Raw genomic sequence first — 115,343 nt, 5'->3', positions numbered from 1 at the left:
TTCGACATTCCCTACCGGTCCCGCGGGCCGCCCCGACCTTCCGGGCGCGCGAGCGCGGGAGTGACCGTCATCAGGTGGCCCCGCGCCGACCTTCCGGCGACCCGGCGGGACCACACCCCATCTGCTCCGGGTGAAACCGATCATGACCCCTTGGCACCGCAACGAGTACGTCCTCAAGGGCCTGTTCTTCGGTCTCTGGATCTTTTTCGCGCTCCAAGTGCCCACCAGCCCTGCCGAAGCCTGGCGGGACATCGCGTGGGTGCTCGGGTGGGTCGGCACCGGCCTCGCCGTGGGACTCGCGCTGGGCACCGGCCGGCTGATGCGGCGCGGCGTGAAGCCGTGGGACAACTGGAAGGCGTTTCCGCTTCTGGTGCTGCTCGAGAGCCCGGTGTTCATCTACTCGGGCATTATGATCGGGCTGACCGCGGGCGTGCTCTCGGGGCGCGACTTCGCGCAACCGTGGGCGCAGCCGCTCGCGGAGCTGTTCGGCTTGAGCTGGGCCGAGATCAAGCACAACCCGCCCGTCGGCGATTGGCTCGGGTTCTGCGCGGTCGGCGGCGCGGTCCTGGGGTTCGGCTTGTACCGGATGCGCCAGATCGAAGACGGGATGTGGCGCCTGGCGGCTGGTGCCGGCGCAGCGGCGCTGCTGGTGTACATCGCCTCGACGTACCTCCTCGACATCAAGGTGTCGGCCAACGACCCCGCAGACCCGGACAAGTTGGTCTCGTTCTTCGCCAGCCCCGAGGCGCGCCAGAACCTCGGCATCTACTTGCTGCTCGGGTTGCCCTTCTTCTACCTGCTCACGTTCAGTGGGGAGGCGGAAGAGTCCGAAGTGGAGATCATGACCATCTGCGCGGGCCTTGGGGTGGCGCTGCACCTGCTCGGTTTCGCCACGGGGCTGCCGGGGGTGAGCGGGGCGGCTCCGTTCCTGCTGCCGGTCACCCTGTACGGGGTGTACGCGATCCGCATTCTCCCGGGGCTGCGGGTGTTCAAGCACGTCCTCCGCGGGTTCAGCTACATGCACCACGGGCAACTCGGGCTGGCGCTCAAGTTCTTCCGGCGCGCGCTCGAACTGAACCCGAACAGCGAGCTGGCGAGCGAAGGTATGCGTCAGCTTCACAACGGTATTAACCTCGTCACGCTTGAGCGTTACCCCGACCTCATCGCCGATCTCGACTTCAAACTCTGCCTGGACCGCGCGACCGCGCTACTGATGACCCCGCCGACCCCCGCCGGGCGCGAGGAGGCGGGGCGGTTCCTCGAACTCGTCGAGCAGAAGAAGCCGGTGTACCTCGCGCGGGTCGAGTACCTGCGGGCGATCGCGTTCGTCCACTCGAAGCAGTACGACGCCGCGGCGGAAACACTGGCACGGCTGCTGAGCCCCGAAACCCCGGGGTACCACCCCGCCGTGCGCGGCCCGCTGCTGTTCGACGCCTGGTCCCTCGCGATCGACGGCCCGAAGGGCCTCTCGGACCGACTGGGGTGGCGCGAGCTGAACAAACCCGGCCGCCGCATGGAGGCGATCGGGGCCGTCGAGCGCAAGCTCAAAGCGGACCCCGGTAACGATAAGGCGAAGGAGTACCGCACCGTCTTGTACGCGGAGCTTCAAGAGGGCGAGTTCGTCGCGGCCGTCGCGACCGCCGGGGCGCCGGCGGATTTCAGCTACGAGTACGTCGAGCAACTCGGCTACCAGCTCGCCGACGACAACGACCCGGAACGTCGCGAGCGCGGGCTGGGGTACCTCCGGATGGCGGGCCGTGGGCTCCCGGACCGCGCGCCGGGGATCTTCAAGAAGTTGTCCGATGTGGCCGAGAAGTACGGCGACGCCACGAGCGCCAGAGGGTGCCTCGAACAGATCAAGATCAGCGCCCGCACGTTCGGCCCGCGTAACCTCGCGAAAGAGCAGCGGGAGATATACCTGAACGCCCTGCGGCGGCTCGCCTCAACCGCGGAAGCCGAGGGCGACGCGATCAAGGGCCAGGCGGACGCAGCCGAAGCCGCGGGCGACCGCGCGGCCCGCGAAGCGAAAGACGCCGAAGCACGCCCGTATTACGAATCGGCGGTCGCCGACCTGCAGCTCTATCGCGACGACGGCGGCGGGGCCGTTCTCGAAGCCTACCGCAAGATCGCGGAGCTGTACGGCAAGATGCGCGGCGTGCCGAACCACACGCTCAACGCCGTGGTGAACGTCGAAGCGGCCCTTGCGTACAGCAGCCTCGACGCCGACCTGCTGCGCAAGAAGGACTCGTACTACTACTCGGTCACGGTGGAGCAACTGACCGCGGCGCGCGAGCGGGTGGGGAAGTGGTTCGATGTTGCGTACTGCGTAAAGAAGGCGATGGCGGTGCTGAACCGGGCCGAGGCCGACGCCGACCTGCTCGACTGGGCCACGCACCTGACCCGGCTCGCCAAGGTGATCGAGCCGACCAGCAACCGGGTGCGGCTGGTCGAGGCCCGCTGCCTGCTCCGGGTGGGCAACCGCGACGGCGGGGTGCAACTCCTGGAAGATGTGCGCGAGACCGCGAAAGGGTCCGGCGACGAAGAGGAGGCGTGGTACAATGCGACCCGGCTTCTCGGACAGTTGTACCTGGAGGAGTTGGGTCGACCGGATCTTGCGCTGAAAGCGTACTCGGACTACAAGGAGTACCACAAGAGCGGGGCCGACACGCTGTTCAACATCGCCAGGTGCTACGAGGCGCTGGGCGACCCGGCGAACGCCGCGAAGTTCTACAACGCGGTGACCGCGTTTGAGGAGCACCCGAAATACTGGGAGGCGAAGGAGGCGCTGACGCGCCTGAAAGGATGAGCGCGGGATTTGGGTCCGGGTTTGAAGGCATGGCTCATGTGACCGCCGGGCCGGGCATCTTCTGATACACGGTCCAGGTAGTTGTGCCTGTTTCTTGTGGGACGAACCTTTTTGTCCGTGCGGCGCGAGACGGCAGCACCGACAGGAAGGTTTGTGCCACAAGGGTATCAGCCCAAGACGGGCACTCGCAACCGATCCGGCGGTGGCAGTGACACGCCCAGCACTTCTTGTCGACAGATCTTTCTGCTCGCGACTATCGAAAATATCTAATAATCACTGTTTCTTTTCGGGATCGGCCTTCGGCGCGGCACGTGTCGCCCGGACACGGGTGCCCCTCTGGATTTTGGCATTTGTGAACGGTATGGGAGCCGGCTGGGGAAGCCGTGGCAATCTGGGAGGGATGCTGATGCCGACGCTGACTATAGAATACAGTACCGAATCCGAACGGTTGGCCTTGGAACAACTGCTGGGCTATTTCACGGACCTGAATCGTCTGGCCCAAGAAGCTCCCGACGGCACGGTCCTGGCCGCCTGCGAGAAGCATGCACTCGATCAAGGGCGCAAACTGTTGCGGACCACACTCGGTGCCGCCTTGGGTTCACGGATCGAGAAGGACGAGCAAAAAGGGGGCGCGCCCGCACCTGCGCGAAGACGCACCCCGGGCGCTCCAAAGGACCGCACACCCGAACGGTTGTGACCGCCGTTGGTCCGATTGAGCTGGAGCGGAGGTATTTCCACTGCCCCACTTGCGGGCAAGGCGAGTTCGGAGCCGATCGCGGGCTGGGCCTCAGCGGCTACGTCACCCCGGGCGCCTGTCGGATGGCCGTCTTGCTGGGCGTCCAACAGTCCTTCGCCAAAGCCGAAGTGACTCTGGCCGAGGTGGTCGGCTGGGAATTGGACGACAACACCATCCGGCAACTCTGCCACGCCACGGCGGCCCAGGCCACCGCCACCCGGCAACACCGCTCGACCGCTGAAGTCTTCACCCGAGCCCAAGCCGCGGCCAGGACCGAGCGGCCGGTGGACAGCGAGTTGCACATCGACGCGGGCAAGGTCAACACTGTGGAGGACGGTTGGCGGGATCTCAAGATGGCCGTTTTTGCCCGGCGCGAGCGAAGTGCGCCGACCACGGCGATGGACTGGGAGGGACGCGACCTGCCAACCCCGTTGGCGCGGTCGGTGATCGCGGCCGTGGAGGAGGCGAGCCTGTTCGGGAAGCGGTGTCACGACGAGGCCACGCGACTGGAGTGGACCGATTCGAGCCAAATGACGGTACTGGGGGATGGGGCCGAGTGGTTGTGGAACGTGTCCGAGCAGCACTTCCGTGACGCGACCCAGGTCCTCGACTTCTGGCATGGGGCGGAGTACCTCGCCAGCGGGGCGAAGGCGGTGTTCGGTCCCGGGGGCCAAGCCGCGACGGCGTTTGTCCGGGGCAAGTCGAAGCTGCTGGAAGACGGATATCCCCAGTGCTATGCACATCTTGGATTTGTATAACTGATTGCGGATTGCTGATTTAGGGTTTTCACTGCGACGAAATTGGGGTTAACCGAGTGGTCGTGGGACGCGGGGTGGTGCGGGGTCCGCGACCCGGGACATGGAGGTCACCGTGATTCTGCCACCTCATCAGCGCGTCCCACGCTCCCAACCGCACGCGCCCACGGACTTCGCGCGCCAGGTCCTGGAGGGCCTGCCACTGGCCCACGCGTCGCTCGCACTCTTCGCCTATGGCGTTCCCGACCCGGTCCTCGCGGACCTCTACGAGCGACATCGGGGACGCGGCTATGAGGACGTCGTGACCTTCGCCCAACTGGTCACCTGGATCTTCGATGCGCTCATCGAACACCAGGGCTCGGGGCGGCAGGCCCACCTGCGACGCCACCGGCAACCCGACGACGGGTGCCACGAAGCGTTCTACGGCAAGCTCCGGCGCATCCCCCGGGGCCTGAGCGAAGCGTTCCTGCGGGACGTCACCGACCGGTTCACCGCCCTGTTCCCCGAGGTCGTCGCGCACCGCCTTCCGACCTCCTTCGACCGCCTGGAGGTTCTGATCCTCGACGGCAAGAGTCTCAAGAAGGTGGCCAAGCGACTCGTCGACACGCGGGGCACACCGGGCAAGCTCTTGGGCGGAAAACTGCTCGTGGCGTACCGGCCCCGTGACGGGTTGGTGCTCGACATGGCGGCCGATCTCGATGGCGAAACCAACGAGGCCAAACTGATCCCCGATTTGATGCCCCGAGTGCACGCCCGAGGCGGTCCGGCGAAACTGGTGGTCGGGGATCGGTTGTTCTGTGCGTCGAAGCACTTCGCCGAGTTCACCAAGGACAATGGTCATTTCGTGGTGCGGTACGCGCGGACCCTGTCGTTCGAACCCGACCCGAAGCGCCCCGCGGTCACGACCGCGGACCCATCCCAACGAGCCGTGGTCGAAGAATGGGGGTGGGCCGGGAAGCCCAAGGACAAGCTCCGCCGGTACGTCCGGCGGATCACCGTCGCGCGCCCGGTGGGCGAAGCGATTACAATCCTCACGGACCTGCTCGATTCGGCCCCATACCCGGCGACCGATCTGTTGGACCTGTACCGCATCCGGTGGACCATCGAAGGCACGTTCCAAAAGGTGACGGCGATCTTCGCCCTGGGTCGGTTCATCGGTTCGACACCGGAGGCGACCGTGTTTCAGGCGTCGATGTGTTTCGTCCTCGCGAACGTGGTGCAGGTCCTCCAGGGCTATGTGGTTGCGAAGCGGAAGGTGACCATCGACGACCTCTCGACGGCGCAGTTCTGCACGGACTGGCATCGTCAGTTGGCCGCGCTCAAGGAGTTGGTCGAGGTGTCGATGATCGTGTCCCTGATCCCGACGGATCAGACGGCAGAGAGTGTGGGAACGTTGTTGGATCAGTTATTGGGCACGATGTGGAAGCCGGGCTGGGACAAGACACGCAACAAGGCGCCCCGTGCCCACCCGCACGCCGCGAAACAGAAGGGGGCACACACCTCCGTCCAACGGCGTCGACAAGCCCACAAGCCCAACGAGGATCCCTGAACTCAGTTGTGCACAGCACTGGGATATCCCGGGTTGGTGGACTGGATCGGAGAACTGACCGGGCAGATGCCCGCCGGAGGCGACGGAGCCGCCTTGGGCGGCGTATTGAATTACTTTTGTGGCCGACAGGGGCGGTTGAATTATGCGGTGCGTTTGCGGCGGGGGCAGTCGATTGGAAGCGGGTTGGTGGAGGGAACGGTTAAGCAATTGCTCAACATCAGAATGAAACAAACTGGGGCGAGATGGAATCTGGGGCATGTGGCACCGTTTGTCGAACTGGGGGCATTAGCAGCGGGGCCGGAGTGGAAGGGGTTTTGGGAAAACCAATAACGGGCCAAAATCCAGAGGGGCACCCCCCGGACACCAAGTGATTGACGTGTCGGGATTGGTCTGGTAAGGATGGAGGAGGTTTCATCTGTTCTTCACCTCTCTCCCGAGGTCGTAATGGTAACGTCCCTGCGCGTACGCCGTGCGTTCACGCTGATCGAACTGCTGGTGGTGATCGCGATTATTGCAATCCTGATCGGCCTCTTGTTGCCCGCCGTTCAGAAGGTGCGTGAGGCCGCCGCCCGGATGAGCAGCCAGAACAACATTAAGCAGACCCTCCTCGCGTGCCACAACGGGCACGACACGACCAATTACCTGCCGCCGGTGGTGTCGTTCTGGTGGAGCAACCCGACCAACTTTACGTATTCGAGCAGTGACTCGACGTTCTTCTTCGCGCTGCTCCCGTACTACGAGCAGGGCGCCGTGTCCAATAGCATCGGCAACTGGCCGGGGAGCGGACTGGGTCAGATCGGCAGCACCAGCCAAGCCGCGATGAGCATCCCGCTCAAACTGCTCGTGGCCCCGGCCGATTCGACCGGCGGGAGCGGGGTGTTCGCGCGCGGGTTCAACGCCGACTGGATGTGGGAGCCGGCCAAGAGCGCCGGCGGGGTGGACGTGGCCCTGTGCAGCTACGCCTGTAACTTCCAGGTGTTCGGGCGTCCGGGCCAGCTCCCGGCCAGCCCGGGCGACTGGCAGAACACGGCCGGCAAAAACAACCTGTCGAGCCTGACCGACGGCACCTCGAACGTCATCTTCGTGGCGGAGAAGCGCAAGGGGTGCGGCCCGGCCGGCTCGCCGAACGGGTCGGACACGTTCGGTACCGCCTGGGGCCACCCGGCGGACGACCGCTTCTGGCCGACCTTCGCCCGGTACCCGATCAGCACGTCGGTGGCCGTGGACCAGCGGCAGTTCCCGGTGCCGCAGTTCAACCCCACCGCCGCTCAGTGCGACAACAATCGCGCGCAGGGGCACAGCTCGAACGTGGTCCTCATCGGGCTGGGAGACGGCAGCGTTCGCTCGGTGTCGTCCGGCGTCACCCAGCAAACCTGGAGCATGGCCGTGCAGCCGCGGGACGGCGGCGTGCTCGGCAGCGACTGGTAAACGCCCCGGTCCGCGGCCCCGGCACACCGCCGGGGCCGCGTTTTAATTGGTATCCCTCCCGTTTCCTCTCCAGGCGCTCGATCCATGCGGTGTGTCAGGCTGTTCGTGCTCGGTGCGGCCGTTGTCGGAATGTCGGCGGTGGGGTGCTCGCCGCCTCCGCCGGCCAAAGAGACCGTCGTGACCGGTTCCGTCACCCTCGACGGCGAGAAACTGACGATGGGTGAGGTTTACTTCGAGGCCGAGGACGGGTCCGCCAGCGCCCGCGGTGAGATCGCGCCGGACGGCAACTACCGCGTGCCGTCCGCCCCGTTGGGGAAGGTGAAGGCCGCCGTTCGGACTTCCAATCACGCCCAGTTCGCGGCCCCGAAATCCAAAGACGGCAAAGCGGTGACCGTCGGCGGGCGCGGCGGCACCTTCGTCCCGGTCCCGAAACGGTATGAGGAAGTCGGTACCTCCGGCTTGACCTACACGGTCACCGCGGAAAGCGCCATCAACATCACGCTCAGTAAGAAATGACCGCGGCCCACCTCCGGTCGGAATAAATCGGCGCGGCTGCTGAGATCGTGAACCGGCTGCGGCGTCTCGTTTGGGGTTGAGGTGCTCCTGAGACGGAGGGCGATGATGAACACCTGGCGGACTCTTACGGCGGCGGCGGTGCTGTGCGGTTCGGTCGTGCTAGCGGCCGAGCCGGTGACCAAGAAGGAACTTGAAACCGCATCCGAGAACCTCAAACAGGTCGGTCTGGCGTTTCACGCGCACGCCGACGAACACGACAGCCGGCCGGCCGACGACATCGCCGATAAGGACGGCCGGCTCCTGCTGAGCTGGCGCGTCGCCCTGCTTCCGTACCTGGGAGAAGAGAAGCTGTACAAGCAGTTCAAGCTGGACGAGCCGTGGGACGGGCCGAACAACAAGAAGCTGATCGAGAAGATGCCGAAGGTGTACGCCCCGGCACGCGGCAAGGCCAAGGCGGGCGAGACCTTCTACCAGCGGTTCGTCGGCAAGGACACCATCTGGACCGAAAAGGGTTCGCTCAAGTGGGCACAGATTGGCGACGGTTTGTCGAACACGGCCCTCGTCGTGGAAGCCGCCAATCCTGTGACCTGGAGCCAGCCGATCGACCAGACGTTTAACGAGAAACTGCCGCTGCCGGGGCTCGGCGGGTCGTTCGACGGGGACTTTCACGTTCTCATGGGAGACGGGTCGGTTTACCTTTTTAAAAAGGGTGGCGACCCGGGCGAGATGAAAAAAGTGATCATGCCCAACGACGGACAGCCGGTTAACACTGATAGGCTGATAAAGAAGTGACGCTCCGTTTCCTCCGAGGTCTCCTTATGCGCACGCCCTGGCTCTGGACCCCGGCTCTTTGGGTTCCCACGGCCCTCGTGAGCGCCCTCGTGGTGCCCGCAGGCGCACAGGACGAACCGCCCACGCTGACTGAACTCGCCAGGTCGTCGAACAACCTGGAGCAGATCGCGCTGGCGTTCCACAACCTGCACGACGCGAACGGTAAGTTCACCGGGAACATCGTCGACAAGGACGGGAAACCGCTGCTGAGCTGGCGCGTGGCCCTGTTGCCGTACTTCGAACAGGATGACCTGTACAAACAGTTCAAGCTGGACGAGCCGTGGGACTCGGACACGAACAAGAAGCTGATCGAGAAGATGCCGAAGGTGTACGCCCCGGTCCGGGTGAAGGCCAAGGCGGGCGAGACGTTCTACCAGACGTTCACCGGCAAGGGGGCGCTGTTCGGGGATAAGGCCGACATCAAACTGACCGACATCACCGACGGCACCTCGAACACGGTCCTGGCGGTCGAGGCCGGCGATCCGGTGATCTGGACCAAGCCGGCAGACCTTCCGTTCGACGAACAGAAGCCGCTCCCCAAGCTCGGTGGGTTGTTCGACGGCGTGTTTAACGTGGCGCTGTGCGACGGCTCGGTGCGGCGGGTGCGCCGCAAACTCGACCCGGACGAGTTCAAGAAGGCGATTACCGTGGCGGGCGGGGAGATCATCGACGAAAAGAAGCTGTGGAAGTGACGGTGTAACACTGCCCCGGCGCGCGGTGTACTATCCGAGTGTCGACCCGGTTCCGCGAGCGCGGTGCCGGGTCGCTGCACTTCATGCCCGGCACCGTGGGGAATCTATGGCTCGCACCAAGCCGACGGCCGACGCCCGCGAGCGGGTACTCGAAGCCGCGGACCGCCTGTTCTACCGCGACGGGATCCGCGCCACCGGGGTCGATACCGTCATCGCCGCGGCCGGGGTCGCGAAGATGACTCTGTACGCGCACTTCAAATCGAAGGACGAGCTAATCGCGGCGTACCTGCGGCGTCGCAGCGAGCACGTCTGCACCTGGTTCGCGAGTGCGGTGGTCCGGTACGCCGAACAGTCGGGCGATTGGCTCGACGCGATCTTCGCGGCGCTGAAGGAGTGGTTCCGCACCCCGGACTTCCGCGGCTGTGCATTCATCAACGCGACCGCCGAACTGCCCGACCCGTCGCACCCGGGGCGAAGCGCGATCGACGAACACGCTGCCCGGTTCACCGCTGCCGTGGCAGACGCGCTCAAAAAGGCTCGCGTGAACGATGCCGATACGGTGGCGGCGGCCGTGACGATGCTGATCGACGGCGCGATTGTGGCCGCAGCGCGCGACGGCACTTCGGACAGCGCGGATCAGGCTTTTGAAGTGGCCCGCACGCTCCTGCAACGGGCCTGAGATTTTTTTTCTGTAAGCGCTATACAGACCGGTCTGTATAAGACCCCGTCAGGGGCGAAAAGGTGCCCGCCCAAACGAGCCCGGCACCGCGAACACGTCAGGAGTCGATCATGTCCCGCTTGAACCAAGTCGATCCGATCCGTGCTGAAGGCAAGGCCAAGGTGCTGCTGGACGCGGTGAAGGCGAAGATGGGGATCACCCCGAATCTGACGAAAGTGATGGCGACCGCGCCGGCCGTCCTCGAAGGGTACCTCGGGCTGTCCGGGGCGCTGGCGGGCGGCACGCTTCCGGTGAAGCTCAAGGAACTGCTAGCGGTGGCCGTGGGCGAGGTCAACGGGTGCGACTACTGTGTGTCGGCTCACACCGCCATCGGCAAACGTGTCGGGCTGACCGCCGAGCAACTGATCCAGGGACGCAAGGGGACCTCGGAAGATTCGAAGACCGCAGCGGCACTCGCCTTTGTCCGCACACTGGTGGCGAAGCACGGTAAAGCGAGTGACTCCGAAGTGCAGCGGGTTCGTGACGCCGGCTACAGCGACGCCGAAATCACCGAGATCGTCGCACACGTCGCGCTGAACACGTTCACCAACTACGTGAACAACGTCGCCGAAACCGAGATCGACTTCCCGAAGGCCGAGCCGATCGACCACCACGAGGCGTGCGGCCAGATCCAGGGCTGTGACCCGACCCGGTAAGATCCCGTAGCGCCCCGGTTCGCGGTGAGCCGGGGCCGTTTTGTTTCACCCAGAAAGGTTGGTTCCGATGTCCGCCCCGATCCCGATCGTTCCGCCGTTCACGCTCGAAACGGCACGCCTGAAAGTGCGAGCTGCGGAGAACGCCTGGAACACCCGCGACCCCGACCGCGTGGCGCTCGCCTACACCGAAGACACCGTGTGGCGCAACCGCTCTGAGTTCCCCAAGGGCCGCGACGAGGTCCGCGCGTTCCTCCGCCGCAAGTGGTCGCGGGAACTGGACTATCGGCTCGTGAAGGAGCTGTGGAGCTTCACCGCGGACCGCATCGCGGTGCGGTTCCAGTACGAGTGGCACGACGACAGCGGGCAGTGGTTCCGCAGTTACGGCAACGAACTGTGGGAGTTCGACGCGGCGGGGCTGATGCGGCGCCGGGAGGCGAGCATCAACGACCGCCCCATCAAGCCCGAAGAGCGTAAGTTCCACTGGCCCGCGCCCGGCCCGCGTCCCGACGATCACCCCGGCCTCTCCGGTGTCGAATAACCCCGAACTTTCAGGAGTATGAACCATGTCCCGCGCGTCTCTTCTCGCCGCGGCCCTGACACTGACCGCTGCGCCGGTGCTGGCGGCCGACCCGCCGAAGGTGCTGCACAAGTCCGTGAAGGTCGGCGAACTCGACATCTTCTACCGCGAGGCCGGGCCGAAGGACGCGCCCGCGGTGCTGCTGCTGCACGGGTTCCCGACTAGCTCGCAGATGTTCCGCAACCTGATCCCACAGCTCGCAGACCGGTATCGCGTGATCGCCCCGGACTACCCCGGTTTCGGCAACAGCTCGATGCCGTCGCGCGACACGTTCAGCTACACCTTCGACAACCTCGCGTCGGTCGTCGAGCGGTTCACAGAGGCCGTCGGGCTCAAAAAATACGCGCTGTACGTGCAGGACTACGGAGCACCGGTCGGGTACCGCCTGGCGAGCAAACACCCGGAGCGGGTGACCGCGATCGTGGTGCAGAACGGGAACGCCTACGAGGAGGGGCTCGACAACGATTTCTGGAAGCCGATTAAGGCGTACTGGAAGGAGCCGGCGAGCAAGGAGAAGCGTGAGGCGCTACGGCCGTTCACGAAGCTCGACGCCACCAAATGGCAGTACACCCACGGGCTGAAGAACCCGGAACTGGTGCCCCCGGACGCCTGGATCACGGACCAGTATTTCCTCGACCGCCCCGGGAACGCGGACATCCAGCTCGACCTGTTCCTGAGCTACGGCAGCAACCCGCCCTTGTACCCGAAGTGGCAGGAATACTTCCGCAAGCACCAGCCGCCGGCGCTGATCGCCTGGGGCAAGAACGACTCCATCTTCCCGCCCGCCGGCGCCGAGCCTTACAAGCGCGACCTCAAGACGCTGGAGTTCCACCTGCTCGACGCAGGGCACTTCGCCCTGGAAACCAACGGCACCGAGATCGCGAAGCTGATGCGGGAGTTCCTCGCCAAGCATGCCAAGTAGAGTTACCGCAAAGAGCGGCCGGCGCGGCTGACCGGAACAATCAGAGCCGCCGTTCGGAATAGGCTTACGATCCGGTGGTCGTGAGTCCTTTTTGTGGCAAGATGGGGCTGCGGACGACGGTTGTGATTACGGTCGGCCACGAGGGCGGCGGCGAGCCAATTATGATCGCCGTCCGATCAATCACGGGCGGGACGGTCGGTGTCGGTACAACCGGTTGCGTGCTGCCGCCCGCCGTGGCGGCGCGGGCCGGAACCCCTTCCCAATCGGCGGGCGCTCCATTGAATACATCGAGAATCCCTCCCCAGGAGCACCTCGAATGAAGCTCGCCACAATTCAGACCCCGAACGGCCCGCGTGCCGCCCTGGCCGTCGCCGACGGCTACATCGACCTGCACGCCACCGACCCGGGGCTGCCGTCGTGCGTCAAAACGCTCCTCGCCGCCTCGCCCGCGGTGCGCAAGTTGGCCGCGGAAGTGGCGTCCTCTCCCAACGCCGTGAAGTACGCGGCGAACGCCGTGAAACTGCTCCCACCGGTTCCGAACCCGGGGAAGATCCTCTGTATCGGGCTGAACTACCGCGACCACGCCATCGAGGGTGGCAAAGCGATCCCGACCGAACCGGTGATCTTCGGCAAGTTCCCTAATACGTTGGTCGCGCACGGCGAGCCGATCGTGCTGCCGAAGGTGGCCCAGAAGATCGATTACGAGGCGGAACTGGTGATCGTGATCGGCAAGAAGGGCAAACACATCCCGGACACCGACGCCGCGTTCGAGTACGTCGGCGGGTACACCGTGGGGCACGACGTTAGCGCCCGCGACTGGCAGTTCCGGGGCGAGGAGAAGCAGTGGATCATCGGTAAGACGTTCGACACATTCGCCCCGACCGGGCCGGTGCTCGTCACGACGGACGAGCTGAAGAACCCGCACAACTTGCAAATCCAGTTGCGCCTGAACGGTACAACGCTTCAGAACTCCAACACCAAAGAGTTCATCTTCGGCGTGCCGGCGGTGCTGGCGTTCCTCTCGCAGGTCATCACGCTGGAACCGGGCGACCTCATCTTCACGGGCACGCCGCCGGGCGTAGGCATCGCGCGGAAGCCGCCGGTGCTGTTGAAGGCCGGCGACGTGGCCGAGGTCGAGATCGAGGGCATCGGCACGCTCAAGAACCCGGTGGTGGCCGAGAGCTGAGTAACGACACTCTTCTGTAGCCGGTTTGATCGGCCGGCTACAGGTTGGAACGAGTCACGACCGCGGGCGCTGGCCTACCGCATCGGGTTGGCCGGGAGGTACAGCTCGTTGACCTTGTTGACCTCGTCGGGCGGGGTGCCGTCCTTCCAGGTCGGGATGGCCTTCTTGTCCGGCGGGTAGAGAGACTCCAGCGGACCCCACACCTCGTCCACGTGGTCGTCGAACAGGTCGCCGATGAGCAGGTCGGTCACCTTCCCCTTGAGGTGTGGGTAGGCCTTCACGAACTGGCCGAAGCTGAACCCGTCGTAGTACTCACACACCAGCCGGCGCATCCGGTCCACGCCCTTGTTGAACACGTCGCCCCAACGGCCCAACTGCGCCGCCGAGGTGTCCCCCGAGGCCAGCCCGTCGGCGATCGCGTCCGCGGCCAGTTCCCCCGACTTCAGCGCCAGCAGCACGCCGGAGGAGTACAGGGGGTCGAGGAACCCGAACGCGTCCCCGATGAGCGCCCAGCCTTCCCCCGCCACCTGCGACGACCGGTACGAGTAGTCCTTGGTCGCGTAGTAGCCGCCGCGGCGCTGGCCCGTGGAGAGCCGCTTGGTGACCTCGGGGCAGGCGTCCTTCTCCTCGTTGAACACCTGCTCGTGGCTCCCACGGCCCTTGAACAGGTAGTCGAACGGGGCCACCACCCCGATGCTCACCGTGTTGTCGTGCTGCGGAATGTACCACCACCACCCCTGCTTGTTCGGGGTCTGGATCACGACCGTCGCGCCCTCGTCCTTGCCGGCGTCGCGGTACGCGCCCTCCCAGTAGGTCCAGATCGCCCCCTTGTTAAGCACCGGGTCCCACAGCCGCAGCTTGAACTTGTTCTGGAGCATGGTGCTCTGGCCGCTGGCGTCCACCACCACCTTCGCCCGCACCTCTTCGGACCCGCCGCCCTCCTTTTGTACCTTCACGCCGACGGCGCGGTCGCCCTCGAACAGCACCTCCAGCACGCGGGCCGGCTGACGGACGTCGACCCCGTGCTTGCGCGCGTTGTCGAGCATCATGGTGTCGAACTCGCTGCGCACCACCTGCCACGTCTGTGACCGCTCGCCCGGCTTGTTCTCGTCGAAGTAGAACGGCGCGGACATCTTCCCCTGGGCGTTCACGAACTGGACGCTGTACTTCTTGACGAACCCGCTGGCCTTCATCTTGGGCAGCATGTTCAGCCGCTTGAGCACATCGTACGTTTCGGGGATCAGCGACTCGCCGATGTGGAACCGCGGGAACTGGTCCCGCTCGAACAGCCGGACCTTGGCGCCCCGCTGGGCGAGGAGGGTTGAGACGGTGCTGCCGGCCGGTCCGCCGCCGATCACGGCAACATCGACGCTGCTATCGGTACTCATGGGGAACTCCGCTCGGGTTACAAGAGTGTGAGGGAATCATCGCCAACTGCTGTCGGCGTCTTCGTGGGGCAGTCGGGCGGCCCGGAGCAGCGCGGTCAGGTCGCGGAGCTGCTCGCGGCTCAAATGACCGAGCTGCCGGGAGTGGCACTCGCGCAGCGGCTCTTGGAGTTCGTCGAGGAGCGCGACGCCCGCCGGGGCGATGGAAACGTGAACCTCGCGCCGGTTCGCCTCCGACCGCTGGCGGTCGACCAGCTTGCGATCCGCCAGCTTGTCGAGCATGCGGGTCACGTCCGGGGCGCGGGACACGAGCCGGGCGGCTAGATCGAGCGTCCGGAGCGTGCCCGGCTGAGTGGCCCGCAACAGCCGCAGCGCGTTGTACTGCTGGGGCGTCAACTCGTACCGGGCGAACAGTTCGTCCTCCAGCGCGCGGAGGCGGTCGAACGTCCGCCACAGGCCGAGGAACGCCTCCTGCTCGGGCGAGTCGAACCGGCGCTGGAGCGCGGCCATGCGGTGCCTCCCGCGGGTAAGGTGCGTCAGTGCCCGGCCACGCCCGACGGTTGCGGGACGAGCCGGCTCACGACCGGGCTGGTCATGGCGGTAGTGACCAGGGCCATAATCACCATCATGGCGAACAGCGTCGGGCTGATCACCCCCAGGTCCAGCCCGATGTTCAGCACGATCAGTTCCATCAGCCCGCGGGTGTTCATCAGCGCGCCGAGGGCTGCGGCGTCCCGCCACGACTGCCCGGTTAGCCGGGCGGCGATCGTCGCCCCGCCGAACTTCCCGGCCGTCGCCACCAGGACGATCGCCCCGCACCACAGCCAGTCTTGGCTGGAACTCACCAGCCCGATTTGGGTCCGCATCCCGGTGTACGCGAAGAACGCCGGGAGCAGAAGCACCGTGACCGGGTCCCGCAGCTTCGCGGCGAACTCGCGGGCTAACCGCCCGTCGTGCGGGACGACGGCGCCGAGCAGGAACGCCCCGAACAGGGCATGAATGCCGATCGCCTCGGTAGTCATTGCTGACGCCAGGACAGCAAGGAACGTGCCCGACACCACTAGCGGCGGGAGCGGCCCGGGCGCCGCGTCCAGTCGCGCGCTCAGCCGGGCGGCGAGCGGCCGGACCAGCAGCAGCATGACAGCGATGAACGCGACGGCCTGGGCGGCGACTGCGGCCACCCCGGTCATCTCGGACTTCGCGATCCCGACGATCAGCGCGAGCAGGCACCATGCGGTCACGTCGTCCGCGGCCGCGCACCCGAGCGCGACGATACCCAGTTCGGTCCGCTCCATCTTGCGGTCGGTAAGGATGCGCGCGAGCACCGGGAAGGCGGTGATGGACATCGCCACGCCCATAAAAAGTGCGAAACTGGTGAACGGCACTTCGTTCGGGGCCAGAGGGCGGTACAAGGCTAGCGCCAGAGCAGACCCGAGAACGAACGGGGTTACGATGCTCGCGTGCGAAACGGCCACGGCGGACCGGGCCTGCTCGCGCAACCGCACGGCGTTGAGTTCGAGGCCGACGAGGAACATGTACAACACGACCCCGATCGTTGCGACGGCCTTGATCGCCGCCGGCACCTGCCCGTTCGGGTCGGCGGTCGCCGAGGGAATCAGTAGGTGCATTGCTTCGGGCCAGACGGTCCCGAGTAGGGACGGACCGAGCGCGATCCCGGCGACCACTTCCCCGATCACAGGCGGCTGACCGACCCACCGGCAGGCGCGCCCGAGGACCGTTCCGAGCAGGATGACGGCAACCAGCGTGGCCATGACGTGCAGCACAACGTCCACCGGTTTTGAGGCCGTGGGCGCGGCCGCGGCAGGGGTTGCGGAGGTGAGTCCGGCACCGGCACGGCAGATGAGGAGGACCAGACCAACCCCGATTACAAGTAGAGCCGTGTATCCTGCGATGCTGGAACACAGCGCGGGTCGGGCTGTGGGCAGCGTGTCGGCCTGGGACATCGTGGTCTCCGACAGAACATCTCCCGAATAATACCTGTTCAGACAACCGTTGTCTACACAGTTATGCGACTTTATGCTGCCCGATGAATTTTCAGACCCAGCCTTATCGCATAACAGTTACTGCAGAACGCTCGAAACAAATCACCGCTCTGACCCGCACGTCTTTCAGGCTTTACAGGCTTGGCGTATTGTTAAGGTTCCAGGGCCGTTCCGTTATTCATGTTGGGGGATCCCGATAAGCCGTTGGGCAGGGTCGGGGTGTATCCGGAGCCACTCAATGGCTTCGGAACAACGGTTGGCTGGGACGGTGTGTAACAAGTGGATCACGGCCTTACGGAGCGCGGCCAGCACCTGCGGCGCGGCACCTCGGTTCATCCTCACGCAGGGTCACATCGCGCACGTCGTGGCGTTGGTTCTCGATGCGCCAATGGGACCGCACCAGGCCCAGAAGTGCTCGCGCGTCGGCCCGCTCGACCGGCCGGCTGGTGATCCCGTGCACCACCTCCACGGTGGTCACACCCTTGACCGTCCGGGTGCGGGTGATGCGGAACCCGTGCTTCAATCCGGTCCACCGATCGTGGCACGTCAGCAGCGGGGTGGCCCGCACGGTCCGCGTCTCGATCCGCCCGTGCCCCGGGTCCACCGACGTGGCCGGGCGCCCCAGTTGCTCGGGCGTCGGGACCGGCTCAGGGGGACGTGGCCGCCGCGAGCCCTCGGGCGGCGTCCTCGAACCCCAACCCGGCCTCGATGTCGGCCACCAGGCCGGGTTGGTTGTCCTTGGCCGTGAGCACGTAATGGCCCCCGCCGTCGACCACCGCCGCGGCCACGTCCCGCGGGCAGAGCGTGGCATCCCCGGTCAAAGCCGAGCCGCCCACCGGGACGATCCCGAGCAACGCCAGGGCGGCCTGGTGCTCGTTCGTCTGGGCGTCCACCCGGATCTGGCCGAGCACCGCCGCGGCGTGCGGGCGTACGCGGCCACCCGGTGCTGGCCCGTCCCCGTCCCGGCTCCCGCGCAGGCACTTGCCGTCCAGGGCCACATGCGCGCGGGCGCGTCCAGGCGCCCCGCGATCCACCGGCCCAGGGCCGCCTCCAGTTGCTGCGGGTCGATCCGCCGCAGGGTCCGGGACAGGGTCGACGCGGACGGCGTCGGGTCCCTCCGGAACCCGCGCGCGTGAGCCAGGGGTCCCGTACTGGCGCCTGAACCGGGCGATCCCCTGGGGGCCCGTGCGGCCCATCAGTACCGCCAACGCGACCAACCCGAGGACCGCCGGCCGCGGGTGGATCCGGCCCTGCAACCCGCGCGGGTCGGGGACCGTTGACTACTCCTCATACTGCCAGCGCGCGCGGGCATCGAGCACCTCGGGCCGAAGGAGTGCCCGCGACCCAACAAACCCGCTCGCGCCAAGATGAAATAAGGAACGGCCCTGGGCCCGGCCCGCAGGGCCTTTCCTTGATTCACTCTACGTAACTCCGATAAGTCCCTTGGCCATTGCCGGGTCCATCTGGAGCCGCTCGATCGCCTCCGGGCAACTCACCGCCTTGACCTCACGCCACAGGTGCACCACGGCGTTCCGCAGCGCCGCCAGCACCTGTGGTGCGTGCCCCATGCGCACACGACACGCGTCCTCGCCCAGTGTCACGTCACGCACGTAATGCAGTTCGTTCTCGATGCGCCAGTGCGTCCGCACATGGTTCAGGAGTGTGGCCGCATCCGCCTTCTCGGCCGACAGGCTCGTGATGCCGAAATGCACTTCGACCGTCGTTTGGCCTCGGACCGTCCGCTCACGCGTCAACTGGAAGCCCTGCTTCACCCCCGCCCACGTCGGCGAGCACGTCAGAATCGAGGTCGTTTGCAGCGTCCGCTTCTCGATGCGGCCGTGACCCTTATCGACGGTCGTGGCGATGCGGCTCGGGGCGGGCGGAGGCCGATCCCCAGGGGGAAGTGGCCGCCGCGATCGATCGGGCGGCGGTCTCGAAGGCGAACCCGGCTCGGATGTCGATCCCCAATCCGGGTTGGTTGTCCTTCACCGTGAGCACGTAGTCGCCGCCGGCCCCGACCACCTCCTCGGCCAGGTCTCGCTGGCAGAACATGGCGTCGCCGACCACGACCTTCCCTCGCAGCGGCAGAATGCCGAGGAGCGTCAAGGCGGCCTTGTGCTCGTTGGTGCTCGCATCGACCTTGACCTGGGCGAGTACGGCACCGACGGTGGGGGCGTATGCGGCCAGCAGGTGCTGACCGGGGATCGCGCCGTTGCGAGAGCCTCGAAGGGTCTTGCCGTCGATGGAGATGTGTGTGAAGGCGGCCGGGTCGACGCGGCTGGCGATCCAGTACGAGAGGACGTGCTCCAGTTGGTCGGCGTCGAAGCGTCGCAGGGTGCGGGAGAGCGTGGAAACGGCCGGGGTCTTGCCGCGTCGGAAGCCGAGGGCATGGGCGAGGGCGGGTCCGTGCTGTCGCCCGAAGCGAGCGATGCCATTGAGGCTGGTGCGCCCCATGAGCATGGCGAGGGCGACGAGTCCGAGGAAGGGGGCGAGTGGGTGGATAAGGCCGTGCTTGCTGCGGGGATCGGGAACCGCCGCCAGGGCATCGACCAGGGTGCAAGGAGACATGGGTACCTTCCTGGCTGCGAGAAGGCGCCCCACATAGCCACGTTCCCTCGTGTAAGCAAGGTGAAATAAGGAAAGGCCCTGGCCCGGCCCGCACCTCCGCCCAAAATGCCCTTCCACGTCTCGCGGCGAACGGCTATCAAACAGCGCCGGCCCCAAATAGTGTGCGCGCTTTCAGTTCGGCCCGGCGCGCCGTAAGTCGTGAGCTAATCAGCCATGTCGAGCGACCCCCTGACCGATCGCCTGCCGCCCCAGAACCGTGACGCCGAGCGCGGCGTGCTCGGGGGCATCCTACGCGACCCCGACACGCTGTCGACCGTTCAGCAGCACATTATCGCAGACAACTTTTACTTCGACGCGCACCAGAAGATCTACCAGGCGATGAGCGACCTGGCGACCGAGAACCAGCCCATCGACCTCGTCATCCTGTACGACAAGCTGCGCAAGAACAAGCAGATCGAGGACATCGGCGGGAAGGAGTACCTCGTCGACCTGTGGGAGGCGGTGCCCACCGGGGCCAACGCGGAGTACCACGCCAAGCTGGTGAAGGACACCGCGATGGTTCGCGGGCTTATCCACGCGAGCAACGAGATCCTTCGCGACGCCTACGACCGCACCCAGTCCGGCGACGAACTGGTGTCGCAGGCCGAGCGGAAGATCATGGAGGTGGCGAAGCAGGGCATGGTGGGCGAAACCGCCGCGCTCTCGACCGTCGTGAAGGAGGCGTTCGACCGGCTCGACTCGCGCATCGGCCAGGACAACCTCGCGATCAGCGGGCTGCCCACCGGGTACGTCGACATCGACAACATGACCGCGGGCTTACACAAAACGGAACTCGTGATCATCGCCGCCCGGCCCTCCGTCGGGAAAACGGCCTTCGCACTCAACCTCGTCCGAAACGTCATCACACAAGGGCACGAAACCGGGGAACCGCCGGTGGCGCTGTTCTTCAGCCTGGAAATGGCCCGCATCGAACTCGCCGAGCGGCTCCTCTGCTGCGAGTCCCGCGTGGACAGCCACAAGGTGCGTAAGGGGCTCCTGAACTCCGACGACATCCAGAAGCTGATGGCCGCCGGCGACACCCTCCGCAAGTGCCGGCTGTACATCGACGACACCCCCAGCCGGACCATGATTCAGATCGCGGCGAGCGCCCGGCGGCTCATGAAGAAGCACGAAAAGGAGGGCGGGCTGAAGCTCATCGTCATCGACTACCTCCAGCTCATCGAGCCGGAGAACCGCCGCGACCCGCGGCAGGAGCAGGTCGCCCAGATCAGCCGCCGGCTCAAGTTCCTCGCGCGCGAGCTGCACATCCCGGTGATCGCGCTGGCTCAGGTGAACCGGGCGTCCGAAGACCGCCAGGACCACAAGCCGCGTCTCTCCGACCTCCGCGAGTCGGGCTCGATCGAGCAGGACGCCGACACGGCCTGGATGCTGCACCGCCCCGGGAAGTTCGACGGCCAGACGGACGACAACGTCCTCGAAATCATCATCGCCAAGCAGCGTAACGGCCCGACGGGCGAGGTCACGCTGACGTGGCGGAAGGAGTACAACCGCTACGAGAACTACATCGCCGACGTGGGCATGGGCGACGGCATGTAAGTCCGTGCCGGGTGGCGCGCGGCGCGCGTGATTTCAATCGCGTCTTCTTGAGAACGCGGGGCGGAATGAGCTTCGCTCGGGGGCGTTGCCAACTCGAGGCGAGGGCAATGTGGCACTCACACGAGACGGAGAGGCCAAGAGCATTTTGACAGGATCGACAGGATGAACAGGATGAAGACCGATCAATTCGATATCCTGTTGATCCTGTCAAAACCTGTCTTTGTGAACACGAGCCCCGCATGGGCTAAAAGCCACTACCGACCGACTCATTCCGCTGCGGCCATTATGCTGCCGGGCAGTGTCGGCGGTGAAATCCGTACCGCACCGATACAGTGAGGTGAACGCCCCGTCCCCCTCTTCCAAGTGTGACCATGCTCACCAGCGAATCCCGGCGCCGCGACTTCCCGACCCTCGACGGCCGTGCCTACCTCAACACCGCGGCGGAAGGGGTTCCCCCGCTGGCGGTCGGCGAGGCGCTCGCGCAGTACTTTCGGGACAAGCAACTCGGCATGGACGGCCGCGTGCCCCACGCCGCGCAGTGGGAGGCGGCGCGGGCACTCACCGCCGAGTTCTTGGGACTGACGGCCGCGGAGATCGGGATCTGTTCGTGCTCGTCCGAGGCGTACAACCTGGCCGCGCTCGCGCTGCAACTCCAGCCGGGCGACGAGGTGATTTGCACCGACCTCGATTTTCCGGCCAGTTCGACGCCGTGGCTCCAGCCCGCGTGCCCGGCCACCCTCCGCCTCTGGAAGCACCGCAGCGGCGCCCTGCACGTAGAAGACTTAATTCCGCTGCTGAGTCCCAGAACGCGGTTGGTGAACGTGTCGCTGGTGAGCTTCTACAACGGGTTCACGGTGGCGCTGCCGCCGATCGTGGAAGCGGTCCGGAAGCACTCGCCCGCGCTGCTCGGGGTGGACGTGACGCAGGCGATCGGGCGAATCCCGCTCGACCTGCGCGGCGCCGACCTCATCGTCAGCAGCACGCACAAGTGGATTCTGGCGTCGCACGGCGGCGGGCTGGTTGGCGTGCCGAAGGACCGGGCGAAGGAGTGGACCGCGCCGGCCGGCGGGTGGTTCAACCTCGAAGACGCGTTCGGGCCGGGCAGTTTCGAGGCCGTGAAGAGCAAGCCGGGCGCGGCGAGCTTCATGGTCGGGATGCCGAACTACCCCGCCCTCTACGCCGTCCGGGCGGGCCTGGAGTACTTGCGCGGGGTGGGTGTGGCGAACATCGACGCGCACGCGCGACCGCTCGTACTCCACTGCCTCACCGAGCTACGGAAGCTCCCCGTCGAGGTGCTCACCCCGGACGAGCCGGATCACATCGCGGGGATTCTGGCGTTCAAGCACCCGAAGGCCGCCGAGATCAACGCCCGGCTCCACGCGGGTAACGTTCACGTCATGAACCCGACCGGCCGGCTCCGCGTTGCGGTTCACGGGTACAACACGCACGACGACATCGAGAGGCTGTTACGGGAATTGAAGGCCGCTCTCGCGGCGGTGTAAACTCAAACGGGAACGCGTCCAGATTCGATCCGGCTGACTGTGTCTGTTTCTTGTGGCGCAGACATTCCTGTCTGTACGGCGTGAGAATATCGCACAGACAGGAATGTCCGTGCCACAAAGACCAACACAAAACAGACACCATCAACGGGCCGTGGACCACTACGGCTACACGTTACCGCTGCCGAACGGGGTCTTTCGGGCGGCCGACGATACGCTCAGTGCGGGTGTCGCCAGTTTGCGAACCCCGGACCCGGCGCTGATCGCCGCCTCGCGCGTCACCTTCATCCGGCCGCCCTCGCCGTCGGGCAGTTCGACACGCAACTTCAGGGCCTTGAGCAGCGCCGCCATGAACTCCAGACAGTTCGGGAACCGCTCCTGCGGGACCGGGGCCAGCGCCCGCCGCAGGGCCGGCTGTTCGGCGTCGGTCACGCCGCTCAGGTTCGCGAGCGGGCGCAGCGACGACCGGGACGCGGCCTTCACCGGAGGCGCGAACGGAAACGTCCCCGTGCGCAGCGCGTAATACGTCACCGCAAGGCTGAACTGGTCCGACCAGTCAGAGATGGACCCGAGGAACACTTCCGGGGCTGCGTACTCGCGCGTCCCCTGGCGCGCGCACGGCGTACTCGGGGCGTGCGTCGGGGTCGCCAGGCCGTGGTCGGTGAGCTTCGCCACGTCGCCGAACAGCAGGATGTTGTTCGGCTTCACGTCGCCGTGCTGGAACCCGACCCGCCGGCCGTCGCGGACGTGCTGCCGGGCGTTCAGGAAGTCCAGCGCTTCGGCCACCTGCCAGAGGTACAGGCAGAGGGTCGCCGGCTCGATGTCCTGCCCCAACTCGTCGCGGTACACCTGCATCAGGTCGAGGAGCGTTGCCTCGGCCAGTTCCATGTTGATGACGAGGTAGCCCGGGATGGACCACACGTCGTACGTCTTGACGATGTACGGGTGCTCCATCCCCTGAAACGACTTCACCGACCGCAGCTCGCGGGCCGTGGTGGCCGTGTTCGAGGTCGGCATGAACTTGAGCGCCACCGGCGGCCCGGTCGGCGCTTCCGCCTCCCACACCTCGGCGAACCCGCCGCGACCGCGGACGCACCGGAGCCGGTACCCCGGCGACGGCTCCGCACCGACGGCGGGGACGAACGCGCCGGGCGTGGTCGAACGGATGTTGTTGGGAAGGGCAGACAACACCACATCCCCTGTGAATCGTTCCGCTGCCGGTGTCGCGCGCGGCGGAGGGAGGGACTGAATTCCTGCCGAACTGTAGCACACCCCGGTGGGCATGAAGGGCGCAGGAAGCCGGTTTCTCCCCGATCCGGCGAATTCGCCCCGACCCGCACAATCAAACGTTGGCGGTAACGGTGCTACAGTTCCAGGAGAGCGGGTGCCCGTCCCGGTACGGCATGACGCCGTGAAACTGCGGCCCCGAACGGTCGAAAACCAGCGGGAGAAAGAACTTGTCCCCCGGCCAGAGCGGGAGCGCCGGTACGCGCTCGACGTCCACCCACTCCAGCGTCCCCTCCACGTTGGCGCTATGTGGAACACCGGTGAACCGGTTCACGCGAAAGATGAATCCGAACCAGTCCTCGCCGCCCTTTCCGAACCCGGGCCACGAAATGGTCCCCGCCAGTTGCATTGCGTCGCACTCGATGCCGGCTTCCTCGCGGATCTCGCGCCGCATCCCGGCGACCACGTCCTCGCCCGGCTCGAGCTTCCCGCCCAGGCCGTTGTACTTGCCGAGGTGCAAGTCCCCCGGGCGGGCGTTCCGGTGGACCATCAGCACGCGGGTTCCGTCCGGTGAAAACACGTAGCCGAGGGTGGCGAGGATCGGCGTGTAGGGCATGTGTGCGTCCTGCAAACAAACGGGGCTCACTCGTCGGGCGAATCGGTTTCTTCCGCCGGAAGGGCCGCGACGATGGCGCGAACCTGCTTCAGGTCTTCGTCCGTCACTCCTTCACGACGGGGATAGCGGCGCTCGAGCGCGTCGAGTAGCGTTTCCCACATGTCCCGCGAGGGTTGGGGCACAGGCACCCACGGCTCGTACCGCCGTGTCTGCACCTTGAAACCCCACTTGCGGGCGAACCGCTCGGCCCGCACGGTGCGCTTGTCCCTGGTGTCAGGGTCGCGCTCGGTCCACTCGATTTCCATGTTGTCGCACGCGCCGGGTTTGGGTGTACAATTCCCAGGATACCGGATCGGAGCCGGTTGCGGGGAGCCCGGTTCGGTTCGGGTCGGCGGTCGCGGAGTTGATCGGACGATGCTCCTTTTCGAAGACCACAGGGACGAAACGGCCACCGTCGTTCACAAGGCGGTCGTGTACGCCGTCGCGTTCTCCCCCGACGGGTCGACGCTCGCCACGGGCGCCCGCGACGGCTCCGTCTTCGTGCGCGACGCCGCCGGACACGTGGTGCCCGTGCTGGAGCGCTCGCCCAAATCGTCGCCCGTCCACGCGCTCAGTTTTTCCCCGAGCGGCACCGCGCTGTTCGTGGGCGGTGCCTCCGGGTGGTACCGTTACCGGCAGACCGAGAGCGGGTGGAGAGAAGCCAGTTCCAAGGAGGTCGACTCCAAGGCGTCGCTCCCGGTCACGGCCCTGACGGTTCTCAACGAGCAAACCGTTGCGGTCGGCACCGGCGACCGGTTCAAGGCGAGCGGTGGGGCGCTCGAGATCTGGGACGTGTCGAACGACCGCAAGCAAAGCCCGCACTTCACCGAACCTAACGGCGTCCGGACGATCGCCGTCAGCCCGTCCAAGAAAATCGTCGCATGGGGGACCGGCCACCGCAAGGTTCGGGTGTGGGACATCACCACGCCGAAGCCGATGACCGAGTTCCCGCAGGCGAGCGATTGCCCCGCCATCGCGCTCAGCTCCGACGGCTCGGTGCTCGCGGTCGCGAGCGACCGGAGCACCAAGCTTTACGACCTCCGGGCCAAACGAGAACGTGCCGTACTGAAGGGGCATAAGGGGCAGGTGCTGTGCGTGGCCTTCTCGCCGGATGGGAGAACGGTCGCCACGGGCAGCTTCGATTTCACGGTGCGGTTGTGGGACGTTGCCACGGGCAACGAGCGGGCCAGTTTCAAATGGGACATCGGTCGCGTGTACTGCGTGAGCTACGCACCGGACGGGTTCCGCCTTGCGGCCGGCGGTGACCTGGGTCGCGTCGTGGTGTGGGACGCGGATTAAGCAGGTGCGGCCTCAAAAAGGTCAGCCGCGCCGGCGGGAGCCGGCGCCAGGCGAGTGCCGACTAACCGCGGATACGGAAGGTGATCCGCCCCTTCGTCAGGTCGTACGGTGAGATCTCCACCTTCACCCGGTCGCCCGGGATGATGCGGATGTAGTGCTTCCGCATCTTGCCGCCGATGTGCGCGACCACTTCTCCGCCGATGTCCAGTTGGACGCGGAACGTGGTGTTCGCGAGGGCCTGCGTCACGCGGCCCTCCACTTCGATCGCTTCTTCTTTTGTTTTTTGCATGTTTCCGGTATTGAACCTCTACGAGTAACGGGCGAAGCCGGGAGCGAGAAACGGGCGCGGTACACGCCCGGTGTGCGCCCGGGTGCGGGCGCACTAGTTATATTGTATCGCGCGACTGACTGGGTTACGAGATTGGTTACAGATTCGCCGCGCGCACACCAGTCGAATAGCGGTCCTCACATCGTAAATGGCCCGGCGGCCCGCTACAATCACCCCACCACACCCCAAAGGCTGTACCCCCTCATGCTCACGCTCGGCAAGTTCTCGGTCGGGGTCGGCGACCGGTTCGCACACCAAGCCAAAGCGCAACTCCGAGCGTGCCAGCTCGCCGCCGCGGCCGGCGCAGAAGTCACCCCCGTGTGGAACAAGTCGAACCGCGAGCACACCATCATCGGGTCCGACCCGGCGAGCGTGCGGACCAGCGCCGACGCGGCGGTGAAAGAGCTTAACTGGACCAAGCCCTACCACGTCGACGCCGACCACATCCGGCTCGAAACGGTCGAGCGGTTCCTGCCCGCCTGCGACTTCTACACCATCGACGTGGCGGACTCCATCGGGCGCCCGGCCACCGCGGACGCGATCAAGATCTTCACGACCCGGCACCCGGAGCTGCTCGGCACCATCGCCATCCCCGGGGTGTCCGAGCCGTTCACCCTCGCGCCCGCGGACATCGCCCGCATCATCGGCAAGTACCTCAAGGCCGTCAAGGACGCGGGCGCGATCTACAACAAGATTTCGTGGTCGAAGGGGTCGGACAACTTCATCACCGAAGTGTCCATGGACGAGACCGACGCGCCCCAGACGCCGCAGGAGCTGCTGCTGATCCTGGCGGCGCTGGCGGACGAGCGGGTGCCGCTGCAGACGATCGCCCCGAAGTTCACCGGCCGGTTCAACAAGGGCGTCGATTACGTCGGCAACGTGGCGCAGTTCGAGCGCGAGTTCCGCGACGACCTGGCGGTGATCGCTTACGCGGTGCAGAAGTACCGGCTCCCGGCGAGCCTGAAGCTGAGCGTCCACTCCGGGAGCGACAAGTTTTCGCTGTACGGCCCGATCCGGCGCGCCCTGCGGGACACGGGCGCCGGGGTCCACCTCAAGACCGCCGGCACCACGTGGCTCGAAGAGGTGATCGGGCTGGCCGAGAGCGGCGGCGAGGGGCTGGCCCTGGCGAAAACCATTTACGGCAAGGCGCTCGCCAAGAAAGACGAGCTGTGCGCCCCCTACGCGACCGTCATCGACATCGACGCCGCGCAACTGCCGGGCGCCGACGAGGTGAACGGCTGGACCTCGGAGCAGTTCGTCGGCGCCCTGCGCCACGACCAGTCGAACCCGCTGTTCAACCCGTCGCTGCGGCAGTTGATCCACGTCGGGTTCAAGGTCGCGGCACAAATGGGCACCCAGTACCTCGACGCGCTGAAGGTGTGCGAGGCCGCGGTGTCGCGCAACGTGACAACGAACCTGTTCGACCGGCACCTGAAGCCGCTGTTCGTCGGGTAGCAAAACACCGATGTCACCGCAGCGGAGGGAACCTCCTCTGCGGTGAGTTCTCTTCAATCCAGGTTTCACATGACGAATCTGTTTAACCTCACAGGCGAAGTGGCCGCGGTGCTCGGCGGGACCGGGGTGCTCGGCGGTGCGATGGCCGACGCGCTCGCGGCCGCCGGCGCGACCGTCGCGGTGGTCGGCCGCAGTGAGGAGCGCGGCCTGGAGCGCGTTCGCGCCATCGAGCAGGCCGGCGGAAAAGCGATCTTCGTTTCGGCGGACGCGATGAGCCGCGAGTCGCTCACCGCCGCCCGCGACACGATCATTTCCAAGCTCGGCAACGTCACGGTTCTGATTAACGGGGCCGGGGGGAACAAACCCGAAGGGACCATCGCACCCGGCGGCGACTTCTGCAAGATGGGCGCCGAGGGGTGGAACGCGGTGTTCGACCTGAACCTCGTCGGGGGGACGCTCTACCCGTGCCAGATCTTCGGCGAGAAGATGGTGGCGGCGGGCAAAGGGAGCATCATCAATATCGCGTCGATGGCCAGCATCATCCCTCTGTCGCGGGTGGTGGCGTACTCAGCATCGAAGGCCGCGGTGTTAAACCTGACGCTGTGGCTGGCGCGCGAGTGGGCCACGAAGGGCGTGCGGGTGAACGCGATCAGCCCGGGGTTCTTCCCAGCAGAGCAGAACCGCCGGATGCTCCTGAAGGACGACGGCACCTACACCGAGCGCGGTCAGGCGATCATCGGGCACACCCCGATGAGCCGCTTCGGGACCGCCGAAGAACTCGCGGGCGCGACGGTGTGGCTGGCCTCGCAGCGGGCGTCCGGGTTCGTGACCGGGCAGAACATCGTCGTGGACGGCGGCTTCTCTTCCGTTACGATCTAATTTCGGCCAACGCGATCGATCTTTTCGCTTCGTGTCAGTTTGGGCCGCTATCTTTGTGGCACCGGCATTCCTGTCTGTGCGGCGAGAAAAGGCCGCACAGACAGGAATGCCTGTGCCACAGAACAGCTACAATCAGTCGTCACCCCAGGTCGTTCATGATCTTCTGAGTGGCTTCGATCTCGTTCGCCAGCGCCGTCACGAGATCGGCCCCCCCCTGCCCTGGCATCACCGACCAGGTGTACGTTTCCACCTCAATGTGCGGGGCATAGCTCAGCGCCGCGACGGCGGCGAGGGCCGGAGCGAGTGCGGACCGCGTCGTTCCGAGCGGCCCGAGCCGTTCCGCGTCCACCGGAACGTGGAAGTGGATGCGCCACACCTCGGCCGATTTGAACTCCGGTCCGGGATCGTTCAGGAACTCCGGGGTCAGGTCCACTGCGCCAACCGTCCGGCCGTCGCGCAACCGCGCGAACACCTGGTGCAGGTATCGCGGTTCGACGAACTGGCGCAGGGCCTCACGCCCCGCGCGGTTCTCGGCCGGGTCCGTCAACTCGACGGCACAACTCACCTGAACCTTGTTCACCCGCACCCCGGCCCGGTCCAGGGCGGCGACGCAGGCGGCCGGGTCCTCGAATTCTACCGCCTGGTGGCAGACGTCGTAGCACACCCCGATGTGCTCCCGCACGGCCTCTTCCGCCCCGCGCGCAGCGGCCACTCCCCAAAGAACGTGGAAGAACTCGATCGTTTCTTCCGTCGTTTCCAGCAGGCAGAACGGCTCGGGCTCGATCGCCACCCGGATCACGCGCCCGTTCTCGGCCGCGAGGCGGGCCAGGGTGAGAGCGCAATCCGTTAGCCGCTCGGCGGCCTGGAGGAACCCGGGCTGGCTGTTGAATCCCTTGAACCCGATCGGCAGGGTCGAGATGGACCCCTCGCCGCCTTCGGGCAGCAGTGCGGCGAGCACGGTCGCGCACCGCTCCGTGTAAGCCAGCCGCTCCACCGAAGTCCAGTCCGGCAGGTACACGTTCTCTTTCACCCGCGCGGCGTGGAAATCGCCGTAAGGGAACGCGTTGAAGGTGTGTGCCGTGAGCCCGCAACGTTTCAGTTCGTCGGCGAGCCGGGCAGTTCCGTGCGGCGCGGCCAGAACCTCGTCGACGACCGGCCGGGCGAGCCACAGCCCGGCTCCCAGCGGTCGCCCGATCCGTCGCATCACGGGCACGGTGAAGCGGTCGAGGCCGCTGAGGAGGTCGGCGAAGGTTCGGGCCGGGTGGACGTTGGCGCAGTATCCAAGCGGCAAACGGCTGAGCGCCATCACGGGATCCTCGTCGGACAGGCGCGGCGGAGGGCAACTCGAGATACCGCCGGAGCCCGCGTTCCTTGCAAACGGTGGGGACCGCTCCGCGGGTATGAGGATATCACGTAATGCGTGCCCCGGCACGGGGTATCCTTTCCTCCCGACACAGTGAACTTTGACGGCGCGAGCGGTGTCGGTGCGGAGACGGATTAACACGGGGGTATGTGGTGGTCGGAACGGAAGAACAACAAACGGCACCGGCGGCGGCAACGACGGCACTCACGGTTATTGTGGCGCTCAGCGTGTCGCACCTGCTGAACGACACGATCCAGTCGCTGATCTCGGCCGTGTACCCGGTGCTCAAGGAGTCCTACGCCCTCACCTACACGCAGATCGGGCTCATCACCCTGGCCTTCCAGCTCACCGCGTCGCTCCTTCAACCGCTCGTCGGCCTGTACACCGACCGCCGCCCCCTTCCGTTCTCGCTGACGCTGGGGATGAGCGTCACGCTCGGCGGGTTGCTCCTGCTGTCGGTGGCGAACACCTTTCCGCTCATCCTGCTCGCGGCGGCCCTCGTCGGCGTCGGATCGGCGGTCTTCCACCCGGAGGCGTCGCGGGTCGCGCGGCTGGCGTCTGGCGGGCGGCACGGGTTCGCGCAGTCCCTGTTCCAGGTGGGCGGGAACGCCGGGTCGGCCGCGGGGCCGCTACTCGCCGCGTTCGTCGTGGTGCCGTGGGGCCAGGGTAGCATCGCCTGGTTCTCGGTCGCGGCGGTGGCCGCGATGGTGATCCTGTTCCGCGTCGGGCGGTGGTACCGCGCACACCTGGCGGCGCGCGTAATGAAGAAGTCGCGCCCCACCCTACCGCCCGTGTCGGCGGGCAAAGCGGCGTTCGCCATCGGGGTGCTGCTGTGCCTGATCTTCTCCAAGTATTTCTACCTGGCGAGCCTGAGCAGCTACTACACGCTGTACCTGATCGAGACGTTCGACGTGTCGGTCCAGGGCGCGCAGGTTCGACTGTTCGTGTTCCTCGGGGCAGTGGCAGCGGGGACGTTCCTCGGCGGCCCGGTCGGGGACCGGGTCGGGTTCAAGGCGGTGATTTGGGGCTCTATCCTCGGCGTGCTGCCGTTCACTTTGATCCTGCCCTATTCGAACCTGTTTTGGACGACGGTGCTGACCGTGCCGATCGGACTCATCCTGGCGTCGGCGTTCTCGGCCATCATGGTTTACGCGCAGGAACTGCTCCCGAGCCGGGTGGGAATGGTGGCCGGGCTGTTCTTCGGGTTCGCGTTCGGAATGGGCGGCCTCGGTGCGGCGGTGTTGGGCTGGCTCGCGGACCAGACGAGCATCGGGTACGTGTATAAGGTGTGCTCGTGCCTGCCGCTCATCGGCCTGCTGACCGCACTGCTCCCGAACCTTCGCAGTTCACGGTGACGAACTGCTCGGATTGCTTGACCAGTTGGTTGTGTTTGTTTCTTGTGGCACAGACATTCCTGTCTGTGCGGCGCGAGAAGGCCGCACAGACAGGAATGTCTGTGCCACAAAGCCAACATCGACAACTGCAGCCCGTCGGTCGCTACTTTCCCTTCGATGTGTACGGCGCCGCGTTCCGGGCCTTGATGAGTTCGCTCGCCCCGGCCGCGGCCTGCTTCACCCCCGCGACCGTTTCGTCGTAGTAGGCCGGGCCGGCCTCGACCCACCACTCCTCGATCGTGGCGCCCTTGCCCAGTCCCTCTTTCTGGAGCCGGCGCTCGGTGTCGTAGGCGGTCAGCGCCCCTCGGACGACCGCGGCCTCGACGTCACCGGTCTTGAGCGTGTCGTTCCCCTGGTCCCGGAGGAGCGGGGCGAACGCCACCTTCCTCGCGCCGAGCCGCACCGCTTCCCGGGCCGCGACGCGCCCCACCCGCTCCATGAGTTGCAGCGACAGTTTCCCTTCCTCTCCGAGCCCGACGAGCAACAGGGCCTTCGCTTTGATGGCCCCTTCCGGCGGGGTGATGAGCACCGTTTCGAGTTCGTCGCCCGCGAACTCCCCGCGCTCCCGGAGGGCCGCAATGACGCCCCCCAGGTGCTTGTCCAGTTCGACCGGGGCGCCGGTCATCTTCTTCGCCCCGGCCGCGGTGTACTTGAAGTAGCAGACGACCTGGAGCGGCACGTCCGCCGTGTACGGTCCCTCCATGCGCACCTTGAGGGCGACCGCCCCCGGGCCGGCGACGACGGTCTCCTTGACCGCATTCGCATCATCCCCGCGGGCGGGGAGGGCAAACGGGGCGAAGAGTGCGGCGAACGCGACGAATGCGACTCGAAACATATCGGCTCCTCCTGTCGGATGGTTAGAACGTGCAGGTCAGCCGGGTGACGAAGGAATCCACCTTGGTCCGGTGTTGGAAGGCGGTACGAACGCGCCGCCCTAGAATAGCTAAGCGTGGGTGGGCACCACCGCGAACTCGCTCCGCCCGTACCCGGACCGCTTGGTAGGGGGCAAGCTCATGGCCGCAGGTGAGACCACCGCACTGGTTCAACAGTTCCTTGACGACATCGCGGGCGATTCCTCCGCCGAGCCGATCGTCCGCTCGCTGCTGGGGCGGTCGGCCCACCGCCTCGGCTACCTGTGCGCGACGCTCCTCCACCGCGGGTACCCGCGGCTGACCCGGCCCCCGCTGAACCTGCACGCGGACGAGGTGATCGGGGCCGTCGTCGAGCGGCTGCTGAAGGCCCTCCGGGAGGCCCGCCCGGCCAACGTGCGGCAGTTCTTCGCGCTCGCCAGCCAGCACATTCGGTGGGAGCTGAACGACCTGGCGCGCCGGCTGGACGAGCAGCCGCGGGCCGAAGAGGTCGGGGACGAGGTGGCCGCGCCGGGGGGCGACTCCAGCCTCTCGCCGACCGGTCGGCGCATCCTGCGGACGATCGACGCGCTGCCGCCCGACGAGCGGGACGCGTTCGACCTGGTCCGGGTTCAGGGGTTGCCGATGACGGAGGCGGCGGCCGTGCTCGGCGTGTCCGCGACAACAATCAAGCGCCGGGTCGATCGCGCCCTGCGGCTCCTGGCCGAGTTGCTCGCGGACCTGCAACCGACCGAGGGGACGACGGGTTCCGCTCAGAGTAATAGCGGGTGAACCGATTTGACGCGTGAGAAGGCCGAGCATGTCCGACCCGTCTGCCATCGACGAACTGCTTGACGAGCTGCTCGACTCCGGTCGCACCCCCGAAGAGGTCTGCGCGGGCACGCCCGAGCTGCTGCCCGAGGTCCGCCGGCGGTGGCAGCGGATCTGCGATTTGCGGGACGAGCTCGACGCCTGGCTCCCCCCGTCGAACGGCGGCGCGCCGGCCCCGCCCGGGCACACCGATCGGCTCCCGTGCGTGCCCGGCTACACGGTGGAGGCGGTCGTCGGCCGCGGCGGGATGGGGATCGTCTTCCGGGCGCGGCACCTCCGGCTCAACCGCCCGGTCGCGCTGAAGATGGCCCTCGCCGGGGCGTACGCGGGGCCGCGCGAGCGGGAGCGGTTCGTGCGCGAGGCCGAGGCGGCGGCCAAGTTGCGGCACCCCAACATCGTGGCCGTCTACGACGTCGGCGAGGCCGAGGGGCAGACCTACTACACGATGGAGTACGTCGAGGGGGGCACGCTCGCCGAGTCGCTCGGTGGTGCCCCCCAGCCGGCGCGCCAGGCCTGCGCCCTCGTCGCGGCGTTAGCCCGGGCCGTCGCCGAGGCGCACCGGGTCGGGGTGGTTCACCGCGACCTCAAGCCGGCCAACGTCCTCATTACCCCTGACGGCACACCGAAGATCAGCGACTTCGGGCTCGCCCGACTGCTCGACGACGCGGCCGGGCTGACCCAGAGCGGCGCGGCGCTCGGAACGCCGAGCTACATGGCCCCGGAGCAGACCCGGGCCGCTGCCGCGCCCGCCGGCCCGGCCGCCGACGTGTACGCGCTGGGGGCGATCCTGTACGAGCTGCTGACCGGTCGGCCGCCGTTCCGGGGGCGGACCGCGGGCGAGACGGTTCACCTCGTGGTCAATTCCGACCCGACTCCGCCGGCGCGGGTGATCGTCACCGTTCCCCGCGACGTTGAAACCATTTGCCTGGTTTGCCTCCAGAAAGAGCCGCACCGCCGGTACGGCGGCGCGGCGCGCCTCGCCGACGATCTCGAGCGCTTCCTCCGCGGCGAAGCCATCGCAGCCCGGCCGGACGGGCGACTGGAACGGCTCGCGCGCCGAGTGCGCCGGCGGCCGGCGTTCTCAGCCGCGGTCGGGGTTGTCGTGCTGCTCGCCGTCGGCGGGTTGAGCGGGGCGTGGTGGCTGGTCGCGGACCGGGCCGAGGCCGAACGCGCGCGGGCAGCGGAGCGAGCGGCGGCCGAGCGGGCTGCCGCGGACGACTTGGCGGAAATGCGTGCCCTCTTGCAGAAATCACGCTGGGGGGAAGCCCGGGCGGTACTGGACCGGGTACGGGTCCGGCTCGCGGACGGCGGATCAACCGAGCACCAGGGCCTCCTGGACCGGGGCGCCAGCGACCTCGACCTTGTCACGCGATTGGACGCGATTCGCCTGACTCGCTCTGAGTCTCGGGGCGGTGTGCTCACGTACGAACGAGCAGCGGCCGCCTACGAAGCGGCGTTCCGGGACGCCGGATTCGGTAGCCCGGATGAGTCCGCGGAAGTGGTTGCCGGGCGGGTGCGAGAGTCGTCCGTTCGGACCGCACTCGTCGCGGCGCTCGACGACTGGGCGACCCTGTTTGCCCCCGAGGCACGACGGAACTGGCTCCTAGACGTGGCCGAACGGGCGGAATCCGAACCGACCGTTTGGCGGTCGGCGGCTCGAACCCCAGCGACCCGGCAGGACCAGAAAGCGCTCGGGGAACTGATGACGACGGCCCACGTCGATCAGGAGTCCGTTCCGCTCATGTTGGCGCTGGCCGAGGCGTTTCACGCGCGCGGTGGAGACCCGGTGCCGTTTCTGACTCGGGTCCGCCGCGCCCACCCGGGAGATTTCTGGGTGAACCACAGCCTGGGGCGGATGCTCGATCTGGCCGGGCGGTGCGAAGACGCACTCCGCTACCTTCAGGTGGCCCAGGCTCTGCGGCCGGACGCGGCCGTCGTGTACCACAACCTGGGCATCACCCTCTCCCGGTGCGGCCGCCCCGGCGAGGCCCTCGAGCAGTACCGCACCGCCGTGCGACTCGATCCGGCGTGCTTCCCGTCCTACTACAACGCGGCCATCGCCCTGTCCGCAAAGGGCGACCACCACGAAGCGGTCGCAATGGCCGAGATCGGCCTGCGGTTCGCGCCGGACATCGCCATCCTCCGGTCGGCGTACGGCGACAGCCTGCAAGCAATCGGTCGGAAAGCCGAAGCCCTGGCACAGTACCAGCGGGCGGTGGAACTCGACCCGCGACTGCCCGGCACCCAGCGGAGCCTGCGGGCACTTTTGTTCGCCAGCGGCCGAACGGCGGACGCCCGGGTCGCGTGGGGGAAGGCGATTGCGGCGGACCCGCTGACGCACGACGAGTGGGACGGCTACGCCGAACTGTGTCTGCTCCTCGGCGACGAGGACGAGTACCTCCGTGTCCGAAAAGTCTTGGTCGAACGGTTCGGAGCGACAACCGACCCGTGCGTGGCCGAGCGAGTCGGCCGAACGTACTTGCTGCGACCGGTGCCGGAGGCGGATCAGTTGAAACGCGCGGTGGCGCTGATCGACCGCGCGCTCACCCAGACGCAGCCCCCACCGCCGGCCTGGGCGCGGCCGTATTTCCTGTTTGCGAAAGGGCTCGCCGAGTACCGGGCGGGTCGTCTGGACGCCGCGACGGCCGCTCTGACCGGGGACGGCGGGAAGGTGCTGGGGCCGGCTCCCGGTCTCGTTCTGGCGATGGTCCAGCACCGCCGCGGCCAGACCGAACTGGCCCAGAAGACGCTGGCGTCCGCCGTTCGGTCGTTCAACTGGGCGTCGGCGCCTGCGGACAATCGGGAGACCTGGATTTATCAGATCTTGCGGCGTGAGGCCGAGCAGCTCGTTTTGGGCCGGTAGTCGGCTGCGAGCGCCAGAGGACCGCGATCGAGCCTCGTGGAGAGACCAAAACAATTTTGACAGGATCAACAGGATAGACAGGATGAAAGCCAATTAGTTTGAAATCCTGTTTATCCTGTTGATCCTGTCAACATCTTCTTCGTGAACACGAAGCAGATGTGGGCCGGAACGAAGCCACGAAGCCGTCCATTCCACCATCAATTCTCAGAACGCCCAGCACGAGCAGCCGGTTCCCCAGAACGGATCGGCGCCGGTCTGTGGCGCCGGGCCGAACAGGCGGTGCAACAGACCGTGAGACTTCGATCCTTGGGCGCAGCAGCGGGCCATCGCAGGTGTGCCCGCCTGTGGCCCGCCGGAGTAGTACCCGCCGTAGACGCCGACCGGCGACCAGTCGGGCGAAACGGGGAGCGGCGCCGGGGCGAGTGGCGCGAACGCCCCCGCGCCGTACACCACCTTCCCGCCGACCACGGTCAGCACCGATTCGATGCCCCGGATCTCGTTCTCCGGAACGGTAAAATAGTCCGCCGAGAGCACAGTCAGGTCGCCGAGCTGGCCGACCGCGAGCGCCCCCTTCTGCCCGTCCTCGGCCGACATCCATGCCGAGCCCTGCGTGTACAGCCGCAGCGCCGTCGCCCGGTCGAGCCGGTTCGCCTCGGGGTACAGCGCGAGCCCGCCCACCGTGCGCCCGGTCACCATCCAGTACAGCGACACCCACGGGTTGAAGCTCGCCACCCGCGTCGCGTCGGTGCCGGCGCCGACCGGAATGCCCATCTCCAGCATCTTCCGGATCGGTGGCGTGTGCTCGGCGGCCTTGGGGCCGTACCGGTCCACAAAGTACTCGCCCTGGAACGCCATCCGGTGCTGAACGGCGATCCCCCCTCCGAGGGCCTTGATCCGCTCCAGGTTGCGCTCGGTGACGGTCTCGGCGTGGTCGAAGAACCACCGCAGGCCGGCGAACGGCACCTCGCGGTCGACCGCCTCGAACACGTCGAGGAACCGCCCGATCGACTCGTCGTAGGTGGCGTGCAGCCGGAACGGCCATCGGTGCTCGGCCAGGAGTTTCACCACCCGATGGAGTTCGCCCTCCATGCCGGGCGCGAGGTCGGGGCGCGGCTCCAGGAAGTCCTCGAAGTCGGCGGCGGAGAAGACGAGCATCTCCCCGGCCCCGTTCATTCGATAGTAATCGCTCCCCGATCCCGGTTTCGTCATCCCGACCCACCGGGCGAAGTCCTCGAGTTCCCCCTTCGGCTTCTGGGTGAACAGGTTGTACGCCACGCGCACGGTCATCTCGCCGCGGCGGTGCAGGTCTTCGATGATCTCGTAATCGTCCGGGTAGTTCTGAAACCCGCCGCCGGCGTCGATGACGCTCGTCACGCCGAGCCGGTTCAGCTCGCGCATGAAGTGGCGGGTCGAGTTCAGTTGGTCCGACGGCCCGAGTTTCGGCCCCTTCGCGAGCGTCGCGTAGAGGATCATCGCGTTCGGCCGGGCGATGAGGATGCCGGTCGGGTTCCCGTTCTTGTCGCGCTGGATCTCGCCGCCGGGCGGCTCGGGCGTGTCTTTCGTGTACCCGACGGCGCGGAGCGCGGCGGCGTTCAGGATAGCGCGGTCGTACAGGTGGAGGATGAACACCGGGGTGTCCGGCGCCGCCGCGTTCACCTCGGCGAGCGTGGGCATCCGCCGCTCGGCGAACTGGAACTCGTTCCACCCGCCCACCACCCGCACCCACTGCGGAGCCGGCGTGCGCCGGGCCTGCTCCTTCAGCATCCGGAGCGCGTCCGCCAGCGACGGCACCCCGTCCCACCGGAGTTCCAGGTTGAAGTTCAGACCGCCCCGGATGAGGTGCAGGTGCGAGTCGTTCAGCCCCGGGATCGCGCGCCGGCCGCCCAGGTCGACGACCCGGGTCGCGTTCCCCCGGGCTTTCAGAACGTCGTCGTCGGCACCGGCCGCGGTCACCCGTCCCCCGGCGAACGCGATCGCCGAGACCTCACTTGGCGTGTCGTTGGTTGTGATCTTGCCGTTGTGAAGGATCAGATCCGGTGCGGTCATGCCTCGCTCCTGCGCTACGAGTGATCGGTGCCGGCACCGGGCGTGCGCCGGAGCCACCGCCGGGCCATGTGGCTCAAAACCGGCATGACGACCCACGTCAGGCCGGCGACCACGGCCGCGTTAAAGATCAAGAAGCCCACAAACCAAGGAAGACGGGCCGTGAACGGGGCGAGAACGAAGGTCAGAACCAGGGCCGTCAGATTGACCCCGGCCCACGTGAGCAGAGCGAGCTTCCACCGGGGCGGCACGGGCACGAACGCCGCTCCGGCGGGAGCAACCCACGCTTCCAGACCGGAGGCCGTGTGGACCCGCGGGTCATGTTCCAGATGGTCTCGAATCGCTTCCAGAAAGGCCCGGTAGTCGTCCGAATCGCGGAGGTTCTCCCAGGCGCCCCACGACTCGAACCGGAGCACGGCTCCGTACTCGCGCCCGCCGGCCGGCGGGCGGAGGATGAGCACCCCCAGGTGGCCGGGGTGCGTCACGGACCGCGGAACCCACTCCCGGAGCGCCCGCTCGAACGCCTCCTCGTGCCCGGGGCGCACCACGCGGGTGACGACCACTGTGACGGGATCGGCGGGCATCGGATCAGTGCCCCGCCTTGAGCCGGGTCGGGTACGGCGGCTGCTTGTGGACCATCGTGTAGGCGTACTCTACGCCCTGGCCGTACGCGCCGGAGTGCTCCAGCGCGATCTTCATGACGGCGTCGTAGGTCTCCCGCCGCGCCCAGTCCTGCTGGAGTTCGAGCATCACCTGCTGCCAGGTGACCGGGACGGCCCCGGCCTGAACGACCCGCTGCATGGCGCACCGGTGGGCCACCTCACTGGTCCCGCCGGACGCGTCTTCGACCGCGTACACCTCGTACCCGGCTTCCATCGCCTGGATCGCGGGGAACGCGAGGCACACCTCTGTCCATAACGCGGCGATGACCAGCTTCTTGCGACCGATCCGTTCGACCTCGGCGACGAACTTCTTGTCGCCCCACGAGTTCATGCTCGTCCGCTCGATCGGCTTCTGCCCCGGGAACAGCTCGGTGAGCTGGGGCCACATGTTCCCGCTGAAGGCCTCCGTTTCAACCGTGGTGAGAATTACAGGCACGTTGAACACCTTGGCGGCCTTAGCGAGCCCGATGGTGTTGTTCAGCAGCGCCTGACGGTCGATCGAGGTGACCCCGAACGTCATCTGGGGTTGATGGTCGATGAAGATGATGGTGCAGTTCTTCGGATCGAGCAGGCCGTGAATCGCGTCCGACATGAATCGCTCTCCTGTTTGTGGCTTCGTCGGGCCTCACAGGAGCTAAGCGTGGAGGGTCAACGCCAGACCGACAGATGGGCTGCCCGCGAAGGGCTTTACGGGCAACCCAAGGGGTCCGTGCGCGACGCCCGCGTATCGGTCAGCACGGCCGTCCATGTTGTGGGAGCCGCCTGTCACCGCCGGCGCGCCGTTGTCGTGATTTTGGTTAGAGAGCCTCTCATCCCACCCCGGATCACCCATCCAATGACCGCGCGTCACCTCGTCACGTTCACGCTCCTGCTGTGCGTCGCCACTGCGGGCGCGGCCGACACACCAAAGCCCACCTTCGCCGATCGGGTGAAGGAGTCGTTCCCGAAGTGGGACGCCGACAAGAACGGCACCCTCACCCGCGAAGAGATCGACCGCGCCGTTTCCAACCCCGAGATCAAGGGCGCAGACGCCGCGGCCGTCGTTTCACTGAAGCGGGCGGTGCGGAACACGAAAACGAAGCTGCCGGCGCTTACGAAGGACGCGATCCTCGAACTCGCGGCCAGCACCGCGAAGGACCGCCCCAACCTGAACGCCATGTACGGATCCGCCCTGGAGCGCATCAGCGGCGCGAACCGTGAGCTGTTTCCGAAGGGCGTGCCGAGCCTCGAAACGCTCCACCAGGGGCGGCTCGGCGACTGCTTCTGCCTCGCCCCGCTCGGCTCGATGGTGTGCCGCAACCCCAAAGACGTGGTGCAGATGATCCGCAAGCAGGGCGACGGCTCGTACCTCGTGCGGTTGGGCGCGCGCGACGTGGCGGTCCCGGCGCTCACCGACGCGGAACTGGCGCTGACCGCCACCACCGGCCCGGACGGCGTGTGGGTGAACGTGTACGAGAAGGCGGTCGGGCTGCTGCGTGTCGAAAAGGCCAAGAGCGACGGCGAGCCCGCGTCCCTGATCGACCTGCTCGCGAAAGGCGGTTCGGCCGGGAGCACGATTGAGGTCGTCACCGGGCACCCGATCGAACGGTTCTCCTGCAAGTTCGCCAAGGAAGAAAAACTCAGCGAAAAAGAGTTCGGTGCCAAGCTCGACGATCTGCGCAAGAAATTAACCGCCGCGTTTGCGGAGAAGCGCCTCGTAACGTGCGGCACCGCGAGCGGCGGGACCAGGGTGCCCAACGTGGACGGGAACCACGCCTACGCGGTGATCGGCTTCGACCCGAAAACCGACGAAATCGTACTCTGGAACCCGCACGGGCAGTCGTTCACTCCGAAGGGGAAGCCGGGCATGGAGTACGGATACCAGACGAAGAACGGCCAGTTCCGGGCACCGCTGCCGGAGTTCGTGAAGGTGTTCGCCGGGGTCGCGTTCGAGGTTCCGCCCGCGAAGTGACCTTCCGGCCCTTGCAAGCCCGGGGCCGTCAAGTCGAGACCTTGTCGGCCCCGGGAAGCACCGCGCCGAAGTCGCGAGCGATCCGGTCCATGTACGCCGTTAAAAGCTGCTCGACGCGCGCGGGCGTGTCGGCGGCGACTACGAAGCCGATGTGGTTCTTCATCCTCAGCCGGTACACGATTTCCGGGTCGGTGAACCCGGACGTGTCGGGCTCCTCCTGGCGCGCGAGCGAGATCACCACCCCGCCGAACTTCTGCTTCAGCGGGGGCAGTTCATAGCCGTCGGTCCCGCGACAGACTTCGAGCCGCGCCCACTCGGACCACAGGTTCACGCCGGTCGCGTGTTCGACCATTTCGGCCGTGTTGGCCCCGCCCACGCGGGCGCTGGTCTCGATGAAGTACACCAGCCCGTCGGCGTGCGCCTTCATGAACTCGGTGTGCGACGCGCCCCAGCCCAACCCGAACCCGTCGAGCACCTGGGCGTTGGCCGCTTTCAGCGCCGCCACTTCCGGGCGCTCCCGCGGCACCGTGCGGGTCGCGTACACGCCGCCGCCCTGGTACACGTCGAGCAGCGGCCGCCAGTAGGCGTTCACCTCCGCGAAGATCACCTTCCCGTTCGCGACCAGCGAATCGACGTGGAACAGGTCGCCGGGCACCATCTGCTCGATCAAGCAGAACGACTGATCGTCGCCCAGTTCGTCGATGCGCTTCCACACCTCGTCGGGGGTGTGCACCTTGCGAATGCCCGCGGCGCTCGCTTCCGACCGCGGCTTGACGAGCCACGGCCCCGGCACGCGCGCCAGGAACGCGCGCACGTCGTCGTGGTTGAAGACCGGCGTGAAGTCGGGGATGCGGATGCCGAGTTCGCGGGCGCGGGCGCGCATCGCGAGCTTGTCGCGAAAGTAGCGTGCGGTCGATTCGTTGTGCCCGGTGTGGGTGAGCCGGAAGTGCTCGCGCAGGTACGCGCCGACCTCCACGTCGAAGTCGTCGAGGGCCACGACGCGGTCGATCTTGCGCGTCCGCATGATGTACGCGACGGAGTTAACGAGCGCGCGACTGTCCAGGAAGCTCTTGACCGCGAACACGTCGTCGCAGGCGTGCCGCGCCCACGGCTCGCCCAGGGCCGTCTCGACGGTGAGCAGGTACACGGTACACCCCTCGGCCTTGAGCCGTTCGAGGAACCGGTTGCCTTTGAAGTACGACGCGAGTGCGAGAACGGTGATTGACATGGGAGAGAGGATACCGCGCCGCGGCGGCACGGTGAAGAACCTATCCCCCAGTCCCTTCCCTGAAGGGAAGGGGTGAGCGCACGTATCGCATCCAGCGCGAATGGGAATCAAACGGACTGAAAACGTCTCGCGCTTGTATCGCGTTGGAACCACACACGTTCGCGGCGCCACCCCTTCCCTTCAGGGAAGGGGTCGGGGGTTAGGTCCACGCGAAGGGAACCGGACCGCGTTCAGCCCTTTCCCAGCACCAGATCCACGACCCAGCACCCGCGAACGTGTGCCGCGTTCGCATCACGACAGTGGTTCAGAATGTCGTCCGAGTCGCGCCCCGCGTTTTGAAATGTACTCACAAGGCTCAACATCGTGCGGAATTGGATCAGGAACATGGCTCCCCGGACTTGCGCGTCAGTCCGAAAAATTCCGCGCACCGGCGGCACCGCTCGCGGCACTATGAAGGCAGTGCGCGAACGCGAGCGGAGGGTGTGATGGCAAATCAGAGCGCGGGCCGGTTCATCCGTCGAATGGCTGAGACTGCCGGATACGCGCAGACCCCGGACAGCGAGTTGCTTGCGCGATTTGCGAGCGACCGGGACGAGACCGCGTTCAAAGTTCTCATCGACCGATACACCCGGCTCGTCTGGTCCGTCGCAGCCCGGGTGTTGTCCGATCCGAGCGACATTGAGGACGCAACCCAGGCCACGTTCTTGGTACTTGTCCAGCGTGCAGGCCGTGCGGGCGACCGGTCCGGATTGGGACCGTGGTTGGGTGGCGTGGCCCACCGGGTCTCGGTCCGGCTCCGGACACGGAGCCGGCGCCGACCGGGTCCACTCGGGGATGTCGAGCCGGCCGACCCGTTACCGGCACCGGACCTGAGTTGGCGGGAAGCGTGCGATTTGTTGCACGCCGAACTCGACCGACTCCCCGACTGTTACCGTCTACCGCTCTTGTTGTGCTACGTGGAGGGCTACACCCGGGACGAGGCCGCGACCGCACTCGGAGTCAGTTCCGGCGCCGTCAAAGGCCGTGTCCGACGGGGGTGCGTGTTGCTCGGTCGCCGTCTCTCCCGCTGGGGAGTGTCGCTCCCGGTCGGGTTGCTCGCAATCTCAACCGCTACCCAATCCGCCCGTGCCTCCTCGTGCCCGGCCCTGTGGACTCCGGTAAGCGAGCCCGCTTCCCCCCGCGTCAACGAACTCGCCCAAGAGGTCACCCGCTTTATGGCTTCCAAAACGAAGAAACTCACCGCGTTCGGACTGGTTACTGTCGCACTCGTTGTCGGCGCCGGACTCGTCGCCGGGTTCAGCCCCGCCCCGGCACACCGCCCCGTGAGCGCCGCGCCGGTTCCGAGGGCCGCACCGCCGGCGGCATTTTTAGTTCAGCACAACGGAAACCTCATGTACATTGCTGCGAACGGCAAGGAAGAAGAGAAGATCGATCCGCCCGCATGGAACGGGTCCCTGTCTCCCAACGGTCAACGACTGGCCGCGCTAGAATTCGCTGCGGACATCGGGCGAGCGAAATTGGTCATCCGGTCCCGAAGGGAACAAGATGAGTCGGCCACAGTTCCTCTCGTCTTCGGGCAACCCGGCCGGTCCGGGGGACACATGGTCTGGTCGGCGGACGGGCGGCGCACGTTAATCGTTGAGACCGGTTTCGGGGACAAGGGAAAACGGGAGTATGCCCACCGCGTATATGACTTAATCACCAAACAACTGACGGACGTAAAGCTCCCCGACGGATGCCTCGCCACCGGCTGGTCGGCCGACGGTAAGCGGTTCTTGGGGGACGTCCGCCCGTCGGACGATACTGTTCGGGTGGCTTGGCTCAGTGCCGAAGGGGCGGGCAAACCCGAGTACATCAGCCCCGACGACGAAATCGCATACGGCGGACGCTTGTCACCGAACGGGAAACGGGTCCTCTATATGAGTGGCCCGAAGCCCGCGAAGGACCAGCAGGCAAAAATCCGCCTGCACGTCCAGGATTTGGCTACGGGTAAGCGCACTCCAGTGGACGAACCCGGGGAAACGCACGGTTATTGTTGGTCCCCAGACGGCAGTCGCGTGGCGTACACCTGGCAGCGCAGTCTGGAGAAGCCGAGCGAGGTCCCCGAGCGCGAGACACAACTGATCACGGCCGATCCGGACGGCCGAAACCGCAAGGTGGTGACCAGCCGTAAGTACGAGGTTCCGGAGAATAGCTCCGGGCGGGCGAGCGTGGTACTGTTTTTCTCGGTGTGGGATTGGCGGTAAGCCGTGTGCCCGCAGACGTGGGCGCACGGTCCTGTCGAACACTGCGTCACACCGCAGCGTAGAGTTTGCGCTCGCGGGCGTACTCCTCCACGGACCGCGGAACCAGATAGCGGATGCTCATCCCGTCCGTGATCGCGCGGCGCAGCTCGCGGCTCGCGATCTCGATCATCGGACACGCCACGAACTGCAACCGCACCGCCGATTCGGGCACCCCCATCGCTTGCGCGAGTCGGGCCGCCGTCCAGAGCATCACGCCGGGGCGCGGCACCACGACCAACCCGGCCCGCTCTACGACCTGACGCGGCTCGTACCAGCCGGGCAGGTCCGGGAGGCAGTCCGACCCCATCAGCAGGAAGAACTCGTTCCCGGGGTGGCGCGTGTGAAGTTCCGTAAGCGTGTTGGCCGTGAAGCTCGGCGGCGGCAGTTCCTTCTCGATCCGGTTCACCTGAAACGCCGGGTGCCCGGCGATCGCCAGTTCGATCATCTCGCAGCGCTGCTCGAACCGCGTGATGTCCTTCGCCTTATGCGGTGGTGCGTAACTCGGCACGAACCACACCTGATCCAGCCCGGCCTGAGCCCGGCACTGCTCGGCCAGAATCAGGTGGCCCATGTGAACCGGATCGAACGTACCGCCGAAAATACCGATGCGCATATGCAGGCCATCAAGAACAGGAGTAATAGCCGCAAAAAGGCACAAAAGGAGACGAGCGATTCGAACGCGTTCGCCCTCTGTTCCTTGGCTCTTTTGAGCCTTTTGTGCTTCTTTGCGGCCGTTACTCTTCTTATGACTTTGGCAGCGCGTCCCGTAACTCGGCCGCGGCCTGTTCCGGCGCGACGGTCGTGATGTGGCACCCGAAGCCCCACTCCAGACCGGCCGGGCGGGCGGTCCGCGGGAGCACTTCGAGGTGCCAGTGGTAGTGCGGTAGCTCACCGGTGCGTAGCGGCGACGTGTGAAGGAACCAGTTGTACGCCGGCGCGTTCTGAACGCGGTCGAGCGCGACTAACACCCGCTTCAGGAGCGCGGCGAGTTCGTCCGCTCCGTAGTCGGTAAGCGCCTCGTACCGGGGCTCGTGCGCGACCGGCAGGAGCCACATCTCGTAGGCGAACCGCGGTGCGAACGCGGTCACGATCACGAACCGCTCCGACCGGGCGACCACGCGGGCGCCGTCGGCCAGTTCGTCGCGCACGAGGGCACAGAACACGCACCGGCCGGTGCGCCCGAAGTGCTCGGCGGCGCAGGACAGTTCCGTGCGTAACAGTTCGGGCACCACCGGGGTGGCGATCATCTGCGAGTGCAAGTGGCCGAGTGACGCCCCCGCCTCCGCGCCCACGTTCTTGAACACCGACACGTGCGCGAGGCGCGGGTCGGCCGCCAGTGCCGTCATCCGCGCGCGGTACGCCCGGAACACGTCGGCGAACTGCTTGTCACTGAGCTGTGTGGGGTCGTCGTAGTGCTGCGCGCAGTCGATGAGCACCTCGGCAGTGCCGAACGCCGGCGCGGTCACGAACAGGTCCGCCGTGGCGGGCGCCGGCGCGTCCACATCGGGGCGAACGGCCGGGTACATGTTCGGCACAATCCGGAGGTGCCAGCCGGGACCGTCGGGCGCGGTCCCGGTGTCGCGGACCGCGTACACCTCGTTCGGGGTGTCGGCCTCCTGCCCCGGGCAGAACGGGCACGGGTGCCGCTCCCCGTTGGTGCGGTGCGTCGGCGCGTGCCCGGGCAAATTGATGGGCCGCTGGGCGCGCTGCGGCGCGATCAGGACCCACCGCCCGGTGACCGGGTCGCGCCGCAGTTGGGGATCATCCTTCATGTTCATAGCGTAGAGCGCGACCGCGCTCGGTCATTTGAACCGTCAGGTGTCGCACGCGGCGCCGCCAGCCGGCGTGACCGTCGGGCGGTTGAACGGCGAGGACATCGCGCCCGGGACCGCCCCGGCGGGTTGCGGGCGCGGTTGCGCCGCCCCGCCGGCCGGCACCACCCCGGGCGCCCCGGCGCCGGCGTCGCCGACCGCCGCCCCGTCCTTGCGGCGGTAGGTGATTCGGAACTCGGTCGCCTCGGGCATTGAGGTCGCGTGCGTGGACGACTGGTAGCCCGGCGAGCCCGGGCGCCGCGGGTTCAGCGTCTCGTTGGTGTCGGGTAGCGAGCTGCGCGTTTGGCGCCCGGTCTTCACGGTGCGCTGGTCGATGATTTCGTAGTTCGGCCCGGCGTCCTGCTCGATCAGCTTGAGCGCCGCCCGCCGGTTGTAATTCGGCCACGAGTCCGAGTCGTCGGGCACCGCGACCACACCCGAGCCCCCTCTCCGCTCGACGTACTTCGCGGACGAGGCGCACCCGCCCGCCGCCGAGAGTGCCGCGATCAGCAGCAGCGAACCGCACCGCGTCATCAGTGCCCCCTCCGAACCGGCGGGCTTCCCCCGAAGCCGCCGAACCGGCGGGCTATAACAACTTTCCGGATCGTGTCGAGCGTAGTTTATGCTGGGGTGCCCCTCTGGATTTTGGCATTTGTGAACGGTATGGGAGCCGGCTGGGGAAGCCGTGGCAATCTGGGAGGGATACTGATGCCGACGCTGACTATAGAATACAGTACCGAATCCGAACGGTTGGCCTTGGAACAACTGCTGGGCTATTTCACGGACCTGAATCGTCTGGCCCAAGAAGCTCCCGACGGCACGGTCCTGGCCGCCTGCGAGAAGCATGCACTCGATCAAGGGCGCAAACTGTTGCGGACCACACTCGGTGCCGCCTTGGGTTCACGGATCGAGAAGGACGAGCAAAAAGGGGGCGCGCCCGCACCTGCGCGAAGACGCACCCCGGGCGCTCCAAAGGACCGCACACCCGAACGGTTGTGACCGCCGTTGGTCCGATTGAGCTGGAGCGGAGGTATTTCCACTGCCCCACTTGCGGGCAAGGCGAGTTCGGAGCCGATCGCGGGCTGGGCCTCAGCGGCTACGTCACCCCGGGCGCCTGTCGGATGGCCGTCTTGCTGGGCGTCCAACAGTCCTTCGCCAAAGCCGAAGTGACTCTGGCCGAGGTGGTCGGCTGGGAATTGGACGACAACACCATCCGGCAACTCTGCCACGCCACGGCGGCCCAGGCCACCGCCACCCGGCAACACCGCTCGACCGCTGAAGTCTTCACCCGAGCCCAAGCCGCGGCCAGGACCGAGCGGCCGGTGGACAGCGAGTTGCACATCGACGCGGGCAAGGTCAACACTGTGGAGGACGGTTGGCGGGATCTCAAGATGGCCGTTTTTGCCCGGCGCGAGCGAAGTGCGCCGACCACGGCGATGGACTGGGAGGGACGCGACCTGCCAACCCCGTTGGCGCGGTCGGTGATCGCGGCCGTGGAGGAGGCGAGCCTGTTCGGGAAGCGGTGTCACGACGAGGCCACGCGACTGGAGTGGACCGATTCGAGCCAAATGACGGTACTGGGGGATGGGGCCGAGTGGTTGTGGAACGTGTCCGAGCAGCACTTCCGTGACGCGACCCAGGTCCTCGACTTCTGGCATGGGGCGGAGTACCTCGCCAGCGGGGCGAAGGCGGTGTTCGGTCCCGGGGTCCAAGCCGCGACGGCGTTTGTCCGGGGCAAGTCGAAGCTGCTGGAAGACGGATATCCCGGGTTGGTGGACTGGATCGGAGAACTGACCGGGCAGATGCCCGCCGGAGGCGACGGAGCCGCCTTGGGCGGCGTATTGAATTACTTTTGTGGCCAACAGGGGCGGTTGAATTATGCGGTGCGTTTGCGGCGGGGGCAGTCGATTGGAAGCGGGTTGGTGGAGGGAACGGTTAAGCAATTGCTCAACATCAGAATGAAACAAACTGGGGCGAGATGGAATCTGGGGCATGTGGCACCGTTTGTCGAACTGGGGGCATTAGCAGCGGGGCCGGAGTGGAAGGGGTTTTGGGAAAACCAATAACGGGCCAAAATCCAGAGGGGCACCCTTTATGCTGTCGGGCAGGTGGCCGGTGTGGGCACCGGTCCGTATCCTGAAGTTCTTCAGCACATGCGCTGAGAATTACGATTCAGGTGAGTTGAGATGTACGCAATCTTTGAAGACGGCTCGCGGCAGTACCGCGTTGAGCCGGGTTCGACGGTCAAGATCGACTTCCGCGAGGCCCAGCTCGGCCAGCGGCTCGAGCTGCCGAAGGTGCTGCTCCTCTCGACCGGAGCCGACACCGTCATCGGCCGCCCGCTGGTCGAGGGCGCCCGCGTGCTGGCGGAAGTGATCGACTTCCCGCGCGTGAAGACCCTGACCCAGCGGCTCCGCCGCCGCAAGGCGTCCCGCCGGCTGAAGGGGCACACGCAGCCGCACGTGAAGGTGAAGATCACCCACATCCTGAACGCCGGCGAGGCCACGCCGGCCGAAGAGCCGAAGCCCGCGCGGCCCGAAGCCGCCCCGGCGCCGGCCGCGAGCTGAGTACACGCACCGAATACTACCAAGAGCGCGTGTAACGACCGAACGCCGGCCCCAAAGGGCCGGCGTTCGGTCGTTACCACGACGAGCGAACGGGTCACGCGATGATTTCGGTGATCGGTTTGCCCCGCTCCAGGTCCAGCCGGCGGCGGCCGGGGATCTCCAACCGCTCCGGATCGAGGCCGAGCTGCCGCAGAACGGTCGCGTGAACGTCTGCGATGAAGTGCCGGTCCTCCACCGCGTGGAACCCGAGTTCGTCGGTGGCGCCGTGGACCACGCCGCCCTTGATCCCGCCGCCGGCGAGCCACGACGAGAACCCGTAAATGTGGTGGTCCCGGCCGCGCAGCTCCTCGCGGTCGGCCTCCCCGTCCGGGCGCGGCTCGACGTTCGGCGTCCGTCCGAACTCGGTCGCCCACACCACCAGCGTGCTGTCCAACATCCCGCGCCGCTTCAGGTCCTTGATCAGCGCCCCCACCGGCCGGTCCACCTCACGGCACCGCGCCGCGGTGTTCTTCCGCAACTCCTGGTGCGAGTCCCACAACCCGTTGTCGTCGTCGGCCGCGCCGCCGTGATAGATCTGCACGAACCGCACCCCGCGCTCGACCAGCCGCCGGGCGACCAGGCACTGGCGGCCGAACGGCGCGGTGACCGGGTCGTCCAGGCCGTACAGCGTCTTCGTCTCCCGGGTTTCGTCGGCCAGCGCCACGATGTCCGGGAACGCCGACTGCATCCGGAACGCGAGTTCGTAGGACTTGATGCGGGCGCGCAGCGACGGATCGTCGGGGTATTCGACCCCGGCGAGGTTGTTCAACTCGCCGACCAGTTCGAACTCGGCCCGCTGGGCCTCGCGCGTCAGCCCCCGGCCGCGCGGCGGGTACGGTACGGCCCGGTCCGGCTCCACCTCGACGGGCACGCCGTCGTGCTCCGGCCCCAGGTAGCTCGCCTGGTGCGCCCCGGAGCCCCCGCCGAAGTCGCTCGGCGGCCGACCCATCACGACGAACTTCGGCAGGTTGCGGTCGAGCGTGCCCAGCCCGTAGTGCGCCCACGAGCCGAGGCACGGCTCCCGGCCGTCCAGGATGATCCGGCCGGTGTGGGCAAGCGCCTGCGCGGCGTGGCTAAAATCGGTGGTCCACAGTGACCGCACCACCGCCAGGTCGTCCGCGCAGTCCCCCATGTGCGGCAGCCAGTCGGACACATCGGTGCCGCACTTGCCCCGCTTCGAGAACCCGACCTGGGGGCGCAGGATCTTGGTCCCCAGCCGGGCGGCGCCGGCGAACGTGCGGAAGTTCCGGGTGATCTTCGGGTCGCGAACGGTCCGCTCGAACGGGGTCTCGGCGATCGTCTTGTCCGCGAACTTGGTCAGCGCGGGCTTCGGGTCGAAGGTCTCCAGGTGGCTGGCCCCGCCGAGCATGAACAGCCAGATCACGTTCTTGGCCTTGGCGGCCGGTGCGGCGGCGCCCGCGGCCGGTACGGACTTGGCGACGCCGTCCTCGAACAGCATGGCACCCAGGACCGCGCCGGTGAACCCCATGCCGAGGTCCGCGAGGAACCGTCTGCGCCCGATCGGGCGGTGTGGCAGCAGCATGTTGGCCTCCTTGCTCAGCGCACGGTGATGAAATCGTTGTGGTTCAGCAGCGCGTGGACTAGGTACTCGCGGGCCTGCGCGGCCGGGTCTCCGGCGGGCGCGACCGCGGGCAACGGTTTTGCGTCGCCCAGCACCAGTGGTAATCCGGGCACCCGCTCGGCGAGTTGCTTGGCCGCTTCGGGATCGAGCGGCGCCGGGGGTTCGGGCGGGAGCGGGAGCGGAGTCAGCCGGCCTGGGTCGGCCAGGAGCGCCTGCTGGCGGGTCAAGAACGCTTCACAGGCCGAAGCCTCGGCGGCCGTGGGCATGCGCCCGAGGACGTGCTCGAACGCGGCGGTCACGAACGCGGCCGGCGCCGGCGCGGCGCCCTCCAGCCGCCGGGCGATCCGGCGCGCCTGGTCCCACGCGAACGCGCTGTTCTCCAGTGCCAGCGCTTGTTGGGGAACGATGCTCTGCTCACGTCGGTAACACTCTTCCACACTCGGCGCGTCGAACGCCGTCAGCAGTTCCATTTTGTCCTCGCGTGAGGACCGGTAGTACAGGCTGCGGCGCCCGGTCTCGGCGCCGCGGGCCGAGTCCACCGGCGGCCCGCCGGCCGTCGGCTCCAGCGCGCCGGCCAGCCACAGGAGCGAGTCGCGCACCACCTCGGCCTCCATCCGCCGGTGGTTCGCCCGCCAGTAGAAGGCGTTGTCCGGGTCGGCGCTCACGTTACCGGCCGGCGCGCCCTTCGTCGACGAACTCATGCGGTACGCGGCCGATGTCACGATGAGCCGGTGCAGGCGCTTGGTGCTCCACCCCTGTTCCATGAAGTCAACGGCCAGCCAGTCGAGCAGCGGTTGCTGAACCGGCGCGGGGGTCCGGATGCCGAAGTCGGCCACGTTGTCCACCAGCGGGCGGCCGAAGTGCCGCATCCAGATGTGGTTCACCGCGACCCGGGCGGTGAGCGGGTTGGCCCGGTCCCCGATCCACCGGGCCAGTGCCAGCCGGCGCCCGGTGCTCTTCGCCCCGTCGGCCGGTGGGGCGACCGTGACGGTCCCGAGCACCGCGGGGGCGCCCGGAGTGATGCGGGCCGACTTGTCCGGAACCTTCGGGTCGCCGCGCACGAACAGCCAGGTGGGCTCGTCCGGCTTGGCGTCGAAGGTGCGGGCGACGTGGGCCGCCGGGCCGGTCTCACCGGGCACCGGATCGGTTCGCACGTCGTGCGGCTCGAAAAACGCCCGGAACTGGTAGTACTCTTTCTGGCTGACCGGGTCGAACTTGTGGTCGTGGCACCGCGCACAGCCCATCGACAGTCCGAGGAACGCCTTGGCGGTGTGATCGACCGTGTTGCTCAGCCAGATGTTGCGGTCGAGTTTGAACCAGTTGCGGACCAGGAACCCGGTCGCCGCGGTGGTCTTGGGGTCGTCGGGGGCGACCTCGTCCCCGGCGATCATTTCCAGCACCATCCGGTCGTAGCCCTTGTCCCCGTTGAGCGAGTTCACGATCCAGTCGCGCCACCGCCAGACGTGCGCGTTGCCCCACCAGATGTCGGCCTTCGCCTTGCGCCCGTCGGCTTCGGAGTAACGCCACACGTCCATCCAGTGCCGCGCCCACCGCTCGCCGTACCGCGGGTCCGCCAGGAGCCGGTCGACCACCCGCTCGTAGGCCCCGTCGGCGGTGTCGGCGAGGAACGCGGCCAGTTCCTCGCGGGTCGGCGGCAGGCCGATCAGGTCGATGAACACGCGGCGCAACAGCACAGCGGCCGGTGCGGGCGGGTTGGGCGTCAGCCCCCGCCGCTCGCGCCCGGCGGTGAGGAACGCGTCGATCGGGTTGACGGTCGGGCTCGCGCCGGGGACCGGTGAGGCGACCGGCGCCTGGAACGCCCAGTGGTCCGGGCCGCGCGACGGCGCCGGGGCGGGTTCGTCGGGCACCTCTGCGCCCTCGTCGATCCACTTCTTGATGAGTGCGATCTGCTCGGCGCTCAGTGGCTCGCCATCGGGCGGCATCTGAGGCAGATCGTCGGCCCCGGTCAGCACGGCCACGAGCGGGCTCTTTGCCGAGTTACCGGGAGTTACTGCGCCGGCGCGGAGTTCCGCGGCCCGGTCGAGCCGGAGCCCGCCCTTGAGCTGGGTCGGCCCGTGGCACGAGTAACAGTGGGCTTCCAGGATCGGTTTAATTTGCTGCGCGTAATCGACCTTCGCCGGTGCCGGTCTCTTCTTCTTTCGGGCCTTCTTGCGCGGGGCCGCGACGAGCGCCACGCCCCCCACCAACAGGACGAGCAGCGCGAGTACCAGATACCGGCGTCTCGGGAGCAACCTCATGTGAGCCCTCGCCCCTCGATCCCGACCGGCGCGGCCGGGTGCGGTCTTCCGTCCCCGCTCCGGGCCGGGGATCGAGGTGCCCGTTTAGCAAAGTTGGGACGGCCGGGGAAGACGAGTCCGTCCTCGAACGACCGGTCGGGATAAAGAGAAGCGTTGGGGTGGATTCGGTGTGAAGTGGGAAGGGTTCGGCCTCCCGACCTTTCGACATCCGGCACAAAAAATGCACGATTTCGCTGTGACTTGGATTTGCTCGATTTATGAGAAGTCGCAGTTCGGTTTTTTGTTCCACGAGGGGTGAGCTTGTGAGTTTTTTGATTGCCTATATTTTCGTGTGGTGTTAATGTCTTTCACCGCCCAGAAACTCGCTGAACGCGTCGATTCCTGCCCAGTTTCGCGTTTCTCAGTGAAACGAGCCTCTTTCTCGCCTCGGCTCGTTTTGTTGTCTCGCCCTGGAGAGTGCTGAACTCGCTGGTTCCGCTCAGCCGTTCACTCTCCTATCCCCGCCCGCCTGTAACGAGCATTTCGCCACGAGTCGACCGTCGGGTCGCGGTGGTTGTTGCTTGCTCAGGTTTTATTCCCTTTTCCACGTTTTCACGGGGCTCTTATGCGTCTCTCCCGGACCGAACGCCGACCCAAAACGTCGGCGTTCACGCTGATCGAGTTGCTGGTGGTGATCGCGATTATCGCGATCCTGATCGGGCTCCTGCTCCCCGCCGTCCAGAAGGTGCGCGAAGCGGCCGCACGCATGTCTTGCCAGAACAACCTCAAGCAGTGGGGCCTGGCCATGCACAACTACCACGACGCCAACAGCACGCTGCCGTATGCGGGGCAGCGGCTTCCGCGCCGCACCTTTTATGTGGAGCTGTGGCCGTACATCGAGCAAACCGCGCTGGCCACCCAGTACAACCGCGGTCTGGGCTTCTACGAGGTGCCGAACGCCGTCACCAACTCGACCACCGGTCTCGTGGCCCAACCGCAAAAGCTCTACTACTGCCCGAGCGACCGGCCCAACGCGATGTGGACCTACGACGCCTATTACCGGGTGCGTGGCAACTACGTGGCCAACTACGGCGGCAACTACCTGTTCGCCGAAGGCTCCGGCGTGGACCCGGCCGACGGCCCGTTCGGCTGGAACTCGAGCGGCGGGTTCGGCGGGTACGTGCCGTACCGCCGCACTCTCGTCGCGATCTCCGACGGGACCTCCAACACGCTCATGCTGTCCGAGACCCGCATCCCGGCCCAGGACAACGCGGCCGACGGCCGCGGCGACGTGATGAACGACGGAAACTCCCACTGGTTCATGACGCTCAACACCCCGAACGCGGGCATCGATCGCAACTCGAACGTGTGCTGGCCGAGCGTGGCCGCGAACCCGGACCAGACGATGCCGTGCGTGCAAGCGGGCGACAACCTGATGTCGGCCCGCAGCAAGCACACCGGCGGCGTGAACGTCGCGCGGTGCGACGGGTCGGTCGCCTTCTATTCGAACTCGGTGAACGCGACCGCCTGGAAGGCGATGGGAACCGCCACCCACGGAGACCTGATCAGTGAATAACTTCCGACGAGCGGTGCGCGGCGGCGCAGCTTTGGGGGCCGCGGTCGCCCTCGCCTTCATGGCCGGGTGCGGCGGCCCGCCGAAGGCACAGGTGTCCGGCACGGTGACGTTTAACGGAGAGCCGATCGAGAACGGGATCATCCAGTTCTACCCGGCCGGTGGCGCCGGGCAGACGGCCGGCGGCGGAATCGAGAACGGTAAGTACCAGCTCGAAACGTCCACCGGGGAGATGACCGTCACCATCAACGCGTCCAAAGTGGTCGGCAAACGCGCCATGTACGACACCCCGGACAGCCCAAAGGTGGACGTGCTGAAGGAGTTGATCCCGGCCGAGTACAACACGACCAGTACGCTCAAGGTCACCCTCAAGCCGGGGGTGAACGAGAAGGTCGATTTCAACCTGAAGAGCGGCAAAAAGTAGCCCGCTCTTTCGAACCACGGTGCCGAGGCAAGTGCCCCGGCACCGTTTTCATTTCCCCGCTCACGACCGACCGCAAAGCCCCGTCGCGAAGCCCGCGCACGTTCGCATTGCATGACCTGAGCGGCATCGTTTACAGTGCCCGCCGATTAGCTCGAAGCTCACGGAGGGGCGACACAATGAGGCGGGTACTGTTGGCGTCCGGGGTGGTCGTTCTACTCGTCGTCGTGGTGGTCGCGGCTCAGCCCCCGGCGCCGTTCCCGTTGACGCCGCTCGCCCCGCCGGGGGCTCCCGCAACGCAGCCGACCCCGGCTGCCGCGCCGCCGGTTGTGCCCCCCGGCGCGCCGGGCGAAACAACCCCGCCGGCCCCGCCCAAGCCGCTCCCGATCGCCGGGGCGCCGGGCGCCCAGCCCGTTCAGCAGGCCGCGGCCGAAACGGCACTCTCGAAGCTCCTGCCGCTCAACGCCTACCCGCAAAACACTCAGGACGCCGTCCGCGGGGTGCTGCTGGGCGCGGCCTGGCTCGCCAAGATGAACGAGGCCAACGGCCAGTTCCTGCACGGCTACCTCCCGGCCCTGCGCCAGCCGATGCCCGGCGACCACGACCTGCGCCAGGCGCAGGCGGCGCTCGCACTGGCCCAGGCGGCGAAGTTCAACGGCGACAAGCAGCACGCCGCGGTCGCGAACCAGGCGGCGCTGCGGCTGCTGGCGTTCACCAAACCGGACCCGAACGACCCCACCTGCCGCGTGCCGGTGCAGATGTCGCTCGTGTGCAACCGCGTGGGGTTCGCGGCGCTGGTCGCGCTGACGGTGTACGAGCTACCGAACCCGAGCGAGCCGCTCCTCGTCGCGGCGGAACAGCTCTGCACGTTCCTCGCCACCCGGCTGAAGCCCGACGGTTCGGTCCACTACACCGACGGCCCGACCGACGACCCGCTCAAGGTGGACCCCGCGGGGGTGAACGAGTACCCCGGGCTGGCCCTTCAGGCGCTGGCGGCCAGCGGCCGCACCCGCCCGGCGGAGTGGAAGAAGGACGCGGTCAAGAACGGGGTCGCGCACTACCGGGCCGTGTTCCGCGCGAGGCCGCACCCGGCCCTTGCGGTCACCGTCTCGCCCGCGGCGGTCGAGCTGTACCTCCAGACGAAACTGGCCGAGGCCGCGGCCGCGGCGTTCGAGATGAACGACTGGCTGTGCGAGCTACAAATCAGCCCGAATGACCCGCGCACGCCGCAGTACGCCGGCGGGTTCCGCGCCGTGGTGGAGGGGCGCGCCAGCGACGCCCCCGCCGCGACCGTGGACGCCGGCCGGTGCGTCCAGAGCCTCGCGTGCGCGTACCACCTCACGCGGGTCACCGGCGACCTGACGCGCGAGGCGAAGTACCGCCCGGCGGTCGGGTTCGGGGTGCAGTTCCTGTGCGGGCTCCAGTTCGTCGAAACCAACACCCGGCACTTCGAGGACACGTTCCGCGTCAAAATGCTGATCGGGGCGTTCCACCTGTCGCCCACGGACGGCAACCTGCGCATCGACGCGACCGGGAGCGCCCTCACCGGGCTGCTCAAGTTCCTCGCGTCCGGCGCCCAGAACAGTTGACCGCCGGCGACAACTGAACGCCCACCCGGCGCCTAATACAATTTCCGTTCCCGTCCCGGGCACGTGGCCCGGCCGGACCAGCGCGGACTGCGAAGCAATGAGCGAGAGAGCCACAACCCGCCCGAAGTGCCGGTCCCTGATGGGCGTCCGGGTGGTCGGCACCGGGAAGTACGTGCCCGACATGGTGGTCAGCAACGATCACCTGCACGCGAAACTCGGGTTCGACTCCGACTGGATCGTGAAGCGCACCGGCATCATGGAGCGCCGGCACGCGGCGCCGGCCCAGGCGACTTCCGACCTGTGCGTCGAGGCCGCCAACGACCTGTTCGCCAAGACCGGCCGCACCGCCCGGGACTGCGACCTGTTGGTACTCGGCACGTTCACCCCGGACATGTCGTTCCCCTCCACCGCGTGTCTCGTTCAGGACCGGATCGGTCTGATCGGTCCGGCGATCGAGGTGGAGGCCGCGTGCGCGGGGTTCATGTACGCGCTGCTCACCGCGAGCGCCTACGTGAAGTCGGGCTGTTCGGACCGTGCGCTGGTGATCGGCGGGGACACGAACAGCCGGGTGCTGAACCCGACCGACATCAAGACGTACCCGCTGTTCGGCGACGGCGCCGGCGCGGTGTTCGTCGAGCCCGGGCGCCCGGATCAGGGGGTGATCGCGTACAGCATGGGCTCGGAGGGCTCCGGCGGTCCGCTGCTGCAGCGGGTCGCGTGCGGGAGCCGCACCCCGGTGACGCCGGAGCTTCTCGCCGAGGGGAAGCACTTCATGTACATGGACGGCTACGCGGTGTTCAAGTGGGCCGTCAACATCCTGTGCGACACGATCCGCGAGGTGCTCACCGCTGCGAACCTGACGGTCGAGGACGTCGGCCTGTTCGTGGTTCACCAGGCGAACATCCGGATCATCAACGCGGCCATCGACTCGCTCAACATCCCGCGGAACAAGGTGTACAACAACCTCGAGCGGTACGGGAACACGTCCGCGGGGAGCATCCCCATCGCGCTCGACGAGGCCGCCGCCGATGGCCGGCTCAAGGACGGCGACCTCGTGGTGCTGAGCGGGTTCGGTGCGGGGCTGGCGTGGGGCACCGCGGTCATCCGGTGGTAGGGAAGGGGACATCGCCCGTGTCCGACCGCACCGCGTTCATCGACGCCATTCTCAACAACCCCAACGACGACACGGCCCGGCTAGTGTTCGCCGACTGGCTCGAAGAGCACGGCGAACCGGAGCGGGCCGAGTTTATTCGCGCGCAGATCGAGCCGGCAAAGGCGTCCGACGCGGTGCGCGAGCGGAACGACCCTGACGCACGAATCGCGGGTGTTCACGGAGCCGCGATGGGCGGCGGCTGGCGCAAAGCGATCGGGATCAGCGAAACCGAAGGGGAATACGTCCGCGGGTTCCTCACCGATGTGGAGGTCGTTTCGACCAAATTTCTCGCCGTTGCGGGGCGCGCCCTCGCGGCCGAGCCGGTGACGTTCAGAATGTTCCTACCCGCCAGCGATGCGGATGATTTGGTCGCGTGGTGCAAATACCTGTCCGAGTTGGTCGCAAGCCCGCTGCTGCGTGCGGTGGCGAAACTCGAAGCGCGCAATCACGCCATCGGTGCGGGCGGCTTCCAGCACTTAATCGCCTCTCCGTACCTGAGCGGTCTGCGCGAAATCTCGTTCCCTGGCGTCGCGATCAGCCCCAGCTTCGTCAAAGCCATTTCGAACTCCCCGGCGCCGTTCGCTCTGGAATCGCTCGCTCTGGATCGTGCCGTTCAGTTCGCGCGCCAGCGCACGATTCGTTTGCTCGCGTCCGCGCCGCGGTTCGCCACGCTCAAAAGGCTGAGCCTCCGGTACAACCGGCTTACCGACGACGACATTCGCGTGCTGCTCGACTCGGAGACACTGCCGCGGATGCTCGAAGTCGATCTCGCCGGGAACGACTTTCGCCCACGCGAGTTCGGCCGCGCACTTGCGGAGCGATTCGGTTACGGTTGTGATGAAGATGACTTTGAGGAAGACGACGAGTATTGAGTCCAACCGGGGCACCTGATGCGAAAGCACCCCGACGCCGACGCGTTTGTCCGAGAACACCTGCGGTACCCCGCGAACGCCACCACACGGCTCGCGTTCGCCGACTGGCTCGACGAGACCGGTACGCCTTCTAACGTCGCTTGGGCACGTTACATTCGGCTGTACGAAGAAGCTGACCGCTACGCCCCCGGGGCGCCCCGGCACAACGCCCTCACCTCTCGCCTCGCTGACTGTGCACGCGACATCCGCGTTCGGCTCGCGATCCCGGCCGCGCGATTCGTCGCCCAGTTCGATGCGTTTCTCCAGCTTCTTCCCAGCACCAACATGACGGTCTGGCTCACCGGGTTCGACATTCCGCCGGCACTTCTGGCACTTGTCCCCGAATCAGTAGCCCGCGAATGCAACTTGCTGCCCTTTGCCGAGCGGGGGCTCGCGCTATTCGTTGCGGCGGTCGATCCGAACAACATGCACGTCGAGACGGTCCAGAAAGTCGCGTTCATTTTGCAGCGTCACATCGTCCTCGTTGGGGCCAACCCGGCGCAACTGCACACGATCATCAACAGTAAGTACGGCAACTTCGACTACGACTATGGAGCCACGTTCCTGGAGTTCGATTACCGGCCGCTGCTCCCGAACGATCCACCGGCGCTCGCGGCAAGCGAGGACTCGGCAACCTGTGCGACGTGGTGCGTAAACCGCATCCTTCGAGAAGCGGCATACTTATGCGCCGACCGAATCCACCTCACGCGCGAGGGTCAACAGGGCGTCATCTGGTTCCGGTTGGATGGCGGATGGGTCGAAGGCGGTGTGATCCCGTCGCGGTACCGCGGTTCGGCGTTTACTCGCCTCGCCCAAGCAGCCCACATCTCAACCGATTGGGTATTCGGGGACACGATCGCCCAAATCCCAATGATCGGCGAGTTCCCAATCCGCGTCGACAACCGTCCATTACGTGTTCGTGTAACAATGCGTCCGACACCGAACGGACCGGATGTGGTTCTCGACCTCAACAGAGAACCCGTCTGAGCGAACCCCGGCCCTGCCCTCCGTGTCTGTGAAACCACCGATGCACGAGCTGTTCGAACACACCGCCGATCTCGGGTTGAGGGCCACCGCCCCCACCCTACCGCTTCTCTTCGCGGAGATGGCGAAGTGCCTGCTCTCCGCAATGGTGGAAGAGCCCGACGGCGTTCGACCGGCGCAAAACGTGCAACTCGAACTCACGGGATCGGACCGCGAGTTCCTGCTGTTCGACTGGCTCAAAGAGTTGCTCCTGCGGTTCGAGACAGATCACATGCTGTTCGCGGCCTTCGACGTGATCGTCACCGCGGACGGCCTCACCGCGACCGCAACGGGCGAACCGTACAACCCGGAGCGCCACACGCTGGCGCACGAAGTGAAAGCCATCACGTACCACGAACTGAAGGTCGCCGAACACGACGGCGGGTGGCTCGCGGAAGTCATCGTCGATATTTGAGGCGAACGCCCCGCGGGACGCCGATCACCGTTTACTGAGAACTGTTTATGGCGAAGGAAGGTTACACCGGGCCGCTCGAGAACATCGGGTGCTGCTGTCACCGCATCCCGAAGAGCTACAAGCCCGGGATGCGCGTGCCCGGGCACATCTACGCGACCGACAAGCTGCTCGAATCCATCCGCAAGGACCAGGCGGCGGACCAGGTCGCGAACGTCGCCACCCTGCCCGGCATCCAGGTCGCGAGCATCGCGATGCCGGACATCCACTGGGGGTACGGGTTCTGCATCGGCGGCGTCTGCGCCACCGACCCCGACGAGGGCGGCGTGATCTCCCCCGGCGGGGTCGGATACGACATTAACTGCGGCGTCAGATTAGTAAAGACGAACCTGTTCCTGGACGACGTGAAGCACCACATCAAGGAGCTGGTGAAGGCGCTGTTCTACACCATCCCGTCCGGCGCGGGGCGCACCGGGAAGTACAAGTTCGACACCACCGAGACGCGGCGCCTGATGGGCGAGGGGCCGAAGTTCGTCATCGCACGTGGGCTGGGCGTGGCGCGCGACCTCGATCATACCGAGGCGAACGGGCTGATCGACGGCGGCGACCCGCACCAGGTCAGCGACCACGCGGTGAAGCGCGGCGCCGAGCAGTGCGGCACGTTGGGTAGTGGCAACCACTTCCTCGAAGTGCAAGTGGTCGATAGCGTGTTCGATGCCGAGGTCGCGAAAGCGTTCGGGCTCGAGTTGAACCAGATCTGCGTGATGATCCACTCCGGGAGCCGCGGTCTGGGCTACCAGGTCTGTGATGACGCCCTCGCGACATTCCGCAACTGCCCGCAGAAGTACGGGTTCGAGCTGCCGGACCGGCAGCTCGCGTGCGCCCCGGCCGATTCCCCCGAGGGCCGCAAGTACATCGCGCAGATGCGCGCCGCCGCCAACTACGGGTTCTGCAACCGCCAACTGCTGATGCACCAGGCCCGCGAGGTGTTCGCGCAGGTGTTCGGCCGCTCGTGGGACGACCTCGGGATGGAGCAGCTTTACGACGTGGCTCACAACATCGCCAAGTTCGAGGAGCACACCGTCGAGGGGAAGAAGAAGAAGGTGTGGGTCCACCGCAAAGGCGCGACGCGGGCGTTCCCGGCCGGGCACCCCGAGGTGCCGGAGGCGTTCCGCGCTGTGGGGCAGCCGGTCATCATCCCGGGCGATATGGGGCGCGCCTCGTGGGTGCTGGTGGGGTCGCAGGGGGCGATGGAGAAGACCTTCGGCACCACCTGCCACGGCGCGGGCCGCGCGATGAGCCGCACCGCGGCGCTCAAGGACGGCGTCGGGCGCAAGATCGAGCGCGAGCTGGAACATAAGGGGGTGATCGCCATGGCGTCGAGCCGCAACGGGCTCGCGGAGGAGCAGCCCAAGGCCTACAAGAACGTGGACGACGTGGTCGAAGCGGTCCACGAGGCCGACCTGTCGCGCCGGGTCGCCCGGATGCGCCCGCTGGGCGTCATCAAAGGCTGAGCACGGTGGGGCGCGAGAATGTCCCGCGCCCCACCGCGTGATCCGTTACGGAATCGCGATTTCGGTCACCTCCACGGTGATCGTTGCTTTCTTCGACGGCACCTTGCTCACCGACCTGAGCAACCCGCCCGGAACCTCGTCCGACGACCACGTTTGCGTGAACGAGTCGCCGGCCTCGGTGAACCCCTTCTCCCGGGTCCACGTCGCCTTGTAGGATTTTCCGGCAACGGTCAGGTTCTCCGCGCCCTCTTCCGCCTTCTTTGGTTCGGGCTGCTTCACCCCCGGCGGCAGTGAGAACATCTTTCGCGTTTTGGTTTCCGACGCAGGATTCGTCTCCACCCGCCCGGTATAGTGGGTCGTTGTGGCCTGCGACTCGACCACAATGAACTCATCGGTCTTCTGCTTCAGGGTGTAGGAGATCGTGGTGACCGTCTTCTCGGTCTTGTTGTCCTCGTTCTCGGTGGTCGTCCTCTGCACCACCCGGGAGCCGACCGGGAACTTGGCCCACAGCTTGTAAACGGGGCTCTCGAACGTCTGCCCGCCGGGGATTGGTGGGGGCTCGGCGTCGGGTACAACCGCGGCGGCCGGCGGCGCCGGCTTGCCGCACCCGATGAGGGCGGTCAGGCCGCCCGAGCAGATGACAACGAACAACGCGCGCATGAATTCGCACCTCGGGTGAGCAAACGCTTGAGTTCAAAACGCCGTGGGGCGCCAGCAGAGGTGCTGGCGCCCCACGGCCGGCGCGAACCGGAATCGGTCACCTTTTCTTTTTCTTCGTGTTGGCCGCGTTCTCTTCCGCATCGACCTGCTGGTCTTGCGCCTTGATCGCGGCCTTCTCCGCGTCCGTGAGCGGGGCGGTGTTGAGCGGCGTCTTGGAGCCGCACCCCACCAACGCCGCCACGCAGATCACCGGGGCGAACAGTTTAGCGATCCGATCCATGTGAGTGCCCTCCCGTTACAGGTCGCCGCCGTTAAACACCGCGCCGTCGTCCGCGCCGCACGCGGCCATGAACGACGTCGCACTGACGCCGAACCGCACGAACCGCACGGAGCCGTCGGCGAACACCGCGTTCAGCCCGCCCGTGTGCGAGGACCCGAAGTACCGGCGCCACACGTTGGCCGTAATGGTGCCGCCGCCCGGGGCGGGGCCACCGGTGTACAGCACCCGCGGGTCCGTGTCGGCCATCGGGGGGAAGTGGTAGCGGATGTTGTCCTCGTCCCAGCCGCTGTTGTTCCACCGCTCGTTGTCGCCGCCGTCGGCGCCGTGGCGGCTCGGGGGGAGGCACTTCTCGGCCGCGGCGATGGTGTTCGAGGTGCCGTCGGTAATGCCCCCAACGGTCCGCTTGGCCCCGCGCCCGGGCCACACGATGAACCCCTTACGGCCGGGGTAATCACCGAAGTTCCACTGGGTGCGTTCGTTCGCCCGCTCGCCGTTCACGGTGAAGCCGAGCGGTGCCGCGGGGGTGTCGCCCGTCCCTTCGTGAACCTCGCCGGTAAAGATGCCGGCGTTCCCGGCGTAGTCGCACCGCCCGGTGGGGGTCCCGCCGTACCCGGTCGGGGCGCGGCGGGTCGGGCAGTAGTAGATCTTGATGAGCTGCCGGGCCACGTCGTCCTCGCCGCCGTTGTTGGCCACGTTGGGCCAGTACGGCGGGTCGTCGCGCCCGAGGTTGTGCACGTTGCCCTGCTCGATGTAGGGCAGAATGCGGTACCAGTGGTTCCAGCCGTTCCGGGTGGCCGCGCGGCAGCAGGTCGTCGTCTCGTAGGCCGGCGGGGTTTCGTCGTAGTTGTACCCGGCCGGGTTCGGGGTGCCGCCCGTGCTGACGGCAGCGGGGTCGCCGTCCATGCCCCCTTGGGGGAAGTAGCCGAAGCTCGACTCGTGGTTGTGGAACGCCAGCCCGATCTGCTTGAGGTTGTTGCTGCACTGCATGCGTGCGGCGGCCTCGCGAACCTTTTGGACGGCCGGCAGCAGGAGCCCGATGAGAATCGCGATGATCGCGATCACCACCAACAGTTCAATCAGGGTGAATCCGGAACGCGAAACGATGCGGCGCCGGGGGGCCATGAATGTGGATCTCCGTGAACGGGCGACGGGTACAAAGCGGACGGGGTGCGAGTCGTCCGATTAAGATTCTGCCCGAGCCACAGAAATCCGCCAGCCCGATAGATGTTAATTCAGACAACCCTCGCATTGTCATCACGGCCGGTTCACGAAACGATCACGAACGCGCAAAACCCCTGATAAAATGCGACCGCACCGGACGAATCTCGTCCGGTGCGGTCGCTTCGTTTCAGCCCGTCAGTTCCGGCCCGGAATTCCCCGTGACACCGGCGGAGGCCGGTCCACCTTCGGGAGGTTGAATGTGGGCAAGTCGTTTCGGCCCGGCTTCACGCGGCATGTGAGTGTCGAGTGGGTCCCGTCGTACCAACCCATCAGCCGGTCCGTATCCTCCTGGGCCTCACCTTCGGCTTTAGCGTTTTTCTCGCCCGGCCACCGGAAAATCACCTGATAGCCGCCCTCGGGTGCGCCGTCGCCGTCGGCGAACGTCGACAGTGCGAACGTGCCGTCGGGGTTGGTAACGGACTGCGGGTTTCGCGGTATGTGCGGCACCATCGGCGCGTCGGACGGGATGAGCGTGACGATCACCCCCGCGGCGGGTTTGCCGTCGTACACCACTTTGCCGTGAACGGGGTGCGGGGCCAGTTCGTTGGGCTGGGGACCCGACTCCGAGCAGCCCGTTGCCAGTGCGGCGACCAGCAAGGGGCCGAGCGAGCGTCTCATACGATCCCCCAAAATCAGTTGTCGGACAGCGTTTCACCGCCGGCCCGGGTAATGTGCTTGACGAACTGCCGGATGTCCATTGACTGCTTGACGAAGCGCACCGACCCGTCCGCCATCACGTGGTGCGCGCCGCCCAAGTGGAAGCTGTACACCTCGTTGTTGTTCGAGCAGTTGGTGTGACAGGTTCCGCCGCCGGTGCCGGCCGCGTTCATCCCGTGCGTGATGTACTCGTTCTCACGGTCCGCCCAGCCGCCGTCGGTCTGCACGTTCGCGCCCGTCAGCTTGCCCGCCTGCCACCGGTCGGGCCGCCCGGCAATTTCTGAGATGATGAACGTGTTGGACGCGCCGTCTTGCACTTCGGCAACCGAGTAGACCCGGTTGACGACGAGGATGCCGCTATAATCGGGAACCACGTCACAAACGCCGTCGTTTTCGGCCAGTTCCTTGGCGTACCCGTTGTCCGGCGCGTAATCGGCGGGCGGGTTTTTGGCGCCGCTGACGCGCTCGCACACCCGCGCGTCGCCGTTGGGCACCGTGGGGCACATGAACACCGGGATGCGGTTGGCGATCGCGGTACGGTTGTTCGCGTGGTCCCACGACACCGTCATGGAGTACTGCTTCTGGACGTTGTCCTGCTCGATGTACGGCAGGACGAACACGGCCCAACTGTGGTTCACGTTGAACACCGTCAGCCCGGCCTTTTTCAGGTGCGACTGGCTCGTGCCGCTCGTGGTCGAGGCGGCCGCCCCGGGCGGGAACACCCCGAAGGTCGCGTGGAAATTGTTGAGCGCCAGGCCGACCTGTTTGAGGTTGTTCTGGCACTTCGTCCGCGCGGCGGCCTCGCGCACCTTTTGGACAGCGGGCAGCAGCAGCCCAATCAAGACCGCAATAATCGCGATCACCACCAGCAATTCGATCAGCGTGAACGCGCGGCGTGTCGCTCGCGTGATAGTCATCGAAAGGAGGCCTCGTGCAAAGGATGAAGGACCGGTTGGGCGCGGGACCGGCGACTAGAAGTCGGCGTTGATCACTTCGCCGTCGTTAATCAGGCAGACTCGCATCCAGTTGTTGGAGTCGATCCCGTAGCGAATGAAGCGAACGGACCCGTCCCCCATGGCCGCGGTGAAACCGCCGGAGTGTGAGCCGCCGAACCGAACCGACCAATAGTTCGGACTGGAGGCGAACGGGTGCTTGTCGTCCGGTTCCGGCACGGCCTCACCGAACCGCTCGTGGTCCTGATCCCAACCGGAGTTGTGCCACGTCTCGTTGTCGCCGCCGGCCGCGCCGAGGCGCGCGCGGTGGCACTGTTTCTCGCCGACCAGGAGCGTGTTCGACAACCCGTCGGACACGTCACTCATGGTCCGCTTCTGGTTCGGTTCGGTTCCCGCCGGTTGGGGGAGCGTGGCCCACTGGCGCACGAGCATCCCGCTTTTGCCGGCCTCCGTCATGTTACGCCCGCCGTTGCCCGCGTAGTCGCAGCGGGCGCCGTCCGAGTACACGATGGGCTGACGTCGGGTCGGGCAGTAATAGGTTTTAACTGCCGTATTTTGGACGACCGTGTCGTCCGTGTTCCGGTACAGGTTCTCTTGCTCGATGTACGGGAGCAGATGGAACATCCACGACCAAGCGACCCGGTTACCGGTGTCCGATTCGCAACAGGTTTTGACCGGCCCGTCAGACCCGGCGTGCGGGAACCGGCCGATAGCGCCGTGGTGGCTGTGGAACGCTAAACCGATCTGTTTGAGATTGTTCGTGCAACTCATGCGTGCCGCGGCCTCGCGCACCTTCTGCACGGCCGGGAGCAGGAGCCCGATAAGAACGGCGATGATCGCAATCACCACCAGCAATTCGATAAGTGTAAATCCGCGTGGCGCGTTACGACGCGTCATCAAAAAACCTCAGAATTTTGCCAACGGCAGTGGCGGGCTGGCGGGGGTATGGCGAGCTATTGGGCGTGACGTTGACTAGCGTATGGCGCTTCGCGGAGCGGGAAGTGGCATCGCCGCATCTGAGCGACACAGGGTCTTAATGCCGCCTCATCAGTCAGCGCAAACTTATGCAGTTAAATGACATAGGTAAATGTGAAGAAATCATGCAAGTGCAGTGAATGTTATCAGTTTTCATTTGCGCCCGGTGTCTTTGCACAGACGATCAATCGATTAACGCAATTGAGACACATACGCCGTAGAGTTCGGAGGTGCTCCAGTTCCGCGGTCAACACCTCTGCACACCCTGATACCGGCGAAGGGGTTTGAGCCAGTTCCCGCTCAAGCCCCTTGACCTGCTCCGTTACGGGTCACCGAAAGGAATTGCCCGCAACGCCCCGGCCGGGTGCGCGGGTTTCGCGAAAAGCGGAATCCGAACTTGGCGCGGTGTTCAGTTGCAGCCGAACTTCGCGCCGGTAATAATAACCACAACCCCCGGCGCGCCAGGACGGCCGCGCGGGATTCCACGGGCGCGGTCGTCTCGCCGGCGACCGTCACGGACGGTACGCGACCCGTTTAACCTCAAAAGCGATACCGGTTCGCCCGTCGCACCTCGGACCCGCCGCGCGCGGGGCTTGACACCGACGACCGCCCGGCCGGTGCCTCGTGCCCGACCGGGTGATAGCCGTTTTCATGTGGAGGGGACCAGGTTCGTGCGCCGTTCCGCGCCCGCTCGCGCCCGCGAACCGGGTTCGTGATGGCGCGGACCGGCCGTCCCGCTGCCGAGCTTCGACGGGCCACCGTAAGGAGTGGCTCACAATGGACCCGCTACTGATCGGCGGGCTGGTCGTCGCCGCGGTGCTCGTGAGCATCGGCGGCACGTACCTGGTCGTGCGCCGGTCGTCGCCCCTGGCGGCTCCGGTGCCCCATGTCACGGTCCCGGACCCCGAGGCCCTGCGTCTCGCAGCCGCCAAGGGCGAAGAGCTGATCGAAGAGTCCCGCCGCGACGCCGACCGCATCGTCCGCGACGCCGAGTTGAAGGCCCGCGACGAGGCCGTCCGCCGCCGCGAGGAGCTGAGCCGCGAGCTGGAGACCGCGCGCGCCGAGGTGCGCGAGTTCGAGCGCCGCGTGGAGAAGCGCGAGGACGCCCTGGAGCAGCAGCACCGCGAGCTGGCCCGCAAGGACAAGCAGCTCGACGCCGCCCGCGAGAAGCTGGCCGAGCGCGAGAGCGCCCTCGACCACAAGGCCCGCCACCTCGACGAGCTGGTGGAGGCGGAAACGAAGCGGCTGCACGAGATCAGTGGTCTGTCCCGCGACGAGGCGCAGAAGCTGCTCCTGGAGCGCCTGGAGCGCGAACTCGCCGAGGAGGTGGCGAAGAAGATCCGCCAGCACGAGGAGCGGGTGAAGCAGCAGGCCGAGGCGACCGCCCGCGAGATCGTGACGATCGCGATCCAGCGGTACGCCGCGCACCAGACCGCCGGCGCGACGGTCAGCACCGTGGACATCCCGTCGGACGACATGAAGGGCCGGATCATCGGCCGCGAGGGGCGCAACATCCGCACCTTCGAGAAGCTCACCGGCGTGGACGTGATCGTGGACGACACGCCCGGGGTGGTCATCGTGTCGGCGTTCGACAACGTGCGCCGCGAGATCGCCCGCCTCGCGCTCACCAAGCTGATCCAGGACGGCCGCATCCACCCGACCCGCATCGAAGAGGTGGTGGCGGAGACGCAGGCCGAGATGGAGAAGCACATCCAGGAACTGGGCACGAAAGCGGTGCTCGACGCCGACGTGCCGATGCCGCACGAGAAACTGGTGTACCTGCTGGGCCGGCTGCGGTTCCGCACGAGCTACAGCCAGAACGTACTCGCCCACTCGGTCGAGGTGGCGCACCTGTGCGGGATCATGGCGTCCGAGCTGGGGCTGAACGCCCAACTCGCCCGCCGGTGCGGGCTGCTGCACGACGTGGGCAAGGCCGCGGACCACGAGATGGAAGGGGGCCACCCCAAGGTGGGGGCCGAACTGGCGAAGCGATACGGCGAGTCGAGCAAGGAGGTGCTCCACGCGATCGCCGGGCACCACGACGACATCACCATCGACAACATTTACACCGTCCTGGTGGCGTCGGCGGACGCGATCAGCGCGAGCCGGCCGGGAGCGCGGCGCGAAACACTTGAGAAGTACGTGAAGCGTCTCGCGGACCTGGAAGCGGTCGCGTGCGGGTTCCCGGAAGTGGACCACGCGTTCGCGATTCAGGCGGGCCGCGAGTTGCGGGTGCTGGCGAACGCGCACCGCACCACCGACGCCGACGCGGTCCGCATCTGCCGGGACATCGCTCGGGCGATCGAGCAGCAGCTCGACTACCCCGGCGAAATCAAGGTCACGGTGATCCGCGAGAGCCGCGCCACCGATGTGGCGAAATAGCAACGACTTACGCAAACGGGCAGCCGCCCCGGCTCGTTCCGTGGCCGCAGAACGAGCCACCACAAACTCCCTCGTCCGGAACCACACCGGGCGGGGGACACCTTACCTGACACCCGTCGTCGCGTGCCCGCTTCGGCCCATCGCGGGATTCTGCGGCGAGAAGTCATTCGCCTGATCCGCATCGCTTTTTCACAGCACCAACACCATCCCGTCAATCGCGATCATTCGCGCTTGAACCTTCACCAGGGCCGTTCCTTATTTCATCTTGGCTCGAGCGGGTTTGTTGGGTAGCTGGGGAATTCCTTCAGCCCGAGGTGTTCGATGCCCGCGCAACCCGCGCGGGTTGCAGGGCCGGATTGACCCGCTGCGAGCGGTGCTCGGGTTGGTCACGTTGTCCCTGCTGATGGGGCGCACGAGCCTCCAGGGAATCGCTCGGTTCGGGCGCCAGCACGGGTTCCCGCTGGCCCACGCGCTCGGGTTCCGACGCGGCAAGACCCCGGCCGCATCGACCCTGTCCCGGACCCTGCGCCGGTTCGATCCCCAGCAACTCGAAGCGGCCCGGACCCGGTGGCTCGACGGGCGCGTCGGCCCCGTGGCCCGGGTCCACATCGCTTTGGACGGCAAGACCTTGCGCGGCAGCCGGCACGGGGACGGGTCGGGCGCGCACCGGCTGACCGCATACGCCCCGGCGGCGCGCGGTGCTGGTCCAGGTGCGGGTGGACGCCAAGACCGAGGATGCGCCGGGGTGCCGCGCTGCAGGTGCTGGCCGCGCTCTGTAAGGCCGTGATCCACGTGTTACACACCGTCCCGGCCAACCGTTGTTCCGAAGCCATTGAGTGGCTCCGGATACACCCCGACCGTGCCCAACGGCTTATCGGGGTCCCCCAACATGAATAGCGGGACGGCCCGGCGGGCCTGGCAATTTGGGGAGTGCGACAGAGGCGCCGCGATCCGTCAACCTTGCGCCAACGCTTCGATCCGCTCCCATAGCGCATCCGGAACAGGCATCACCGACAGCCGAGCTTGCTTCACCAATTCCCAGGACGCGAAAGCCGGGTCGGCCTTGACGGTGGCAAGCAATACCGGCTTTGCAAGTGCCCGGAGTGGCTTGACGGTCACCGCCACGCACTTACCCGTGTCGTCGGTTGGGTCCGGTGACGGGTCGCCAATGACTTCCACCACGCCGACGACGGCTTTGATCTTTCCCGTGGCGTAGAAGAAGACGAGATCGCCCTTCTTGACCGCGCGCAAGTGCTTCTGGGCGAGTGCGTTGCTGACGCCGGTCCAGGTGGCCTGACCGTCGCGCTGGAGGTCGGCGAAGCTGTACGTCTCGGGTTCTTCCTTGAACAGCCAGCGCGCCATGTCGCTTCCTCGAATTGGTTTCGGGTCGGGTGCGTAGAATGGTGCGGCGTGGCCCCGGTGGTTCGCTAACGTGTTTTGCACCTTTGAGTGCCGGGGTCACGTCAACTTCACTTCGCCTGCCGGCGCAAGAAGCTGTTGCGCGTGACCGTCTCGCCGAACAGCACCTTGCGGGCGTTGGTCACTTCCTCGTCGGACCAGCGGGCGAGCTTTCCCGTGGCGAGCGCGTGAATGGTCTTGGTGCTCTCGGCCTCGTCCATCGCTTCCGTGTGGCTCACGGTTGCGAGCACCGCCGGAACGCCGAGCTTCTGAAGCTCTTCGGGCCACTGGCTGCGGAGGTTCACCACGCCGTCCGATTCGAGCCGCTTGACCTTGCACACGACGCACGCGAACTCGATCTCTTTGTTGAAGGTGTTGGCGCCAACCGCCGCCTTACGCGCTTCCGGGGTCAGCGACTTCACGAACGGCGCTTGCGCCTTCGGGTAGCCCACGTTGAGCGTCGCGAGTTCGGCCCCGGCGAACGGGGACGCCACCGCGATCACCTTCGTGACGCCGGCATCGGGGTTCTGGTCCGCGAACTGCCGGCCGATGATTCCGCCCGCCGAGTGCCCGACGAGGACGATCTCGGTGTAACCCGCCTTGCGGAGTTCCGCCACGAAGGTGCGTAGTCCCGGTGACTGTGCGACATCGTCGAGGCTCACCGTTTGCGAGTAGGCGAACGCGAACACGTCAAAGTCCTTAGAGAGCGCCTTGACCAGTTCGCTCTTGGGGTGCTGCCAGTGGCGCAATTCGGGCTTCACGGCCTTAACCGGCCGCAACGGGTGGAAGTGCAACCCCGGAATCAGCACGACGGCCCGCGTGTTGGTGACCGGCTGCGCGGGTGCGGCCCACCGCTTCGCCGCCGCGCCCGGCGTGACCTGCCACAACTCCGTTTGCAGCTCGGTGGCGGGGGCCGCGGTCGCGAGAGCCAGGAACAGGATGGTGGGCGCCATTTGTGGGTGCTCGCGTCTGGTAAGCTGATTGGCACTTGTTGTATCGGTCCGGGCCGCGACCCCGCTACCGCAGTTCTTGTTGATCGCCCCGGCCGACCCTTCTTGCGCGTTTCGTGCAGTCGTGCGGCCTCGGGCGCCGATATGGAGAGGGTGAATTAGTGCAGGAGGCCGGGTGATGGGCGTACTTCCCGACTGGATGATTGAACGCGACGTAAAGATCGTGCCGTTCGCCCCGCAGCAGCACCGGCCCGGGATCATCTCCTACGGCGTGACCAGCTACGGCTACGACGTGCGCGTGGACCGGCACTTCAAGGTGTTCACGAACGTCTGGGGCAGCACGGTCGATCCGAAGAACTTCGACCCGAAGTCGTTCGTGGATGTGGACGCGGATTTCTGCATCATCCCGCCGAACAGCTTCGCCCTGGCGGAAACGGTCGAATACCTGGAAATCCCGCGCGACATCCTGTGCGTATGCGTTGGGAAGAGTACGTACGCGCGGTGTGGGATCATCGTGAACGTAACGCCGCTGGAACCAGAATGGCGCGGCCGTGTCACGATCGAGATCAGCAACACAACGCCTCTGCCCGCGAAGATTTACGCGGGGGAGGGGATCGCGCAGATCCTCTTCTATAAGGCCGAAGCGGTCTGCAAGACGAGCTACGCGGACAAACAGGGCAAGTACCAGGACCAACCCGGTCTGACGCTGCCGTTCGTGCCCGGCGCGGGTGGGTGACGGATACGGCACACAGTGTTCCCGTCGGTGTGCGACGCGGGCCGGCCTTTCCAAGATGGAGAGGCCGGCCCGCGTCGCATAACGGTATGCGCGGTTCATGTCCGGCGCAGATCGCGGGCGCAACTCACGGCTTGACAGAGACATAGATTTTCTGGAAACTTGTTCACTAGAGTGAGCCGATAGATTGCGCTGTCTGTGACGATTGTCGGGGGAGCGCATCGGGCGCCTGGGCAAGGCTGGTAAATCTTGCCCGCGACTCGCCGTCCCCGTCTGCCGATCACTGACAGGCTGAGGCATCATGAAGACGCGGTTCATGGAAGTCCGCTCTTCTTCGCCTCTTTAACTGCCGGACTACGCCATGCTGATCACGCGCCGTTTCACTCGTGAAGGGCAAGACCCTTTCGTCGGCATCGAGTTCGCCCCGCGCAGCTCCACGATCCGCAACCCGAACGGGTCGGTCGTGTTCGAGATGACGGACGTGATGGTGCCGGCGAAGTGGTCGCAGGTGGCGGTCGACATCCTCGCTCAGAAGTACTTCCGTCGCGCGGGCGTCCCGGCGCGCCTCAACCGCGTTCACGAAGAAAACGTTCCGGCCTGGATTCAGCGCAGCGCGCCGGTGTCGGCCGACACGCCTGCCGGTGGCGAAACGGACTCGCGCCAGGTGTTCCACCGGCTCGCGGGCTGCTGGACCTACTGGGGCTGGAAGGGCGGCTACTTCACCAGCGAGCGCGACGCCCGCGCGTTCTACGACGAAGTCTGCTACATGCTCGCCATGCAGATGGCGGCGCCCAACAGCCCGCAGTGGTTCAACACCGGTCTCCACTGGGCGTACGGGATCGAGGGACCGCCCCAGGGCCACTTCTTCGTCAACCCCCTCTCGGGCGAGCTGGAACGCTCCACGTCCGCTTACGAGCGGCCGGCCCCGCACGCGTGCTTCATTCAGGAGGTCGCGGACGACCTCGTGAACGAAGGCGGCATCATGGACCTGTGGGTGCGCGAGGCGCGCATCTTCAAGTACGGCAGCGGCACGGGCTCGAACTTCTCCTCGCTCCGAGGCGAGGGCGAGCCGCTGTCCGGCGGCGGCAAGTCGTCGGGGCTGATGAGCTTCCTCAAGATCGGCGACCGCGCCGCGGGGGCCATCAAGAGCGGCGGCACCACCCGCCGCGCCGCCAAGATGGTCGTGCTCGACCTGGACCACCCGGACATCGAAGAGTTCGTGAACTGGAAGGTCACCGAGGAACAGAAGGTCGCGGACCTCGTCACCGGCTCGCGCCTCCTGAACAAGCACCTCAACGCGATCATGCGGGCGCTGCACGGGCACGCCGTCGCCGAGGAGCGCTACGACCCGACCAAGAACGCCGCCCTGCGCAAGGCGGTTCTTGAAGCCCGCGCGGCGCTGCTCCCCGAGAACTACATCGCCCGCGTGCTGCAACTGGCCCGCCAGGGCTGGAAGAGCATCGAGATCGACGAGTACGACACCGACTGGAACTCGAAGGCGTACTACACGGTCTCCGGCCAGAACAGCAACAACTCGGTGCGCATCCCGAACGAGTTCATGCGCGCCGTCGAGAACAACGGCCCGTGGCAGCTCTTCTGGCGCACCGAGCTGGAGAAGGCCAAGAAGGAGGGCCGCGCGCCCAAGGCCAAGAAGACGCTGCCGGCCCGCGAGCTGTGGGACCAGATCAGCTACGCCGCGTGGAGCTGCGCCGACCCCGGCGTGCAGTTCCACACCACCATCAACGAATGGCACACATGCCCGCTCGACGGCGAGATCCGCGCGAGCAACCCGTGCTCGGAGTACCTCTTCCTCGACGACACGGCGTGCAACCTCGCGTCGCTGAACCTGACCACGTTCTTCGACACGAAGGCCGGCAAGTTCGACATTGAGGCGTACCGGCACGCGGTCCGCATCTGGACCATGATCCTTGAGGTCAGCGTGTACATGGCGCAGTTCCCGAGCCAGTCGGTCGCGCAGAAGTCGTACGACTTCCGCACGCTCGGCCTCGGGTACGCCAACCTCGGCGCGCTGCTGATGGTGCAGGGCATCTCCTACGACTCGGCCGAGGGCCGGGCGCAGTGCGGCGCGCTGACCGCGATCATGCACGCCGGGGCCTACGCCGCCAGCGCCGAGATGGCCGCGGAGGTGGGGCCGTTCGCCCGCTACGCCGCCAACCGCGACCACATGCTGCGGGTGGTCCGCAACCACCGCCGCGCGGCCTACAACGCCGCCCCCGCCGAGTACGAGGGGCTGTCGGTGTACCCGGTCGGCATCGACGCCCGGTACTGCCCGCCCGACCTGCTCGCCGCCGCCCGCCGCGAGTCCGACCGGATGCTCGAACTCGGCGAGCGCCACGGGTACCGCAACGCCCAGGTCACGGTTGTCGCTCCAACCGGCACTATCGGGTTGGTGATGGATTGTGACACCACCGGCATCGAGCCGGACTTCGCGCTGGTGAAGTTCAAGAAGCTGGCCGGCGGCGGGTACTTCAAGATCATCAACCAGTCGGTGCCGCCGGCGCTCGCCAAGCTGGGCTACGCCAACTGGCAGATCGAGGACATCGTGCGGTACAGCCGCGGCGCCGCGACGCTGCACGGGTGCCCGCACATCAACCCGGCCGTGCTGAAGGCCAAGGGGTTCACGGACGAGTTGCTGAAGAAGATCGAGGCGCAACTGCCCGGCACCTTCGAGCTGCCGTTCGTGTTCAACACCTGGACCCTCGGCGAGGACTTCGTCAAGAACGTGCTGAAGGTGCCGGCGGAGGCGCTCGCCGCGCCGACGTTCGACCTGCTCACGCACCTCGGGTTCTCGAAGACCCAGGTCGCGGAGGCCAACGGCTACGTGTGCGGCACGATGACCATTGAGGGCGCCCCGCACCTGAAGCCCGAGCACTACGCGGTGTTCGACTGCGCCAACAAGTGCGGCAAGACCGGCAAGCGGTACCTGTCGTGGGAGTCGCACATCCGCATGATGGCCGCGGCCCAGCCGTACATCAGCGGGGCGATCTCGAAGACCATCAACATGCCCTACGACGCCACCGTCGAGGACGTGAAGAAGGCGTACCTGCTGTCGTGGCAGTTGATGACCAAGGCCAACGCGCTCTACCGCGACGGCTCGAAGCTGTCCCAGCCGCTGAACTCCGTCGCGGACTCGCCGGAGGCGGCGCTGCTCGCGTCGGTCACGCCGGAGGCCGAGAAGGCCGAGGCGAAGGCGCCGCAGGTGCAGGTGGCCGAGAAGATCACCGAGCGGATCGTTCACCGGTACATCGCGAAGCGGCGGCGGCTGCCGGACCGCCGCGCGGGCTACACCCAGAAGGCCCGCATCGGCAACCACAAGATGTACATCCGCACCGGCGAGTACGAGGACGGCACGCTCGGCGAGATCTTCATCGACATGCACAAGGAGGGCGCCGCGTTCCGGAGCATGACCAACTGCTTCGCCATCGCGGTGTCGCTCGGGCTCCAGCACGGGGTGCCGCTGGAGGAGTACATCGACGCGTTCCTGTTCACCCGCTTCGAGCCGAACGGGGTGGTGCAGGGGAACCCGTACATCAAGATGTCCACGTCGATCATCGACTACATCTTCCGCGAGCTGGCGATCACGTACCTGGACCGCAAGGACCTGGCCCACGTGCTCCCCGAGGACCTGCGCGGGGACACGATGCACGACGACGACGACGACCCCGACTTCGACGACGAGGTGGTGGTGAGCACCCGCACCGTCGACACGAAGGCGCCGCCGAAGCCCGCGATCGAGCACCCGCGCTCGGCGCATGCGAAGCCGGGGACCACGGGAACGGCCCCGAAGCCGAGCAGCGACGTGATCCAGACGCCCCCGCCGCGGGTAACCAACGGCAACGGTAACGGGCACGCGAACGGCAACGGGAACGGGCACGCGAAGGCGAACGGGAACGGCACCGCCGTTCTCCCGCCGCGGAACAGTTACACCCCGGTGGCGGGTACGCAGGCTGAGAAGATCCGGGCGGCCCGGCTGAAGGGCTACGAGGGCGACCCGTGCTCGAACTGTCAGCAGCTCACGCTGGTGCGCAGCGGGGCGTGCATGAAGTGCGACACCTGCGGTGAAACCACCGGCTGCGGGTAAGTCGAGCGCAAGTGAGGAGGCGAAGGTGTGAAGGCAAAAAGGTAGCAACCCCTTTTGCCTTCACACCTTCGCCTCTTTACTCGCGCTTCGCCGGGTTAATGCCGGATCGGGTTGAAGGGTGTTGGTGCACAGGGCTACCGCCCTGTGCTACGTCCGGCGACCCCTCCGGGGTGCGAAACCAAGGCAAAAGAGGAGACTTCTCGCTGAACGCGACAACTTCATGATGCCGGCTTTCTGGTCTCCACACCCTTCGACTGTGTATCCGGCGTGACCGCGGTTTGTTTTTGGGTCAAGCGTTGTTGGTGCCAGCGATCCAGGGCCAGGACGATGAACCGGACGATGGTCCTTCGCCGACGCCATTTGTACCGCACCTTTTCCAAGTATCGGAGGCGCCGATTGGTGCGCTCCACGTGGTTATTGGTCCGAACCCGTCGAGCGTGGGGGCTGTGCAGGAACGCCATCATCTTGTCGAACTTCTCGGCGCTCAGCAGTTCCAACGCCGAGGACAGGTCGGGATCGGATTGGTACTGTGCGTCTCGGACCAGAGCCGCCCGACGGCACCGCGCTTGATGAGGGCTTTGCTCGGGGTCGAACAGCCGATAGATCCGAAGCGCGAACGCGCGGAGCGCCCGCAGCGCGGGCAGGTAACCGAACATCTGGCTGAGCCAGCGGCGTTGTCGCCCATCCAGATGTTCGGGTCGGGTCACGATCAGGTGCCGATGCTTCCACACGAAGTGCCCTTGCTCCGTCTTGGTCTTCCCGCGGCGTGCCCGGGCCTGTTTCTGGGCCTTGCTCGGCCGGCCCCGACGTCGCTTCCGTCCCCCTTTTCGGGCGAGCGCGCGTCGGAGCCGTCGCAGGGCATCGAAGACATGGGTATTGATGTCCTTGAGGACATGGAACACGCACAGCTGGTGACGGGCGTGGGGCCACAGGTCCGCCAACACGGTGGGGTACAGGTTCGAGCCATCGGTGACGACCACTTGGGGCAAGAACCCGTGGTTCCGCAGGTTGTTCAGGAACCCACGCATATGGGCCTGATCGTTGGCCGAGACCACGGCGAAGGCCACCGGGAAATCGCCGATCGGGTCGGTGGCCAACAGGAGCGTGCGGTGGCCCAAGTGCAGCTCGTCGATGCACAGGGTGCCCGAGAAGTTGTCAAGCGTCCACTGGCGGTACCCGGGCATGTCGGTCTGGCGCACCTTCCAGTCCAGGCAGTCCGAGAGGAACCCGTCGGACAGATCCAGGAGGAAGTCCCGACGCAACGCCTGTTGGAGCCGATGGGCGCTCATGCCGTCCTCGAGGAGTCGGTCGATGACGGCCTCGCGAACGCGGTTGGTGTACTCGGCTCGAGGTTCGATCCCTTCGATCTGAGAGCGGAAGGTCTTGCAACAGGCACAGGTGGCGCGGTATTCTCCAACGGTCAACTCGAGGAACACGATTTCCCCGTAGGCGATGTCCCGAACGCGGCGGGTGTGGGTACCTTTCCGCCGTCCCCGTTCTCCGCACCGGGGGCACGGGAAGGTCTCCGGGGCACAACTCTTCGACACAACGCGCACATGAGCGCGGTCCATGCCGGTGTCCTTGATGGGTTGGTGTGGTAACCCCCAAAAAGGCACCGGCTGGACTCTTTCACAAGATCAATCACCGCAACGCAGTACCCGCTGTCGCGTCCAGCGAGAAGTGTCCAAAAGAGGAACGTGCAAAGGCAAAAGAGGTGCAATCCTTTTGCCTTTGCACTTTCGCCTTTTAACTTGTTCTCCGCCCCGGAGGGGCCGGCTCGCGTAGCACAGGGCGGAAGCCCTGTGCTCCCGCCCTGTGCGGCCGACACAGTACGGTTTTTACTTCACCATCCGCTGCAACTCGGCGGCGTGCGCGCGGAACTCGGCCGTTTCGGTGAGCGTGCCGAGTAACTCGCGGAGTGCGGCGGCCTTATCGCTGCTGCGAGCAAGTTGGGCCGCGAGAGTGCGAGCCTCTACGTCCGTGGGGAACCGCCCGAGCGCGGCAAGGAACAGCACCTCAACACGGCGGGCATCGGTCACCCCTTCGGCCCCGAGGCCGCTCATCAGTGCCTGAAACCGGTCTGGTGCGGTGGGTGACGACTTCGCCGGCGGTTGGGACGGCTTGCGTGCTTCCGGTGCCGGTTCTGCGGCCGGCAGTTGTCCCCAGATTGAGATGAAGTCGTCCTTGGATTGAGCGGCCAGAAAAGACCCGTTCGGGCTGAACGTCAGGGCTGTGTAGTCGCGAATGCTATCTTTATCGATCAGCCGGGCGACCTCCTTTCCGGTGGCCGTTTCCCAGATGACAACCTCGGATGGGGCTGCAATCGCGTCGCCGCGGCCGGACGACGAATCAACACCCGTTGCGGCGGCCACGAATTTACCGTTCGGGGAAAATGCCACGGCCTTCACCGGGCGGCGAAGTGCGGACACTTTAAATCGCTCCCGACCCGTATCCGAATTGAAGAACTGGAGCCTGCTGCCGTCCGTGTTCAATGCAGCAATGATCTTCCCATCAGGGGAGAGGGCGTCCGGAAAGGCCGCTTGACTGACGTAGTGGGGCAATTCGAGCGGTTTGGCGGCGGCACCGCTGACCGTGTCGATGACCGTGAACTGGCGCGCTTTGAATTGCGTGTCCGTTCCGGTCTTCTCGAACACGGCCTGAGTTCGGAGTGCGAACCGTCCGTACCGAGACAGCACGTACCTCAGCTCTTGCGAATCGTCGAAAGTCTCTTCATGCGCAGGCTGAGTAAGTTCCTTCAGCGTTGCCATGTCCCACACCGAGAGGCGGACCGTCTCAGTGCGTGCGGCCTTACTCTTTGCGGGTGGTGCCCCCGCGGCGCCAAACCTTGAGGGTGCGGACCTACGCCAACATAAGACAACGAGCTTTGCCCCATCGGGCGTGAACGCAACCTGTTGTGCCGGGAGATCGCCACTCGGCCAGAGGGCCTCGACGACTCGGCCGCTCATGCGGTCTCGAATCTTCACCCCGTTAATACCTTCGGCAGTTGCGACGAACTTTCCGTCAGCAGACAATGCAGCTCCTGACACATTATTTGCTGATGAAAATGTGCGCGCATTTTTTTCTGTAAGTGGTATCAGGTTCACTCCGCGGTCGTGGCGCATGAGGAGCGACTTTCCGTCGGGGGTAACGCCGATGAGATGTCCGTAGCCGTCCAGCGTTCTGCGCCACGCGAGCGGCCAAGTATCTTTTGGTTTGGGTTCCACCGGCTTGGGCGGCGGAGCACTGTCCAACTGCACCTTAGTGTCTGGTGGTGCGCTTACCGGGTGCGCTGTCACCACTTTCGGAGGCTCGGGAGGCTCGGCGTCCGGGCCTGCCCACCCGATGCCCACGGCCAGCCCGAACAGGGCGAGACTCATTGTGCCCACGACCCACTTTTGCAGCTTCGTCATGATCATTGCCCTTTCCGCCAGCCGCACGGCCGGCTCGCGTGCAATTCCGATCGCGGCCCGGAGTCCGCGGGTCGCGGCGACCGCCGCGGCGCGCTTCACTTCGGCGACCGCAGTTGCCGACAGGGTCGGGAGGAACCCGAGTGCGGCCAGCGCCCCGGCGGGCAGCGGAAGCCGCCGCACGAGGCGGGTTCGGAGGGTGCGGCGTGCGGCCGTCAGCCGGGATTCGATGGTGCCCACCGGGCAACCGAGTTCCCGGGCCGCGTCCGCGTTCGACAGCCCCTCCAGGTAGCACAGCACGAACGCTCGCCGGTACGGTTCGGAGAGCCGGTCGATCTCGGCGTCGAGCATGCCACGCAGTTCGTGCAACTCGGCCGCGTCGGGTGTGGCGCGGGCCGCGGGCTCTGTGGCGAGGGTGGTAGTCGGCCGACGACCGGCCGCGAGCCGGTGCGCGATCCGCACGGCGACCCGGTGGAGCCAGGCCGGGACCGCGGTTCCCCGGCGGACCGCGTGGGCCTTGCGCGCCAATACGAGGAACGTGGCCTGGAACGCGTCCTCGGCATCCTCGGTGTGTCCCAACGCGCGCCGGCACGCTGCCAGCACCATTGCGCCGTGCCGCCACACGAGCAGCTCGAACGCCAGCTCGTCGCGCGCCGATGCGAAGCGCGCGAGCAGGTCCGCGTCGGAGTCACCGCCCGAGTCGAAAACGGCGTCGCGCCGCAGCTTCCGCACCAGCGCGGCCAGTCGAACCCCAGCCATGTCGGTTCCTCCGGTTCGCCGCCAGTATAAGAGGCCGGCACGCCGACAGACCCGCGCGCAATTCTGGTGATTTTTGAAACGGTCCGAGAGGATCGGCTGATACTGAAGCGTGAGTAGTGCTGGCGCCGGAGCGCGGGCCTCTGGCCCGCTGGTATGCGCCGGGAGTGCGCCTTGAGTTCTCCCGTAGCCGAATCGAACCGCTGATCTCAAGCGGGCCAGAGGCCCGCGCTCCGGCGCTGGCATTGATGCGCGCCAAGGGTATTGTGTGTCGCCCCGGCCTCAAACGGCCCGCTGGTAGGCGCCTTGAGTCCTCCCGTAGCCGAATCGAACCGCTGATCTCAAGCGGGCCAGAGGCCCGCGCTCCGGCGCCGACATCAACGCGCATTAACGCGGATCTGTGGGTGATTGATGGTCAGACGATCACACCCGGGCTCACGCGCGCCTCGTGTACCACGCGTGAATGAGACCGGTTTGGAGGAACTGAACTGGGTCGCCAAAGCCGCCCGCCGTCAGGATCGCGCGGACCTCGTTTGCGGGCAGCACGGCAACGTCGCGACTGTAAGCGGTGCGGAGACGGTCGAGATCTTCGGGGGTGAAATCCGCGGACTTCATGATCCGCAGCCAGACCTCAAGCAAACTCTGGTACTCCGCGGAGCTTGTGTCCGCAGTCAGGTCCGCGTTAATCAAGAACGCCCGCGGGTGCAGACGGTTCGCGATCGCCCGGAAGAAGCCCACGCGCGCCTGCCGGTCCAGAACGAACTGCGACACCAGCAAAGACGTGGCCGCGTCGAACGTGTCGGACGGCGGCAGTGAATCCAGATAGCCCGCGTGGAACACGCACCGGTCCGATACGCCGCATTCCTCGGCCTTCCGTCGGCACACGTCGAGCATTGCCGTTGACGGCTCCACCGCGGTGAAGTGCCACCGCGGGAACCGCTGCGTCAGGTAAATCAACTCCGAACCGGTCCCGACACCGACGCAGAGCACACGCGCGTCGGCCTTCAGGTCGGAAAGCACCGCCCCGATGAACAAATGGAGTGCGTCCCGTAGCGGGGCCAATTTGGCCCACCGCTGGTCGTAACCGGCTGCGTGTTTTTGGTCGAAGATCGCTTGCGGATCGTGGTTTTGCATAAATTCGAGAGGTTGTTTGGGTTTGGGGGGGCTGGTTCGTCCGCGCGGGCGGATGGAGGGAATGGCTTGGTATACTGCGGTTATACTCGGTTGCTTTCAAAGCGCTGGGAAATCTCGGCCGCACTCGCGGCTCATCCGGTCGTTCCGGGGCGCTGCCATCAGAGGGATAGGGGCGCTGCGCGCGTGACTCAACTGGTCGGCGAGGCGCAACGGTTGACGCCGGTCGGTAACGCTCTTTACCAGGGACCGCGGACGTCCCGTCCGCTGGTTGGCGCCGAGTGTCGAGTTGCGGCTGTCCGCCAAGCGTTCTCACACTCGGAGCAGCGGACGGGACGTCCGCGGTCCCAGGGAAAACACCGTCGCCCGTGTGGGTGTAACGGGGGTTACACCCACACGCGCGACGGCGAGTGGCGGGGCAGTGTTGGCGTAGCAGCGGCATCCGACTGGGGGCAAGGCGGGACGTTCGCGGGCTTGCGGCTACCGATTCGCTACCCATCCGCGGGCGTGCTGCTACCACCGAGTCCGGCCTGCAAAACCCGAATAACGCTTTCAAACGAACGGAGGGTGGCTCCAATGCAGATCGGCGAAAGTGATGTAACGTCTTGTTGTGAAAGCGATTGCGGCAATTGCGATCCGGCGCATCGCGATACCCGTTCGGACCCGAACGGGTGTCGGCTGCTCGCACCAAGGGCGTGCGAGTGGCCAGAAGTGCGGCGATCACTCGTCGAACAGTTGCACCTTGTTCTCGTCGTACCGGCCGCTGTTCGGGTCGTCCGGGTCCATCGACGCGCCCACGACTCCGGCCTTCCGCTGCGCGACCGCGAACACCGCCGGCAGCAACAGCAGGGTGGCGAGGGTCGATGCGGTGAGGCCGCCGACCACCGCACGACCCAGCGGCGCGGTCTGGTCGCCGCCGGCGGCCGCACCGATCGCCATTGGCAGCATCCCCGCGATCATCGCGCAGCTCGTCATCAGGATCGGCCGCAGCCGCGCCCGCCCGCCCTCGACCGCGGCGCGGACCGCGCCGCCGTGGGCCGTTCGCGCCCGCTCGGCGAACGTGACGAGCAGGATCGCGTTGGCCACGGACACGCCCAGCGCCATGATCGCGCCCATGAAGGACTGGAGGTTCAGCGTCGTGTTCGTGACCCACAGCGTGAGCCCCACTCCGCACAGAGTCGCGGGGACCGCGGCCACCGAGACCAGCGCCAGCTTCACCGACTGGAAGTAGGCGGTGAGCAGAAGCGCGATCGTCAGCACCGCCAGCAGCAGCCCGCGGCCGAGGCTGGTTTGCACCACGGTGAGCGTGTTCAACTGCCCGCGGATGTCCACTTGCACCCCGCGCGGCGGGGCGCCGACTTCCGCGATGGCCCGCTGAACCACCTTGCGCACCCTGCCCAGGTCTTGCGTGGACACGTTGGCGGTGATGCTCGCGGCGCGGCGCATGTTGTACCGGTAGACCTCTTCGGCGCTGGTAACGTGTGTCAGCCCGCCGCTCGGGGCCAGCACGTCGTGGAGGTAGATCGTGCCGTTCGTGCCGGTGTGATCGCTGGCGTTGTCGGCCGTGTGGCGCCGGCCGACGGGGGTGCTGCCCAGCGCGTCGGCGGTGCCGATCTGCGGCGGCGGGATCTGGACCTGGACGATGTACGCCTGCCCGTTCACCGGGTCGCGCCAGTAGATGGGCTGGATGTAGCGGCTCGACGCGGTCGCCGGAATCAGCGACAACCCGATGTCGCGGGCGGTGAGCATCATCGTGCCGGCCCGGGCGCGGTCGATGTTCAGGTTGATGGTCGGGTAGTCCTGGGCGGGGTTCAGTTGCACGTCGCGCAACTCCGGGATCGCCGCCAGCTTCTCGCGCAACCGGCCCGCGAAGGTCAGGTTGGTCGCCATGTTGCTGCCGCTCACCTGCACCTCCACGGGTGTGGGCGAACCGAAACTCATCACGTCGCTCACGAGGTCGCCGGGCTCGAACGACAACCGCACCCCGGGCAGTCGGGTGTCGATGTCCGCTTGCGCGAGGCCGTCCTCTTTCCACCGCGTTGTGAGCCACGCCTTCAGCCCGGCGTCGAGCTTCGTTCGGAGCCGCTCTTTCTGCCCTTCCAACTGCCCGGACGCACCCTCTTTCAGTGCGACCTTCAGCAGGCACTCGCCGGGGCCGCTGGTCCACTGGTGGACCGCCTGGATCGGGTAGTTGGTCGGGAACATCCCGACGTAGCCGACGGTGGCCTCCACGTTCTCGGGGCCGACCTCTTCCTTGATGAGCCGGGTGGCTTCCTGGGCCAGCTCTTCCGTGCGCTCGATGCGCGTGCCGGTGGGGGCCTTCAGCCGGAGCAGGAACTGGCCCTTGTCGGTGGGCGGGAAGATCGCGGTTCCGAGGTTGAAGTAGAGCAGGGCGACCAGCGCCAGCGCCGCGAGCAGGTAGAGCGGCACGGTGGCGTACCGGAGGTGAACGAGGCGGGCCACGACCGCTTCGTAGCCGTCGAGCACCCGGGCGAACAGCCCGCCCTTGGCTTCCGTGTGCGCCGGCGTGTGCTTCAGCAGCCACACCGACATGACGGGCACGAACGTGCTCGACAGGAGGTACGACGCGATCATGGCGTACCCGACCGCCAGCGACAGCGGAACGAACAGTTCCCGGGCCGCCCCTTCCATGAAGAACGACGGGATGAACACGGCGAGGATGCACAGCATGGCCAGCAGCCGCGGCACGGCCGTTTCGAGGTTCCCCTGGCGCACTGCGCGGGCCACGCTGTCGTACCGGAGCAGTTGCGTGTGGATGTTCTCCACCTCTACCGTCGCCTCGTCGACGAGGATGCCGACCGCCAGCGCCAGCCCGCCGAGCGTCATGAGGTTCAGCGACTGCCCGCTGGCCCACAGGGCGAACCCGGCGGCACACAGCGCGATGGGGATGTTGAGCACCACCACCACTACCGAGCGCCAGTCGCGGAGGAAGAGGAGCACCATGAGGCCCGTCAGGGCGGCGCCGATCAGCCCCTCCGTACCGACCCCCCACATGGACTCCACGACGATCGGCGACTGGTCGAAGGCGAACTCGATGCCCACGTCCTCGGGCACCGACTCGCGCATCCGCGGGAGTGCCGCCTTCAGCTCGTCCACGACCGCTACGGTCGAGGCGTCGGCCCGCTTGGTGATGAGCATGTACACCGACCGCCGGCCGTTCACGAGCGCGTACCCCGACGTGAGGTCGGAGGCGTCTTCGAGCGTGGCCACGTCCCGCAGCAGCACCGGGTGCGCGCCGAGCTTGACCGGGACCGCGCCGAGTTCCTGCACGGGGTTCCCGCCGGCCATCACGTTGGACGTGACGAGCACCTGGCGGTCGCCGGCCTTGAGCGTGCCCGACGGGGTGACCGGGTTGCCGGCGGCGATGGCGTCGGTCACCTGCCACAGCGTGAGGCCCTGCTTCGCGACCGCGTCGGGGTTCACGTTCACGACGACGGCCCGCTGGTTCCCGCCGAACGCGGGCGGGCTCGACACCCCCGGCACGCTCGCGAACTGGGGGCGCACGCGGAGCGTGGCGATGTCCTGGATGTCCTTGATCGATTTTGTGTCGCTCGAGACGACGAGGTACCCGACGGGCGCGGTCCCGGTGTCGGTGCGGGTCACGAACGGGGGCACGGTGCCGGGCGGCATCATGAACCGCGCCCGGTTGACCGCGGCCACCACCTCGGCCGTCGCCTGGGCCATGTCGGTGCCCGGGTGGAAGTGGACCTTGATGAGGGCCATGCCGAAGATGTTGCGGCTCTCGAGGTGCTTCACCCCGTTCACGTAGAGGAAGTGGAACTCGTAGTAGTTGGTCAGCAGCCCTTCCATCTGGGCCGGCGACATGCCGCCGTAGGGCTGGCAGATGTAGATGACCGGCTGGTTGAGCGGCGGGAACACGTCCGCGTTCATGCGCACGGCCGCGAGCGCGCTGCCGATGAGAACCGCGACCACCCCGACCATGACGGTGACGGGGTTCCGCAGAGCGAAGACGATGGGGTTCATGCGGCCCATTATGCGGGAAGTGAGAGCGGGCCGCCACAACCGCCGCCGGACGGCCCGCGCCGGCGAACCGGCCGGGGCCGCTGGTCGCGACCGGGGGCCGGGGCGGTGCGGTCACCGTATCGGATTGCGGGGGCCGACTACTTCGCGCGCTCGTCGAACAGCGCGAACACGTCCGGGAGCGCCGCGCGGACAATCACCATGTGCTCGACACCCGCGTACTCCTTGTACGTCACGTGCTTCGCCCCGCCGTCCGTGAGCGCCTTGCGCAGCCCGCGCGCGGCCGGGAGCGCGAAATCGTTGTTACCGACGCCGACGAACGTGGGCTGTTCGGCGAACGGTTTGGCGTCCTTCACGGTCCCGCCCCCGCCAAGGGCCGCGACCGCGGCGAACCGCCCCGGGTGCTTCTGAACCAGTTCCACCGTTTGAGAGGCGCCCATTGAATGACCGACGACGAACACACGCTTCGTGTCCAGTGGGTACCGCGTTGCGAGCTGGTCCAAAATCTTCGCAACGGGCGGCGCGCCGGCGAAGGCCGTTCCGCTGCGCGGGGCGACCAGCACCCAGCCCCGGTCGCGGCACTCGGTGACGACGCGCCCGGCGCCGTACCCCTCGAAGAACAGGTTCTCGGACCCGCCCGCCCCGTGCAGCGCGAACACGACCGGCACGGGCTTGTGCGGCGTCAGCCCGCGCGGCACGAACACACGGCAGGGGGCCGCTTTCTTTTCCCCCAGTGGGACCGACAGCCAGAACTCGCCGGCCTTCGCGGGGGTGAAGAACGGTTCCCCGTTCAACATGGTTTCGGCGTTCTTGAGCAGGTCGGCGATCGGGAGGTCCGTCTCCGGCATCGCCCCGCTGGCGACGCTCGTGAGCTGCTCGGCGCGGTCGCGCACGGTCGCTTGCTCGATGGTACCGAGCGACTTCCACGCGCCGGCGGCCTTCTTGAGCGCCGCGAGGCGCGGGGGCGCGCTCGCCACCTGCGAAACGCCGACCGCGGAGCGGCGAAGCTCTTTACCGCTTTCGACCATGAAATAGAGCTTGCGATCCAACCCCTCGAACTCGCCCAGGGCGGGGAGCGGCACCTTGACCGTGTACGGGAACTTGTCGGGCCTGGCGGTTACGAGTTGCTTGTCCGTGAACCAGAGCTGCACTTCCAGGTTCTTGGGCCGCTCGCCCTTCAGCGCGTACAGCGGGGCGATCGTTACGGTCAGCTCTTTCGCCGTTCCGTCGAGTACGCGCGATTCCGGAACGGCGTACAGGCTCCACGCCCACAGTTGCGCGTTTGAGGGCTCGTCGTCGGTCGTCAGGGCGAAGGTCGCGAGGTCGAGCGAACGCCCGGCTTCGCCGAACTGGATCGCGAAGAACTGCTGGGTGAGCTTCGACAGGTGCCCGAGCGCCCGGGCACGGGCCGCGGTGCCGTCCCGCTTCTCCCATTCCCGCTCGAACCGTTTCACCCGCTGGCCGAGTTCGTATCGCTGGGCGAGTAACGCGTTCGGCTCGGGTTGAGCCGCGACGGGCGTCGCGAGAGCAATGGCCGCCGTGAGCGTCGTGACGACCCGCACCATTTTGGCCCCTTCGAGAAGTCGGGTTGAATCGCGGTCAGTGAAAAAGTTACAACTTGTGGTACGCGAGGATCGCCACCGGAAAGGACTCCACCATGAAGCGTCAACTGTGCGTGACCGTCTTCTTTGCGCTGGTGCTGGTGCCCGATTGGGTATCAGCGTGCTGGCCGCCCGCCGGTGGCTCCTATTATGCGCCCGCGTACGTGTATTACCAGCCAGCGCCGGTCTACTACGCGCCGCCCGTTTACTGCCAGCCGGTGTACGTGCAGCCGTGCGCGCCTGTTACCGTGGCACCGTCCTCGTCACCGGGCCTTCAGCCGCCCAAAGTGGAGCGATCGAAGCCGGTCACGCCCGGCGATGCGCCGAAGGCGGCTGCGCCCACTCGCCCGCCGCTGATCGAGCCGGTGCGCCCAGCCGCGAACACCGAACCCACGAAGCCGACGGGCGCCGAACCCGCGCCGCCGCTGGTCCCGCGGTCGGACCTCGACAAGAAGACCGAATGGGGGGCGCCGAAGCCGCCTGCTCTCGAGCCAAAGGGGGGGGCGAAGATCGAGTTCCCACCGCTGCCGGACACGAAGACGCCGGCGTCGGAGCCGAAACTACCACCGCTGGTTCTCCCGGGGGAGAAGACGGAACCGAAGTTGCCCGTTCTGGAACTTCCGAAGGACGGCGGCACGAAACCGCCTGTGATTGAACTGCCGAAAGAGCCCGAGCCGAAGCTCCCGACCCTGGAACTGCCGAAGGAGGGCGGAGCGAAGCTTCCGGCCCTGGAGCTTCCGAAAGGGGACTCGCCCATCAAGTTGCCGGACGTGCCGGGGGCGGCGGCGGTTCCGGTGCCCGCTCCGGCCCCGGACGCGCTGATCCCGCCGCCCGGCGTGAGCGTGCCGCGCAACCCCGATGCGCTGCCCCCGCTCACGCTCCCGCCGGACACGCCGATCTCGCCCGACACCAAGCCCACCCAGGTGAAATCGAGCCCGCTGAGCGGTGCCTTGAAGGTGAGCGTGTTCCCCGCGACCGGGACCGCTGGGGCGAACGGGTTGCGCAAGGTCGGGTTCTACAACCACACCGATCGTGACCTCGCGCTGACCATCGAAGGGCAGGCGGTGAAGCTCCCGGCGAAGACGTACCTGCACGCCCAATTGCCGCGAACGTTCACCTGGAAGCACAGCGACCAACCGGTCACCAAGGAAACGGTCCCGACCGATGCGAGCGGGTTGGACGTGGTGTTCCGGCCGTAATCGCAAACGACGCGAGTACGGGCGTGAAGCCGTGCTCGCGTCGTTCGGTTGATAGCGGCGACGCCGTTTTAGAATTCCTCTCGCTCCGTGCCGGCTCACACCGGCTCGTCTTCGCCGGTACTTTTGTCGTCGCCGGCCGGGCCTTCCGCTGGGGCGATGTTCTTGTAGCTCTCCACTTTCGGGTGCTCATCGGATTGGCCGAGCATGTCGCCACACACCTGGTATTTGAAGTTGCCGATTTGTAACTCGTCGCCGGGTTTCAACTTCCCTTCTGCCACACGCTCGCCGTTGATACGCACCCCGTTGGTGCTCCCCAGGTCGCGGATCACGAGGTAGTCGTTCACCTGCGCGAGCACGCAGTGGCGCCGCGACACCTTCTTGGAGTTGAGTTGCACGTCGCACTCCTCGTGCCGGCCGAACAGCAGGATCGGTTTGTCCATCAGGATGCTCGGGCCGTCGGCGAGTGAGAGCAGGTGCGCGGGCATGGCTCGCTCCGGGTGGGGGCATACCACTTATACCACGCGGCCCGCCCGCGTGAAGCTCCGGAAAACCGCGCGGCGGATCCCGTGAGGGGGTGGGGACCTGCTAAAACAGACTGCATGGCAGATCTCCTCTTCCAGCGCTGCATCAACCCGGCGTGCGGCGGCACCGCCGACTGGGCCGACACCGCGTTCCGCTGCCCGCGTTGCGGGGGCCTCCTTGATGTCGCTTACGACTGGAACCGGCTCCCGGTTCCGTCGAGCCTGAAGCACTTCGAGAGTAAATGGGCCAGCCGCTCCAACCCGCTCGACTTTTCGGGCGTGTGGCGGTTCCGTGAACTGCTCCCGTTCGCCCCGGACGACAAAATTGTCACCATCGGCGAAGGTCAGACGCTGTGCCAGCGCGCCGACGCGGTGGCCGCGTACTGCGGGATGAGCCCCGGCCGGCTGTTCCTCCAGTACGAGGGCATGAACCCGTCCGGCAGTTTTAAAGACAACGGGATGAGCGCCGCGTTCACCCACGCTCGCATGACCGGTGCCACCCGCGCCGCGTGCGCCAGTACCGGGAACACGTCGGCAAGCTTGGCCGCCTACTGCGCCGCCACGCAACTGATGCGCGGCATCATTTTCATCGGCAGCGGGAAGATCAGTTACGGGAAGCTGTCGCAGGCGCTCGAACACGGCGCGCTCACGGTCCAGATCCAGGGCGACTTCGACGACGCGCTGCGCCGGGTACAAGAGGTGAGCCGGCAGCTCGGCATTTATCTGGTCAACAGCGTCAACCCGTTCCGGCTCGAGGGGCAGAAGACGATCATGTTCCGGGTGCTGGAGGCGCTCCGGTGGGAGGTCCCGGACTGGGTGGTCGTCCCCGGCGGGAACCTCGGGAACGTGTCGGCCTTCGCAAAAGCGTTCTTCGAGCTGCGCGAACTGGGGCTGATCGCGCGCCTGCCACGGCTCGCCGTTATCAACGCCGAGGGCGCCCACACCGCCTACCAACTCCACGAGCGACTCGGGCTGCGCTGGAACGGCGGGGCGTTCGATGCGGCCGGCGTTAGCGGGTATTACGGTGAACTCGATGCGACGAACCGGAAGCCCGACACGCTCGCCAGCGCGATCGAGATCAACCGTCCGGTGAACCTGCCGAAGGCGCTCCGGGCTCTGGATTGCTGCAACGGCGTCGTGCGGGCGGTCCCCGACGCGCAGATCTTGGACGCGAAAGCGAAGGTCGGGGCCGGCGGCCTCGGGTGCGAGCCCGCGAGCGGTGCGAGCGTCGCCGGCCTCCGTCACCTCGTCGCCGAAGGCGTGATCGAACGCGACGCGAGCGTCGTCTGTATCCTGACCGGCCACGTCCTGAAGGACTCGGACGAGACTGTCGCGTACCACAGTGCCGACCCCGCCACGTTTGAGGCGAAGCTCGGCAAGCGGGGCGTGAAATCGGTGTCGTTCGCAAACCGGGCCGTCCAGGTGCCGAACGACCTGGGGGCCATTGTGGCGGCCATCCAGTCCCAGTGCTGACCGCTCCGGTCCGCCCGCGCGGTGCCCGGTCGGGTGGCGTTCCGGAGGCGTCATGCGGCGCGGATTATCGCTCCTCGAAACCCTTGTCGTGCTCACGATCCTCGGGGTGCTCTTCGCTCTGCTGTTGCCCGCCGTGCAACGGGGCCGGGCCGCCGCCAACGGCGCCGTCTGTAAGAACAACTTGCGGCAGATCGGCCTCGGCCTCCACATGTACCACGACGCCCACAAGACGCTGCCGTTCGCACGCGCCTGTCCCGCCCCGTGGCAGGGCGGCAAAGACCCGCTGTGCCGCGCGTGCGACCCGGCGAACACCTTCACCGGGCCGAACGAAACCTGGTGGTGCCCCTACGACAACCGCCCCGGGGCCACGGTTACCAGCGCGCTGCCGGGGTACACGCCCGCCGGGGCCGTGACGCCGTTCGTTGAAAACTCGGTGCGCGTGTTCCGCTGTCCCGACGCGGTCGACGCCGGTGCCGACAGCCCGACGCGGGGCGGCGCGTTCCAGATCGGCTACGCGATCAACCCCGACGTGGGGGGCAAGAAATTGAGCGCGGTCGGCGGGAGCGTGCTCGTTTTCGAGCACGACGATCTTCCGGCCTGTCGCAGCGCTACCGATCACTTTACCGGTTGGGCCGCGGACGCCGCTCAGCGGGCCGCCCGGCACGCCCCGGTGCGCCACCTCGGCCGGGCGAACAGCGTGTCCTACGACGGCAGCGTGCCCCACGGCCCGTGAGCCGATATGTTGGAAAGCGAACCGACACGGAACGACGACAGATCGCCGAGGCACACATGAAAGTTCATATCGCGGTTAACGGGGCGTGCGGGCGGATGGGGCAGCGGCTGGTGGCGCTGGCCAAAGAGGACCCGGACCTGGTGCTGGTCGCGGCCGTGGACGCCGCCACGAATCCGGCGCAAGGTAAAGACTCCGGCGAAGTGGCGGGCATCGGTCCGAACGGCGTGCCGATCCGCTACGACCTGCCCCTCGGCACCCGCGTCGATACGCTGATCGACTTCTCCGCGCCCTCGGGCACCATGGCCGTGCTGCCGGTGTGCGTGGACCGGCAGATCCCGATCGTGGTCGCCACCACCGGCCACACCGACGCGCAAAAGGCGGAGATCGAGGCCGCGGCGCATATGACCGCCGTACTGTACGCGCCCAACATGAGCCTGGTTGTGAACCTGCTGTTCAAGTTGGTCCGGCTCACCTCCGAGGCGCTCAAGGGTAAGGGGTTCGACGCGGAGATCATCGAGCGGCACCACCGGTTCAAGAAGGACTCGCCGAGCGGCACGGCGGTGCGGTTCGGCGAGATCATCCGGGAAGTGCAGGGGGGGCAGTTCGTCCACGGCCGCGAGGGCATTGTGGGCGAGCGCAAGGCCGAGGAGATCGGCATCCACGCGGTGCGCGGCGGCGACAACGTGGGCGAGCATACGATCGTCTTCACCACCATCGGCGAGACGCTGGAACTGGTCCACAAGGGGCACAACCGCGACAGCTACGCGCGCGGGGCGCTGCTGGCCGCGAAGCACATGGCGAACCGCCCGGCCGGGCGGTACACCATGAACGACGTACTCGGGCTGTGAGCGGCCGGCGCGGCCGGCCGCGTTGAGCTATACTCGGGTTCGACGCCGTGTCTTCTGACGGAGACTCATCTGTGCTGTACCGCGCTTTGTTCGGCCTCGCCTTGTGCTGTGCTCTGGCCGTCGGCCTGTCCACTCCGCACCCGGCGGACGCGCAGGACAAGGACGCGATTGTGAAAGGGGCGAAAGCCGTCGCCGTCGCGAACCTGAAGAAGGCCAACATCGACAAGCCGACGGTGGTCGAAACCGCCAACTATCTGGTCGCCGGTGCGCTCCCGCCGGAGAAGGCAAAGGCCCTTGGCGAGGCGCTGGAAAAGGCGACCGCCGTGGCCCGCAAGGCGCTGAAGTTCGACGACAAGGAAGCGCCCTGGAAAGGGAAACTGACAGTTTACTTCATGCCCGACAGCGCCGAGTACAAGGCGCTCATGCGGCGGGCGTTTCAGGTGGCGCCCGAGGGCATCCATTCGGACTTGCGGGCCGATCCGCCGTTCCTCGTGGACCCCGCCGAGGCGCCTGCAAAGACTACGGACGCCGAACTGTACTTCAACACCGCGGCCCGGATCGCCGGCGAGCACCTGAAGGGGAAGGGGACCGGCACCCAGAACGTGCCGGACTGGCTCCGCGACGGGTTCGGTCGGGTCACGGCGATGCGCGCCGAGGGCACCACGGCGCGGCGGTACACCGCGTACCGGACACAGGCCCGCGCCGCGATTGCCAAGGGCGCGAAGCTGGACGACGTGTGGGGGGAGGCGAAGTCCGCCGCCAACGACGTGCTCGGGCAGTCGCTGGCCGAGTACCTCACCTTCGGGCCGGGAGCGGCCAAGTTCCCGATGATCCTCAGCGGCCTGATGCCAAGCGAGAACAACGACGCCCCGACCTTCCCGCAGGCTCTGGAAGCCGCCGGATTGCGGGAGAAGGACAAGGGGTTCGCGCCGCTCGAGGCGGCGTGGCGCAAGTGGGCCGCCGGGAAGTAGGCGACGATTCGCGAAGTGGTGCGGGCGGGAACAGACGCTCTTGGAGCGGTCCCGTTGGAGACTGCCGGGTACGTATCACCAATGTAAGGCCGACAGGCGCAACGGGCGAAGTCGTGCGGGTTCGTCCGAGGTGGTTCGGGTGTAACGCAGGCACCAAAGCGGTAGCGCAGGCCCTCACTCGGTACACGTGATCATTGCAAATACGGCAATCGGTTCGGCAAGTTATGCGGGCGAGTAAGCGATTGCCGCCGCTCGCACGAGCCGGAACAGCCGCGCCCCCCCCCCCGATGATGATGACACCGCATTTTGGAGCAAATGCAGGCTGCTGCGTTCGATGCGGAACCACTTCTTGGTGAGGCTCACTGTAATCGAGCCGTTACAGATTCGCAAAATAAGTATGTGTTGGCCACACGCGACGTGACAGCCGCGTCGCGCACCGCCCTAGAACTTCTCTCGCGCCCACAATCATCCCGCACCCGCTCATCCGGCACGGACGTTTTGCGGGGTTTGCCCGACACGCCCGCCCTTACTTCGCCTCTAAGGTTCCGGATGCACCAGGCGGAAAAGGCAAGTTGATTGGATGAGCGTATGGTATTCGCATTGGCGATCGCGGCGGGAGCAGCTTTCGCTCTCGGTGGGCTGTTGGTCGTTTTCGTTCGGCGCGTCGCCCGAGAGCGGGATCAGACGGCCGCGCTGTTGCGACAGGCGACCGACACGCTCGAGTCGCGGGTCCGGATTCGCACGGCCGGTTTGGCCGCCGACGCCGACGGGCTCCGGCACGAACTCGCCGAGCGGACCCGCGCCGAGGACGAACTGCGGGCGAACGAGGAGCGGTTCCGTGCCCTGGTCAGCACGTCCGTCGCGATCGTGTGGCGCGCAGACCCGGTCGGGGAATTTGAAACCGAGCAGCCGGAGTGGAGCGCGTTCACGGGCCAACCGTTCGGCGAGCACCGGGGGCACGGGTGGCTGCGTGTTGTGCACCCGGAAGACCAGGAGCCGTACCGCGGCGCCTGGGCGGCGGCGCGGTCCGAGCGGCGTGAGTTCGAAACGGAGCACCGGCTCTGGCACGCGAGCGGCGAATACCGCCGAATGGTCGTCCGTGGGGTGCCGATTCTGGACGCGGACGGAACGGTGCGCGAGTGGGTCGGCACGCACACCGAAGTGGCGCACGAGGGGGCCGCGGGCGCCGACGAACGCACCCGTCTGGCGTTCCAACTCGAACTCCTGCCGCTCGCCTACCTGCTGAGCGACGAGGCCAACCGGTACACCTACTGGAACAGCGCCGCCGAGCGAGTGTTCGGGTTCGCCCGGGCCGAGGTGCTCGGCAAGCGCCCGTTCGAGGTGGTCGTTCCGGCGCGTGCGCGGGGCGCCGCCGAGAGCACGTTCGCCCGGCTCGCGACCGGGGACCGCGACGCGCACGAGGTGGCCGAGAACGTCACCAAGAGCGGGCGCGAGATCCTGTGCGAGTGGCACCACGCGCCGCTCGTTGACGCCGCGGGCACGTTTCAGGGGGTCCTGTCACTCGCACAGGACGTGACGGCCGCGCGCCGCCACGAGGACCAGTTCCGCCAGACGCAGAAGATGGACGCGATCTGCCAGCTCGCGGGCGGGGTGGCGCACGACTTCAACAACCTGCTCACCATCATCAACGGCTACACCCGGCAGCTCATCGCCGTGTGTCCGGAGGGCACCCCCGCCGGTGACGCGCTCGGGGAGGTCCGCGCCGCGAGCGCCCGCGCCACCGACCTGACGCGGCAGCTCCTCGCGTTCGGCCGCTTGCAGGTGCTGCGCCCCCAGGTGCTCAACGTGAACGGGCTGGTGACCGAGGCTCAGAAGGTGCTTACCAAATTGGTCGGCGGCGACGTGCGCCTGGTGCTCGCCTTGGGCACCAACCTCGGCCTCGTTTCGGCCGACCCGGACCAGATCGAGCAGGCGCTCGCGACCCTGTGCGTGTACGCCCGCGAGGCGATGCCGCAGGGCGGCCGCCTCACGCTCACGACGGACGCGGTGGACCTCCACGACGGCGGGCCGGCGCCCGGCGATTTGGCCCCCGGCCGGTACGTCCGGTTGATGGTCGCCGACACCGGGTACGGCATGACGGTCGACGTGAAGGGGCAGATCTTCGAGCCGTTCTTTTCGACCCAGGGGGTCGGCAAGGGGGCCGGGCTCGGGCTGGCGTCCGTGTACGGCATCGTCAAACAGTCGGGCGGGCACATCGTGGTGGACAGCACGATCGGGGTGGGCACCACGTTCACGATGTACTTGCCGGCCGCGGCGAAGCCGGTCCCGGTCGTGCCGAAGGCGGCGGCCACGCCCCGCCCGCGCGGTGGTGAAACGGTGCTGCTGGTCGAGGACGAGCGCCCGGTGCGCGTGCTCGCGGCGCTCACCCTGCGCGGCGCCGGGTACAAGGTGGCGGAAGCGGGCAGCGGCGAGGAGGCGCTCGAACTCTACAAGACCCGCGGCCCCATCCACCTCCTGCTGACCGACGTGGTCATGTCGGGGATGAGCGGGCGGGAGCTGGCCGACGCGCTCCGCGAGCAGGACCCGGGCCTGCGGCTCCTGTACATGAGCGGGTACACCGACGACCCGCGGGTGCGCCACGGGATCGAGTCGGCCGACGCCGAGTTCCTTCAGAAGCCGTTCGAGGTGGACGATCTGCTGACGAAGGTGCGGCAGGTGCTCAGCGCGAACGAACCGGCGGCGCTCGCCGGCTCGCGGGCCTGACGACGCACGGAGCACCGGGCCGGCACCCGGCCGAACGCAGGGAACCCACTGATGATTGCGCCTCCCACACTCGCCCACGTCGGCGCCCCGAGCGCCACGGTGCTGATCGTCGAGGACGACGCCGGCCTCGCCGAACTGGAGCAGGTCCGCCTCGAAGACGCCGGGTACAGGGTCCTGGTCGCGGCCACCGCGGCCGGCGCGCTGGCCGCGCTCGCGACCACCGAGGTGGACCTGATCCTCCTCGATTACCGCCTGCCCGACGACACCGACGGGCTGGACTTCTACGTGCAGGTGAAAGCCGCCGGGTACGACGTCCCGGTCATCCTGGTGACCGGGTTCAGCAGCGAGGCGACCGTGATCCGGGCGCTGCGCCTCGGGGTCCGGGATTTCGTCACCAAGTCGATCGAGTACCTGGACTACCTCCCGGACGCCGTCGAACGGGCGCTCGGGCAGGTGCGCACCGAGTGTCAGCTCGCGTCCCTCATCGCGGCCGCCCACGACGCGATCATCGGCGCCGGGCCGGACCGGCGGGTCACGCTGTTCAACCCGGCCGCCGAGCGGATGTTCCGGTGCCCCGCGGCCGGCGCCCTGGGGCGCCCGGTCGGCGACTTCATTCCCGGCACGCCGTCCGCCGGTGACGGTGACGCCGCGCCGGCACAAGCGTTCCCCGCACGGGGAATCCGCCAGGGCGGGGACGAGTTCCCGGCAGAGGTTTCGGTGTCGCTCGGATCGACGGGCGGGCGGCGGTTTTACACGCTCATCGTTCGGGACGTGACCGAACGGGAGCGTATGGCGTCGGAACTGCGGCGGACCGGCGAGTTGCTCGGGGCCGTGGTCGAGGGCACGACGGACGCGATCTTCGTCAAGGATCGTGCCGGCCGATACCTGCTCGCGAACTCGGCCGCCGCGGCGGTCATGGGCCGCCCCGCCGCCGAGGTGCTGGGGCGGTCCGACGCCGACTTGTTCGACCCGGTCAGCGCCCGGGTCATCCGGAGCAACGACCTTGAGGTGATCGAAACGGGTCGGGTGGTGACGGACGAGGAGGCGCTCACCACGGGCGGCCAGCTCCGGACGTTTTCGGTCACCAAGGCCCCGCACCGTAACGCCGACGGGGCCGTCGTCGGGGTGCTCGGGATCTCGCGGGACGTGACCGAGCGGAACCGGCTTGCGGGCGAGCGCGACGCCCTGCTGGCCCGGCTCCGGCTCCAGATCGAGCGCATGCCGCTGGGCTACATCCTGTTCGGCGCCGACGCGCGCGTCGTCGAGTGGAACCCGGCGGCCGAGCGCATTTTCGGCCACCCCCGGAGCGCGGCCCTCGGGATGAGCGGGTTCGATCTCATGCCGGCCTCGTCCCAACACGAGGCCGGGGTACTGTTCGAGCGGATCCGAAGCGGGGACATGTCGGCCCACTCCGTTAACGAGAACCTCACCCGGGACGGGCGGGTCATCGTCTGCGAGTGGCACAACACCCCGCTCTTCGGCGACGACGGCCGGTTCACCGGGTTCCTGTGCCTGACCCAAGATGTGACCGCCCGGCGCGCGGCCGAGGAGGCGCTGCGCGTGCGGGACCGCGCCATCCAGGCCGTGACGCAGGGCATCCTGATCTCCGACGCCGAGCACCCGGACCACCCCGTCGTGTTCGCCAGCCCGGGGTTCGAGCGGCTGACGGGGTACACCGCCGCGGAGGTGATGGGGCGGAACTGGCACCTGCTGCAGGGGCGGGACACGAGCGCGGAGGCGGTCGCGCAGGTCCGCGCGGCGGTGCGCGCCGGCGTGCCGTGTGCCGTGGAGCTGTTGAACTACAAGAAGGACGGCTCCCCCTTCTGGAGCGAGCTGTCGATCTCCCCGGTGCGGGACGCGACGGGCCGGCTGACGCACTTCATCGGGGTGCACACGGACGTGACCCGGCGACGCAACCTGGAGGACCAGTTCCGCCAGGCTCAAAAGATGGACGCGCTGGGGCGGCTGGCGGGCGGGGTGGCGCACGACTTCAACAACTTGCTGACGGTCATCAACGGCTACAGCACCTTGCTCCTTAACGAGGTGGGGCCGAAGAGCCCGCTGCGAGAGCACATTGAGGAGATCCGGCACGCCGGAAAGCGGTCGGCCGACCTCACCCGCCAGTTGCTCGCGTTCAGCCGGCAGCAGGTACTCGCCCCGCAGGTGCTGGACCTTAGTACGGTGACGCGCGGCACCGAGAAGTTGCTCCGCCAGTTGCTCGGCGCCGACATCCGGTTGCGGGTGAGCGCCGGGGCTCGGGTGTGGCCGGTCCGCGCCGACCCGGGGCAGATCGAACAGGTGCTCATGAACCTGGCGGTCAACGCCCGGGACGCGATGCCGACCGGGGGCGCCCTAACCGTCGAGATCGGGAACGCGGAGCTGGACGAGGGGTACGCCCGGGAGCACAGGGGGGCGCGGCCCGGGCCGCACGTGCGGCTGAGTGTGTCCGACACCGGCACGGGGATGTCGCAGGATGTGCTGTCGCGGATCTTCGAACCGTTCTTCACAACGAAGGCCGCGGGACACGGGACCGGGCTCGGGTTGTCCACTGTGTACGGGATCGTCGAGCAGAGCGCCGGGCACCTGGCCGTGACGAGTGCGCCCGGGGCCGGAACCCGGTTCGACATCTACTTTCCCCGCGCGGCCGAGCCGGCCGCGCCCGGGCCGGTAACGGTTCCGACCGTGTCGCCCGCGGGCGGCGCGGAAACGGTTCTGGTGGTGGAAGACGATGCGCGCGTCCGGGCCTTCGCTCGCCTCACCCTGACCGCCCGCGGGTACAAGGTCCTTGAAGCGTCGGACGGGGCCGAGGCGCTGGCGGTGGCGGCCGCGCACCCGGGGCCGATCCACCTGCTGCTCACGGATGTGGTCCTGCCAGGGGCCAGCGGCCGGGTCGTCGCCGAGCAACTCCGGGCCGGACGGCCCGGGCTCGAAGTGCTGTTTATGAGCGGCTACACCGACGGTTCGCTGCTCAAGTACGGCGTCCGGTGCGACACCGAGCACTTCCTGCCCAAGCCGTTTTTGTCCGAATCGCTGGCCGCCAAGGTGCGTGAGGCGCTCGACCACTCGCAACACCTTCGGTCCCGAACCGGGTAGCTTCGAGCTGGCCGACGAGTCGTGAGCGCATGAGGGCTGACGCTACCCCCGAAGGTCGAAGATGGGTGTGTTCTTCTCGGCCCGGATTTCGACCGACTTGAGTGGCGTGGCGGGCGGGTTATTGAGGGGAAACCGGGGGGAGCTGGACAAGAGCCGCGCCGTGGACCTGTCGGTGCGGCCCACCATCTTCTGCGGTGTGCGTTCGATTGGTACGAGTTTTCCGTTTATGACGGCTGCGCCGCATTCTCCTCACAACGATCCTGGTTCAGGGCGCTGGTCCCGGCACCACGCCGCCGCTATGTAGCCCATCTCGGATTTTCGCCCGCACATATCACCCGATCTGAAAGGCCGTTCCCATGAGCGAATGGCGGGCCAGCTTGGCGGCTGCGGCCGGGCGTGCCGGTGAGGTCGAGTCGGTCGAGCGGGCGCGGTCCGATGACATCCTCAAAGCGGAAGCCACGCTCTGGTTGACGGGAACGGTCGCGCCGGCCTTGGAGCAGGTCGCCGTGGAGTTGCGTGCGCTCGGGCGCCGGGTGGAAATTACGGCCGGCCCGGGCGCCATCGGGTTCGTGGTGCGCGCGTCCCGGGAGCGGTCCGAGTTGGATCTGAAGTTCCGGTTCCGCTCCGGTCCGACCGGCGTTCACGTGCTCGCCCGCGAGCTGGTCCGTGACGGTCACAACGTGTTCGTTCACGAGTGGCCGCTCCAGGCGCCTGTCAGTGAGGTCACCAGCGAGCACGTGATCGAGTTCGTGGTCACGCGGTACCGGGCGTCGGTGGCGGGCGAATAGCGTGTTGTGCGACGGTTTCGTGGCTACTTGACCCACTGCGGTGCGATCGCAGGCGGACCGCCTCAAGTGATCGAAAGGCCGCGACGGCCCCGACTCGCTTCGGCGGCCGCCGCGTGTGCCGTCATCGGTCCGGTCCCGCATTTCATTCGCTCCCCGGTGCGGCGCCGGAGAGCGAATGAGAAACATCATTTCCCTTTGAGCGCGTCGAGCCCCGCGCCGAAGCGGACCGCCTTGCCCTTGAGTTTGAACTTTACCTTCAGTTGCTCGCCGCCCTCAATGCTGAAGGTCGCCGTGTCTTTACCGGCCGGGTTGCCGCCGAACGCGTCCTTCAGCAACGCCTTCAGTTCGTCGGGCTTGGCGTCCGGCTGTGCGAGCGGGGCCAGCTTCGCCACCGCCGCGTCCACCGACGCCACCGCGACCGGTACCGGCTGCGCCTTCAGGCCCTTCTTGATCAGCTCGCCCTCCGGTTCGATGCTGATCGCGAGCGCGGTGTCCGAGGTGGCCAGCCAGAACACCTTCGTGCCGAAGATCTTCTCGAAATTCTCGTCCGCCTGCTGCAGTTCGATCCGGTGGAGGTTGAACGCGCCGACCTTCTCGACGTCGAGCTTGATCTCGACGAACGCGCCGATGAGGTCGCCGTAGTCGCCCACGAACTTCTTGACGAACTTCTCGAACTCCTTACCGTCCTTCGCGGCCAGCGCGGTGATGAGATGCACGTGGCCCTTCGCGTTCGGGCCGACCAGCGACGCGGCCACGTCCAGCTCGCCGGACTTGATCGTCGGGCCGACGGCCGCGATCAGCGACTTCAGCACCGCCTGCTGGTCGTCCGGCGCCTTCTTGAGCGCCTCGGCGAACAGCTCGTCCACGGCCGCGGAGAACTCCTTTTTGATGCCGTCGGTCATGGCGAGTTTCAGGTTGCCCTTCGCGGCCGGGTTGGCGGTCGCGACGATGCCCGCCGGCAGGCTCGTTTTGCTGCCCAGCGCGGAGAAGTTCCGGGCGGTCGTCGTCCCGCTCTTCGCGCTGAAGGTCACCTCCGCGTTCAGGTCGTCGGACTTCGGATCGGCGAAGAGCTTGATGGTCAGGTCCTTGCCGTCGTCCAGCGTGCCCTTGGTGCCCGCCAGGATGGCGTCGAACACGAGGCCCTTGAGCTTCTTTTCCGCCGGGCTCTCGTTCCCCTCGTTCTTCTTGCGCTCCTGGTTCACGCCCAGCTCGAACTGCCCGAACGCGAAGGCCCGCAGGTCCGCGGGGATGCGGTCGACGTGAACGATCAGGGACGCGATCGCCCCGTCGTCGTTCGCGAAGTAGGTCGCGGGCTTGACGAGCGCCTTGGCGTCGAGGTCCTTCACCTTCTGCGACACGTACACGTAGCCGTTGGCGAACCGCAGGTGCGCCTCGCCCGCCAGCGGCACGGGCACCTTCTTGGTGCCCTCGTCGCCCTTCTCCACGGTCACGCCCAGGTGCTTCTCGAGCGCTTTGAGGAACTGCTCCTCGTCGGCGACCGGCACCATGACGACGAACGGGCTGTTGGCCACCTCTTTTTCGAGCAGCGCGTACGCCCCGAACGGCTGTTTCGGGTCGATGCCCTCGATACCCTTCTTGTCGGCACTGAGCGCCTTGAGGAACTCGCGCACCCGAGCGGCGGCGTCCTCCTTGCCCGCCAGGGCCGCGACGTACTCGAACTTGTCCACCAGGTCGTTGACGGAGCGGAGCCGCACCTCGATCGTCGGCTCAAGGGGCTTGGGCTGCGCGTTCGCAAGGCCGGTGGAGGCGAGGGCCACGGCGAGCGCGGCGAGCCAGCGGAATCGCATATTCGTGAACTCCGGAGGGACTGGGCGTCACTCACTGTACTCGGCGGGGCGGAGGAAAGTGTCAGGCCGGCGGAGAAATCCTAAAACCACACCCTAGAGGCGGGGCAAGGCTTTGCGCAGTCCCGCCGTGTCACGCGAGCGGTGGGGCTGCGCAAAGCCTTGCCCCACCCGACGAGCGGCAAGCAACGAACATGAGTCAGAAGACCTGGGGCGGGCGGTTCAGCGGCGGCACCGACTCGCGCGTGGAAGCGTTCACGGAATCGATCAGCTTCGACAAGCGGCTGTACCGGCACGACATCCAGGGGAGCCAGGCGCACGCCCGGATGCTCGCCGAGGTGGGCATGCTCACGGCGCAAGAGGCCGAGCAGATCGTTCGCGCCCTCGACGACATCGGGGCCGACATCGACGCCGGCAAGATGGAGTACAAGATCTCCCTTGAGGACATCCACACCCACATCGAGCGCGCGCTGATCGCGAGGCTCGGCGACACCGGCCGCAAGCTGCACACGGGCCGCAGCCGCAACGACCAGGTGGTGACGGACCTCAAGCTTTGGACCCGCGACGCGATCGACGAGCTGGATTCCCTCCTCGCCGACCTCCAGCGCTCGTTCGTGGAGTCGGCGGAGCGCGAGCGGGGGTTGATCCTGCCCGGGTACACGCACCTGCAGCGCGCGCAGCCGGTGCTCGCGGCGCACTACTTCCTGGCCTACGCCGAGAAGTTCCAGCGCGACCGCGAGCGGCTCGCCGACTGCCGCAAGCGGGTGAACGTGCTGCCGCTCGGGGCCGCGGCGCTCGCGGGCACCTCGCTGCCCATCGACCGCGAGTCGGTGCGGGCCAAGCTCGCGTTCGATTCGGTCGCGCGGAACAGCCTCGACGTGTCCAGCGACCGTGACTTCGCGCTGGAGTTCGTGTTCTGCCTGTCGCTCGTCGCCGCGCACCTGAGCGGCTGGGCGGAAGAGTGGGTGATCTGGAGCACCACCGAGTTCAACTTCCTCGACTTGCCCGACGCGTTCTGCACGGGGTCGAGCATCATGCCGCACAAGAAGAACCCGGACGTGCTGGAACTGACCCGCGGAAAGGCCGGCCGCGTGATCGGCGCGCTGCAACAGCTCTTCCTGCTGGTGAAGGGGTTGCCGCTGGCGTACAACCGCGACCTTCAGGAAGACAAAACCGCCCTTTTCGACGCCTTCGACACCGTTCAGGGGTGCTTGGCGGTGGCCGCCCCGCTCGTGAGCCAGACGAAGCTGCGGCGCGAGGTCATTGCCGCCCGCATCGAAGACGGGTTCCTCGACGCCACGACGTTGATGGAAGCGCTCATCGCCCGCGGCGTGCCGATGCGCTCGGCCCACGAGGTGGTCGGTAACCTGGTGCGGGAGTGCGAGCAGCGCAAGTGCCGCCTCGCCGATCTCCCGGCCGAACTGTTCCCCGCGCCCGAGGTCAAGGCCGCGCTGGGCGTGGCGAACAGCCTGGCGGCGTTCCGCAGCTACGGCTCGACCGCCCCGGCCGAGGTCGAACGGCAGTTGGGCGAGTGGAAAGAGCGGCTTAAGTGATGGTTCACATGTGGACGAAGAGGAACACGCTTTCGCCCTCGTCCACTAGCCACAATGACGCAACAACCGTAACGTCTTTCCCGATGGCGGGAACCGGGCATTCATCTACATAGGCCGGTTGGATTCGACAGCGAATACGGATCCGGCCGTTGCCTTTGAGACCGAACTCGTTGGCTTGGCCCTTGGGGTCTGGCCCGGAATCAACCGCCCCCCGCAGAATGATGGTTCGATCCCGGCATTTTTCCTTCATCCCCTTGGGATCAGCCGTAAACTGTTGTGCAAACTCCTCTGATGTCATTCGTACCGCCGTGTCAGGTCCGGTTGTGAGAAGTTCTCCCTCGACGAGGCCCGACGAGAGCGGTGTCTTTTTCCAGGTGCAGCGTATAGAAACCTCTTGTTCACAAGCGATTTTACCAATTACGCTTCTTCCCTTCATCACGACGCTTAGGCCGATGCTTGATCCGGACTTTTGGTCCTGAGTTTCTCGCAATCCAACAAGGGCATTGTCGACATTTCGCAATCCGAGGAAAATGATTTTGCCGCTCACCTCAATGACCGCGCCAGAGTATTTAGCTTGTGCCGCGGCCTCGTTCTGTTTGAATTCTGCAGCAAGGTCTTCAGATTTGACCTTGTAGATCGGGGACGGCGCGGGCGCTCCCTTATCGTCTCCCGGTTTGTCACTAGTGGGGGGCACAACTGGCTGTTATCCGCATCCACTGAGGCCCGAGAGAATGCCGACAATAGCAAGGAGGCGAAGTACGAGCATAGACCATCCCCAATGAGTGTTTGTGCACCGGGACGATCTTATGGACGGGGAATCAGCCGACACTTCGGCGAGTACAGATCGGTAATTGTGCGAGTGAGTTGGTGCGCAACGGCTGCTACGGCCTGGCGCACGGCTAACACGGCGTCTGCCTCACAGATCATCCGGGCCATAAAATAGCTGAGTCCCGCACCGCTTCATTGTTGAGGAAAGCACAGTGCTGCACACTCCGGTTGGCCGCGTTCGCGCGGCCGGTCTCGTGGAAGGCGTTTCCGCGCTGGTCCTGTTCTTCATCGCGATGCCGCTGAAGTACCTCTCCGGGATGCCCGAACTCGGCAAGGAAGTCGTTTACTGGGTCGGCGCGGTCCACGGCGCGCTGTTCATCGGGTACGCGCTCGTCACGTTCGTCGCGTGGGGGCAGGGGGCCGTTACCGCGAAGCTGGTGGGCTGCGCCGCCGTCGCTTCGATTGTTCCGTTCGGGCCGTTCGTCGTTGATGGTATGCTGAGGCGACACGAGGAGCGAACACGCGCCGCGACCGCGGACTGACGGTGGCGCTCGCTGGGCGGATGAACGGACCGCTTCGCTGCCAGAGGGGCGCATGATTCGGTACGACGAACAGCGTGATCGGCTGGTGGTGTCACCCGGTGACCGCTTCGCACGCACACGGGCAGCACGCGCCGGCTGCGTCGTCGTCGTGCTCCTCGCCGGCATGATCGCCTTGGGGTTGGTCAAGTATCAAGGCGAGGATTGGGGCAGGCGCCTCGGCATCGGTCCCGGCTGGCAGCTCGCCTTCGGCATTACGCTGCACGCCCTGTTTAAGTGCCTCAGGGTACTCGTCACAGGGGACACGCACTTCAGGATCGAGGTTAGCAAGACGACCGTCGTTGTTCGTATTTACGCAACGGTTTACAGGATTCCCATTTCGCACATCACCTCGACGTGCGTCATCGAATTCCGCGACGGTTACTTCGTTGGATTGGGCTGTTCAGACCGCCGCGACCCGGTCCCGCTGGACCCGGTCCTGTTCGAAAGCGCGGAGGAGGCTCGCCAACTGCTCGGCCATCTGGACGCCGTGCGTAACGCGCACGTGCCCCCCGTGGAGCCGCCATCGCCCGGCCCGAATGAAAACCCGGGTTGAACCTCCGCCGGTGCGGCCTCTCACTTCACATCGCCGCAACAACTACTTCTGTGGTAACGGTTTGGCGAACACCCCCAGGTGACTGGCCGATACCCGCTCGGTCCCGGACTTGTTCGCGTGGATCGGCCGGTTGATCAGCTTCGGCGCGCCGTCCGCACCCGCGACCACCAGCGTCGTCGTGCCGCCGCCGTCGAGGTTGATGCCCTCGGCGCACCCCAGTGCCTTCAGCCACTCACCGACCTCTGCCGTGGTGGCGCCGTCGCTGAAATCCTTCTGCCGGCCGTCGATGACAAGCAGCACCAGCGTTTTCCCGTCGGCCGAAACGCCCGCCGCGGTGCGCGGGTGGATCGACTTGTCGCCGGTTAGCACCTCACCGCCCTTCAGCACGATGTGGAACCCGCCGACCGCGTTCTCGATCCCTTCTAGGTCGAACGGCGGGGCCGCGATCCGGGCGCGGTTGTCCTTCGCGAGCAGCAGCGCGGGGTATCCGGGCTGAGCCGGCGAGACGAGCTTCCCGCCGCTCACCTGAACGCCGACGACGTCCTGCTCCTTCTCCTCATCCTTGTGGATCGGGCCGAACGGCGCCGCGTTGATCGCCAGTTGCAACTTGTGGCGCTTCAGAAACGTGCTCGTCTTCAGCCCGTCGGTCTCGCCGGGTCGGTCGCCGTTGCCCGGGGTGGCGAGGAACCCGATGCCCGCCGCCTTCAGATCGATCCGGACCGCGTGCCCCTTCATGAGGCGCGGCGTGTCGCCGATCAGGTCGGTGAGTTCCACCCCGCTGAAGAGCGGTTTCCAGACGGGCGGGGCTTTGAACGGGCCGTCGGCAGCGGGGAGCAGGCCGGCCGTTCCGGTTGCCAGCACCACGAACAGAACAGAACGCATCACGTAGCCTCGGCGGATCGGGACGCGGCGGGGCGGAGCGGTTATGATACCTCTCCCATTCCGTTCAACGCGAACGGGTTAACGAAACTCACACACCCTTCACGGGCCGCCGGTTCATGGACCACTTCGACTACCGCGACCGCACCCTGTTCTGCGAAGACGTCCCCGTTCCCGAACTCGCGGAGAAGTACGGCACCCCGCTGTACGTCTACTCCGAGGCCGCGCTGGTCGCGAACCTCAACGAGGTGCAGACCGCGTTCCGGGACGCCAACCCCGTCATCTGTTACAGTGTGAAGGCGAACGGCAACCTGTCGATTTGCCGCCTGATGGGGCAACACGGGTCCGGCTTCGACGTCACCTCGCAGGGCGAGTTCCAGCGCGCCCTGAAGGCCGGCCCGGCGGCCGCGAAGGTCGTGTTCGCCGGCGTCGGCAAAACCGACTCCGAGATCGAGTTCGCGCTGAAGAACGGCGTGTTCCTGTTCGACGTCGAGAGCGAGCAAGAACTCCACGCGATCGGCGCCGTGGCCCAGAAACTCGGCGTCAAGGCTGATGTCGCGCTGCGCGTCAACCCGGACCTGCCGCCGAAGACGCACGTCAAAACCGACACCAGCGTCAAGGGCGTGAAGTTCGGCCTCGACATCGAAACCATCGTGGACGTCGCGAAGGGGGTCGTCGGACACCCGGGGCTGTCCGTCGTCGGGCTGCACATGCACCTGGGCTCGCCCATCCTGAAGGCCGACCCGTACCGGATGGGGGCCGAAAAGGGGCTGGGGCTCATCAAGCAGTTCCGGGCACAGGGGCACGACATCAAGTACCTGAACATGGGCGGCGGGTTCGGGATCAACTACCGGAAGGACGAGGCGAAGCCGGCCAGCGCGTTCGCGGACGTCATCCTCCCGGTCGTCAAGGAGAGCGGCTGCCAGCTCATCCTCGAACCCGGGCGGTTCATCGTCGGGAACGCCGCGGTCCTGCTCAGCCGCGTCGTGTTCACGAAGTCCACCGGCGGCAAGCACTACGTGATCCAGGACGCCGCGATGAACGACCTCATCCGGCCCACCCTGTACGGCTCGTTCCACCGGATCTGGCCGGTCGCGCCCGCCGCCGGCGTGCCGGTGACGCCCGACGTGAACGGGGACCCGGACGACCCGCAGCCGTTCCGCGAGATGCCGAACTGCTTCAAGCAGGACGTGGTCGGCCCCGTCTGCGAGAGCGGCGACTACCTCGCCAAGGACCGCCCGCTGCCGGGCCTGACCCGCGGGGACCTGCTCGCGGTGTTCTCCGCCGGCGCCTACGGGATGACGATGTCGTCCAACTACAACTCCCGGTGCCGGGCGGCGGAGGTGCTCGTCTCAGGCCGCACGCATCGATTAATCCGCCGCCGCGAGACCTTTGCCGACCTCGTCGCGTGCGAAGAGGATTGCTTAACCTGATCGGCGCTTTCAGAATCACATCTAACAAGCTCGGTTGGTCGCGGCCGTGCCAGCGCCCGCGCTCGATCAACCGAGTTTATCGGCTTTACCCCGCATGCCGACGCGCTTAGCGTGAAAGGTGCGGGCGCCGACCTGCCATCCAACTCGGACTCGCCGCAATCGGCCGTAAGAGGAGACACACGGTGAGAACCGCTTCGTTCCTCGCTTTCGGACTGGCCCTGTTCGCCCTCGCGCTCGGCGGGGGCGCCGGCGCCCAGCCGCCGAGGGGGCCGGCCCTCAAGCCGCTCGAAATTTACGAGCGGTTCCGCGCCACCGTGGGCGAGGGCAAGTACGACGTCGCCGGCCTCTTCCTGGACGAGTTCCTCAAGAGCGGCCCCACCGACGCCGACTACCTCGAGATCGAGCGCAAGTACGGCACCACGGTGTTCCAGACGCTCCGCACGATCCCGAAGTACTCCGACGACCCGGCCACCGAGAAGCAGATCCGCGCCAACATCGAGCTGGTCAACAAGAACGCGCAAGCGGTGACCGCGAAGGTGCTGTACAAGCCGGAGCGGGTGGCCAAGTACGTCCGCAACCTCGGCGAGACCTACGAGGAGAAGCAGTTCGCGCAGTTGGAACTCAAGCGGACCGGCGAGTACGCGGTCCCGTTCCTCATCGACGCGCTCCGCGCCAACCCGAGCAAGGAGCTGGCCGCGGGCATTCTGGACACGATCCCCGTGCTCGAAGGCCCGACGATGGCGGGGTGGGTCGCGGCGCTCGACGTGTTTACACCGGATCAGCAGTACGGCGTGCTCGTTTCGCTGGCGCGCCGGCGCGACGTGCGCGACCTGCTCAACAACGCCCAGACCGATTTCGTCCCGTTCCTGTGGCGCGTGCTGTCTCGTCCGCGGAGCGAGAGCTCGACGCTCCACGACCTCGCGGCGCAGTTGCACAACGAGCTGGTGCCCGGCCCCAAGGCCGACACCAAGCGGCCGGAAGTCGAGCTGACCGCCTTCGCCCGCAAGTATTACGACCACAAGGGCAGGTACTTCGGTGCAAAAACCAACCCGGACGCCAGCGCCGCGCTGGTGCCGGTGTGGGTGGTGCAACCGGGGGAGGTGCCCCGGGTCGTGCGGCTCGCCGACGTGCCCGTGGGCCAGGCGGAAGAGTACTACGGCCTGCGCTACGCCCGCTGGGCGCTGGACGTGCGGCCCGACTACGAGCCGGCTCAGGCCCTGATTCTCGCGCTGGCCGCGGAGCGGGCCGTCGAGCGGGCCAAGTACGCCCCGCTCGCGGCGACGGAACCGGCGGTGTACAAGCTCCTGTCCGAAGCGCCGTCGCGGGCGCTGATCGAACTGCTGTCCCGCGGACTGGCCGAGAAGCGCACCCCGCTGGTCCTGGCCATGGTTCAGGTGCTCGGGGACCGCGCCGACCGCGAGGCCGCGACCCCGCCCGCGGGGACTTCGCCGAAGCCGTCGCTGCTGGTCCGCGCGCTCGGCTACCCGGACCACTCGGTTCAGTTCGCTGCGGCCAGTGCCCTGTTGCGCAGCCCGGTCCCGGTGCCGCCCGAGGCGAAGGTGCAAATCGTCGAGATCCTGCGCCGTGCCGCGAGCTTCGACGGCGGCAAACCGGGGGAGTCGAAGGGCACCGCGCTGCTAGTCGATCCGGGTAAGTTCCGGGCCGACGCGAACGCCTCGCTGCTCCGCGGGTTCGGCTACGATGTCGAAATTCTGGGCTCCGGGCGGGACCTGCTGCGGCGCGTCGCGCGGTCGTCCGACTTCGATCTGATCTTCATCGACCACCACGCCGCCAACCCCGAGCTGATCGAACTCGTCGGCCAACTCGCCGCCGACCCGCGTGCGGCCGCCCGCCCCGTGTTCGTGATCGCCTCCCCGGACAAGCCGCGCTCGCCGACGTTCGACCAGTTGCTCCTCCGGACGGCCGAACTGCTTGCCGCGACCGAGAACGACGTCCTCGGTTTGGCCGACCCGTACGTCCCGGACGCGCGCTACAACGCCGACGAGCAGGCCAAACTGCGAACTGAGGTCCAGCGGCGCCGCGACACCGTGCTCCGCGATGCCGCCAAGGGCCGCGCCGCCCGGTTGCAGCGGGTCATCGACACCCTGCCGATCGCGCTCTCCGACAGCCAGAAACGGCTGCTGAACCTCCGGCTGCTTCTCGTGAGCTACTCCGTTCTGGCCGCCGAGTTCGCCGTGTCCCCGGAATCGGCGCCCGGCACCGTGGGGGAAATGACCCGGCTCCGGAACCAGATCGCCGCCCAACCGCCGTCGGCCCAGTACTCCGCCACCGGGTTGGCGTCTTCCGACCTCATGAAGCTGATCGAGCGGTTCGAGCTTGATGTCGCGAAGGTGAAGGGGGCTCAGGACAAGTACGACGCGCTCCGCTCGAAGGTCGACCCGGTCGAGATCGGGCTCGCGGTTGAACCGTTCCGCGATCCCGTTCTTGAGGCCCGGTTGTCGCGGCTCTTGAAGGAGTACCCCGAAGTCAAGGTCATCACCGAGCCGTACAGCAAGCTGGCGCTGGAGCCCGAGTTCAAGGTGCTGTTCGCCGACCCGATGATGGTCCCCCGCGAGGCACCGGTGAAGAAGGCCGAGTCCCGGGCCGCGATCGAGTTCCTGCGGCAGATGGCGGTCGGCGATCTGCCGGGGTACGATTTCAAACTCGCGGAAGCGGAACTGCGGAACGCCGTTGACGTTCCGACCGATGTCGATCGCGCGTCGGCCGCGGTGGACGCCGTGGAGCGGCTGAAGTCGGCAGCGGCTCAGCAGTCCCTGCTCCAACTCGCCACGCGGACGATCGGTGAGCCGCCCATCGGCCTGCGGCGCAAGGCCGCGGACGCCGCGATTCGGCACGTCCGCGCTTACGGGCGGCTGGCCCCCCAGGCGTCGATCGATGAGGTCGTGCGTGAGGCCACCCCGGGAACCGCCAAAGACTCCGAACTGCTCGCGAAACTGCTCACGCTGAAGGGGATGCTCGCGTACCACGCCGGCAACTTCGCTAACGACCTGAAGAACTACAACCCGCCCGTCCTACCTCCGACTCCCAAGAAGGCACCCGAGCAGAAAGAGCCTGAGAAAAAGCAGCCCGAGAAGAGCGACGCGCCGCAGTAATCCGGATACACGACTGAGACCTCGGAACAGAACCGGGCGGCGTGTGGCGGTGACGCAAACAACGTCACCGCCACACGCCGCCCGGTTCTGTTACACAGCGGTTTTGAAGTCGCAGCGACCTCACTCGTCCCGAGTTCCAGTTGGGAAGCGATCCGGCACAAGCTCCGGATCGCTCGTGGGCCGTTTGGTTTTACGTTGGACCCAGAACGTGAGACCACTGAGATTCAGTCGTCTCGCCTTGATGATCGAGTGTTGTTGCGTTCAGAAGCGATGAGGATTGGGGCGGCGACGAACCGCAAAGGGCATTCGCCCGATGCGGAATCGAACGTGCGGCCTTACCAGTTCTTTGAATACGGCTTGAGCCCCCGGAAATGAGCCGCAAAGGGTTCGCCGCCTGGGGCGGGAGGGGGGCGGAGGGAACACAAAAGCTGAGCGAGTCCCGCTCTCTTTGTGTTCCCTCCGCCCCCCTCCCGCCCCAGGCGGCGAACCCATCGTGCCTTAGCCGATCAGCTTCGCGAACGCCCGCCGGACGCCCGCGTGGCCCTCGTGGGCGTTGAGCCAGTTGGCGTCCGCTTCGAGCGGCACCCGCAGCCCGCCTTCGCCGCGGTCTTCGGCCCGCGCGAGGTACTCCGGGACCGGGAAATAGTAGCTGGTCTGTTCCTCGCCGTTCTCCAGCAGGAACGCCACGACCGCGTTCACATCGGCCAGGCTCTTCAGCTCGTCCCGCTTGATGTCGAGGCCCTGGACGCAGGCCGCGATCTTCACCGGTACGAATTGGGTGTGAGCCCGGTTCGCGGCGACCAGGTTCACGCCCTTGTTGACCACCGACAGGTACGCCCGCATCCCGTTCACGATCAGCGCGCTGGCGACCGCGCCGCCGTGGCCCTCCAGGTCGAGGATCATCCCGTTATCGGCGCGGCGCACGGGCGCCGCGACCGGGGCGTCGAGCGGCTCGATCGGTTCGAGCGACTCCTCCGGGAGGGCGGCTTCCTCTTCGTCTTCTTCGATTCGCGGCTTCTTGGTCTTCGTTCTTGGCATAACTCACCTGAACCAGATTCCGAAACGACTAGCGTAGGACGCGGCCCGAACTTGTCGAGCCGGCCCCCAAACAGATTTCGCACGGCGCACGTGCGCGCGGCGCCGGATGAACTTGCACGATAGCGCAGCGGGCCGCGGAATCAACACCACTTGACCGAAATTCGCGGCCGGCGGTTCGCGCGATCCACACGGGCGTGAATAGTTCTGGAAACATGTTATACGCGCGCCGCGGGCGCCCGCGGCAAGTGCCCGCCGCGGTTGGGGTGGTTTCGTATCATCCCTCAATAAGCGTTGGGGACACGAGAGGCGAGAGACGATGGCGCGGTGGCTGCTGGACCTGCGGTCGGTGTGCGGGCACCCGTGGCGGCTCGGGCTGGCGACCGAGCCGCACGAACTGGATGCCGTGTTCAAGCTCCGGTACGACGTGTTCGTCGCGGAACAGGGCTACAACTACGTCGGCACCGACCGCGGCCCCGGGCGCGACGCCGACCAGTTCGACGCCTGGTGTGACCAACTCTTCCTCTTCGATGACGACCGGCAGCGGGTGGTGGGCACGTACCGGGCGATCAGCGGGCCGAGCGCGGTCGCCAACGGGGGGTTCTACGCGTCCGACGAGTTCGACCTGGCTCCGCTGAAGCCGATCGCGCACGAGATCCTCCAGGGGGGCCGCGCGTGCGTCGCGGCCGAGTACCGCAGCACGCTCGCGTTCCAGTACCTTTCTTACGGCATGGAACTGCTCCTCCGCGAGTACGGCTGTAAGTACCTGCTCGGCGCCGACAGCTTTCGCGCCGACGCGGACGAGCTGAACCGCATCTACTCGTACCTGTTGCGGCACCGGATGGACCCGGAGTGGGCGGTCGAGCCGTGGCCGCTGAACCGCGTGGGAAGCTTGCGCGAGGTGCCCGTGTCCCCTGCGGATGAGCGCACGCTGCCCGAAATCGTCCGCATGGATCTGCGGCTCGGGTTCCTGGCGTGCAGCCCGCCGGTGTGGGACCCGGGGTTCGGGTGCTACGACGTGCTCATGTTGGGCCGCCGCGACCGGCTCACCCGGGCGTACACGGGCGTGGTGCAGCGGCTCGAACGGCTCATCGCTTCGGGGCGGTCAAACGCGGCGAGCGGGGCCGAACCGTAACGGGTCAAGGGGCCAGGAGGCGGCCGCGTTTTAAAGGCTTCGAGTCAAAAGTCGTCAGGTTAGTAAGTCGTAAAGTCGCAAATTATTGCGGCTGATTGATTTGTGACTTTGTGACTTTCGACGATCGGACTTTTGGCCCGAAACCTTCATTCACGGTCCGGCTGGTTGTGTCTGTTTCTTGTGGCACAGACATTCCTGTCTGTGCGGCGCGATAAGGCCGCACAGACAGGAATGTCTGTGCCACAAAGACAAAAACCGAAACGCACACCAACAGCCGGTTCGGCACCCAGAGGGCAACGGTTTGGCTCGGCTGCGATACTCACGGGAAGATGCTCAAGCTGAGGCAATCCGTCGGGCCGCGGCTTTCGTCGCTAATCGGCCGGACTGCCACGAGTGGCGGCTCCGTGGGGCGTCCCCGAACCCACTGGTTCCACCGAGTCGAGCATCCAAACACCCCGTTGCGTGGCTCGTCCTGTTCGCCCCGGTCCCGCCAGACGGCAGTGTGATTGACGGCGGCGAACTGTTCGTGGCTGTCGATCTGGAGTCCGAATCGGTCGGGTTACGCTGGGGACTGTAAAGACCGGCCGAACCCGGCACTGCACCTGACACCACCGTCGGGTTTGTGACGCGCTGCTCATCCGGTGATGGCGGTGCAGGTGAACTGTAAGCTCGTGTGCAAGGTGGTTCGCCCGCTCCCGAGTCAGGCTTCGCGCACGGATGAGATTTCCGTTGGCGGGGTGACAACAGCCCGCTCGCAGAGCGGGCTCTGCAGAAACGCACGTTCCGTCCTCAACAGACGCTTCTCAATCCGGAGCAATCACTTCGCCGTCGGCCGGCGTTTCACCCGCGGACCAGTTCGGGTCGCTCACGCCGCTACTGATAAACCGTACTGAGCCGTCGGCGAACGCCACATGGATGCCCGACGAGCTAATGCTCTGCGATTTCAGGCAGTGCGCGTTGTTGGGCGGCGGCGCGAACTCCGGGCGCAACATGCACCGGCACATCCACGGCGCGGTGCCGGTCCACGCGGTCGTCACCGGGCCGCCCTTGTTCACGAACCCGGTGCGCGGCCAGTAGCCGTTCACGTACAGCGATGTGGCCGCCAACCCGTTTGCCCACTGCGCGTCGCCCGGGTACTGCCCGACCGCCAGCGCCGGTGTGAAGTCGTTCGGGATCGTCCGCGGGTCGACGCCGTAGCCCCACAGGGTGGCGCCGAACATCGGGTTCCCGCTCGGCCGCGTCGCGACCGCGTACTTCTCGTTGAAGATGATCGTGTTCGACAGCCCGTCCTGGATCTTCGTCAGCCGGGCGCCCTGGTCGCCGAACACCTGCCAGTTGGCCGAGTAGCTGCTCAGCCCCCACGTGGTGTTGGCCGAGTTCGCCCACGCCGGGTACGGGTTCGCGGTGCCGGTCGAGGCGGCCCAGGAGGGCGCGGCCGTGGGCAGGTCGAACACGCCGTCGCCGGTCATCGTGCGGTCCGCCGGGTGCCGCAGCACCTTGAGCGGCTGCGCCCGGGCGGCGTCCGGCCCGAGGTTGTACACCGCGCTCTGCTCGAAGTGCGGCAGCAGGTGGTAGAAAACCGAGCCCGAGGTGCCGCTGCCGCGGAGCTGGCCGAAGATCGGCGGGGTGGTTTCGTGGTTTGCCTCGAAGCTCCGTGTCGCCAGCGCGATCTGCTTCAGGTTGTTCTGTGATTGCGACCGCGCGGCGGCTTCCCGGACCTTCTGGACCGCCGGGAGCAACAGCCCGATCAGCACCGCGATGATCGCGATCACCACGAGCAACTCGATCAGCGTGAAGCCCTTCGACCTTGAGTTCCGAACCACGGGGAGCCCTCCTGATGCGAATCCTGTGGCCGATCCGACGCGGATCAGCCCAACCCGTACCGCGCGCGGAGCACGCGCGCGGCCTGTGCGATCGCCCCGAGTTTCGCCTCGGCCACTCCGGCCGATGACACGGGGCTGTCCGCGAACGTGGCGAACCCGCAGTCGGGGTTGAGGAGCACCCGCTCGGGGCCGAACAGCTCGGCCGCCGCGGTCGCCTTCGCCACGATTTCGTCGATCGGTTCGACGCGGTCGAGCTTCTGGTTCACGACGCCCACCCCGACCCGGCACCCTTTGGGGAGGTCCGCCAGCGGGGCCAACTCGCCGGCCCGCGGGGTGGCGAGTTCGAGGAAGAGCGTGCCGACCGGCAGTTCCGCGAGCAGCGGCACGAGCGGCGTGTACGGCCCGGACAGCGCGACGCTCTCGTCCCGCGACCAGTTCCCGCGGCACACGTGGAGCGCCACCCGCTCGCGCGGCAGTCCGTCCAGCACCGCGCGAAGGAGCTGCGCCGCGAACGCGAGTTCCTCGGCGAGCGCCCGGCGCTCGCTCAGCGCGCCGCACATGAACGACTGCCGGGCGGTCGGGCGCGCGAACACGACTTCCGTCAGAACGGGCTCGTCGAACTGCACGACCGCCGCGCCGGCGGCGAGGAGGTCGTTGGCCTCGGCGCGGAGGGCCGAAACGATGTCGCGGGCGAGCGCTTCGCGGTCCAGGTAGGCTTTGTCGGAGACGCACTCGAGCCACATCGTGCGTGTGAGCAGGTACGGCCCCGGGAGCGCGACTTTGACCGGTTTCGCCGTGACGGCGCGGGCGAAGTTCAACTCGTGACCCGTGAGCGGGCGTGAGCGTGCCAGCCGGCCGAACACCGCGGGGTGACGCACCTTTTCGGCAGGCACATCCAGGGCGCGCAACTCTTCCGCGAAGTGTTCGGGGTCTGTGACGTAGGGCAACAGGTCGGTGATCGGGATGAGCTGGCAGTTGTCGAGCCGGGTGGCGACGAAGCTGGCGTAGTTGTCGCGGCGCTGCTCGCCGTCGGTGACCACGTCAACGCCGGCGCGCTCCTGGGCCGCGACCGCGAGCCGGACCGCGTCGTCGGCGTACTGCTGGAACTCGTCCTCCGGGAGCCGCCCCGCCAGGCGTTCGTGCAGCGCCCGGACCAGCCACGCCGGCCGCGGCCAACTCCCGACACCCATCACAGCGAAGGGCTTGATCGTGCCCGGGGCCGCGGCCGTTTCGGTTGGCGACGGTCCCGCCGGAATGCGCTCGCGGTCAACGGGGTGGCGCGGTGCGGGAGCGGTACTGGACGCCGTGCCGGCTTTGCGAATCAGGTAGCTGCGCACATCACCCGAGCGCGTGCGTGACAACAGGGCGTTGCCGGTGAGCCGCGCCCACGCGGGTAGGTCGTCTTCCACGGACGATTCGGACGAGCGCACTTCCAGCACCTGACCCGGTGTGAGCGGGTCGATGTGCCGGCGGATCAGCAGGAGCAACCCGTTGCCGCAGTCGAGGTTGCCGCCGTCGAAGCTGGCGTCCGGCGGGACCGTGTGTCGTTCGGACCAGTCCATCGGTGGAACTCAAAAGTACGGATCGCGGGACACCACCACGGGGGCGCGCAGTGCGACGGCGTACACGGCCTCGCGCTCGCTCGACTTGCCCTTCTTGTCTTTCAACTTCAGCACGACGGTGACGCGGACCACGTCCTTGTCCGAACCGTCCACCTTCCCGACCGTGTAATCGGTGAGGGCGTGCGTCGCGCGCAACTCGTCCGCGAAGTCCACCGGGTCCGGGCGCGCCTTGAGCTTCTCGGGGGCCTCGTTCGCCTTCCACCCGTCGAGCGCGGCGGTCACCGCGGCGCGGGCGCGCTCGACCTCCGACGCCGGGCGGCCGGGGGCACCGCACCCGGTTACGAGTGCGGCGACGGCCAGTGGGATCAGGTTCCGCATGGGTTCCTCGCGCTAGTACGAGAGGCTCGGGCAGCCCGTGCTCATGAACTCCACCAGCTTCGCCCCACCGACCATGACCGCGCCTGCGACCAGCGCGGTCTCGTCCAGCTTGCGCTTCTTGAAGCACGGGGAGCAGACGTAGATCTTTCCGCCGGCCGCTGCGAAGTTCGCCATGAGTTCCTTGAGCGGGGCGAAGCCCTCTTCGGCGATTTCATCGGCGTACCCGGCCACCGCGACCCGGACGCCCTCGGTGCTGAGGAACACGACGGTTTCCTGGTCCGACGCGACGGCCGCGTTGGCCACCACGAACGCCACGGTGGCCTTGTCGGGGTTGTCCTTCGCGCAGGTCAGGTTGATGCAGAATTTGCCGGGCATGTCAGTTCTCCCTTCGCTGGATGACGTAAATCGGGTGCCGGGCCGAAACGAGCGCGTGCCGGGTGAGCCGGCACCAGGCGGGGATGTCTTCCGGCGCCGCCGCGTCGGTCGCGCGCACGGTGAACCGTGTGCCCGGCGCGAGCGGCAGTAACCGCATCCGGAGCAGCATGACCAGCTCGCCGCAGCCCATGCCGCCGGCGTCCCAATCGGGTTCGTCGTTCATCCG

The 115,343-nt window shown here is 66.9% G+C and carries 96 protein-coding genes and 4 pseudogenes; 54 read left to right on the top strand and 46 right to left on the bottom strand.

Features of this window, described 5'->3' with window-relative positions; all coding sequences use genetic code 11:
- Positions 1-142: 142 nt before the first annotated feature.
- The 13 genes and pseudogenes from GobsT_RS22630 to GobsT_RS22565 all read left to right on the top strand — a co-directional run bounded on the left by GobsT_RS22630 (position 143) and on the right by GobsT_RS22565 (position 13,372).
- Positions 143-2,806 (top strand): tetratricopeptide repeat protein, encoded by a 2,664-nt coding sequence (locus tag GobsT_RS22630; protein WP_010038694.1) that lies wholly within the window; start codon positions 143-145, stop codon positions 2,804-2,806.
- A 531-nt stretch (positions 2,807-3,337) separates the two neighbouring features.
- Positions 3,338-4,270, top strand: a pseudogene (locus GobsT_RS22620) (ISKra4-like element ISGob7 family transposase); the annotation flags it as partial.
- A 142-nt stretch (positions 4,271-4,412) separates the two neighbouring features.
- The gene (locus GobsT_RS22615) at positions 4,413-5,846 is read left to right on the top strand and encodes a transposase (RefSeq protein WP_162097345.1); all 1,434 of its coding nucleotides are present in this window, start codon (positions 4,413-4,415) and stop codon (positions 5,844-5,846) included.
- A gap of 21 nt (positions 5,847-5,867) precedes the next feature.
- Positions 5,868-6,176: pseudogene (locus GobsT_RS22610) on the top strand (hypothetical protein); the annotation flags it as partial.
- A gap of 114 nt (positions 6,177-6,290) precedes the next feature.
- On the top strand, positions 6,291-7,274 hold the full coding sequence (locus tag GobsT_RS22605) for a DUF1559 family PulG-like putative transporter (RefSeq protein ID WP_010038689.1): 984 nt from the start codon (positions 6,291-6,293) through the stop codon (positions 7,272-7,274).
- A gap of 84 nt (positions 7,275-7,358) precedes the next feature.
- Positions 7,359-7,790 (top strand): hypothetical protein, encoded by a 432-nt coding sequence (locus GobsT_RS22600; protein WP_010038688.1) that lies wholly within the window; start codon positions 7,359-7,361, stop codon positions 7,788-7,790.
- A gap of 105 nt (positions 7,791-7,895) precedes the next feature.
- Positions 7,896-8,582 carry a DUF1559 family PulG-like putative transporter gene (locus GobsT_RS22595; RefSeq protein WP_010038685.1) on the top strand — a complete coding sequence of 229 codons (687 nt, stop codon included), beginning with the start codon at positions 7,896-7,898 and terminating at the stop codon, positions 8,580-8,582.
- A gap of 26 nt (positions 8,583-8,608) precedes the next feature.
- Entirely contained in the window at positions 8,609-9,313 is a 705-nt protein-coding gene (locus GobsT_RS22590) for a DUF1559 family PulG-like putative transporter (RefSeq protein WP_010038684.1), read from the top strand.
- 106 nt (positions 9,314-9,419) lie between these two features.
- Positions 9,420-9,992 carry a TetR/AcrR family transcriptional regulator gene (locus GobsT_RS22585; RefSeq protein WP_010038683.1) on the top strand — a complete coding sequence of 191 codons (573 nt, stop codon included), beginning with the start codon at positions 9,420-9,422 and terminating at the stop codon, positions 9,990-9,992.
- A gap of 110 nt (positions 9,993-10,102) precedes the next feature.
- Positions 10,103-10,687: a carboxymuconolactone decarboxylase family protein gene (locus GobsT_RS22580; RefSeq protein WP_010038680.1), complete on the top strand. Its 585-nt coding sequence runs from the start codon at positions 10,103-10,105 to the stop codon at positions 10,685-10,687.
- A 67-nt stretch (positions 10,688-10,754) separates the two neighbouring features.
- Positions 10,755-11,225 (top strand): nuclear transport factor 2 family protein, encoded by a 471-nt coding sequence (locus GobsT_RS22575; protein WP_010038678.1) that lies wholly within the window; start codon positions 10,755-10,757, stop codon positions 11,223-11,225.
- A 25-nt stretch (positions 11,226-11,250) separates the two neighbouring features.
- Complete coding sequence (locus GobsT_RS22570; RefSeq protein ID WP_010038677.1) at positions 11,251-12,186, top strand: alpha/beta fold hydrolase; 936 nt, start codon at positions 11,251-11,253, stop codon at positions 12,184-12,186.
- Positions 12,187-12,502: 316 nt separating this feature from the next.
- A complete protein-coding gene (locus GobsT_RS22565) occupies positions 12,503-13,372 on the top strand; it encodes a fumarylacetoacetate hydrolase family protein (protein WP_010038675.1) in 870 nt (289 codons plus the stop codon).
- A 74-nt stretch (positions 13,373-13,446) separates the two neighbouring features.
- Here the strand turns inward: GobsT_RS22565 and GobsT_RS22560 are convergent, their stop codons facing one another.
- The 7 genes from GobsT_RS22560 to GobsT_RS40575 form a co-directional block, all read right to left on the bottom strand.
- Positions 13,447-14,760 (bottom strand): NAD(P)/FAD-dependent oxidoreductase, encoded by a 1,314-nt coding sequence (locus tag GobsT_RS22560; protein ID WP_010038673.1) that lies wholly within the window; start codon positions 14,758-14,760, stop codon positions 13,447-13,449.
- Positions 14,761-14,796: 36 nt separating this feature from the next.
- A complete protein-coding gene (locus GobsT_RS22555; RefSeq protein ID WP_010053807.1) occupies positions 14,797-15,267 on the bottom strand; it encodes a MarR family winged helix-turn-helix transcriptional regulator in 471 nt (156 codons plus the stop codon).
- Positions 15,268-15,293: 26 nt separating this feature from the next.
- Positions 15,294-16,721: a cation:proton antiporter gene (locus GobsT_RS22550; RefSeq protein ID WP_063744586.1), complete on the bottom strand. Its 1,428-nt coding sequence runs from the start codon at positions 16,719-16,721 to the stop codon at positions 15,294-15,296.
- Between the two features lie 331 nt (positions 16,722-17,052).
- Positions 17,053-17,364 (bottom strand): hypothetical protein, encoded by a 312-nt coding sequence (locus GobsT_RS22545; protein WP_010038667.1) that lies wholly within the window; start codon positions 17,362-17,364, stop codon positions 17,053-17,055.
- Positions 17,365-17,407: 43 nt separating this feature from the next.
- Positions 17,408-17,794: a transposase gene (locus tag GobsT_RS22540; protein WP_148087839.1), complete on the bottom strand. Its 387-nt coding sequence runs from the start codon at positions 17,792-17,794 to the stop codon at positions 17,408-17,410.
- Between the two features lie 387 nt (positions 17,795-18,181).
- Positions 18,182-18,577, bottom strand: coding sequence for an ISAs1 family transposase (locus GobsT_RS40580; RefSeq protein WP_232068475.1), 396 nt, complete (start codon positions 18,575-18,577; stop codon positions 18,182-18,184).
- Between the two features lie 28 nt (positions 18,578-18,605).
- Positions 18,606-19,328 carry an ISAs1 family transposase gene (locus tag GobsT_RS40575; protein WP_010035860.1) on the bottom strand — a complete coding sequence of 241 codons (723 nt, stop codon included), beginning with the start codon at positions 19,326-19,328 and terminating at the stop codon, positions 18,606-18,608.
- Positions 19,329-19,541: 213 nt separating this feature from the next.
- On the opposite strand from GobsT_RS40575, the gene dnaB reads away from it, so the two are divergent.
- From dnaB to GobsT_RS22520, 3 genes are all read left to right on the top strand, one after another.
- Positions 19,542-20,924, top strand: a complete 1,383-nt coding sequence (gene dnaB / locus GobsT_RS22525) for a replicative DNA helicase (protein ID WP_010038663.1) — start codon at positions 19,542-19,544, stop codon at positions 20,922-20,924.
- 171 nt (positions 20,925-21,095) lie between these two features.
- Complete coding sequence (locus tag GobsT_RS38065) at positions 21,096-21,260, top strand: hypothetical protein (RefSeq protein WP_157506662.1); 165 nt, start codon at positions 21,096-21,098, stop codon at positions 21,258-21,260.
- Between the two features lie 35 nt (positions 21,261-21,295).
- Positions 21,296-22,426, top strand: coding sequence for an aminotransferase class V-fold PLP-dependent enzyme (locus tag GobsT_RS22520; RefSeq protein ID WP_010038658.1), 1,131 nt, complete (start codon positions 21,296-21,298; stop codon positions 22,424-22,426).
- A 165-nt stretch (positions 22,427-22,591) separates the two neighbouring features.
- On the opposite strand, the gene GobsT_RS22515 is transcribed toward GobsT_RS22520, so the two are convergent.
- The 3 genes from GobsT_RS22515 to GobsT_RS22505 form a co-directional block, all read right to left on the bottom strand.
- Positions 22,592-23,611: a serine/threonine-protein kinase gene (locus GobsT_RS22515; protein ID WP_157506659.1), complete on the bottom strand. Its 1,020-nt coding sequence runs from the start codon at positions 23,609-23,611 to the stop codon at positions 22,592-22,594.
- Between the two features lie 154 nt (positions 23,612-23,765).
- Complete coding sequence (locus GobsT_RS22510; protein WP_010038653.1) at positions 23,766-24,266, bottom strand: NUDIX hydrolase; 501 nt, start codon at positions 24,264-24,266, stop codon at positions 23,766-23,768.
- 26 nt (positions 24,267-24,292) lie between these two features.
- Positions 24,293-24,571, bottom strand: a complete 279-nt coding sequence (locus GobsT_RS22505) for a hypothetical protein (protein ID WP_010038652.1) — start codon at positions 24,569-24,571, stop codon at positions 24,293-24,295.
- A 109-nt stretch (positions 24,572-24,680) separates the two neighbouring features.
- Here GobsT_RS22505 and GobsT_RS22500 point away from each other — a divergent pair, with 109 nt between their 5' ends.
- A complete protein-coding gene (locus GobsT_RS22500; RefSeq protein ID WP_010038651.1) occupies positions 24,681-25,604 on the top strand; it encodes a WD40 repeat domain-containing protein in 924 nt (307 codons plus the stop codon).
- Positions 25,605-25,665: 61 nt separating this feature from the next.
- On the opposite strand, the gene infA is transcribed toward GobsT_RS22500, so the two are convergent.
- The gene (gene infA / locus GobsT_RS22495) at positions 25,666-25,893 is read right to left on the bottom strand and encodes a translation initiation factor IF-1 (protein WP_010038649.1); all 228 of its coding nucleotides are present in this window, start codon (positions 25,891-25,893) and stop codon (positions 25,666-25,668) included.
- Between the two features lie 243 nt (positions 25,894-26,136).
- Between infA and GobsT_RS22490 the strand changes: the two genes are divergently transcribed.
- Both GobsT_RS22490 and GobsT_RS22485 read left to right on the top strand, forming a co-directional pair.
- On the top strand, positions 26,137-27,387 hold the full coding sequence (locus GobsT_RS22490) for a tagaturonate epimerase family protein (protein ID WP_010038647.1): 1,251 nt from the start codon (positions 26,137-26,139) through the stop codon (positions 27,385-27,387).
- Between the two features lie 69 nt (positions 27,388-27,456).
- Positions 27,457-28,266: an SDR family oxidoreductase gene (locus GobsT_RS22485; protein ID WP_010038646.1), complete on the top strand. Its 810-nt coding sequence runs from the start codon at positions 27,457-27,459 to the stop codon at positions 28,264-28,266.
- Between the two features lie 139 nt (positions 28,267-28,405).
- Here GobsT_RS22485 and eboE read toward each other — a convergent pair whose 3' ends face one another.
- Entirely contained in the window at positions 28,406-29,572 is a 1,167-nt protein-coding gene (gene eboE / locus GobsT_RS22480; RefSeq protein WP_010052331.1) for a metabolite traffic protein EboE, read from the bottom strand.
- Positions 29,573-29,778: 206 nt separating this feature from the next.
- Between eboE and GobsT_RS22475 the strand changes: the two genes are divergently transcribed.
- Positions 29,779-30,984 (top strand): MFS transporter, encoded by a 1,206-nt coding sequence (locus GobsT_RS22475; RefSeq protein WP_010052334.1) that lies wholly within the window; start codon positions 29,779-29,781, stop codon positions 30,982-30,984.
- A 142-nt stretch (positions 30,985-31,126) separates the two neighbouring features.
- On the opposite strand, the gene GobsT_RS22470 is transcribed toward GobsT_RS22475, so the two are convergent.
- The gene (locus GobsT_RS22470; protein WP_010040233.1) at positions 31,127-31,858 is read right to left on the bottom strand and encodes a M17 family peptidase N-terminal domain-containing protein; all 732 of its coding nucleotides are present in this window, start codon (positions 31,856-31,858) and stop codon (positions 31,127-31,129) included.
- Between the two features lie 118 nt (positions 31,859-31,976).
- On the opposite strand from GobsT_RS22470, the gene GobsT_RS22465 reads away from it, so the two are divergent.
- Together GobsT_RS22465 and GobsT_RS22460 are read left to right on the top strand one after the other, a co-directional pair.
- Entirely contained in the window at positions 31,977-32,663 is a 687-nt protein-coding gene (locus tag GobsT_RS22465; protein WP_010040231.1) for a sigma-70 family RNA polymerase sigma factor, read from the top strand.
- A 28-nt stretch (positions 32,664-32,691) separates the two neighbouring features.
- A complete protein-coding gene (locus GobsT_RS22460) occupies positions 32,692-35,565 on the top strand; it encodes a protein kinase domain-containing protein (RefSeq protein ID WP_010040229.1) in 2,874 nt (957 codons plus the stop codon).
- Between the two features lie 204 nt (positions 35,566-35,769).
- Here the strand turns inward: GobsT_RS22460 and GobsT_RS22455 are convergent, their stop codons facing one another.
- The 3 genes from GobsT_RS22455 to GobsT_RS22445 are packed head-to-tail and all read right to left on the bottom strand — an operon-like array spanning position 35,770 to position 38,862.
- Complete coding sequence (locus GobsT_RS22455) at positions 35,770-37,611, bottom strand: amidohydrolase (RefSeq protein WP_010040227.1); 1,842 nt, start codon at positions 37,609-37,611, stop codon at positions 35,770-35,772.
- 14 nt (positions 37,612-37,625) lie between these two features.
- Positions 37,626-38,192 (bottom strand): antibiotic biosynthesis monooxygenase, encoded by a 567-nt coding sequence (locus tag GobsT_RS22450; protein WP_010040223.1) that lies wholly within the window; start codon positions 38,190-38,192, stop codon positions 37,626-37,628.
- 4 nt (positions 38,193-38,196) lie between these two features.
- A complete protein-coding gene (locus GobsT_RS22445; protein ID WP_010040221.1) occupies positions 38,197-38,862 on the bottom strand; it encodes a hydrolase in 666 nt (221 codons plus the stop codon).
- Between the two features lie 243 nt (positions 38,863-39,105).
- Here GobsT_RS22445 and GobsT_RS22440 point away from each other — a divergent pair, with 243 nt between their 5' ends.
- Positions 39,106-40,221: a C2 family cysteine protease gene (locus GobsT_RS22440; RefSeq protein WP_010040219.1), complete on the top strand. Its 1,116-nt coding sequence runs from the start codon at positions 39,106-39,108 to the stop codon at positions 40,219-40,221.
- A 28-nt stretch (positions 40,222-40,249) separates the two neighbouring features.
- On the opposite strand, the gene GobsT_RS22435 is transcribed toward GobsT_RS22440, so the two are convergent.
- Entirely contained in the window at positions 40,250-41,449 is a 1,200-nt protein-coding gene (locus tag GobsT_RS22435) for an ATP-grasp domain-containing protein (RefSeq protein WP_010040217.1), read from the bottom strand.
- Between the two features lie 230 nt (positions 41,450-41,679).
- On the bottom strand, positions 41,680-41,835 hold the full coding sequence (locus GobsT_RS38060) for a hypothetical protein (RefSeq protein ID WP_010040215.1): 156 nt from the start codon (positions 41,833-41,835) through the stop codon (positions 41,680-41,682).
- Positions 41,836-41,934: 99 nt separating this feature from the next.
- On the opposite strand from GobsT_RS38060, the pseudogene GobsT_RS41185 reads away from it, so the two are divergent.
- Positions 41,935-42,477, top strand: a pseudogene (locus tag GobsT_RS41185) (RNA polymerase sigma factor); the annotation flags it as partial.
- 186 nt (positions 42,478-42,663) lie between these two features.
- Positions 42,664-43,695, top strand: coding sequence for a hypothetical protein (locus GobsT_RS39870; RefSeq protein WP_232068410.1), 1,032 nt, complete (start codon positions 42,664-42,666; stop codon positions 43,693-43,695).
- Positions 43,696-43,741: 46 nt separating this feature from the next.
- On the opposite strand, the gene nadD is transcribed toward GobsT_RS39870, so the two are convergent.
- The 3 genes from nadD to GobsT_RS38055 form a co-directional block, all read right to left on the bottom strand.
- Complete coding sequence (nadD, locus tag GobsT_RS22425) at positions 43,742-44,347, bottom strand: nicotinate-nucleotide adenylyltransferase (protein ID WP_010040211.1); 606 nt, start codon at positions 44,345-44,347, stop codon at positions 43,742-43,744.
- 130 nt (positions 44,348-44,477) lie between these two features.
- A complete protein-coding gene (galT, locus tag GobsT_RS22420; RefSeq protein WP_033198342.1) occupies positions 44,478-45,506 on the bottom strand; it encodes a galactose-1-phosphate uridylyltransferase in 1,029 nt (342 codons plus the stop codon).
- A 42-nt stretch (positions 45,507-45,548) separates the two neighbouring features.
- Positions 45,549-46,079 (bottom strand): hypothetical protein, encoded by a 531-nt coding sequence (locus GobsT_RS38055; protein ID WP_010040204.1) that lies wholly within the window; start codon positions 46,077-46,079, stop codon positions 45,549-45,551.
- 299 nt (positions 46,080-46,378) lie between these two features.
- On the opposite strand from GobsT_RS38055, the gene GobsT_RS22405 reads away from it, so the two are divergent.
- Together GobsT_RS22405 and rplU are read left to right on the top strand one after the other, a co-directional pair.
- The gene (locus GobsT_RS22405) at positions 46,379-47,611 is read left to right on the top strand and encodes an ISKra4-like element ISGob7 family transposase (protein ID WP_232068452.1); all 1,233 of its coding nucleotides are present in this window, start codon (positions 46,379-46,381) and stop codon (positions 47,609-47,611) included.
- A 120-nt stretch (positions 47,612-47,731) separates the two neighbouring features.
- Positions 47,732-48,112: a 50S ribosomal protein L21 gene (gene rplU, locus GobsT_RS22400; RefSeq protein WP_010040202.1), complete on the top strand. Its 381-nt coding sequence runs from the start codon at positions 47,732-47,734 to the stop codon at positions 48,110-48,112.
- 94 nt (positions 48,113-48,206) lie between these two features.
- Here rplU and GobsT_RS22395 read toward each other — a convergent pair whose 3' ends face one another.
- Both GobsT_RS22395 and GobsT_RS22390 read right to left on the bottom strand, forming a co-directional pair.
- A complete protein-coding gene (locus GobsT_RS22395; RefSeq protein WP_010040200.1) occupies positions 48,207-49,694 on the bottom strand; it encodes a DUF1501 domain-containing protein in 1,488 nt (495 codons plus the stop codon).
- 14 nt (positions 49,695-49,708) lie between these two features.
- Positions 49,709-51,991 carry a PSD1 and planctomycete cytochrome C domain-containing protein gene (locus GobsT_RS22390; protein WP_010040198.1) on the bottom strand — a complete coding sequence of 761 codons (2,283 nt, stop codon included), beginning with the start codon at positions 51,989-51,991 and terminating at the stop codon, positions 49,709-49,711.
- Positions 51,992-52,595: 604 nt separating this feature from the next.
- On the opposite strand from GobsT_RS22390, the gene GobsT_RS22385 reads away from it, so the two are divergent.
- The 9 genes and pseudogenes from GobsT_RS22385 (at position 52,596) to GobsT_RS22350 (ending at position 60,566) form a co-directional block, all read left to right on the top strand.
- Entirely contained in the window at positions 52,596-53,546 is a 951-nt protein-coding gene (locus GobsT_RS22385; protein WP_010040195.1) for a DUF1559 domain-containing protein, read from the top strand.
- Positions 53,539-53,967, top strand: coding sequence for a hypothetical protein (locus GobsT_RS22380; protein ID WP_148087838.1), 429 nt, complete (start codon positions 53,539-53,541; stop codon positions 53,965-53,967). Before GobsT_RS22385 ends, GobsT_RS22380 begins: the two co-directional genes overlap by 8 nt.
- A gap of 176 nt (positions 53,968-54,143) precedes the next feature.
- Positions 54,144-55,553 carry a hypothetical protein gene (locus tag GobsT_RS22375; RefSeq protein ID WP_010040190.1) on the top strand — a complete coding sequence of 470 codons (1,410 nt, stop codon included), beginning with the start codon at positions 54,144-54,146 and terminating at the stop codon, positions 55,551-55,553.
- 97 nt (positions 55,554-55,650) lie between these two features.
- Complete coding sequence (locus GobsT_RS22370) at positions 55,651-56,667, top strand: 3-oxoacyl-ACP synthase III family protein (RefSeq protein WP_033198338.1); 1,017 nt, start codon at positions 55,651-55,653, stop codon at positions 56,665-56,667.
- Between the two features lie 17 nt (positions 56,668-56,684).
- Positions 56,685-57,578 (top strand): TIGR02996 domain-containing protein, encoded by an 894-nt coding sequence (locus tag GobsT_RS22365; protein ID WP_010040186.1) that lies wholly within the window; start codon positions 56,685-56,687, stop codon positions 57,576-57,578.
- Between the two features lie 18 nt (positions 57,579-57,596).
- Positions 57,597-57,728, top strand: a pseudogene (locus tag GobsT_RS41180) (TIGR02996 domain-containing protein); the annotation flags it as partial.
- 174 nt (positions 57,729-57,902) lie between these two features.
- Positions 57,903-58,604: a GspE/PulE/PilB domain-containing protein gene (locus tag GobsT_RS22360; RefSeq protein ID WP_232068408.1), complete on the top strand. Its 702-nt coding sequence runs from the start codon at positions 57,903-57,905 to the stop codon at positions 58,602-58,604.
- A gap of 40 nt (positions 58,605-58,644) precedes the next feature.
- Positions 58,645-59,055, top strand: a complete 411-nt coding sequence (locus tag GobsT_RS22355) for an archease (protein ID WP_010040180.1) — start codon at positions 58,645-58,647, stop codon at positions 59,053-59,055.
- Between the two features lie 47 nt (positions 59,056-59,102).
- Positions 59,103-60,566 carry an RtcB family protein gene (locus tag GobsT_RS22350; protein ID WP_010040178.1) on the top strand — a complete coding sequence of 488 codons (1,464 nt, stop codon included), beginning with the start codon at positions 59,103-59,105 and terminating at the stop codon, positions 60,564-60,566.
- A 45-nt stretch (positions 60,567-60,611) separates the two neighbouring features.
- Here GobsT_RS22350 and GobsT_RS22345 read toward each other — a convergent pair whose 3' ends face one another.
- The 6 genes from GobsT_RS22345 to GobsT_RS22320 all read right to left on the bottom strand — a co-directional run bounded on the left by GobsT_RS22345 (position 60,612) and on the right by GobsT_RS22320 (position 65,234).
- Complete coding sequence (locus tag GobsT_RS22345; protein ID WP_029600898.1) at positions 60,612-61,226, bottom strand: hypothetical protein; 615 nt, start codon at positions 61,224-61,226, stop codon at positions 60,612-60,614.
- A 97-nt stretch (positions 61,227-61,323) separates the two neighbouring features.
- On the bottom strand, positions 61,324-61,506 hold the full coding sequence (locus tag GobsT_RS22340; RefSeq protein ID WP_010048290.1) for a hypothetical protein: 183 nt from the start codon (positions 61,504-61,506) through the stop codon (positions 61,324-61,326).
- 15 nt (positions 61,507-61,521) lie between these two features.
- Entirely contained in the window at positions 61,522-62,628 is a 1,107-nt protein-coding gene (locus GobsT_RS22335; RefSeq protein ID WP_010048288.1) for a DUF1559 domain-containing protein, read from the bottom strand.
- 234 nt (positions 62,629-62,862) lie between these two features.
- Positions 62,863-63,345, bottom strand: coding sequence for a DUF4198 domain-containing protein (locus GobsT_RS22330; protein ID WP_148087837.1), 483 nt, complete (start codon positions 63,343-63,345; stop codon positions 62,863-62,865).
- 14 nt (positions 63,346-63,359) lie between these two features.
- Complete coding sequence (locus tag GobsT_RS22325) at positions 63,360-64,301, bottom strand: DUF1559 domain-containing protein (protein WP_010048284.1); 942 nt, start codon at positions 64,299-64,301, stop codon at positions 63,360-63,362.
- Between the two features lie 54 nt (positions 64,302-64,355).
- Positions 64,356-65,234, bottom strand: coding sequence for a DUF1559 domain-containing protein (locus tag GobsT_RS22320; protein ID WP_029601232.1), 879 nt, complete (start codon positions 65,232-65,234; stop codon positions 64,356-64,358).
- A gap of 855 nt (positions 65,235-66,089) precedes the next feature.
- Between GobsT_RS22320 and rny the strand changes: the two genes are divergently transcribed.
- A complete protein-coding gene (rny, locus tag GobsT_RS22315) occupies positions 66,090-67,694 on the top strand; it encodes a ribonuclease Y (RefSeq protein ID WP_010048280.1) in 1,605 nt (534 codons plus the stop codon).
- 265 nt (positions 67,695-67,959) lie between these two features.
- Positions 67,960-68,481: a transposase family protein gene (locus GobsT_RS22310; protein ID WP_420871415.1), complete on the top strand. Its 522-nt coding sequence runs from the start codon at positions 67,960-67,962 to the stop codon at positions 68,479-68,481.
- A 167-nt stretch (positions 68,482-68,648) separates the two neighbouring features.
- Here GobsT_RS22310 and GobsT_RS22305 read toward each other — a convergent pair whose 3' ends face one another.
- The gene (locus tag GobsT_RS22305; protein WP_010048275.1) at positions 68,649-69,056 is read right to left on the bottom strand and encodes an EVE domain-containing protein; all 408 of its coding nucleotides are present in this window, start codon (positions 69,054-69,056) and stop codon (positions 68,649-68,651) included.
- A 107-nt stretch (positions 69,057-69,163) separates the two neighbouring features.
- Entirely contained in the window at positions 69,164-70,045 is an 882-nt protein-coding gene (locus tag GobsT_RS22300; RefSeq protein ID WP_010048264.1) for an esterase/lipase family protein, read from the bottom strand.
- A 175-nt stretch (positions 70,046-70,220) separates the two neighbouring features.
- On the opposite strand from GobsT_RS22300, the gene dcd reads away from it, so the two are divergent.
- Together dcd and GobsT_RS22290 are read left to right on the top strand one after the other, a co-directional pair.
- Positions 70,221-70,778, top strand: coding sequence for a dCTP deaminase (gene dcd / locus GobsT_RS22295; RefSeq protein WP_010048263.1), 558 nt, complete (start codon positions 70,221-70,223; stop codon positions 70,776-70,778).
- 358 nt (positions 70,779-71,136) lie between these two features.
- The gene (locus tag GobsT_RS22290) at positions 71,137-74,877 is read left to right on the top strand and encodes a vitamin B12-dependent ribonucleotide reductase (protein ID WP_010048766.1); all 3,741 of its coding nucleotides are present in this window, start codon (positions 71,137-71,139) and stop codon (positions 74,875-74,877) included.
- A gap of 218 nt (positions 74,878-75,095) precedes the next feature.
- Here the strand turns inward: GobsT_RS22290 and GobsT_RS22285 are convergent, their stop codons facing one another.
- The 5 genes from GobsT_RS22285 to GobsT_RS22265 all read right to left on the bottom strand — a co-directional run bounded on the left by GobsT_RS22285 (position 75,096) and on the right by GobsT_RS22265 (position 85,738).
- Positions 75,096-76,313, bottom strand: a complete 1,218-nt coding sequence (locus GobsT_RS22285) for a transposase (RefSeq protein ID WP_157506574.1) — start codon at positions 76,311-76,313, stop codon at positions 75,096-75,098.
- A 402-nt stretch (positions 76,314-76,715) separates the two neighbouring features.
- Positions 76,716-79,043, bottom strand: coding sequence for a sigma-70 family RNA polymerase sigma factor (locus GobsT_RS22280; RefSeq protein ID WP_010048765.1), 2,328 nt, complete (start codon positions 79,041-79,043; stop codon positions 76,716-76,718).
- Positions 79,044-79,475: 432 nt separating this feature from the next.
- Positions 79,476-80,174 carry a class I SAM-dependent methyltransferase gene (locus GobsT_RS22275; RefSeq protein WP_010053367.1) on the bottom strand — a complete coding sequence of 233 codons (699 nt, stop codon included), beginning with the start codon at positions 80,172-80,174 and terminating at the stop codon, positions 79,476-79,478.
- Between the two features lie 717 nt (positions 80,175-80,891).
- Positions 80,892-84,176 (bottom strand): efflux RND transporter permease subunit, encoded by a 3,285-nt coding sequence (locus tag GobsT_RS22270; RefSeq protein WP_010044089.1) that lies wholly within the window; start codon positions 84,174-84,176, stop codon positions 80,892-80,894.
- A 137-nt stretch (positions 84,177-84,313) separates the two neighbouring features.
- On the bottom strand, positions 84,314-85,738 hold the full coding sequence (locus GobsT_RS22265) for a dienelactone hydrolase family protein (RefSeq protein ID WP_010044087.1): 1,425 nt from the start codon (positions 85,736-85,738) through the stop codon (positions 84,314-84,316).
- Positions 85,739-85,830: 92 nt separating this feature from the next.
- Here GobsT_RS22265 and GobsT_RS22260 point away from each other — a divergent pair, with 92 nt between their 5' ends.
- A complete protein-coding gene (locus tag GobsT_RS22260; protein ID WP_010044084.1) occupies positions 85,831-86,973 on the top strand; it encodes a hypothetical protein in 1,143 nt (380 codons plus the stop codon).
- Positions 86,974-87,068: 95 nt separating this feature from the next.
- Here the strand turns inward: GobsT_RS22260 and GobsT_RS22255 are convergent, their stop codons facing one another.
- Positions 87,069-87,458 carry an FHA domain-containing protein gene (locus GobsT_RS22255; RefSeq protein ID WP_010044082.1) on the bottom strand — a complete coding sequence of 130 codons (390 nt, stop codon included), beginning with the start codon at positions 87,456-87,458 and terminating at the stop codon, positions 87,069-87,071.
- Positions 87,459-87,572: 114 nt separating this feature from the next.
- On the opposite strand from GobsT_RS22255, the gene thrC reads away from it, so the two are divergent.
- From thrC to GobsT_RS22220, 7 genes are all read left to right on the top strand, one after another.
- On the top strand, positions 87,573-88,967 hold the full coding sequence (thrC, locus tag GobsT_RS22250; RefSeq protein ID WP_010044080.1) for a threonine synthase: 1,395 nt from the start codon (positions 87,573-87,575) through the stop codon (positions 88,965-88,967).
- Between the two features lie 52 nt (positions 88,968-89,019).
- Positions 89,020-89,700 (top strand): DUF1559 family PulG-like putative transporter, encoded by a 681-nt coding sequence (locus tag GobsT_RS22245; protein WP_010044078.1) that lies wholly within the window; start codon positions 89,020-89,022, stop codon positions 89,698-89,700.
- A 56-nt stretch (positions 89,701-89,756) separates the two neighbouring features.
- Positions 89,757-90,548, top strand: coding sequence for a 4-hydroxy-tetrahydrodipicolinate reductase (gene dapB / locus GobsT_RS22240; RefSeq protein WP_010044075.1), 792 nt, complete (start codon positions 89,757-89,759; stop codon positions 90,546-90,548).
- Positions 90,549-90,619: 71 nt separating this feature from the next.
- Positions 90,620-91,519, top strand: a complete 900-nt coding sequence (locus GobsT_RS22235) for a hypothetical protein (RefSeq protein WP_010044073.1) — start codon at positions 90,620-90,622, stop codon at positions 91,517-91,519.
- Between the two features lie 588 nt (positions 91,520-92,107).
- Positions 92,108-94,243: a hybrid sensor histidine kinase/response regulator gene (locus tag GobsT_RS22230; RefSeq protein WP_010044071.1), complete on the top strand. Its 2,136-nt coding sequence runs from the start codon at positions 92,108-92,110 to the stop codon at positions 94,241-94,243.
- A gap of 51 nt (positions 94,244-94,294) precedes the next feature.
- A complete protein-coding gene (locus GobsT_RS22225; protein ID WP_010044069.1) occupies positions 94,295-97,336 on the top strand; it encodes a PAS domain S-box protein in 3,042 nt (1,013 codons plus the stop codon).
- A 356-nt stretch (positions 97,337-97,692) separates the two neighbouring features.
- Positions 97,693-98,124, top strand: a complete 432-nt coding sequence (locus GobsT_RS22220) for a hypothetical protein (protein WP_010044067.1) — start codon at positions 97,693-97,695, stop codon at positions 98,122-98,124.
- 185 nt (positions 98,125-98,309) lie between these two features.
- On the opposite strand, the gene GobsT_RS40570 is transcribed toward GobsT_RS22220, so the two are convergent.
- Positions 98,310-99,932 carry a hypothetical protein gene (locus GobsT_RS40570; protein ID WP_010044063.1) on the bottom strand — a complete coding sequence of 541 codons (1,623 nt, stop codon included), beginning with the start codon at positions 99,930-99,932 and terminating at the stop codon, positions 98,310-98,312.
- 191 nt (positions 99,933-100,123) lie between these two features.
- Between GobsT_RS40570 and argH the strand changes: the two genes are divergently transcribed.
- Positions 100,124-101,482, top strand: a complete 1,359-nt coding sequence (gene argH / locus GobsT_RS22210) for an argininosuccinate lyase (RefSeq protein ID WP_010048418.1) — start codon at positions 100,124-100,126, stop codon at positions 101,480-101,482.
- A gap of 4 nt (positions 101,483-101,486) precedes the next feature.
- On the opposite strand, the gene GobsT_RS22205 is transcribed toward argH, so the two are convergent.
- Positions 101,487-102,176 (bottom strand): OB-fold protein, encoded by a 690-nt coding sequence (locus GobsT_RS22205; protein ID WP_071529346.1) that lies wholly within the window; start codon positions 102,174-102,176, stop codon positions 101,487-101,489.
- Between the two features lie 286 nt (positions 102,177-102,462).
- Here GobsT_RS22205 and GobsT_RS22200 point away from each other — a divergent pair, with 286 nt between their 5' ends.
- Both GobsT_RS22200 and GobsT_RS22195 read left to right on the top strand, forming a co-directional pair.
- Positions 102,463-102,792, top strand: coding sequence for a DUF3817 domain-containing protein (locus tag GobsT_RS22200; protein ID WP_010048416.1), 330 nt, complete (start codon positions 102,463-102,465; stop codon positions 102,790-102,792).
- A 52-nt stretch (positions 102,793-102,844) separates the two neighbouring features.
- Positions 102,845-103,384 carry a hypothetical protein gene (locus GobsT_RS22195; protein WP_010048414.1) on the top strand — a complete coding sequence of 180 codons (540 nt, stop codon included), beginning with the start codon at positions 102,845-102,847 and terminating at the stop codon, positions 103,382-103,384.
- 42 nt (positions 103,385-103,426) lie between these two features.
- On the opposite strand, the gene GobsT_RS22190 is transcribed toward GobsT_RS22195, so the two are convergent.
- A complete protein-coding gene (locus GobsT_RS22190) occupies positions 103,427-104,266 on the bottom strand; it encodes a phosphodiester glycosidase family protein (protein WP_010048411.1) in 840 nt (279 codons plus the stop codon).
- A gap of 116 nt (positions 104,267-104,382) precedes the next feature.
- Here GobsT_RS22190 and lysA point away from each other — a divergent pair, with 116 nt between their 5' ends.
- Entirely contained in the window at positions 104,383-105,696 is a 1,314-nt protein-coding gene (lysA, locus tag GobsT_RS22185; protein WP_010048410.1) for a diaminopimelate decarboxylase, read from the top strand.
- A 182-nt stretch (positions 105,697-105,878) separates the two neighbouring features.
- Positions 105,879-108,809, top strand: a complete 2,931-nt coding sequence (locus GobsT_RS22180; protein WP_010048409.1) for a hypothetical protein — start codon at positions 105,879-105,881, stop codon at positions 108,807-108,809.
- Positions 108,810-109,307: 498 nt separating this feature from the next.
- On the opposite strand, the gene GobsT_RS22175 is transcribed toward GobsT_RS22180, so the two are convergent.
- Complete coding sequence (locus GobsT_RS22175) at positions 109,308-109,847, bottom strand: hypothetical protein (RefSeq protein WP_010053624.1); 540 nt, start codon at positions 109,845-109,847, stop codon at positions 109,308-109,310.
- Positions 109,848-110,163: 316 nt separating this feature from the next.
- On the opposite strand from GobsT_RS22175, the gene GobsT_RS22170 reads away from it, so the two are divergent.
- The gene (locus GobsT_RS22170) at positions 110,164-110,979 is read left to right on the top strand and encodes a GNAT family N-acetyltransferase (RefSeq protein ID WP_010053352.1); all 816 of its coding nucleotides are present in this window, start codon (positions 110,164-110,166) and stop codon (positions 110,977-110,979) included.
- Positions 110,980-111,782: 803 nt separating this feature from the next.
- On the opposite strand, the gene GobsT_RS22165 is transcribed toward GobsT_RS22170, so the two are convergent.
- From GobsT_RS22165 to GobsT_RS22145, 5 genes are read right to left on the bottom strand one after another with little or no spacing between them, the layout of a single operon-like run.
- A complete protein-coding gene (locus tag GobsT_RS22165) occupies positions 111,783-112,802 on the bottom strand; it encodes a DUF1559 family PulG-like putative transporter (RefSeq protein ID WP_010042445.1) in 1,020 nt (339 codons plus the stop codon).
- Positions 112,803-112,846: 44 nt separating this feature from the next.
- Positions 112,847-114,364 (bottom strand): sulfurtransferase TusA family protein, encoded by a 1,518-nt coding sequence (locus tag GobsT_RS22160; protein ID WP_010042444.1) that lies wholly within the window; start codon positions 114,362-114,364, stop codon positions 112,847-112,849.
- Between the two features lie 9 nt (positions 114,365-114,373).
- Positions 114,374-114,742: a hypothetical protein gene (locus GobsT_RS22155; protein WP_010042442.1), complete on the bottom strand. Its 369-nt coding sequence runs from the start codon at positions 114,740-114,742 to the stop codon at positions 114,374-114,376.
- A 12-nt stretch (positions 114,743-114,754) separates the two neighbouring features.
- Positions 114,755-115,117: a DsrE family protein gene (locus GobsT_RS22150; RefSeq protein ID WP_010042440.1), complete on the bottom strand. Its 363-nt coding sequence runs from the start codon at positions 115,115-115,117 to the stop codon at positions 114,755-114,757.
- Position 115,118: 1 nt separating this feature from the next.
- Positions 115,119-115,340 (bottom strand): sulfurtransferase TusA family protein, encoded by a 222-nt coding sequence (locus GobsT_RS22145; RefSeq protein WP_010042438.1) that lies wholly within the window; start codon positions 115,338-115,340, stop codon positions 115,119-115,121.
- Positions 115,341-115,343 lie beyond the last annotated feature (3 nt).

This window comes from Gemmata obscuriglobus (assembly GCF_008065095.1).
GTDB classification, from domain to species: domain Bacteria; phylum Planctomycetota; class Planctomycetia; order Gemmatales; family Gemmataceae; genus Gemmata; species Gemmata obscuriglobus.
Note: the sequence above shows the minus strand (reverse complement) of the source record. Positions and strands in the feature narration are given on the sequence as shown.

Bases quoted from the DNA above. Each gene is read 5' to 3' on its own strand.
- infA (WP_010038649.1), bottom strand. From the start codon at position 25,893: ATGCAAAAAACAAAAGAAGAAGCGATCGAAGTGGAGGGCCGCGTGACG.
- GobsT_RS22255 (WP_010044082.1), bottom strand. From the start codon at position 87,458: ATGCCCGCGCACCTGCTCTCACTCGCCGACGGCCCGAGCATCCTGATG.
- GobsT_RS22605 (WP_010038689.1), top strand. From the start codon at position 6,291: ATGGTAACGTCCCTGCGCGTACGCCGTGCGTTCACGCTGATCGAACTG.
- GobsT_RS22440 (WP_010040219.1), top strand. From the start codon at position 39,106: ATGACCGCGCGTCACCTCGTCACGTTCACGCTCCTGCTGTGCGTCGCC.
- GobsT_RS22555 (WP_010053807.1), bottom strand. From the start codon at position 15,267: ATGGCCGCGCTCCAGCGCCGGTTCGACTCGCCCGAGCAGGAGGCGTTC.
- GobsT_RS22520 (WP_010038658.1), top strand. From the start codon at position 21,296: ATGCTCACCAGCGAATCCCGGCGCCGCGACTTCCCGACCCTCGACGGC.
- GobsT_RS22490 (WP_010038647.1), top strand. From the start codon at position 26,137: ATGCTCACGCTCGGCAAGTTCTCGGTCGGGGTCGGCGACCGGTTCGCA.
- GobsT_RS22435 (WP_010040217.1), bottom strand. From the start codon at position 41,449: ATGTCAATCACCGTTCTCGCACTCGCGTCGTACTTCAAAGGCAACCGG.
- galT (WP_033198342.1), bottom strand. From the start codon at position 45,506: ATGAAGGATGATCCCCAACTGCGGCGCGACCCGGTCACCGGGCGGTGG.
- GobsT_RS22510 (WP_010038653.1), bottom strand. From the start codon at position 24,266: ATGCCCTACACGCCGATCCTCGCCACCCTCGGCTACGTGTTTTCACCG.
- GobsT_RS22470 (WP_010040233.1), bottom strand. From the start codon at position 31,858: ATGTTTCGAGTCGCATTCGTCGCGTTCGCCGCACTCTTCGCCCCGTTT.
- GobsT_RS22170 (WP_010053352.1), top strand. From the start codon at position 110,164: ATGGCGCGGTGGCTGCTGGACCTGCGGTCGGTGTGCGGGCACCCGTGG.
- GobsT_RS22150 (WP_010042440.1), bottom strand. From the start codon at position 115,117: ATGCCCGGCAAATTCTGCATCAACCTGACCTGCGCGAAGGACAACCCC.
- rny (WP_010048280.1), top strand. From the start codon at position 66,090: ATGGACCCGCTACTGATCGGCGGGCTGGTCGTCGCCGCGGTGCTCGTG.
- GobsT_RS22560 (WP_010038673.1), bottom strand. From the start codon at position 14,760: ATGAGTACCGATAGCAGCGTCGATGTTGCCGTGATCGGCGGCGGACCG.
- dapB (WP_010044075.1), top strand. From the start codon at position 89,757: ATGAAAGTTCATATCGCGGTTAACGGGGCGTGCGGGCGGATGGGGCAG.
- GobsT_RS38060 (WP_010040215.1), bottom strand. From the start codon at position 41,835: ATGTTCCTGATCCAATTCCGCACGATGTTGAGCCTTGTGAGTACATTT.
- GobsT_RS22460 (WP_010040229.1), top strand. From the start codon at position 32,692: ATGTCCGACCCGTCTGCCATCGACGAACTGCTTGACGAGCTGCTCGAC.
- GobsT_RS22585 (WP_010038683.1), top strand. From the start codon at position 9,420: ATGGCTCGCACCAAGCCGACGGCCGACGCCCGCGAGCGGGTACTCGAA.
- GobsT_RS22335 (WP_010048288.1), bottom strand. From the start codon at position 62,628: ATGGCCCCCCGGCGCCGCATCGTTTCGCGTTCCGGATTCACCCTGATT.
- nadD (WP_010040211.1), bottom strand. From the start codon at position 44,347: ATGCGCATCGGTATTTTCGGCGGTACGTTCGATCCGGTTCACATGGGC.
- argH (WP_010048418.1), top strand. From the start codon at position 100,124: ATGAGTCAGAAGACCTGGGGCGGGCGGTTCAGCGGCGGCACCGACTCG.
- GobsT_RS22225 (WP_010044069.1), top strand. From the start codon at position 94,295: ATGATTGCGCCTCCCACACTCGCCCACGTCGGCGCCCCGAGCGCCACG.
- GobsT_RS22220 (WP_010044067.1), top strand. From the start codon at position 97,693: ATGAGCGAATGGCGGGCCAGCTTGGCGGCTGCGGCCGGGCGTGCCGGT.
- GobsT_RS38065 (WP_157506662.1), top strand. From the start codon at position 21,096: ATGAAGACCGATCAATTCGATATCCTGTTGATCCTGTCAAAACCTGTC.
- GobsT_RS22325 (WP_010048284.1), bottom strand. From the start codon at position 64,301: ATGACTATCACGCGAGCGACACGCCGCGCGTTCACGCTGATCGAATTG.
- GobsT_RS22550 (WP_063744586.1), bottom strand. From the start codon at position 16,721: ATGTCCCAGGCCGACACGCTGCCCACAGCCCGACCCGCGCTGTGTTCC.
- GobsT_RS22590 (WP_010038684.1), top strand. From the start codon at position 8,609: ATGCGCACGCCCTGGCTCTGGACCCCGGCTCTTTGGGTTCCCACGGCC.
- GobsT_RS22190 (WP_010048411.1), bottom strand. From the start codon at position 104,266: ATGCGTTCTGTTCTGTTCGTGGTGCTGGCAACCGGAACGGCCGGCCTG.
- GobsT_RS22260 (WP_010044084.1), top strand. From the start codon at position 85,831: ATGAAGCGTCAACTGTGCGTGACCGTCTTCTTTGCGCTGGTGCTGGTG.
- GobsT_RS22160 (WP_010042444.1), bottom strand. From the start codon at position 114,364: ATGGACTGGTCCGAACGACACACGGTCCCGCCGGACGCCAGCTTCGAC.
- GobsT_RS40570 (WP_010044063.1), bottom strand. From the start codon at position 99,932: ATGCGATTCCGCTGGCTCGCCGCGCTCGCCGTGGCCCTCGCCTCCACC.
- GobsT_RS22275 (WP_010053367.1), bottom strand. From the start codon at position 80,174: ATGCAAAACCACGATCCGCAAGCGATCTTCGACCAAAAACACGCAGCC.
- GobsT_RS22300 (WP_010048264.1), bottom strand. From the start codon at position 70,045: ATGGCGCCCACCATCCTGTTCCTGGCTCTCGCGACCGCGGCCCCCGCC.
- rplU (WP_010040202.1), top strand. From the start codon at position 47,732: ATGTACGCAATCTTTGAAGACGGCTCGCGGCAGTACCGCGTTGAGCCG.
- GobsT_RS40575 (WP_010035860.1), bottom strand. From the start codon at position 19,328: ATGTCTCCTTGCACCCTGGTCGATGCCCTGGCGGCGGTTCCCGATCCC.
- GobsT_RS22195 (WP_010048414.1), top strand. From the start codon at position 102,845: ATGATTCGGTACGACGAACAGCGTGATCGGCTGGTGGTGTCACCCGGT.
- GobsT_RS22360 (WP_232068408.1), top strand. From the start codon at position 57,903: ATGACGGTCTGGCTCACCGGGTTCGACATTCCGCCGGCACTTCTGGCA.
- GobsT_RS22600 (WP_010038688.1), top strand. From the start codon at position 7,359: ATGCGGTGTGTCAGGCTGTTCGTGCTCGGTGCGGCCGTTGTCGGAATG.
- GobsT_RS22565 (WP_010038675.1), top strand. From the start codon at position 12,503: ATGAAGCTCGCCACAATTCAGACCCCGAACGGCCCGCGTGCCGCCCTG.
- lysA (WP_010048410.1), top strand. From the start codon at position 104,383: ATGGACCACTTCGACTACCGCGACCGCACCCTGTTCTGCGAAGACGTC.
- eboE (WP_010052331.1), bottom strand. From the start codon at position 29,572: ATGGCGCTCAGCCGTTTGCCGCTTGGATACTGCGCCAACGTCCACCCG.
- GobsT_RS22570 (WP_010038677.1), top strand. From the start codon at position 11,251: ATGTCCCGCGCGTCTCTTCTCGCCGCGGCCCTGACACTGACCGCTGCG.
- dnaB (WP_010038663.1), top strand. From the start codon at position 19,542: ATGTCGAGCGACCCCCTGACCGATCGCCTGCCGCCCCAGAACCGTGAC.
- GobsT_RS22500 (WP_010038651.1), top strand. From the start codon at position 24,681: ATGCTCCTTTTCGAAGACCACAGGGACGAAACGGCCACCGTCGTTCAC.
- GobsT_RS22355 (WP_010040180.1), top strand. From the start codon at position 58,645: ATGCACGAGCTGTTCGAACACACCGCCGATCTCGGGTTGAGGGCCACC.
- thrC (WP_010044080.1), top strand. From the start codon at position 87,573: ATGGCAGATCTCCTCTTCCAGCGCTGCATCAACCCGGCGTGCGGCGGC.
- GobsT_RS22630 (WP_010038694.1), top strand. From the start codon at position 143: ATGACCCCTTGGCACCGCAACGAGTACGTCCTCAAGGGCCTGTTCTTC.
- GobsT_RS22270 (WP_010044089.1), bottom strand. From the start codon at position 84,176: ATGAACCCCATCGTCTTCGCTCTGCGGAACCCCGTCACCGTCATGGTC.
- GobsT_RS22230 (WP_010044071.1), top strand. From the start codon at position 92,108: ATGGTATTCGCATTGGCGATCGCGGCGGGAGCAGCTTTCGCTCTCGGT.
- GobsT_RS22245 (WP_010044078.1), top strand. From the start codon at position 89,020: ATGCGGCGCGGATTATCGCTCCTCGAAACCCTTGTCGTGCTCACGATC.
- GobsT_RS38055 (WP_010040204.1), bottom strand. From the start codon at position 46,079: ATGACGCGGTGCGGTTCGCTGCTGCTGATCGCGGCACTCTCGGCGGCG.
- GobsT_RS22265 (WP_010044087.1), bottom strand. From the start codon at position 85,738: ATGGTGCGGGTCGTCACGACGCTCACGGCGGCCATTGCTCTCGCGACG.
- GobsT_RS22395 (WP_010040200.1), bottom strand. From the start codon at position 49,694: ATGCTGCTGCCACACCGCCCGATCGGGCGCAGACGGTTCCTCGCGGAC.
- GobsT_RS22375 (WP_010040190.1), top strand. From the start codon at position 54,144: ATGAGGCGGGTACTGTTGGCGTCCGGGGTGGTCGTTCTACTCGTCGTC.
- GobsT_RS22445 (WP_010040221.1), bottom strand. From the start codon at position 38,862: ATGTCGGACGCGATTCACGGCCTGCTCGATCCGAAGAACTGCACCATC.
- GobsT_RS22155 (WP_010042442.1), bottom strand. From the start codon at position 114,742: ATGCGGAACCTGATCCCACTGGCCGTCGCCGCACTCGTAACCGGGTGC.
- GobsT_RS22340 (WP_010048290.1), bottom strand. From the start codon at position 61,506: ATGGATCGGATCGCTAAACTGTTCGCCCCGGTGATCTGCGTGGCGGCG.
- GobsT_RS22595 (WP_010038685.1), top strand. From the start codon at position 7,896: ATGAACACCTGGCGGACTCTTACGGCGGCGGCGGTGCTGTGCGGTTCG.
- GobsT_RS22580 (WP_010038680.1), top strand. From the start codon at position 10,103: ATGTCCCGCTTGAACCAAGTCGATCCGATCCGTGCTGAAGGCAAGGCC.
- GobsT_RS22370 (WP_033198338.1), top strand. From the start codon at position 55,651: ATGAGCGAGAGAGCCACAACCCGCCCGAAGTGCCGGTCCCTGATGGGC.
- GobsT_RS22290 (WP_010048766.1), top strand. From the start codon at position 71,137: ATGCTGATCACGCGCCGTTTCACTCGTGAAGGGCAAGACCCTTTCGTC.
- GobsT_RS22350 (WP_010040178.1), top strand. From the start codon at position 59,103: ATGGCGAAGGAAGGTTACACCGGGCCGCTCGAGAACATCGGGTGCTGC.
- GobsT_RS22175 (WP_010053624.1), bottom strand. From the start codon at position 109,847: ATGCCAAGAACGAAGACCAAGAAGCCGCGAATCGAAGAAGACGAAGAG.
- GobsT_RS22450 (WP_010040223.1), bottom strand. From the start codon at position 38,192: ATGCCCGCCGATCCCGTCACAGTGGTCGTCACCCGCGTGGTGCGCCCC.
- GobsT_RS22320 (WP_029601232.1), bottom strand. From the start codon at position 65,234: ATGACGCGTCGTAACGCGCCACGCGGATTTACACTTATCGAATTGCTG.
- dcd (WP_010048263.1), top strand. From the start codon at position 70,221: ATGGGCGTACTTCCCGACTGGATGATTGAACGCGACGTAAAGATCGTG.
- GobsT_RS22575 (WP_010038678.1), top strand. From the start codon at position 10,755: ATGTCCGCCCCGATCCCGATCGTTCCGCCGTTCACGCTCGAAACGGCA.
- GobsT_RS22390 (WP_010040198.1), bottom strand. From the start codon at position 51,991: ATGAGGTTGCTCCCGAGACGCCGGTATCTGGTACTCGCGCTGCTCGTC.
- GobsT_RS22145 (WP_010042438.1), bottom strand. From the start codon at position 115,340: ATGAACGACGAACCCGATTGGGACGCCGGCGGCATGGGCTGCGGCGAG.
- GobsT_RS22385 (WP_010040195.1), top strand. From the start codon at position 52,596: ATGCGTCTCTCCCGGACCGAACGCCGACCCAAAACGTCGGCGTTCACG.
- GobsT_RS22330 (WP_148087837.1), bottom strand. From the start codon at position 63,345: ATGAGACGCTCGCTCGGCCCCTTGCTGGTCGCCGCACTGGCAACGGGC.
- GobsT_RS22505 (WP_010038652.1), bottom strand. From the start codon at position 24,571: ATGGAAATCGAGTGGACCGAGCGCGACCCTGACACCAGGGACAAGCGC.
- GobsT_RS22280 (WP_010048765.1), bottom strand. From the start codon at position 79,043: ATGGCTGGGGTTCGACTGGCCGCGCTGGTGCGGAAGCTGCGGCGCGAC.
- GobsT_RS39870 (WP_232068410.1), top strand. From the start codon at position 42,664: ATGGCTTCCAAAACGAAGAAACTCACCGCGTTCGGACTGGTTACTGTC.
- GobsT_RS22455 (WP_010040227.1), bottom strand. From the start codon at position 37,611: ATGACCGCACCGGATCTGATCCTTCACAACGGCAAGATCACAACCAAC.
- GobsT_RS22305 (WP_010048275.1), bottom strand. From the start codon at position 69,056: ATGGCGCGCTGGCTGTTCAAGGAAGAACCCGAGACGTACAGCTTCGCC.
- GobsT_RS22345 (WP_029600898.1), bottom strand. From the start codon at position 61,226: ATGCGCGCGTTGTTCGTTGTCATCTGCTCGGGCGGCCTGACCGCCCTC.
- GobsT_RS22485 (WP_010038646.1), top strand. From the start codon at position 27,457: ATGACGAATCTGTTTAACCTCACAGGCGAAGTGGCCGCGGTGCTCGGC.